The 115,343-nt window shown below is 52.5% G+C and carries 88 protein-coding genes (1 of these 88 running past the window's edge); 26 read left to right on the top strand and 62 right to left on the bottom strand.

The features are described from left to right. The 41 genes from ACWAU4_RS04335 to hldE form a co-directional block, all read right to left on the bottom strand. Positions 1 to 446 carry the 5' end (the start) of a DUF2931 family protein gene (locus ACWAU4_RS04335; protein WP_208125546.1) on the bottom strand. 664 nt of this gene lie to the left of the window's left edge, so the window shows 446 of its 1,110 coding nt (coding positions 1-446); the start codon lies at positions 444 to 446; its stop codon lies beyond the left edge, outside the window. A 1-nt stretch (position 447) separates the two neighbouring features. Further along, complete coding sequence (locus tag ACWAU4_RS04330) at positions 448 to 2,529, bottom strand: phospholipase effector Tle1 domain-containing protein (protein ID WP_208125545.1); 2,082 nt, start codon at positions 2,527 to 2,529, stop codon at positions 448 to 450. After that, a complete protein-coding gene (locus ACWAU4_RS04325; protein ID WP_208125544.1) occupies positions 2,526 to 3,389 on the bottom strand; it encodes a DUF4123 domain-containing protein in 864 nt (287 codons plus the stop codon). Before ACWAU4_RS04325 ends, ACWAU4_RS04330 begins: the two co-directional genes overlap by 4 nt. Before the next feature lie 45 nt (positions 3,390 to 3,434). After that, the gene (locus tag ACWAU4_RS04320; protein ID WP_054745915.1) at positions 3,435 to 3,992 is read right to left on the bottom strand and encodes a hypothetical protein; all 558 of its coding nucleotides are present in this window, start codon (positions 3,990 to 3,992) and stop codon (positions 3,435 to 3,437) included. Then, on the bottom strand, positions 3,992 to 6,676 hold the full coding sequence (locus ACWAU4_RS04315; RefSeq protein WP_208125543.1) for a type VI secretion system Vgr family protein: 2,685 nt from the start codon (positions 6,674 to 6,676) through the stop codon (positions 3,992 to 3,994). Before ACWAU4_RS04315 ends, ACWAU4_RS04320 begins: the two co-directional genes overlap by 1 nt. Before the next feature lie 306 nt (positions 6,677 to 6,982). Beyond that, complete coding sequence (locus tag ACWAU4_RS04310; protein WP_025890191.1) at positions 6,983 to 7,501, bottom strand: Hcp family type VI secretion system effector; 519 nt, start codon at positions 7,499 to 7,501, stop codon at positions 6,983 to 6,985. Positions 7,502 to 8,249: 748 nt separating this feature from the next. Beyond that, the gene (locus tag ACWAU4_RS04305) at positions 8,250 to 9,230 is read right to left on the bottom strand and encodes an IS5-like element ISEc68 family transposase (RefSeq protein ID WP_151532535.1); all 981 of its coding nucleotides are present in this window, start codon (positions 9,228 to 9,230) and stop codon (positions 8,250 to 8,252) included. Positions 9,231 to 9,361: 131 nt separating this feature from the next. Then, positions 9,362 to 10,171 carry a hypothetical protein gene (locus ACWAU4_RS04300; protein ID WP_054745927.1) on the bottom strand — a complete coding sequence of 270 codons (810 nt, stop codon included), beginning with the start codon at positions 10,169 to 10,171 and terminating at the stop codon, positions 9,362 to 9,364. A 22-nt stretch (positions 10,172 to 10,193) separates the two neighbouring features. Then, entirely contained in the window at positions 10,194 to 11,309 is a 1,116-nt protein-coding gene (locus tag ACWAU4_RS04295) for a hypothetical protein (protein ID WP_454290458.1), read from the bottom strand. A 159-nt stretch (positions 11,310 to 11,468) separates the two neighbouring features. Beyond that, the gene (locus tag ACWAU4_RS04290) at positions 11,469 to 12,449 is read right to left on the bottom strand and encodes an IS5-like element ISEc68 family transposase (protein WP_151532535.1); all 981 of its coding nucleotides are present in this window, start codon (positions 12,447 to 12,449) and stop codon (positions 11,469 to 11,471) included. A 40-nt stretch (positions 12,450 to 12,489) separates the two neighbouring features. Continuing rightward, positions 12,490 to 14,973 carry a toxin VasX gene (locus ACWAU4_RS04285; protein ID WP_454290457.1) on the bottom strand — a complete coding sequence of 828 codons (2,484 nt, stop codon included), beginning with the start codon at positions 14,971 to 14,973 and terminating at the stop codon, positions 12,490 to 12,492. Next, complete coding sequence (locus ACWAU4_RS04280) at positions 14,960 to 15,919, bottom strand: DUF4123 domain-containing protein (RefSeq protein ID WP_190534763.1); 960 nt, start codon at positions 15,917 to 15,919, stop codon at positions 14,960 to 14,962. The genes ACWAU4_RS04285 and ACWAU4_RS04280 overlap by 14 nt, the downstream gene beginning before the upstream one ends. Continuing rightward, on the bottom strand, positions 15,906 to 17,972 hold the full coding sequence (locus ACWAU4_RS04275; protein ID WP_208125541.1) for a type VI secretion system Vgr family protein: 2,067 nt from the start codon (positions 17,970 to 17,972) through the stop codon (positions 15,906 to 15,908). The genes ACWAU4_RS04280 and ACWAU4_RS04275 overlap by 14 nt, the downstream gene beginning before the upstream one ends. A gap of 306 nt (positions 17,973 to 18,278) precedes the next feature. Next, positions 18,279 to 18,797, bottom strand: a complete 519-nt coding sequence (locus ACWAU4_RS04270) for an Hcp family type VI secretion system effector (RefSeq protein ID WP_025890191.1) — start codon at positions 18,795 to 18,797, stop codon at positions 18,279 to 18,281. A gap of 236 nt (positions 18,798 to 19,033) precedes the next feature. After that, complete coding sequence (locus ACWAU4_RS04265) at positions 19,034 to 20,308, bottom strand: type VI secretion system ImpA family N-terminal domain-containing protein (protein WP_208125540.1); 1,275 nt, start codon at positions 20,306 to 20,308, stop codon at positions 19,034 to 19,036. Positions 20,309 to 20,383: 75 nt separating this feature from the next. After that, complete coding sequence (gene tssM, locus ACWAU4_RS04260; RefSeq protein ID WP_044733765.1) at positions 20,384 to 23,944, bottom strand: type VI secretion system membrane subunit TssM; 3,561 nt, start codon at positions 23,942 to 23,944, stop codon at positions 20,384 to 20,386. A gap of 16 nt (positions 23,945 to 23,960) precedes the next feature. Further along, positions 23,961 to 25,361, bottom strand: coding sequence for a type VI secretion system protein TssA (gene tssA, locus ACWAU4_RS04255; RefSeq protein WP_208125539.1), 1,401 nt, complete (start codon positions 25,359 to 25,361; stop codon positions 23,961 to 23,963). Positions 25,362 to 25,364: 3 nt separating this feature from the next. Continuing rightward, a complete protein-coding gene (vasI, locus tag ACWAU4_RS04250) occupies positions 25,365 to 26,018 on the bottom strand; it encodes a type VI secretion system-associated protein VasI (RefSeq protein ID WP_025012072.1) in 654 nt (217 codons plus the stop codon). Continuing rightward, positions 26,018 to 27,574, bottom strand: a complete 1,557-nt coding sequence (locus ACWAU4_RS04245; protein ID WP_025012071.1) for a sigma-54 interaction domain-containing protein — start codon at positions 27,572 to 27,574, stop codon at positions 26,018 to 26,020. Before ACWAU4_RS04245 ends, vasI begins: the two co-directional genes overlap by 1 nt. After that, entirely contained in the window at positions 27,574 to 30,162 is a 2,589-nt protein-coding gene (gene tssH / locus ACWAU4_RS04240) for a type VI secretion system ATPase TssH (RefSeq protein ID WP_062793985.1), read from the bottom strand. The genes ACWAU4_RS04245 and tssH overlap by 1 nt, the downstream gene beginning before the upstream one ends. A gap of 10 nt (positions 30,163 to 30,172) precedes the next feature. Next, on the bottom strand, positions 30,173 to 30,964 hold the full coding sequence (icmH, locus tag ACWAU4_RS04235; RefSeq protein ID WP_028781258.1) for a type IVB secretion system protein IcmH/DotU: 792 nt from the start codon (positions 30,962 to 30,964) through the stop codon (positions 30,173 to 30,175). 3 nt (positions 30,965 to 30,967) lie between these two features. After that, positions 30,968 to 32,299 carry a type VI secretion system baseplate subunit TssK gene (gene tssK, locus ACWAU4_RS04230; protein WP_025889987.1) on the bottom strand — a complete coding sequence of 444 codons (1,332 nt, stop codon included), beginning with the start codon at positions 32,297 to 32,299 and terminating at the stop codon, positions 30,968 to 30,970. A gap of 2 nt (positions 32,300 to 32,301) precedes the next feature. Continuing rightward, on the bottom strand, positions 32,302 to 32,832 hold the full coding sequence (gene tssJ / locus ACWAU4_RS04225; protein WP_025889986.1) for a type VI secretion system lipoprotein TssJ: 531 nt from the start codon (positions 32,830 to 32,832) through the stop codon (positions 32,302 to 32,304). Next, positions 32,832 to 34,160, bottom strand: coding sequence for a type VI secretion system-associated FHA domain protein TagH (gene tagH, locus ACWAU4_RS04220; protein WP_062794014.1), 1,329 nt, complete (start codon positions 34,158 to 34,160; stop codon positions 32,832 to 32,834). The genes tssJ and tagH overlap by 1 nt, the downstream gene beginning before the upstream one ends. A 15-nt stretch (positions 34,161 to 34,175) precedes the next feature. Continuing rightward, entirely contained in the window at positions 34,176 to 35,186 is a 1,011-nt protein-coding gene (tssG, locus tag ACWAU4_RS04215) for a type VI secretion system baseplate subunit TssG (protein ID WP_044733760.1), read from the bottom strand. Beyond that, entirely contained in the window at positions 35,150 to 36,916 is a 1,767-nt protein-coding gene (tssF, locus tag ACWAU4_RS04210; RefSeq protein WP_025889991.1) for a type VI secretion system baseplate subunit TssF, read from the bottom strand. The genes tssG and tssF overlap by 37 nt, the downstream gene beginning before the upstream one ends. A 2-nt stretch (positions 36,917 to 36,918) precedes the next feature. Then, on the bottom strand, positions 36,919 to 37,347 hold the full coding sequence (gene tssE, locus ACWAU4_RS04205) for a type VI secretion system baseplate subunit TssE (RefSeq protein WP_051472870.1): 429 nt from the start codon (positions 37,345 to 37,347) through the stop codon (positions 36,919 to 36,921). A gap of 5 nt (positions 37,348 to 37,352) precedes the next feature. Then, positions 37,353 to 38,828, bottom strand: coding sequence for a type VI secretion system contractile sheath large subunit (gene tssC / locus ACWAU4_RS04200; protein ID WP_025889984.1), 1,476 nt, complete (start codon positions 38,826 to 38,828; stop codon positions 37,353 to 37,355). A gap of 85 nt (positions 38,829 to 38,913) precedes the next feature. Beyond that, positions 38,914 to 39,402, bottom strand: coding sequence for a type VI secretion system contractile sheath small subunit (gene tssB, locus ACWAU4_RS04195; RefSeq protein ID WP_025012103.1), 489 nt, complete (start codon positions 39,400 to 39,402; stop codon positions 38,914 to 38,916). An 887-nt stretch (positions 39,403 to 40,289) separates the two neighbouring features. Then, positions 40,290 to 41,507: an SEL1-like repeat protein gene (locus ACWAU4_RS04190; RefSeq protein ID WP_454290456.1), complete on the bottom strand. Its 1,218-nt coding sequence runs from the start codon at positions 41,505 to 41,507 to the stop codon at positions 40,290 to 40,292. A gap of 11 nt (positions 41,508 to 41,518) precedes the next feature. Beyond that, positions 41,519 to 42,643 (bottom strand): SEL1-like repeat protein, encoded by a 1,125-nt coding sequence (locus ACWAU4_RS04185; protein ID WP_208125537.1) that lies wholly within the window; start codon positions 42,641 to 42,643, stop codon positions 41,519 to 41,521. Positions 42,644 to 42,658: 15 nt separating this feature from the next. Then, positions 42,659 to 43,810, bottom strand: a complete 1,152-nt coding sequence (locus ACWAU4_RS04180) for a hypothetical protein (protein WP_045283104.1) — start codon at positions 43,808 to 43,810, stop codon at positions 42,659 to 42,661. Positions 43,811 to 43,821: 11 nt separating this feature from the next. Further along, positions 43,822 to 44,937 carry a hypothetical protein gene (locus ACWAU4_RS04175; protein ID WP_144406755.1) on the bottom strand — a complete coding sequence of 372 codons (1,116 nt, stop codon included), beginning with the start codon at positions 44,935 to 44,937 and terminating at the stop codon, positions 43,822 to 43,824. 15 nt (positions 44,938 to 44,952) lie between these two features. Further along, positions 44,953 to 46,104: a hypothetical protein gene (locus tag ACWAU4_RS04170; protein ID WP_045283106.1), complete on the bottom strand. Its 1,152-nt coding sequence runs from the start codon at positions 46,102 to 46,104 to the stop codon at positions 44,953 to 44,955. Positions 46,105 to 46,141: 37 nt separating this feature from the next. Then, positions 46,142 to 50,137: a hypothetical protein gene (locus tag ACWAU4_RS04165; RefSeq protein WP_208125536.1), complete on the bottom strand. Its 3,996-nt coding sequence runs from the start codon at positions 50,135 to 50,137 to the stop codon at positions 46,142 to 46,144. 4 nt (positions 50,138 to 50,141) lie between these two features. After that, on the bottom strand, positions 50,142 to 50,669 hold the full coding sequence (locus ACWAU4_RS04160) for a DUF4123 domain-containing protein (RefSeq protein ID WP_045283111.1): 528 nt from the start codon (positions 50,667 to 50,669) through the stop codon (positions 50,142 to 50,144). A 6-nt stretch (positions 50,670 to 50,675) separates the two neighbouring features. Next, positions 50,676 to 52,757 (bottom strand): type VI secretion system Vgr family protein, encoded by a 2,082-nt coding sequence (locus tag ACWAU4_RS04155; protein ID WP_454290455.1) that lies wholly within the window; start codon positions 52,755 to 52,757, stop codon positions 50,676 to 50,678. A gap of 306 nt (positions 52,758 to 53,063) precedes the next feature. Then, a complete protein-coding gene (locus tag ACWAU4_RS04150; protein ID WP_025890191.1) occupies positions 53,064 to 53,582 on the bottom strand; it encodes an Hcp family type VI secretion system effector in 519 nt (172 codons plus the stop codon). A 358-nt stretch (positions 53,583 to 53,940) separates the two neighbouring features. Beyond that, positions 53,941 to 54,420, bottom strand: coding sequence for a TetR family transcriptional regulator (locus tag ACWAU4_RS04145; protein ID WP_025010373.1), 480 nt, complete (start codon positions 54,418 to 54,420; stop codon positions 53,941 to 53,943). A gap of 144 nt (positions 54,421 to 54,564) precedes the next feature. Then, a complete protein-coding gene (locus tag ACWAU4_RS04140) occupies positions 54,565 to 55,224 on the bottom strand; it encodes a hypothetical protein (protein ID WP_454290454.1) in 660 nt (219 codons plus the stop codon). Positions 55,225 to 55,403: 179 nt separating this feature from the next. Next, on the bottom strand, positions 55,404 to 56,834 hold the full coding sequence (hldE, locus tag ACWAU4_RS04135; protein WP_101052633.1) for a bifunctional D-glycero-beta-D-manno-heptose-7-phosphate kinase/D-glycero-beta-D-manno-heptose 1-phosphate adenylyltransferase HldE: 1,431 nt from the start codon (positions 56,832 to 56,834) through the stop codon (positions 55,404 to 55,406). 106 nt (positions 56,835 to 56,940) lie between these two features. Between hldE and lpxL the strand changes: the two genes are divergently transcribed. Then, entirely contained in the window at positions 56,941 to 57,864 is a 924-nt protein-coding gene (gene lpxL / locus ACWAU4_RS04130; protein ID WP_101052635.1) for an LpxL/LpxP family Kdo(2)-lipid IV(A) lauroyl/palmitoleoyl acyltransferase, read from the top strand. 57 nt (positions 57,865 to 57,921) lie between these two features. Here the strand turns inward: lpxL and ACWAU4_RS04125 are convergent, their stop codons facing one another. Next, positions 57,922 to 59,646, bottom strand: a complete 1,725-nt coding sequence (locus tag ACWAU4_RS04125; protein WP_208142518.1) for a potassium/proton antiporter — start codon at positions 59,644 to 59,646, stop codon at positions 57,922 to 57,924. 514 nt (positions 59,647 to 60,160) lie between these two features. Between ACWAU4_RS04125 and ACWAU4_RS04120 the strand changes: the two genes are divergently transcribed. From ACWAU4_RS04120 to ACWAU4_RS04110, 3 genes are all read left to right on the top strand, one after another. Next, complete coding sequence (locus tag ACWAU4_RS04120) at positions 60,161 to 62,434, top strand: nitric-oxide reductase large subunit (RefSeq protein WP_234556352.1); 2,274 nt, start codon at positions 60,161 to 60,163, stop codon at positions 62,432 to 62,434. Positions 62,435 to 62,519: 85 nt separating this feature from the next. Then, positions 62,520 to 64,040 (top strand): nitric oxide reductase transcriptional regulator NorR, encoded by a 1,521-nt coding sequence (norR, locus tag ACWAU4_RS04115; RefSeq protein ID WP_101052642.1) that lies wholly within the window; start codon positions 62,520 to 62,522, stop codon positions 64,038 to 64,040. Between the two features lie 111 nt (positions 64,041 to 64,151). Beyond that, positions 64,152 to 65,066: a L,D-transpeptidase family protein gene (locus ACWAU4_RS04110; protein ID WP_025890079.1), complete on the top strand. Its 915-nt coding sequence runs from the start codon at positions 64,152 to 64,154 to the stop codon at positions 65,064 to 65,066. 68 nt (positions 65,067 to 65,134) lie between these two features. Here the strand turns inward: ACWAU4_RS04110 and ACWAU4_RS04105 are convergent, their stop codons facing one another. Both ACWAU4_RS04105 and ACWAU4_RS04100 read right to left on the bottom strand, forming a co-directional pair. After that, positions 65,135 to 65,956, bottom strand: coding sequence for an N-acetyl-ornithine deacetylase (locus ACWAU4_RS04105; protein WP_025890080.1), 822 nt, complete (start codon positions 65,954 to 65,956; stop codon positions 65,135 to 65,137). Positions 65,957 to 66,056: 100 nt separating this feature from the next. Further along, complete coding sequence (locus ACWAU4_RS04100; RefSeq protein WP_025890081.1) at positions 66,057 to 66,398, bottom strand: FKBP-type peptidyl-prolyl cis-trans isomerase; 342 nt, start codon at positions 66,396 to 66,398, stop codon at positions 66,057 to 66,059. A 184-nt stretch (positions 66,399 to 66,582) separates the two neighbouring features. Here ACWAU4_RS04100 and zapE point away from each other — a divergent pair, with 184 nt between their 5' ends. Then, positions 66,583 to 67,701 carry a cell division protein ZapE gene (gene zapE, locus ACWAU4_RS04095; protein ID WP_208125533.1) on the top strand — a complete coding sequence of 373 codons (1,119 nt, stop codon included), beginning with the start codon at positions 66,583 to 66,585 and terminating at the stop codon, positions 67,699 to 67,701. Here zapE and ACWAU4_RS04090 read toward each other — a convergent pair. From ACWAU4_RS04090 to ACWAU4_RS04080, 3 genes are all read right to left on the bottom strand, one after another. Then, positions 67,672 to 69,111, bottom strand: a complete 1,440-nt coding sequence (locus tag ACWAU4_RS04090; protein ID WP_144131999.1) for an amidohydrolase family protein — start codon at positions 69,109 to 69,111, stop codon at positions 67,672 to 67,674. The genes zapE and ACWAU4_RS04090 overlap by 30 nt on opposite strands. Positions 69,112 to 69,222: 111 nt before the next feature. Continuing rightward, positions 69,223 to 70,551 (bottom strand): MFS transporter, encoded by a 1,329-nt coding sequence (locus ACWAU4_RS04085; RefSeq protein ID WP_208125531.1) that lies wholly within the window; start codon positions 70,549 to 70,551, stop codon positions 69,223 to 69,225. Beyond that, positions 70,548 to 71,075 (bottom strand): nucleoside deaminase, encoded by a 528-nt coding sequence (locus ACWAU4_RS04080; RefSeq protein ID WP_052678628.1) that lies wholly within the window; start codon positions 71,073 to 71,075, stop codon positions 70,548 to 70,550. Before ACWAU4_RS04080 ends, ACWAU4_RS04085 begins: the two co-directional genes overlap by 4 nt. 107 nt (positions 71,076 to 71,182) lie before the next feature. On the opposite strand from ACWAU4_RS04080, the gene ACWAU4_RS04075 reads away from it, so the two are divergent. Then, a complete protein-coding gene (locus tag ACWAU4_RS04075) occupies positions 71,183 to 72,055 on the top strand; it encodes a LysR family transcriptional regulator (protein WP_208125530.1) in 873 nt (290 codons plus the stop codon). A gap of 21 nt (positions 72,056 to 72,076) precedes the next feature. Here the strand turns inward: ACWAU4_RS04075 and ACWAU4_RS04070 are convergent, their stop codons facing one another. From ACWAU4_RS04070 to glnE, 3 genes are all read right to left on the bottom strand, one after another. Next, on the bottom strand, positions 72,077 to 72,865 hold the full coding sequence (locus ACWAU4_RS04070) for a sensor domain-containing diguanylate cyclase (RefSeq protein ID WP_082052689.1): 789 nt from the start codon (positions 72,863 to 72,865) through the stop codon (positions 72,077 to 72,079). A gap of 184 nt (positions 72,866 to 73,049) precedes the next feature. Continuing rightward, complete coding sequence (locus ACWAU4_RS04065; RefSeq protein WP_208125529.1) at positions 73,050 to 73,304, bottom strand: hypothetical protein; 255 nt, start codon at positions 73,302 to 73,304, stop codon at positions 73,050 to 73,052. Positions 73,305 to 73,387: 83 nt separating this feature from the next. After that, positions 73,388 to 76,243, bottom strand: a complete 2,856-nt coding sequence (gene glnE / locus ACWAU4_RS04060) for a bifunctional [glutamate--ammonia ligase]-adenylyl-L-tyrosine phosphorylase/[glutamate--ammonia-ligase] adenylyltransferase (RefSeq protein WP_454290453.1) — start codon at positions 76,241 to 76,243, stop codon at positions 73,388 to 73,390. Between the two features lie 236 nt (positions 76,244 to 76,479). Here glnE and ACWAU4_RS04055 point away from each other — a divergent pair, with 236 nt between their 5' ends. The 8 genes from ACWAU4_RS04055 to ACWAU4_RS04020 all read left to right on the top strand — a co-directional run bounded on the left by ACWAU4_RS04055 (position 76,480) and on the right by ACWAU4_RS04020 (position 83,146). Then, complete coding sequence (locus ACWAU4_RS04055) at positions 76,480 to 77,430, top strand: hypothetical protein (RefSeq protein WP_044733743.1); 951 nt, start codon at positions 76,480 to 76,482, stop codon at positions 77,428 to 77,430. A 31-nt stretch (positions 77,431 to 77,461) separates the two neighbouring features. Beyond that, a complete protein-coding gene (locus tag ACWAU4_RS04050) occupies positions 77,462 to 78,361 on the top strand; it encodes a DUF350 domain-containing protein (protein ID WP_025010360.1) in 900 nt (299 codons plus the stop codon). A 4-nt stretch (positions 78,362 to 78,365) separates the two neighbouring features. Further along, entirely contained in the window at positions 78,366 to 80,093 is a 1,728-nt protein-coding gene (locus ACWAU4_RS04045; protein WP_187575607.1) for a polyamine aminopropyltransferase, read from the top strand. A gap of 79 nt (positions 80,094 to 80,172) precedes the next feature. Beyond that, the gene (locus ACWAU4_RS04040; RefSeq protein WP_025010359.1) at positions 80,173 to 80,586 is read left to right on the top strand and encodes a YjfI family protein; all 414 of its coding nucleotides are present in this window, start codon (positions 80,173 to 80,175) and stop codon (positions 80,584 to 80,586) included. A gap of 11 nt (positions 80,587 to 80,597) precedes the next feature. Next, complete coding sequence (locus ACWAU4_RS04035; protein ID WP_025010358.1) at positions 80,598 to 81,287, top strand: PspA/IM30 family protein; 690 nt, start codon at positions 80,598 to 80,600, stop codon at positions 81,285 to 81,287. 6 nt (positions 81,288 to 81,293) lie between these two features. Beyond that, positions 81,294 to 81,944 (top strand): hypothetical protein, encoded by a 651-nt coding sequence (locus ACWAU4_RS04030; protein WP_208125528.1) that lies wholly within the window; start codon positions 81,294 to 81,296, stop codon positions 81,942 to 81,944. 6 nt (positions 81,945 to 81,950) lie between these two features. Continuing rightward, complete coding sequence (locus tag ACWAU4_RS04025) at positions 81,951 to 82,277, top strand: hypothetical protein (RefSeq protein ID WP_025010356.1); 327 nt, start codon at positions 81,951 to 81,953, stop codon at positions 82,275 to 82,277. Between the two features lie 71 nt (positions 82,278 to 82,348). After that, a complete protein-coding gene (locus ACWAU4_RS04020; RefSeq protein ID WP_025010355.1) occupies positions 82,349 to 83,146 on the top strand; it encodes an ion transporter in 798 nt (265 codons plus the stop codon). A 79-nt stretch (positions 83,147 to 83,225) separates the two neighbouring features. On the opposite strand, the gene ACWAU4_RS04015 is transcribed toward ACWAU4_RS04020, so the two are convergent. Further along, positions 83,226 to 84,710, bottom strand: a complete 1,485-nt coding sequence (locus ACWAU4_RS04015; RefSeq protein WP_243756823.1) for a CYTH domain-containing protein — start codon at positions 84,708 to 84,710, stop codon at positions 83,226 to 83,228. A gap of 232 nt (positions 84,711 to 84,942) precedes the next feature. On the opposite strand from ACWAU4_RS04015, the gene ACWAU4_RS04010 reads away from it, so the two are divergent. The 4 genes from ACWAU4_RS04010 to putA all read left to right on the top strand — a co-directional run bounded on the left by ACWAU4_RS04010 (position 84,943) and on the right by putA (position 91,071). Further along, positions 84,943 to 85,623, top strand: a complete 681-nt coding sequence (locus tag ACWAU4_RS04010; RefSeq protein ID WP_025010354.1) for a TIGR00153 family protein — start codon at positions 84,943 to 84,945, stop codon at positions 85,621 to 85,623. A gap of 27 nt (positions 85,624 to 85,650) precedes the next feature. Then, complete coding sequence (locus ACWAU4_RS04005; RefSeq protein ID WP_025010353.1) at positions 85,651 to 86,919, top strand: inorganic phosphate transporter; 1,269 nt, start codon at positions 85,651 to 85,653, stop codon at positions 86,917 to 86,919. Between the two features lie 127 nt (positions 86,920 to 87,046). Continuing rightward, complete coding sequence (locus tag ACWAU4_RS04000; protein WP_025010352.1) at positions 87,047 to 87,625, top strand: TIGR04211 family SH3 domain-containing protein; 579 nt, start codon at positions 87,047 to 87,049, stop codon at positions 87,623 to 87,625. A 254-nt stretch (positions 87,626 to 87,879) separates the two neighbouring features. Beyond that, on the top strand, positions 87,880 to 91,071 hold the full coding sequence (gene putA, locus ACWAU4_RS03995; RefSeq protein WP_170946755.1) for a bifunctional proline dehydrogenase/L-glutamate gamma-semialdehyde dehydrogenase PutA: 3,192 nt from the start codon (positions 87,880 to 87,882) through the stop codon (positions 91,069 to 91,071). 75 nt (positions 91,072 to 91,146) lie between these two features. Here the strand turns inward: putA and ACWAU4_RS03990 are convergent, their stop codons facing one another. After that, positions 91,147 to 92,376, bottom strand: a complete 1,230-nt coding sequence (locus tag ACWAU4_RS03990; protein WP_025010350.1) for a dicarboxylate/amino acid:cation symporter — start codon at positions 92,374 to 92,376, stop codon at positions 91,147 to 91,149. 230 nt (positions 92,377 to 92,606) lie between these two features. Beyond that, the gene (locus ACWAU4_RS03985; RefSeq protein WP_208125527.1) at positions 92,607 to 92,870 is read right to left on the bottom strand and encodes a hypothetical protein; all 264 of its coding nucleotides are present in this window, start codon (positions 92,868 to 92,870) and stop codon (positions 92,607 to 92,609) included. A 406-nt stretch (positions 92,871 to 93,276) separates the two neighbouring features. Here ACWAU4_RS03985 and ACWAU4_RS03980 point away from each other — a divergent pair, with 406 nt between their 5' ends. Beyond that, positions 93,277 to 94,575 (top strand): DUF5666 domain-containing protein, encoded by a 1,299-nt coding sequence (locus tag ACWAU4_RS03980; protein ID WP_107005560.1) that lies wholly within the window; start codon positions 93,277 to 93,279, stop codon positions 94,573 to 94,575. An 87-nt stretch (positions 94,576 to 94,662) separates the two neighbouring features. On the opposite strand, the gene ACWAU4_RS03975 is transcribed toward ACWAU4_RS03980, so the two are convergent. From ACWAU4_RS03975 to ACWAU4_RS03955, 5 genes are all read right to left on the bottom strand, one after another. Beyond that, complete coding sequence (locus ACWAU4_RS03975; protein ID WP_101059221.1) at positions 94,663 to 95,235, bottom strand: NifB/NifX family molybdenum-iron cluster-binding protein; 573 nt, start codon at positions 95,233 to 95,235, stop codon at positions 94,663 to 94,665. Then, on the bottom strand, positions 95,232 to 95,522 hold the full coding sequence (locus ACWAU4_RS03970; RefSeq protein ID WP_025888568.1) for a DUF134 domain-containing protein: 291 nt from the start codon (positions 95,520 to 95,522) through the stop codon (positions 95,232 to 95,234). Before ACWAU4_RS03970 ends, ACWAU4_RS03975 begins: the two co-directional genes overlap by 4 nt. Before the next feature lie 191 nt (positions 95,523 to 95,713). After that, positions 95,714 to 97,459 (bottom strand): heme ABC transporter ATP-binding protein/permease CydC, encoded by a 1,746-nt coding sequence (cydC, locus tag ACWAU4_RS03965; protein WP_208125526.1) that lies wholly within the window; start codon positions 97,457 to 97,459, stop codon positions 95,714 to 95,716. Position 97,460: 1 nt separating this feature from the next. Further along, the gene (cydD, locus tag ACWAU4_RS03960; RefSeq protein WP_208125525.1) at positions 97,461 to 99,347 is read right to left on the bottom strand and encodes a heme ABC transporter permease/ATP-binding protein CydD; all 1,887 of its coding nucleotides are present in this window, start codon (positions 99,345 to 99,347) and stop codon (positions 97,461 to 97,463) included. A gap of 356 nt (positions 99,348 to 99,703) precedes the next feature. After that, entirely contained in the window at positions 99,704 to 100,750 is a 1,047-nt protein-coding gene (locus ACWAU4_RS03955) for a DUF3626 domain-containing protein (RefSeq protein WP_107005557.1), read from the bottom strand. 223 nt (positions 100,751 to 100,973) lie between these two features. On the opposite strand from ACWAU4_RS03955, the gene ACWAU4_RS03950 reads away from it, so the two are divergent. Next, a complete protein-coding gene (locus tag ACWAU4_RS03950; RefSeq protein WP_107005556.1) occupies positions 100,974 to 102,473 on the top strand; it encodes a DEAD/DEAH box helicase in 1,500 nt (499 codons plus the stop codon). Between the two features lie 92 nt (positions 102,474 to 102,565). Next, positions 102,566 to 103,999: an ATP-dependent RNA helicase DbpA gene (gene dbpA / locus ACWAU4_RS03945; RefSeq protein ID WP_107005555.1), complete on the top strand. Its 1,434-nt coding sequence runs from the start codon at positions 102,566 to 102,568 to the stop codon at positions 103,997 to 103,999. Positions 104,000 to 104,126: 127 nt separating this feature from the next. Here the strand turns inward: dbpA and ACWAU4_RS03940 are convergent, their stop codons facing one another. Beyond that, entirely contained in the window at positions 104,127 to 104,591 is a 465-nt protein-coding gene (locus tag ACWAU4_RS03940; RefSeq protein ID WP_045283125.1) for a Fur family transcriptional regulator, read from the bottom strand. Between the two features lie 447 nt (positions 104,592 to 105,038). Between ACWAU4_RS03940 and ACWAU4_RS03935 the strand changes: the two genes are divergently transcribed. Then, entirely contained in the window at positions 105,039 to 107,291 is a 2,253-nt protein-coding gene (locus tag ACWAU4_RS03935) for a TonB-dependent receptor (protein WP_208125524.1), read from the top strand. 90 nt (positions 107,292 to 107,381) lie between these two features. On the opposite strand, the gene ACWAU4_RS03930 is transcribed toward ACWAU4_RS03935, so the two are convergent. The 3 genes from ACWAU4_RS03930 to pdxR all read right to left on the bottom strand — a co-directional run bounded on the left by ACWAU4_RS03930 (position 107,382) and on the right by pdxR (position 111,328). Continuing rightward, entirely contained in the window at positions 107,382 to 107,984 is a 603-nt protein-coding gene (locus ACWAU4_RS03930; RefSeq protein WP_071237759.1) for a PqiC family protein, read from the bottom strand. 1 nt (position 107,985) lies between these two features. Next, entirely contained in the window at positions 107,986 to 109,575 is a 1,590-nt protein-coding gene (pqiB, locus tag ACWAU4_RS03925; protein ID WP_167716178.1) for an intermembrane transport protein PqiB, read from the bottom strand. Between the two features lie 379 nt (positions 109,576 to 109,954). Beyond that, positions 109,955 to 111,328 (bottom strand): MocR-like pyridoxine biosynthesis transcription factor PdxR, encoded by a 1,374-nt coding sequence (gene pdxR / locus ACWAU4_RS03920; RefSeq protein ID WP_208125523.1) that lies wholly within the window; start codon positions 111,326 to 111,328, stop codon positions 109,955 to 109,957. Positions 111,329 to 111,422: 94 nt separating this feature from the next. Here pdxR and ACWAU4_RS03915 point away from each other — a divergent pair, with 94 nt between their 5' ends. The 4 genes from ACWAU4_RS03915 (at position 111,423) to ampC (ending at position 115,138) form a co-directional block, all read left to right on the top strand. Further along, complete coding sequence (locus tag ACWAU4_RS03915; protein ID WP_208125522.1) at positions 111,423 to 112,040, top strand: FMN-dependent NADH-azoreductase; 618 nt, start codon at positions 111,423 to 111,425, stop codon at positions 112,038 to 112,040. Positions 112,041 to 112,193: 153 nt separating this feature from the next. Further along, entirely contained in the window at positions 112,194 to 112,625 is a 432-nt protein-coding gene (locus ACWAU4_RS03910; protein ID WP_101059232.1) for a GNAT family N-acetyltransferase, read from the top strand. A 100-nt stretch (positions 112,626 to 112,725) separates the two neighbouring features. Beyond that, entirely contained in the window at positions 112,726 to 113,703 is a 978-nt protein-coding gene (locus tag ACWAU4_RS03905; RefSeq protein WP_101059233.1) for a hypothetical protein, read from the top strand. 274 nt (positions 113,704 to 113,977) lie between these two features. Next, positions 113,978 to 115,138, top strand: a complete 1,161-nt coding sequence (gene ampC / locus ACWAU4_RS03900) for a class C beta-lactamase (protein WP_208125521.1) — start codon at positions 113,978 to 113,980, stop codon at positions 115,136 to 115,138. The last annotated feature ends 205 nt before the right edge of the window (positions 115,139 to 115,343 follow it).

Genomic DNA, 115,343 nt, shown 5'->3' with positions numbered 1-115,343 from the left:
CGCTGCAACTCATCAGGCAGGCGGAAACTCAGTTCATAGACCCGCTCTTCAGTGAGCGCCAGATAGCGGATAAATATCTCTTCCGGCGGCTGAACATAGGCGTCGGCGTTATAAAAACTGCTGATGCAGTTGAAACAAAAATCCAGTGTCCAGGGATCCAGCCCGCCGGAGGCATTGGCCTTATGGGTCTTGAGGTCCGGGATCCGCCGAAAGCCGGTATGCACCGAAGTCCAGTCCTGCTTACTGTTGAGGCCATAGACAGTCGGCACAGGATTGCCCATGGGCATGACTTCATAATAAAAAGGCGCCACTATCTCTATATCCCAGGGAATACCTTCGCTCTGAGATGCGGCTCTGGCGCTCATGCTGCCTCCCGAACAGGCAAACAGAAAGCCGCTCATCAGCAATAACAACAGGCGAAGTACTGTGGCAAACCCCATAGGCATACTATTTCCCTTTTACGGCCGGGTGCACGGCGCGAGCATTGCCGTCGTTGGGGATATAAGGCACGATAAAACCACCGGCGACCGATACCACATCGGCGCTGTGGTGAATAAAGTGTGGCCTCAGTGCCCGCCTGAAAGATTCATCGCCAAGCAGCGGGTGCAGTTGCCCCTGCGTCGCCTGCTGCAATACCTCTTCGCAAATAGCGGCGAATGAACGGCCAAGCAGGTTAAAGTGACTGTTGAGATCTTCCACCTTGTAGCTGCTGTCCGAGCTCCATTTCTGCTCGAAGGCGCCTTCATCAAAGTTCACGCCGCTGAACTTGGCCAAACCGGCCATCAGCCTTAGATACAGGCGTGACAGATCCCCTTCAACAATCCGCGTCATGGTCAGCTTCACCGTTACCCTCTCTTCCGGCTCCCTGTTCTTGTTGCCCTGCAATACAGGCCTGACCACATAATCGATACTCAAGTCCGAGGTCTGACACCAGTTCATGGTGACCAAACGGTCGATTTCCCGCAGCACCTTTTTACCTGCATCTGAGGCCATCACTTTGGCGGTCAATGCCGGATCGTCCCCTTGACCAAAGGCCACCGGGCTATTGCTGCTGACGGCGTTTTTCGGCAAGCGGCTGTGATAGGCGGCAACCAGCTTGGTCTCGGTAAACAGCGGGTTGTAGGACTGCACCTTGCCATCGAAAAACTGGCGTGAATAGTAGCCACCGCCAAGATCTGAGTGTGCCCCGGGCAATACAGCCTCAAAGAAGGGTGCCGTTGGGTTTCGAGAGGCGTTGTTGAGACTATTGAGCGAGAAGTTATACCTGAACTCATCCCTTGGATTGGCAGTGAGATGCACCACCTTCTTCACCCGCTTGGGATCCAGCCAGAGCTTCACATCACCATTGTGTTCATCATGGGGATCTATGCCGTCCCACAGGGTTGCAATTGCGGCGACGGTATCGTAAATACCAACGAAGTGGATCTGACAATGCTCATTGTTTTGCCAGTCCATATCCGAGCGCAGCGGTACATCGCTGCAATGCTTCGCCAGCACGGCCTGGAACAGGTTATCTTTTTCCCTGAGCACCATGTTGGCGCAATGACGTGCCGCCGCTGCGCCACGACTGAAACCAAAGAGATCAAACTCAAACTTGCCTACGCCATCATACTGGTTGGCAAGGCGGCCCCACTGCGACTTGAGCTTGTTCTGACAGACATCATTCAATGCCTGCTCTACCCTAGACTCAACACCGTTATCCCCGCGTCCGGCTGCCACCCCGGCAAAGGCATCATCATCATCTATACCGTTAGCCGGCTCTTCCAAAGACGTACCTATCCCTTTGACATACAAGCCAAACTGCAAAAGGCTCGCGCCATAGAGCTGATTGGCGTAAAGCCACTCAAGTTTCTGCACATTGGTGTATTCATTGGTGGCACTGAGATTCTCCATCGCCTTGGGCATGGGTGCCTGACACTGAGCCGCCAGTTCCAGGGCCTGCTCCTGTGACTCCACCGAGAAGCGGTTCATACAGTAATGCGCCGCCCGCTCCTGCTGTTGCCGGCCCCAATCAACGTTATAGGTGTTGTTGGCTGTGCCATCGAAAAACAGCCCCATACGCACGGTTAACCATTTGAATGCCTGGATCTCCACTACATAGGCGTTGCGGCTGAGCAGCTCTACGGCACCACTCTTGCCTTTCCCGGCTTGATGGCGCTCGGCCACGGCTGCTGTGGGCGGCTGTTGCCAAAAATCACCAACCGTTGCCTGCAAATGCTGTTTAGCCGTATTGTTGAAGCCCTTGGCCGCCTTAACATATTCAGGCACGGCGGAGGTTTCGGCAGCATTCAGTGGACGCCTGGACATCACAGCCTTGAGCCAGCTGTCGGTATCAAAAGTCAGCGTCACCGCCCCCGGCGCCAAGCAGGTGATCAGTTGCGGCCCCCCCGTCAACTTGAGCTGTCGACTGTTGCCGGCGGCATCGGTAACAGTGGCTGTTAACCCGGATAAGGGCTGATTGCTTTCATCACGAAAGTCGATTTCAATCCAATCGGTTAAGGTTTCACAGGGGATAGTGTGCTGACTCATGCATGCTCCATCCATTTAGCCAAATTCAAAAAGTCCTGTTGATTCAATCTCATTCCTTGGGCGATCGCCGGCATAGGATAGCTGACACTGCGCCCCAGACGCGCGGCAGCAAACACAGGGATATCCTCTTCATCCACCCCTTGTTCACGACCTCGCAGAATCGCCGCCTTAATGATCTCCCGCCGCTTGGGTTGCTGACTCATCAAGGGATGCAACTCTCGCCATAACTGGCGCTCAACAATATAGATATGGCGCTGGATGTCGCTTTGTCCGGCCAGATGCTCGGGTTTCATCTGCCACCAGATATCCGCATGCTCGGTATAACCGGGCTCGCCCGGGTGCTGCACCACAATGCTGCCATGCTGGGCCTTAACGGGGCTGGCGGGGTCAAGATACTGCGCCCCATCCATAGGGTCGTCGCTGTTGCCGCTTGGCAGCGGCTTGCCGACAAAGCTCAAACGGGTTATCGGCCCCATAAAAGCCCCCAACTCAACTTGGCTCAAGCGCGGCAGCATAGGTTGCAGCACTCTGGGGTCATAGAAGCGGAATACCACTCGCTCACCATCACATGCCGCCAGAAGCAGGCTCTTCAAGTGGGCAAGCAGTTGCGGCCTGGGCAAATGACTCTCCAGCGCCAGAATAGGGCAATCGGCAAATGGCGCTTGCTGCAACAGTTCCGGCCGTGCCGGCACCAACCATGGCCCCTTATCCTTATGGGACTCGAGCAAGGTGCCCTGAAACAAAGGCACGGCATCCACGCCGCCCTGTTGATAATAAGCGGGCAGTAGCTTTTCATTGGCCAGGGGATTAAGCAGCCAATAGCCTAATTCACTCAGGGTGTCATTCCGTTGCACAAACATTTCCACTCCTTGATAACCAAAGCCGCGCGGCGACTCCGGTAGCAATCAATCCTTGGCTTCAACCAGCTTGCCATCTTGCAAGCGGTAATCTGTGGTAACCAGCAAAGCCTTATCCGCATTTGTATCTCTGCTGCTGATGACTCTGATTCTTGGCTCTCCGGCGGAGGTGTACTGCAGTTCTATTCCATCTCTATCCGATACCAAGTCATCGGAAGGCAGTCGCCGCAGCAGATTGCCCTCGATCCGATAAACATTCATCAGGGTCTGGTGCCCGCCTGCCTTGTATCTAAGCAGAATCTCAACTTGTCCATCTCCGTCGAGATCAACCGCTTGCAATTGGGGGGTATGGCCTGTGAAACCGTCGATGATCCGCGGATAACCCTGGCGATTATATTGCGTCAGATAAAGCTCCGCGGTGGGCATGCGATCGCCTTCGCTATCGGCAAACCAGAGGGCGGAGACATCCACTCTGGCGATAGTCCGCAACTCAAGCGTTAAACTCGCCTCCGCTGACTTCTGGGAAAAACCGTTTTCTGCTGTTGTTGCCCAAGCTGGAATCGCACCGCAACACAACAACACCCAAGCTAATACCAACTGCCTCATTATTTGTCTGCCTTACCGGTGATACGCCACCAGTCCTGTTCAAATTTCTCCACTGTGCCCTTGCCAAGCACAGTGTTGTAGTATTGCTTCCAATATTTGGCTACCGCCTTAATATCCTGACCATCAGGGAAGGCCTCTCCGGTTCTGAATCTGGCTCTGGCATAGTGCACATAAGCCATGGCGGTGGCGTATTCATCATTGTTGCGCAGCTCGGATAGTCTGTCATCCGAGCCTTGCAGTGCCGAAACCTTCTTCGCCAATTTCGACTTATACTTCAGGAAGTTGTCCCAGATATCATTGTGGGTCGCCGGTTCCATCTGGTACAGCCCCTTGGCGGGTCCGTTACCCATCTGATCTCTCATGGTCAGATGGCTCTCATGAGCTGCCGTCCCCAGCAATAGAATTTCGGCATCTTCATCGACCACATCAAGTTTTGCCAGCGTTGGCCGGATCACTTCACGGCGAAAACGCTCGGCTTCAGTTTCTTCTGTCTGTGGCTGGGTCTCAGCTTGTTGACTATCTGCGGCGCCGGGCGCCACCGCAGAAGCCGCTCCGCCACCGGCCGCAGCATCTGCTGTTTCTGCCGTATCGGCTTCAGCTGAAGTCTCAGCAGCGCTTTGCGCCTGAGCTTGAGGCTGAGGCTGAGATTGAGCCTCCTCTTCGGTCAGCGGGCACACCTGCACCGCAGGTGCGGCGAACTCCTCGGCAACCAACAGCGCAGATAGGGGAACACTTCCCCCCTGAGGCAATACCACCTGTTCAACCGCGCCGGGTAACACAGGTGCCAAACCGCTGAAACCACTGGCACTGCCTGGGCTGCCCCCTGAGTTGAGGTTGATCCCGGGGCCGGAAAGATGCACCCCGGCCGGATCGACCTTGACAAAACTGCCACCGGCCTTAAGCGTTACTTCGGCACCGGACTCGATCACTATCTTGGCACCGGCTTTCAGTTGAATTTCCGGCCCGGCCTGCAGCAGGTATTTGTCTGCAACCTTGATCTGTTGGCTGCCATCCACTATCAGGCTCTTGTCGCCGGTTACCTGCTGACGGGACTCGCCCAACACCGTCAGGTGGTCGTTGCCGCCGATGCGGCTGCGCCTTTCATTGTCCACATCCAGGTGGTTGTCGTGCTTGATATGCTCGTGCCTGTCGTTCTCGGTCAGTAGGTTCAGGTCTTTCTGCGCATGCAGGTAAATCTCCTCTTCCCCCGCTTCATCCTCAAACCTCAGCTCGTTGCTGCCCTCGCCTTTGTGGCTCTGGGTCTTCAGCACAGTGCGGGTCTTGTGGGCCGGCAGCGCGTAAGGCACCTGGTTCACCGCATGGTAGGCCCGGCCGGTGATGATGGGTTGGTCCGGGTCGCCGTCCAGAAACGACACTATCACTTCATGCCCTATCCGCGGCAGCGCCATAAAGCCATATTGACCACCGGCCCAGCCCTGGCTGACCCGTATCCAGCAGCTGCCGTGCTCGTCACCCTTGGCATATCTGTCCCAGGGGAATTGCACCTTCACCCGGCCGTATTCGTCACAAAATATCTCTTCATCCTTCGGCCCCACCACGGTCGCTATCTGCGGCCCCGCCATCTGTGGTTTGGCCTTCGGCTCCGCTTGCCATTGCATGGAGGAAGGCACCGCCACTATCTCGTTACTGTAGGTCGTGCCGCGGCTGTTGTTGTCCTCTTCCGCCGCATTGCCCTGCTCGCCTGTGTGGCTGACCCCCACTATTACCCATTCGCGATTAAGGCTCGCATCCGGGTGTTCGCTCAGGGCAAACTTCTGCCCGCTCAACGCCTGCAGTTGGTCACTCTTGAGCAGCAGCTGTTCGCTCTCCCGTCTCAGTCCCGCCAGGCGCACCTTGCTGAACAGTTTGCCGTCGGCATCGTCCTTGTAGCGCCCCGGGTAGTCGAAGTGTTCATAGCCGCTCTGTTGCCAGTCTGCATCCTCCGTGCTCGGTTGCAGGAAGCTGTAGGCCGGTTTACGGAAGCTGTAGTCCTTGAGGGTGGCCCCGCTCTCGGCCCGGCGGTGGCGGTATTCGGCGCTGCGGACACTCGCCTGCTCGGCGCGTCCTCCCGCCAGGGCGTTGTAGGGGTAGCTGTGGGGGCTCAGGCTCAGTTTGTCCAGTGCATCGCACAGCACCAGGGTGTGCTTGTCGCTGCTGTGCTCGAAGTAGTAGAACAGCCCCGCTTCGCGGGTCAGGCGTTCGAAGAAGTCAAAGTCGCTCTCGCCATACTGCACGCAGTATTCCCGTTTGCGGCTTTCATGGCGCGGGTCACAGCGAAAGGCGTAATCGGTAATGCCCATTTCACCGAACAGTACCGCGATGATGTCGGTCAGGCTCTTTTCCTGGAAGATGCGGCTGTTGCGCCGCAGTTGCAGGCGGCTCAGGGCCGGCTCCAGTCTCAGCCGGTAGCGGGTCTGTCTATGGCCGCTGTCGCCGCGGCCAAAGCGGCTTACTATGCCGTGCAATTCTCGCTGGCATTCGCCGTCCTGCCACCAACTCAGTACCCCGCTCTGGTCCACCAAGTCGCTCGCCTTGATATCGTCCCGGCGACTCAGCAACTCAAGCTCAACCACATAAGGACTCGACAGCGATTCTTCCAGCTTGAACGACAGCACCGACAGGCTATCCTCTGCCAAACTGCCCGCCTTGAATCCAAAACGCATGCCGCTCCCTTGATGACTCATCTTCGCTGTCCTTATTATCCCTGTCCTTTCGCGGTACTCTTGCTGTCTGAGCTCTTGCTGTCTGAGCCCCGGCTTCCCTTGTTTTAGGGGAAGGCGTTGAGCTCCGCTCGCTGAGTGCCGTTTTGCTCTTGGTTTAAATGCGATTGACTCGAATGTCTGTTGAATGTCCGTTTAGCCGAATTGCACCAAAAGCCATTGGCCTGCTCTCTGGCTCTCAATCAACCGTTTACACTGTCAGTTGACGTCCCCGCCAGAAAACACCCCAATGGCAAACAGCCACCGCAAGGCGGTGGCTGACACACACTATCAGGCTTCGATGGGCTTGCGCCAGTCATCCGCACCTGAAGTACCGGCACTCACGTGGTCCCAGTCTATCTTGCGATAGGCCATTGACACCTCAACCAATTGGGTGAAATCCGCCTTGTTCGGGTCCTGGCAGTGTGGCATGTGGCAGTTGATGTCCACTATCGTCGCACCTTCAAGCTTGGTGGTGAAGAAGTGCTCCTGCTTGCCCTCGATAGAGGTGCGGTACCACTTCAGCTCAACCTTGTTCAGCTTCTCACCGGATGACAGCGAGTTGTACATCAAAGGCACCGCCTTGTTCAGCGCCACGGTAAACTTGAACGGCTTGTGCACCCGTTGACCCGAAGGCATGCCTGACTGTGGGTCGGTCGGCACTGTCACCACATGGTTGAATTCCTGAACCAGCATCTCGTCTTCATGACCTTCCACAAAGATGTCGCCCACTGACTCGGCTGTAAACGCGCCTGCGGTGATGTTGCCCTGGGTTTGACCTTCGATGGAGATATAACATGGTGTTGGCATGGTTAATTCCTTTTACTGTTGAATGAGTGATAAAACCTCATCACCCAATGCCAGAAGCATGCCAAATCGTAAACCACTGTTTTACAACAACATCCAAACCCACTCCCGCTCTCCGGGCAATTTCTTGCCCGAACCCGGGCAATTTTTTGCTCGCCGGGCAAATTCTTGCCCAAGTAGAGTGGCCCGAAAGAGTGGCCTGAAGGAATGTCCCAAGGAATAAGCTGAAGTCGACTGGCTTTAAGAGCATTCCTGTAAAAGTCTTAGAGAAGGTGTGAATAAGCCCTGGTGGCGTTCACTTTTACAATTTGGGTATAGCTCTGGGGTAAATTAGCTCGTAGTCATAGCCCTAGGCGGCTGGTTTGACAAAATCCCCCAGAGAGCCTCCGGCTTGGTAGTGCGCGGTGATTTCCGCTTTTAAGCGAACCAGCTCAGCGCTGGGCTGGGCCCATTCACTTTCAGGCAACGGCTGAGACCAGGCCTCCAGTGCTGTTGTGTGAGCCAGCCACTAATTGGTTTATGCCTGTGAGAAAGGGCCCTTCGCAATGTAATAATAATAGTCAATACAATCAGGACGGTTAATTAACAGGCTAAAGCCATTAAGGAAGCTGCGATTAAGTGGTTCGCAGCTCCCAATATGACGCCCCAAACCGTCCTTTATCGACGTCCTGTGGCTCAATTTTCCAATTTTCAGCCCAAAATCGTCTCTTCGTGGCTGATTTTGGCCCTGTTTCAGGCCAATTTCCTCATTTCAGGTAGATCTCGCCTGTGCCCGTATCAATTGGTCAACTCGAACCAGGTTCGCCAGGGTGAATAACATCGCCAGTTGACTGTCATTTTTAGCCAGCCCCTTGTACCTGGCTTTGACGAAACCAAACTGACATTTTACTATCCGAAATGGATGCTCAACCTTCGCTCGGATACTCGCTTTCAGGTATTCGTAACGGATGGCCAGCTTGTTCTTGCGCGGGTGTTGCTTCAATGCATTCACTTTGCCGGGACGCTTGGCGATAAGCCAGTCTGCGCTGACATCGCTGAGCTCATCGCGCTTTTCGGCCCCCTGATAACCAGCATCGGCTGAGATAAATTCTTCATCGCCATGCAGTAACTTGCCAACCTGATTGAGGTCGTGCTCGTTAGCCGCCGTGGTCACCAGACTGTGGGTCAGGCCACTTTTGGCGTCCACGCCAATGTGCGCTTTCATGCCGAAGTACCACTGGTTACCTTTCTTGGTCTGGTGCATGTCTTCATCACGGCTATTGTGTTTGTTTTTGGTAGAGCTGGGGGCTTGAATGATGGTGGCATCCACCAAGGTGCCCTGGGTCATTAGAACGCCACACTCTGCTAGCCAGTGATTAACGGTACTGAAGATTTTGCGGGCCAGTTCATGCTGCTCCAGCAAATGCCGGAAATTCATGATGGTAGTGCGGTCTGGAATGGCTTTATCCAGTGACAGGCGAGCAAATTGGCGCATGGAGGCGATTTCATAGAGGGCATCTTCCATGGCCTCATCGCTCAGGTTGTACCATTGCTGCATGCAGTGAATACGCAGCATGGTTTCCAGCGGATAGGGCCTGCGACCATTACCGGCCTTGGGATACACAGGCTCGATAACGCCAAGTAATTTGTCCCAGGGAAGCAAGTTATCCATTCTGCCAAGGAAGATTTCTTTGCGGGTCTGGCGGCGTTTACTGGAAAACTCACTGTCGGCAAAAGTCAGTTGCTGGCTCATCCGGTTACTCATTCAGGGTTCAGGTTACAACACGATGATCTCATATCTCGGACTTATTCGCACCTTCCTTAACTCATGTAAATATTGCAGAGTCTCAAACTCTGTCTACCAACTGGCAGAGAGCAGTACTATTAAATAATAGTCCATTGCTCTTGCACAATCTTGGCTTTAGGCAGTTTCTTTAGTACGAATGCTTTAACTTCCTCATAATTCTCTTTGGTGCAAAATATTGCATCATTATAATACCAGCTACGACTTCTAATATGGACAATACGTCTTTTAGGATTAAGATTAATTAGACTCGCCTTATCTTCATCTACCATCTTACTATCATCCCAAAGCACAGGAATATAGTGAGCCTTTTCCGGCTCAGAAGGCTCTACCTTTTTAAAACTCAATAATGCCAGACCGCCGACACCCACCAATAAAAATGGGTGTATAACCAGAGCTATCGGCACAAGGATAAGAGTCATAACTCGCAGAACCCACATCAAACCTTCCGGGTTAATGGCGCCATAACCCCACCTTGGACACAGTTTAACCTCATCCCTTAAAAAGCCCGACTCGGTGATCTTATATGCTACATGGTGATATTGAAGTCGAGTGAAATAATAAATTATCAATAAAATCGACGAAAGGAAAATGCCAATACCGACAACTGAATTCCAATCATCAGGTTGTGGATTTTCTGATGCTAAATTTATCAATGAAAAAAACAACATAGGGATACCTGCGAAAATCCCCCAAATCATTAAAATCGATGCCAAACCACTAAATCGATGAAAAAAAGCCCTTGGTATAGTCCATTGAAAGATGGCCGGTTCGTCTTCAAGCTTGGTAATATCGGCTTGGGTGAAAAGTCCATTCTCAAGGCCATACTTGCTATACTGGATGTAGCTAGGCCTGTCAGCCAGTTGGCTGACTCTCTTTCCTTGTCCCACTAACTTCTCCTTGCTACTAGTTCTAAAAAACAATACCTATGGTTTCTTTGGGCTCAGGAAAAGTAAACTTGCCCTCTTCTTCCTGCAGCTTACCCCAAACACCTAAAATTTGGCTTAAACTTTTAGGTTGTAACTTGTAGTGCCAGGTTTTATCTATGTTACGTTGCCTTGGGCGGTTGATACTCAACCATAACTCTGACTCCGACTTTAATGGATTTTCAAAGAATTCAGCCGGAGTTAAAGGTACATACATCAACCAGTATTGACTATTGTTTTTTGCAATATAGCTATCATCCATCTCATCCCAGGTCTCAGGAAAGCCATTTTCAATGAGATTTCGGACTGCCTCAGGGGTAACGGCTATTGCTTCCATTCCGTCCCAATCAGAATTGGTAATTTGAGTCGCTCCCCAAAGAGTATATTCATGATAGACTTCCGCCAATTCAATATGAGTCCCTGCTGTTGGCAGGTTGAACAGCAGCCAACAACCGGATACTGTTTCGCGGTTTAATAGCTGGTTTGGAATACTGGATTTTTCCAGGATAGCAGCCAGTTTCGATGAGCAAGAGGGCTGCATATAAACCGCAGGCTTTAGCAATATATCTTGCAGATGTTGGAATGCCTCTTGGGGGGTGTTCAGCCACTGTGGCGAGGTGCCAAAATCACTGTGATCCAACCATTTGTCGATATCGTCGCGCGAAAAAAAGATAAATGCAATGGAAGATAACAGGTAAGCCACACCGGCAATTGCCAGTATTGGAAGGATAAGCGGTGAACCAGCAACAAAGCCGAAGGCTGCTAGAGCTTGAATCGCCATGCCGCCAAGACTGACTGCAAGTGAGGCTTCTTGGACCCATTTCAGCGATCTTTCCACAACATTCAAATCTGCCGGATTCTCGCCCCAAAGCCCCAACTCCTGGCCAATCTGAGCTATTTCATAAGCATTTGCTACTGCCGAGACAACACCCAAGGAAAGCGCTGCCATACGGAAACTCTTCAATACCTTGGCAAACTCAATACCGTGAATATTAGCAGATTCATGGAAAGACAACTTAAACAGAGGAACAACTTTCAGTTTCTTTTCCTTCGTTATAGAGTAGCTCGCTTTATAGATGCTCTTCTCTCCAGATGCTGCCACTGTTTGCTTAAGGAAGCTGCGATTAAGTGGTTCGCAGCTCCCAATATGACGCCCCAAACCGTCCTTTATCGACGTCCTGTGGCTCAATTTTCCAATTTTCAGCCCAAAATCGTCTCTTCGTGGCTGATTTTGGCCCTGTTTCAGGCCAATTTCCTCATTTCAGGTAGATCTCGCCTGTGCCCGTATCAATTGGTCAACTCGAACCAGGTTCGCCAGGGTGAATAACATCGCCAGTTGACTGTCATTTTTAGCCAGCCCCTTGTACCTGGCTTTGACGAAACCAAACTGACATTTTACTATCCGAAATGGATGCTCAACCTTCGCTCGGATACTCGCTTTCAGGTATTCGTAACGGATGGCCAGCTTGTTCTTGCGCGGGTGTTGCTTCAATGCATTCACTTTGCCGGGACGCTTGGCGATAAGCCAGTCTGCGCTGACATCGCTGAGCTCATCGCGCTTTTCGGCCCCCTGATAACCAGCATCGGCTGAGATAAATTCTTCATCGCCATGCAGTAACTTGCCAACCTGATTGAGGTCGTGCTCGTTAGCCGCCGTGGTCACCAGACTGTGGGTCAGGCCACTTTTGGCGTCCACGCCAATGTGCGCTTTCATGCCGAAGTACCACTGGTTACCTTTCTTGGTCTGGTGCATGTCTTCATCACGGCTATTGTGTTTGTTTTTGGTAGAGCTGGGGGCTTGAATGATGGTGGCATCCACCAAGGTGCCCTGGGTCATTAGAACGCCACACTCTGCTAGCCAGTGATTAACGGTACTGAAGATTTTGCGGGCCAGTTCATGCTGCTCCAGCAAATGCCGGAAATTCATGATGGTAGTGCGGTCTGGAATGGCTTTATCCAGTGACAGGCGAGCAAATTGGCGCATGGAGGCGATTTCATAGAGGGCATCTTCCATGGCCTCATCGCTCAGGTTGTACCATTGCTGCATGCAGTGAATACGCAGCATGGTTTCCAGCGGATAGGGCCTGCGACCATTACCGGCCTTGGGATACACAGGCTCGATAACGCCAAGTAATTTGTCCCAGGGAAGCAAGTTATCCATTCTGCCAAGGAAGATTTCTTTGCGGGTCTGGCGGCGTTTACTGGAAAACTCACTGTCGGCAAAAGTCAGTTGCTGGCTCATCCGGTTACTCATTCAGGGTTCAGGTTACAACACGATGATCTCATATCTCGGACTTATTCGCACCTTCCTTAATCTTGGTCAGCAGAGGATCATACCAAATAGCCGCGATACCAAAGGCGACAAGATAACCTGTATTGTAAATCAGCGTATGAAGCTTTTTACTTTCGGCATCGGAACTGTCGAACGTAAAGGAGTCCCAAGAGTACTTCTCTGGCATAGGTGTATATAACAAGTTGATATATCCAAGCAAAATAGCCGTTCTGCCCAAGGTAATGTGACTTGCCAGCTTTTTGCCTTTATCCAGATAGCCCTTTATCCCTTCAGAGAGTTGACGTCGGCTTTCCAGTGTCACCGCCTGTTGCTTGGCAGCTGCCCAATAGGGCTTCTCTTCTACAAGCAGTTGAAGTGCTTCTTCTGCCTCGGAGATTTCACCGGTTACTTTTTGTAGTTTGTTTCTAAATTCTTTACCTTTGCCTGCAACTCTTTTGACTGTCTTATTTCGTCCCTGCTTATAAATTTTTTTATTTTTCTTTTGTTTCTTTTTGGCGTCCTTAGTCTTTTTATCAGCATTGTCAATTGCTTTTTCCAGATTGCTTTCTTGTTTTTTCAAACCCCTTACTTTTCCTTCCAAAGCAGAAAGCTTTTCCTGATAAGCCTGAAAAGCTTTTTCATAGTCAGAAAGCTCTTCAGTTTTCAGTGGAATATCTTCAACAAAAGAGTTAATCAGCAGTGATTGCAACATTAAGCTGGTTGAATGGGTAGAGATCCCCTTTTCCCCCCGAAACAGAGGGAAAATGGCTTCCAGTACATGCGACCAGCCTTGGGAGGTTTTATCGGCAAAGGCTTGTCGCATTGCATCCAACGTCTTGTGGACATCTTGATGCAAATCAGTAGCCCATTTGTGCTCTATCAACGGCAACTCATTAAATGCCGCTTTAACCTCGTTCATTCTTAATACTGCGTTGTTACTTACTGATACTCCGGTTGCCGACAACAAAGCCGCCGGTTTTTGTAGGCGTCCGTTGAGCTCTTGGTGCAATAAGGGGTCAAAACCGCTCGTGGTCAAAGCAATCAACGCCTGGGGCTTGGAAGCACTCGAAAACGCACTGGCAAGAATGTCTCTTTTAGCATCATCAAGAAACATCACCAGCAACTGTAGACTGTCGCTCATCCAGGTTGTTAAGCCCTCTTGATGGCTGGGATGATGACAATCTGCTCCTAATACTCTGGCATTGGCCTGAATATGAAAGTGGCAATCAAACAGCTCATCCACCCTAGGCCCAATCTCTTCCATTAATGCGCTATCATGCTGCAAGTGTTTTGTCAGAAAACTTTCCGCTTTCTGCATATTGGCATATTTACGCCTATCTCTTTCAGCCTCCCAACGAGGCAAATCCAGATTCCACGCCGAGCCATATTCGGCAGCAAGTTCTTGTTCAAGCTTCAAGAACTCATCAGGTGATACAATGCCTTTTGCTCCTTGAGCGGCATAAATCCTAAGCTGATCTTCATATCTGTTTACGGCTTCCCGATAATCAGTCAGTTTATCCAGATAACGGTTGATTGCCAGTTCATTCCCTCTGACTTTTGGCGGCAACTTATCATTGTGTAGCCATCCATCCTCACCGAGCATATCAAGACCGCCACAAATCTGAACTACCGCTTTGGCATTCATCCGGCGATACATTTCATCCTCATTAAACTCATGCATCTGTCCGGATAGATAAAAGGTTTGAGAGGCGATATCACAGATATCCGACCAAATATCATCCAGTGCGACCATCAGGGCCGAGTCTTTATCGCTTATAGGGCCTAGGTAGGTAGTCAGGGGCTGAACCGGCTTACCGCTGAGCGTTTCATCTCCCTCCCCTCTGTCTTGCAGGGAAGGAACCGCCAGAGGGAACTTGGCCTCGCCGGCAATATCGGCAACCTGGCTCAACACCTTGATTGGGGCAGTATGGGGCTCTGCCATAGTGCGGCAAAATCCAGGCAATGACAGCTTGCGTCCCCAACGACGCTGGGCTTCGCCATTACTGCGATAATGCTCCAACATGGGCCAGGAGCACCTTAGCTGGCTGAACATCAAATACAGCTCAGAGCCGCGGTTATATTCCAGATAGACTTTAGGCTCCAGCGCTGTACCGCGCTCGCTGAGCGGTTTGTCGGCCTCGTTGTCACCAAACTGGTAACGGATCAACTGAGGTCCCCTGACTTCATATTCGTGCAGGGTCTTTTCAGTTTGGTTCCAGACATAAAGCCAGCCGTCGGTAAGCTGACGCAGGGTGTAGCTATTACATTTGAGCTGTCTGCTGAAGTAGCCACCGGGGAAGTTACCTTCTGAAGGCAAGTTGTGTTTGGGGCAAGGCTCCGGCACCAACTGGAATTCATCCAAGGCATAACGCACAGGCACGATTTTGACGGTTTGCGCCTTGAGTGGGCAAGTTGCCAGTAAAGAACCGGCTTTAGTATCCGACTCTTGAGTGGCCTTATCGTTGGCATCCTGTTGTTGTCTATCGGCCGACATGGGTAACTCCTTGTAACGCATTGGCTCTTTGTTGATTTAACTGCTTGGCCAAATCTGCGGCTTGTGCCAAAGCCGCAGATCTGTCACTTCCCCGGGTTTGCATCAGGTTAATAATGCCGACGTACTCTGATTGAGAGACGGGTTCATCGCTAGCCTGGTGCTGATCAAGCAAAGCCCCGGAAGCACTGCTTGCCTGATTGCCGATAAGATTCTTTTCAAAGTCGGCACCGAGATAACCCAAAATATTGCCGTAAAGAAAAATGTCCCGCTCCGATTCCCACCCTTGCGCGGCGGCGCGCTCGGCAATAGCCAAGGTTTCCGCCAGGGAAACCGAACCGAACTCATCGGCAAAGAAGTGCCTCAAATGCTGCTGCAGCCTAAGACCAAATTGCTGCCAGCAGACCTGCTGCATCACCTTGAGGTGGTCATCGGTCAATTGAAAGCGCTGAGTTGCCTCACTGGGCTGAGCCGACTGAGGCACTCGGCAGTGCCAGTGTTCGGCAATAGTGTCATACACCCAAACCCGGCCGAATATGCCCGCCGGGAACAGTGCTTCCAACGGCAGTTGCGCCGCCATAAAGCCCGCCAGCACTCTGGGGTCCTGATAGCGAAATAATACCTGGTGGCCCAGCGGGTGTTGCTGCAAAGGTAATTGCTGAAAATAGTGCAACAATTCAGCACTGGAGGAGGTTGACTCAAACAGCCAGACACTGTCCCGGTAGCAAAGCTGTTGCTCCAACCAATCCAACAACTGACTGTCGGCAGGACATTGAAGCAGCAAGGGTTGAATATCGCCGAGAGACTCGAACTGAGTCCCTTGATACAGGGGTAGCATAAAGACGCGGTTATCCAGCTGATACAGGGTCTGCGCCAGGTTCCGGTGCAAACAGGCATCCCAAAGCAGATACAGCTGCCCCTTGAGTCCAGCGAGATCAGGCAGGGGCATTTTCTTCCTCCGGCTGCTCGCAAATTTCGCACACACCTTTAGCCGTACTGGCAGCCAGCAGCAGAGTGCCACTCTGCTGGGATGGATTGGGCAAAATCACTTTTTCGCCTTGGGGCAACTCGGCAGCGGCCACTTCACCCGGAAGCTCCGGTGCCTTGCCGGCAAAGCCGCTGCCTGAGCCTGGGCTGCCGCCCGAGTTGAGATTAACTGCCGCGCCGCCCAGGTGCACCCCGGCCGGATCGACCTTAACGAAGCTGCCACCGGCACTGATGCTGATCTCGGCGCCGGCATCGAGCACAATTTTCCCCAATGACTTGAGATGAACTTCACTGCCCACTTCGAGCGCTTCTTTGGCGGCGACTTTCTGCTGATAGCTGCCATCCACTATCAGGCTCTTGTCGCCGGTTACCTGCTGGCGGGACTCGCCCAACACCGTCAGGTGGTCGTTGCCGCCGATGCGGCTGCGCCTTTCATTGTCCACATCCAGGTGGTTGTCGTGCTTGATATGCTCGTGCCTGTCGTTCTCGGTCAGTAGGTTCAGGTCTTTCTGCGCATGCAGGTAAATCTCCTCTTCCCCCGCTTCATCCTCAAACCTCAGCTCGTTGCTGCCCTCGCCTTTGTGGCTCTGGGTCTTCAGCACAGTGCGGGTCTTGTGGGCCGGCAGCGCGTAAGGCACCTGGTTCACCGCATGGTAGGCCCGGCCGGTGATGATGGGTTGGTCCGGGTCGCCGTCCAGAAACGACACTATCACTTCATGCCCTATCCGCGGCAGCGCCATAAAGCCATATTGACCACCGGCCCAGCCCTGGCTGACCCGTATCCAGCAGCTGCCGTGCTCGTCACCCTTGGCATATCTGTCCCAGGGGAATTGCACCTTCACCCGGCCGTATTCGTCACAAAATATCTCTTCATCCTTCGGCCCCACCACGGTCGCTATCTGCGGCCCCGCCATCTGTGGTTTGGCCTTCGGCTCCGCTTGCCATTGCATGGAGGAAGGCACCGCCACTATCTCGTTACTGTAGGTCGTGCCGCGGCTGTTGTTGTCCTCTTCCGCCGCATTGCCCTGCTCGCCTGTGTGGCTGACCCCCACTATTACCCATTCGCGATTAAGGCTCGCATCCGGGTGTTCGCTCAGGGCAAACTTCTGCCCGCTCAACGCCTGCAGTTGGTCACTCTTGAGCAGCAGCTGTTCGCTCTCCCGTCTCAGTCCCGCCAGGCGCACCTTGCTGAACAGTTTGCCGTCGGCATCGTCCTTGTAGCGCCCCGGGTAGTCGAAGTGTTCATAGCCGCTCTGTTGCCAGTCTGCATCCTCCGTGCTCGGTTGCAGGAAGCTGTAGGCCGGTTTACGGAAGCTGTAGTCCTTGAGGGTGGCCCCGCTCTCGGCCCGGCGGTGGCGGTATTCGGCGCTGCGGACACTCGCCTGCTCGGCGCGTCCTCCCGCCAGGGCGTTGTAGGGGTAGCTGTGGGGGCTCAGGCTCAGTTTGTCCAGTGCATCGCACAGCACCAGGGTGTGCTTGTCGCTGCTGTGCTCGAAGTAGTAGAACAGCCCCGCTTCGCGGGTCAGGCGTTCGAAGAAGTCAAAGTCGCTCTCGCCATACTGCACGCAGTATTCCCGTTTGCGGCTTTCATGGCGCGGGTCACAGCGAAAGGCGTAATCGGTAATGCCCATTTCACCGAACAGTACCGCGATGATGTCGGTCAGGCTCTTTTCCTGGAAGATGCGGCTGTTGCGCCGCAGTTGCAGGCGGCTCAGGGCCGGCTCCAGTCTCAGCCGGTAGCGGGTCTGTCTATGGCCGCTGTCGCCGCGGCCAAAGCGGCTTACTATGCCGTGCAATTCTCGCTGGCATTCGCCGTCCTGCCACCAACTCAGTACCCCGCTCTGGTCCACCAAGTCGCTCGCCTTGATATCGTCCCGGCGACTCAGCAACTCAAGCTCAACCACATAAGGACTCGACAGCGATTCTTCCAGCTTGAACGACAGCACCGACAGGCTATCCTCTGCCAAACTGCCCGCCTTGAATCCAAAACGCATGCCGCTCCCTTGATGACTCATCTTCGCTGTCCTTATTATCCCTGTCCTTTCGCGGTACTCTTGCTGTCTGAGCTCTTGCTGTCTGAGCCCCGGCTTCCCTTGTTTTAGGGGAAGGCGTTGAGCTCCGCTCGCTGAGTGCCGTTTTGCTCTTGGTTTAAATGCGATTGACTCGAATGTCTGTTGAATGTCCGTTTAGCCGAATTGCACCAAAAGCCATTGGCCTGCTCTCTGGCTCTCAATCAACCGTTTACACTGTCAGTTGACGTCCCCGCCAGAAAACACCCCAATGGCAAACAGCCACCGCAAGGCGGTGGCTGACACACACTATCAGGCTTCGATGGGCTTGCGCCAGTCATCCGCACCTGAAGTACCGGCACTCACGTGGTCCCAGTCTATCTTGCGATAGGCCATTGACACCTCAACCAATTGGGTGAAATCCGCCTTGTTCGGGTCCTGGCAGTGTGGCATGTGGCAGTTGATGTCCACTATCGTCGCACCTTCAAGCTTGGTGGTGAAGAAGTGCTCCTGCTTGCCCTCGATAGAGGTGCGGTACCACTTCAGCTCAACCTTGTTCAGCTTCTCACCGGATGACAGCGAGTTGTACATCAAAGGCACCGCCTTGTTCAGCGCCACGGTGAACTTGAACGGCTTGTGCACCCGTTGACCCGAAGGCATGCCTGACTGTGGGTCGGTCGGCACTGTCACCACATGGTTGAATTCCTGAACCAGCATCTCGTCTTCATGACCTTCCACAAAGATGTCGCCCACTGACTCGGCTGTAAACGCGCCTGCGGTGATGTTGCCCTGGGTTTGACCTTCGATGGAGATATAACATGGTGTTGGCATGGTTAATTCCTTTTACTGTTGAATGAGTGATAAAACCTCATCACCCAATGCCAGAAGCATGCCAAATCGTAAGCCACTGTTTTACAACAACATCCAAACCCACTCCCGCTCTCCGGGCAATTTCTTGCCCGAACCCGGGCAATTTTTTGCTCGCCGGGCAACTTCTTGCCCGAAAGCCGCCAAAGGCCAGAGTTCAAGAGCGGACACAAAGGCGGCCAAACGGGGGAATTCTTGTATTACATAACAACATCTTGAACAGCGGCCGCATCTTGGACATTAGCTCTATCTGAACCCGCCGCCATTGGCGCTTTATTCGAGTCTGGGGCGGTTTTGGCTGCCGGGTCATTTGTAACGCCAGAAGCCTGAGTGAGCCCCAAACTCTGGGCCAACAAAGTGCGCTTGATCAGCAGGGATTTCAGCTGCCTGTCCAGCAGTGTCAGCTCCTGAGCTGCCCGCTCATTTTGCTGTTGCTTAAGCAGCTCATCGATGAAGTAGGCTCTGGCCAACACGGGGGACAGGCTACTGGCATACTCGGCCATATCCCGTGACTGACGCTGCAGCGCACTGAGTTTGGTGGCATCAAGCCCCTGCCATTGCTGTAACTCTTTGCTTAAGTTGGCCGCTCGGGTGCGACTGGCGGCAAAACGCTGGAAATACTTGTCCAGCTCCAACAGATAATCTACCTGCTCGGGATAAACATAAGGTTCATCGTTGGCCAAAGGTGCAGCGGCAAATAGCTGATCTATCTTCTGCCACAGCGGCAGTGCCGTTTCAGTCAGCAACTGAGCCACCTGCTCGGGTGGCTTGGGCGCAAATCGCTCCGGCCAGAATTTCTGCCCTATGGTCAGTCCCAAAGGTTCGGCAAAGTGTCCCGCCGTCAATGCCAGCAACAAGAGGATTAATCCCAACGGCCAACTCAGCCCCTTGGAATTAGCCTGCTGCTGAGCACTTGTGGCAACAGCGGGTCGCTTGGTCGGTTGTTTAACGCCATCAATCTTGTCGAAGATTTGAAAGCCGAGCGCATCCAGGTTTGGCATCTGCTTGGGTTGACGCGCCTGCATCAGCTCAAACAGCTGCTGACAGGCATATTCACAACGATACCACTCACGGATATTGCCTTCAGTAGCTTGCATATCCTTGAGCTCCGGCAATAACTTGCCTATGGCCCAGTTCAGTATTTCGGCGCACTTTTCCGGGCTGATAGTGCCCATCTCTTTCGAGTGCGCCAACACGGTTAACAGTAACTCCAGCCCGGATGCCAAACCGGCAATGCCGCGGGTCTTGGCTGCAGCTACCGAAAAGTAGCTGGCCGCCAGTAGATCCACCCCATCTGTCATCGCCAGAGTGGCAGCAAGATCATAGACCTTTTCCCAATCCGTCCCACCACTGAAGGGAGATTGGCGCCGGTTGATCTCACTACGCATCTGCTGATAGCGGTTATCTTCCCGAAGCTGAGCCGGTGCTGCGGTCATTCTGAACCATCCGGCATTCACTGTTGTTTGCTGTATCAACTTGGTACACCTCAAATTCCATTAAGTTGAGTCCCACAGGGGAATTGGGCTTCCACGCTGTGGAAGCCCGGCGGCTCAGTAGAGTGTTTTAGGCAACTGATAGTTGCTGAGCAGATTTGAGGTAAAGGGATTACTGTTGTCTGCCGTGTGGATCCGATAGGAGATATCGCCCTTATCCACATTGAACTGATAATCCACACTGGTCGAGCTGGAGCCGGTGATCCTGGCGCTGTCGAGCAGCCTGAAGAATGCCCATGGGCCTTCGTAGCTCAAGGAACGCGGTGACATATTCACTTCGCTTGGCACCAAAGTCAGCTTACTCTCGGCCGTTTCCCGCAAGGTGTTGGGCCATACCAATTCGATGGCGCGACGTGGGCCATGGGTGTATTCCACGTACTGGCCATCGACGTTGATCACACTACGACGCTTGTTGGGGCTCATCTGCAGGGGCTCCAGGGTGAACTGTACGTCCAGGTTGCCCTTGAGGTTGAAGAAGGCGGTCTGGATCTGTTTCGCCTGCTCTATCGCCTGCAAGACCTCTTTACGGATCAGGCCGGTTTCACTGCCTGCCAGTTGGTTGAGCTGATCCATATTTTCTTCCAGGAACATCCGCATCTGCTGATCATAGAAGGTATTCAGCGTGCCTTGCGGGCCGAAGAAACGTTCAAAATCGGCAATCGACACCTGTTTAGTTGCCTTGGGATTGAAGGGATAACGGGATGCCAGATTCTGCTGGAACTCCATATACACTTCGTTGTACCAACGCACCTCAAGATGCTTGATAGCACTCTGCAGCACGACCTTCCAGCTCTCCTTGGCCAACTTGGACACCATGGAGTCCAGCGGCTTGGGCAGGCCATCGGAAATACGTTCCAGCGCGTAAACAGGGTCGGCATCGTTGAGCTTGAGCCTTTCCTGAGCCGCCTTCAGTGCCGCCTTGCCCACATCCGGGGAGTTTTGGATCCCGCGCAGATAGGCGTGCAAGCGCACCACTGCTTCCATCACTTCATCCAGATAAGCCGGCTTACCGTCCTGGGACTTGAGCATCTGGTTCAGTTCGACAAAGTCACCGTCTATGGTCGAGGCGATACGATACTGAGGCGATTTGAGCAGCGCCTGACGGGCCTGATCATCATCCGGCATATCCGGGAACAGCTGGGTATTGCTGCCCAGCGTTTCCAGCAGGCGCGATAGCGGCTTGTTGCTCATGGCCACGTTATCCAGTACCAACACCGCCTGGTTGATGTCTTCGAAATTCTTCAGTTCAAAACCATTCAGCGCCCGGCGCCAGCTGGCGTTATAGTCGGCCAGATATTGGGCCACTATCTTGTTGCGCAGCGCCGTCTTGTCGGCATCGCTGAAGTCTGTGCTGTGAGCCTGGCCGAGTACCCAGCTGTCAATCAACGCCAGCTCGGCGACTGAATCAGATCTCGGGATAAAGAAGCGCTCAAAACCTTGTTTGGTGAGTATTTTCGGGATCTTGAAGATCTCAGGATCCTGCGCCGCTATCTGGGAGTCAAACACCAATTCATTGGCCGGGCCAACGGTCAAACGCAGATCCAGCGGTGCCCCCAACTGAGATACGGAAGAGGACTTGAGGTATCTGTATACCCGCTGTTCTATCGGCAGCAGGCTCAGCTCATTCTGGGCCTGGGCCACCATGGTATCGAATGGCTTGAGCACAGTCTCAGCGTCCGGATTGGACTCCAGCCGTGCATGCTGCAAGTCTGTGTGCAACAAGGCGTAATCCAGATGCTCCATCAGTTGGGTCTGCAGCTCACGATTGCCTTCATAGGCCTTCTGCCAAACATCGGCAAAGTATTCGCGAACAAAGCTGTCGCGGCGGCCACTCTTGTCGGCCAGCATTCTGAATACCCGCAATACCGCCAGCTTTTCATCACTGCCTTCTGGCGCATCGGCCAGATCCCGCGCCACTTGCCGGAGCAGTATCGGCAGATAACGATAAGACAGCAGGTTCAGATAGGTCTCTTCCACCTTGGGTCCTATGGTGTGACCCTGGTAGAGGCCGAGATCTGAGATTAACCTCGGCTTGTCACGGAAGAAACCAAACTCCAGGGTAGCCGCCCGAATGGTGTTCAGTGGCGGGATCACATTGCGGGCCAGCGGATCGAAATTTGTGTTATCGATAAGCTCGTTGTATTCATTCACCTTACTCAGCACGGCATCGGCCTGAGCGCTGTTGAGCAGGTAGTATCTGTGCCAGCTGCCTATCAAGAGCACTGAGGCGATAGAGCAGGCCACAAAGGACAGTGCCATGATGCGGCGTTTTTGCTTGGCCACCTTGAAGTTGTCCGAAGCCAGACCCGCTTCCGGATATATGATGCGGGTAAAAAGCGAACGGGTGAAATAGGGAGTAGAGTTTTCACTGCGCTGGGCACTGTTGACCGACTCACTCAGGCCATAACGGCGGGAAGCGCCATCCACATAGGCATCTGTCGGCACACCTTGCTGATAAACAGAGGTCATATAAACCCCGCGCACCAGTGCCGAGGTCGAGAACTGATCGCTTGCCAACGCATCGACGAAAAACTCACGCAGCACCTTGTGGGCACCGGCAATCTGACGTGAGAAGCTGTAGATGGCCGAGCGCTCTTCCTTGTCGCGGCACTGCAGCAGCGCCCTTGGCAGGCCGGCATTGATGCGCTGAATAAAGTCTTGCCAATCCTGATCAAACTCATTGAGCCAGCTGTCGAGATCGTTGACCGAATTCAGGGAGAAGGTGAAACCGAGGATCTCATCCCGCTGCGCCTGGGTGAAATGGCGGAAGAAGGGCTCGAATCCCAGCAGCAGATCCAGTTTGGTCAGAGTGATATACACGGGCAGACGAGTTGACAGGGTTTCCATCAGCTCGCGCAATCTGGCACGCAACAAGTGGGCGTAGGCCTTGCGTTCGGCCACAGGATCGCTGACCAGGCTGGCCATATCCAGCGCCAACACCACGCCGTTCAGGGGGCGGCGACTGCGGGTGCGCTCCAGCCACTCGACAAAGTGCAACCACAGGCGGCGCTCTGTCTCGCCATCCGGGCTGGTTACCGAAGGCTTCTGGGTCAACAGCTCACCGTCCGGGTCAATCAGTACGGCATCGTCACCTATCCACCAGTCAAAAGAGAAGGGGTTTTCAGACTTCTTGCCCGAGGCGCGCATAACGGAAGAGAAAACAAACTTCTGCCCGGAGCGGTTAATCAGGCTGGTCTTACCGGCGTTTTCCACCCCAAGCACCAGGAACCAAGGCAAGGCGTACAGGTAGTTACGGGTGTTGAGGCTTTCTTTCATGCCCACCATCACCTCGTTGAGTTCCTGCTCCTGGCGTTCCACCAGGATCTTCACCGGGTCTTCCTTGAGCTGCTGCTCCCTGACCTTCAAGGCGCCGATACGCAGCAGACGACGCCACTGCACCCAGCCCCAAATAGTAAAGCAGGACAGGGAGAAGATGGTGCTGGCTATAATTCGGGCCGTTGTCGATGCCAACGGTTTCTCACCGTCCAGCTCCAGCCAGGGGCCCGCCCACCAAATCGCCACATTGACCAGAACGAAGATAGCCACCAGCAAAATGGGCAGCGCCGACTTCAGTTCCGGCAGCAGTTTCCTCAAAAAGGATTTGATCATCGACCACATATACATTTCCCTGTACCTAACTCAGATTGACTTTTTGTTGTAAACGAGACATCAGACCCGGCTCCCAATCCGCCAGACTGGTGTCCGTGGCCTGGCCAAGCAGCACTTGGTACTCCACCTCTGCCATGGCCCCTAACTGGTGTTTGTCTTTCAAGTCGGCCCCCAGCAGCCGCAGATAGAACTTGTCCCTCGGCTCAGTGGCCTTGTGCAGTTTTTCGTTGAGCGCCGCAAATGCCAGCGACAACCCGCCACTGGCGGCCAGTTCCCAAATTTCCTGCTCGTAACTGCCGCCTTCGGCCGAACCTGAACCCTGCTGCTCGCTGCCGTTGAGCCAACTGCGGGTTTCTTTGGAAACAAAAGGCACGCCGCCTTTGAACGACATATCCAAAAGCGCAGGCAGACGTTCAACAAAGGCTGCCGTCTCTTCCAGAATCGCCTGAGCCCAGGCCGGCTGCCCCAAGGTCTGTGCCAATTGGGCACTGAGACAGTGACCGTCAATCCAGAAAGGACTCAGGCTAAGGCTCTGCTCTATGCGTCTGAGCAGCGCCAGATCCGGACTCTTGGCCAACTGGCTTCGATACTCGGCCACTCTGTCGGCAGAGATAGGCATCAGGCTGGTTTCGCCCTTGGCATTGGCATTTTCCGGCGCCGAGGTCACACTGAACCAGATGGCAAAGCGTCTGAGCCTGAGGCCAAGCGCCATGCCAGCCGGATTCTCGGCGATAAAGTCCGCCACCTTGAGCAGAGCTTGCTTGGTCGCCTTGTCACTGCTGTTGTCTATCTCCAGCCTAGGCATATCCCTGCTTTCACTGCTACTGCGGCTTTCACCGGCGCTGGATTCCTGCGCGGGTTTGGGCTTGTTGGCAGGCTCACTGCTGAAACGGCGCTTGAGCTTGGCCTCCAGGGCCTGCAGTTCATCCACAGGCAACTCTTTGGCGGCCGCGGTATCACATAGAGCCTTGAGAGACTGCAGCAATACCGACTTGGTGTCGGGATCGCAAAAATCGGTATCCAGCCCTTCGGCTGCTTTCAGGGTTCGCTGCACTATTTGGGCGAAAAACTTGCGCCTGGGCAACACGCCTCTGGGGCCCGGCGCCGGATGGCAAGTCTCCCAGAAGGAGGCCATAAAACGCTCCAGCAGTGCCAGCGAACAGGAGAAACGCTCCAAACTGCACTGATGCTGCAGGCATTGCAGCAAATAGGTGAGCAGTTTCAAATCCTTGCTCTTGGTTTCCAGCAACTTTAAGGCCGCACTCTCCACCTCGTGCCATTGCACTTCGGAATGTGAAAGCGACCCCACCTTCATCATCTGGCCTTCCACATAGTCAAACAGCACATCATCGCTGAGGCGCTCTCCTATGGGATTGGCCTCACTGATGGGGCGGCTGACTTTATCCAGGTATTGATTCAGATCCATCTATCACCACCTGCAAGATTGACGCAGTGGCTTGAGCGCACTGCCAAGTTCTCGGGTATCAAACTGTAAGCCGTCTATCGCCTTGTTGGCCGAACGCAGGCGCACATCGTCGCCGCGGATCAGGGCTTTCATCACCTGAATGGCCGGCAGGCCGCGGCCGGTGCGGAAGATATAGCCGGTATCATCACTGAGCCAGCGCTGCGACTGCTGCTCGACGCCGTTGATCTGCAGCCCTACCTGGGCCCAGCCATCTTCCAGCGCCGTGGGCAACATCAGTTCGACCCGGCTAATATCGTCGATGCAGCTGAGCATAAGTACCGGACGCGGTGGCAAGGCGCCTATAGCAGGCGCGGTCAACCAGAGATCTTCTACGGCATCCGCTTGATGCCCGGCAATAAAGGCCATGCCCTGTTGACGATTTTTCTCGGACGCCATGGCGACCTGAAACGCCTCGGGATAAGGGCTGCTGTCAGTGGTTTGCTGCGGCACCACGGTTGCCACCGGAGTGTTGAACAGCTCATCGAAACAAGCCAGTCGCTCCAGTCTGGAAGGGATTTGGGTACAAGCCTCTGCCTTGGCCACTGTGTCGTCCGAGGCCTGAGCCGAAGCGGCCAGCCCCCACAGGCATAAAAATATAACGCCTTGAATCCTTGACATTATTCGTTAATCTCCAACTTCTGGCATTTGTGGGAAAAGGTGCGTTTCGGCATTCCCAGACTGACAGCCGCCTTGGCTCTGTCACCGTTGCAGGCCTTCAATCTGGCGCTGATCACCGCCCGCTCAAACTGAGCTACCGCCAGCCTGAGATCGGAAATGGCCTCAAACTCCTGCCCCTCTTCGCTGGGTAATTGCGGCTTGGGCATTTCCGAATCCGTCGCCGGCAAAGACGCAGTATCTATCTCGACACCGTCGGCAGTGAGGGCGCAGGCATAATCCAGCATATTGCGCAGCTCGCGGACATTGCCCGGGTAGCCGTGGTTCTTCAGCCGATTGAGGGCGCTAAAGCGGATGCCGGGGATCTGTCGCTGCTGACTCTGATTGAACAGTGCAATAAAGTGCGCCGCCAAATCGGGGATATCCTCGAGCCGCTCCCTGAGCGCCGGTAGCTGCAGTGGAAACTGGCACAAGCGGTAGAAGAGATCGCGACGGAACTCACCACTGTGGATCTGCTCCTTGAGGTTCACATGGGTAGCGGCCACCAAGCGAAAATCGGCGTAGATCTCCTTGTTGCCTCCCAGTGCCCGGTAGTGCCCAGTTTCCAGTACCCGCAGTAACTTGGACTGCAGATTCAAAGGCATATCACCGATTTCATCTAAAAACAGCGTGCCCTGGTGCGCCTGGGCTATCAGCCCCTGCTTATCCTTGTCGGCACCGGAAAAAGCCCCCTTGGCATAACCGAACAGCTCGGACTCCAGCAGGTTTTCCGGTATTGCGGCGCAGTTGATCGCCACGAAAGGTTTGCCGCTGCGCTCAGAAAAGTCGTGTATCGCCCGGGCCACCAGTTCTTTGCCCGTCCCCGTTTCGCCCTGCACCAACACAGACAACTGTGAGGCCGCGCCGCGCACTATCTCCTGCCTGAGCTGACTCATGGCCTGACTGTCGCCCACCAGGTTCTTGCCAAGTTGTTGCATGGCATCATGTTGTTGCTGCTGGCGACGCAGTTCATCGAGCGAGCTCGACAGCTGAGACTGATCTGAATTCTGCCGCAACAACTTATCCAGCAACTGCCAGTGGCGCATAAAGACGGCGGCATATTGCTGCCAGTCCTGACGGACAAGCAGACCACTGCCCTGTTGCTCGGCCAGACGCAGACAGAGGATAGCCCGCACATGACCCTCATGGCTCAGCGGGAAAAGCAGCAGTGCCTGCTCCTTGCCGACCCGATCGCACAGGCTGACAAAACCGCTGTGCTCCTGCCAGTAGGCGAGCCGGGCCTTGTTCAGCAGCATGGCTTCGCCTGTCTGCAACACATGGGCAAACGGATGACGAAAGTCGGTAACCGCCAAACAAAGCGCCTGCAATGAGATCCCTTCACACAGGCCAAGGCAGGACAGTGGCTTGAGTTCCCGACCATCGAAGCCCGGCGCCAGAAACAGATGGTTATCCAGCCCCAGCTCCAATGCCAAAGTATCGAGAAACTGCTGCAACAGCCCATCAAACTGCTGGCATTCCAGCAATTTTGCCGCCTGTTCCAACCACTGCTCAGTCACCACTATCGCGCCTCTCCGAAGAACTCACCGTCACGGCAGCCCAGATGGATCTCACTGACCTCCTCTTTGGCCGCCAGCTTGTTGAGCAGCGACAGCGATAAGGGCGGCAGTACCTGGCCGTCTATGATGGCTTCCAGCATACGGGCGCCGTTTTCACTGCGGGTCGCGCGGCGCATGATTTCATCCACCAGAGTCTCGTCACAATGCACCTTGGCCTTGTAACGCTCCAGCAAACGCTGCTCCAGCGACGCCAGCTTGTAGTGAATGATCTCCTTGAGCACCTCTTCACCCAGCGGCAGATAGGGCACTATCTCCATTCGCGCCAGCAGCGCAGGCTTGAAGAAGGCCGCCAGCTCAGGGTAAAGCTTGTCGTCCAGCAGCTCTGGCTGGGCGCTGTAGTCCACTATCGTCTGATAGCCCAGGTTGGAGGTCAGGAAAAACAGCACATTCTGGCAGTCAATCAACCGGCCTTCGCCATCGGCCAATTCGCCCTTATCGAACGCCTGATAAAAGAGGTTCAGCACATCCGGATGCGCCTTTTCCACCTCATCGAGCAGCACTATGGAGTAAGGCATCTTGCGGATGGACTCGGTCAGAATACCGCCCTCACCGAAACCGACATACCCGGGAGGCGAGCCTATCAGCCTGGAGACAGTGTGCTTCTCCTGATATTCGGACATATTGATAGTGGTCAGGAATTGCTTGCCGCCGTAGAGCTGCTCGGCAATCTGTACCACGGTTTCTGTCTTGCCGACGCCACTTGGGCCCACCAGCAGGAAGGCGCCCTTGGGACGTCCGGCGCGGCGCAGGTCTGCCCTGGCGGTGAGCATATTCTTGTGCAGGCGGGCAATGGCCACATCCTGCCCTTTGAGGCTATGCCCCAAGAGCTCAGGCAGATGGGTTATCTTGTGCAGCTCATCGCCACTCATTTGCGATACCGGCACGCCGGTCCAGTCGGAGATGACTGCCGCTATCTGGGCCTCATCCACCTGAGGGTATATGAGGCGTTGATCGCCACTGATGGCTTCGAGTGATTCTTCGGCCTGTTGCAGCTCCAGCCGCAGCCCTTCGAGCTCTGCTTCATCGTCACAATCAAGAATGGCGCGTCTCAGGGCCACTACTTGAGTGACTCCCGCCTGTTGCTGCTGCCACAGGGATTCCAGCTCGGCATACTCACTGTCGGCTTCTTCCTGGGCTTGGTGCAGATGATTCAGGCGCTCTTCATCAACCGGATGACCGAGTTTTTTCTGGCGCTCCAGCAGTTCGGTTTCCATATGGCGCTGATGGCGCAAGTTATCCAATGCCGCCAAACGCTTGGGGGTACTGCTGAGATTAATGGCGATTCGGGCACAGGCGGTATCCAGCACATCGATGGCCTTGTCGGGCAACTGACGGCCGGAGATATAGCGCGCCGACAGATAAGCCGCCGAGCGCAGGGCGCAGTCCTGGATCAATACATTGTGGGAAGACTCATAGACCCCGTGCAGGCCACGGAGAATATTCACCGCCTGTTCGACACTGGGCTCATCGAGTTTCACCAGTTGGAAACGGCGACTCAGCGCCGGGTCTTTCTCGAAATACTTCTTGTACTCTTTCCAGGTGGTGGCGCCTATGGTGCGCAGCTCACCGCGGGCCAGAGCCGGTTTAAGCAGGTTGGCCGCATCACCGCCGCCTTCCTGATTACCGGCGCCTATCATGGTATGGGCTTCATCGATAAAGAGTATGATGGGGTCGGCCGACTGTTTGACCTCTTCAATAATCGACTTCAGGCGCTTTTCAAACTCGCCCTTAACCGCGGCGCCGGCCTGCAACAGACCAAGATCCAGCGACAACAGCTGCACCCCCTTGAGCGCATCCGGCACCCGGCCGTCACAAATACGCAGCGCCAAACCTTCCACCACGGCACTCTTGCCCACACCGGCATCACCAACCACTATCGGGTTGTTCTTGCGGCGGCGACTTAAGATGTCGATCATCAGGTTGATCTCATCATCCCGGCACAATACAGGATCCAGCTCGCCTTTGCGGGCCAACTCGGTAAAGTTGCTGGTGTATTTGGCCAGCGACGATTGGGCCTCATTCAGTACCGGTGCGCCGCGTTCGGCCTTGACCGTTTGCGATTCGGATGAAGCCTGGGTCAGGGTATTGAATTCCCGTCTCAGGGTTTCGCGATTAATGCTGCCAAGCAGAGTGGCGAGATCCCTTGGCAGGTAACGCTCGGCCTGCATCAGTGCGGCGGCGAAGATGGCGCCGGATCTCAGTTCCGTCTGGCCAAGTTCGGTGCTTGAAAGCAGCCAGGCATCCTGCAGCAGCTCGACCAGCAGCGGTGAAAATGCCGGATAGGTTTCCAGGCTCTCTTCCCTTGGCAGGGTTTCACCGGCAATTTGCCTTACCTGCTCGGCATCGACTTCGGCGGCCTTGAGCAGCAGACGCACATCACCCAGCGGATTGTCCAGCAGACAAGTCAGCAGGTGCATAAAGGTCACTTCCGGGTTCTGACGGGCAATACAGAGTGATGCCGCCTCTTCCATGGCGAGTTTGGTCACGGCATTGAGCTTGCCGATCAAGGTAGTGAGTTCAATTCGGATCATCACAGCTTCCTCAATTCAGGATCTGATACAGTTGCTTGAGCACGCCCGAGGACTTGTTCGCCAGGGACAGGGAATAAAACAGAAAGACTATGGTCAGCATCAGGCCGAAACCGGCAAAGACTGTCCAAATAGGCATCTGGCGCCCAAGGCGATAACGGGTGTTGACCACATGCTCTGTGGCCCCGGTCAGCAGTTCCGGTTCTTCTTCCCGGAGGTGGCGCAGGGTTTCATAGAGGCGATTGACTATCTTGTCGAACTCCTCACGGCCGTTGGCCACCACCTTGTAGCGCCCTTCGAAACCCAGGCAGAAACACAGGTAGATAAACTCCAGCAGTTCACGATATTTGCTCGGTTCGGTTTCCAGACGCTGCAGGATGCCAAACACCTTCTCCCCGCCCCAGGTTTCATTGTGAAAACGGGTCAGCAGCGAATGTTCGGCCCAGGCACTGTCGGCGCCCCAGGGGGTATTCATCACGGCTTCATCGATAAAGGAACAAAGCACATAGCGATAGGCCAGCACTTCGGCGCGATCATAGCCCGCCTCGGTGAGCTCGGCCTCGATGGCCATGATGTCATCCACAGTGTTGTGATAGAGCTTTTCCACATCATCCAAGATGGCCAGCTTGCGTACCCGCAACACCATGCCGATAAGAGGAGATGCCGCATCGATAAGTGCATTGAGGCTGTCACCACGCAGTTGAAACCAATACTCTTTATCGGCATTCATGTTCTGCGCTTCGTCATAGAGCAGCTCTTCGACCTGCTCAGGCGATATAGGCTGTTTTTCTGCTTTGATATCCATTTCTTAGCTCCTGATAGCCCAGAATTGCAGTTCGAGTTCCGGGAAGTCCCCCGCCACGTGGAAGGCAAAACCGCTGGAATTCACCAGCATCTCCCAAGCCCGGCTGGAACGCTCCAGCTGGAAGTAGGTGTAACCCGCGTGGTAAGGCAACTGCCTTGGGGCCACCGGCAGCGGAGACAGAGGCACACCCGGCAGCTGCAGCGAAATGAGCTCGCGGATCTTCTCCACCGAGGCGATCTTGGTCTGCTGGATAAACAGTTTCTTGAGTTCGTCCAGCGGCATTCTGGCGCGCACTGCCAGAATGAAGTCGGCCTGTTTCAACAGATCCGGATCCTGCACCGGCGCCACCATGAGGCCATACTTGCGTTTGTGCAGCTGCAGCGATACCGCCTTGGGCTCGAGCACTATGCTGAGAGACTGACGCAGAGTCGACATTACCTGAGTGAAGGCCGATACCGGCATATCGTGGTCATAGGCGGCAAACGCCGGTGCCATGCGGCTGTCATCGGTAAAGGTGAACAGCTCACCACAAACACTGACCAGAGCCTGATACAGGGTTTCCGGATGCAGGGTCCGCGACAGGGACTGGTGCTGCAACACAGGCTGCATGCGGTTGAGAGATTGCAGCAACATGAAATCGGCCACATCTGCCACCCCGCCCTGGCTCGGCGAGCCCAGGCGCTGGGCGATATTGCGGGCCCGCTCGCGCATCAGACCGGCCATCTCTCCGAGGAAACGGTGCAAAATCGGCACGGCGCTGACATTGTAATGGCAGGGAATAAAGTTGGGATCCAGCACCACACTGCCATCTGGACGCTTTTCCAGAATGCGGGCGATGGCCAGCGAGCTGTAGGCGCTGCGATCTTCCTTCTCCAGCATCAATCTGAGCCTGACCGGGCTGACATCAATGGCGGTAAAGTCGCCCTGATGGGTGTGAATGTCCCGCACCTCGTGACGCCGATTGAGATAACGTCCGGCGCCCTGCTCGTCCTGGGCCACTTCGGTAATTGAATCACTGCGCAGCGACAGCGCCAGGTAAACAATCTGGTTGGCCAGTGAGCTGTCGGCCACTTCCAGTGCGTCCGGCAATACATCTTCCTGAGGGATGTTGAACACAGTGCCATCCGGCATTACGCCACGGGCACGCTGAATCGCAATGCGACCAAAGCTGAGATACTCGGGGTTGAGTTCAAGCTCGGTGATCCCATAGAGATAACCGCTGACCGCATTGAGCCTGGCGTCAGTGAGGTATTCCTGATAACGCTGCTGCTGTTGGAAGTGCTGAGGCTTGATAAACAGCCCTTCACTCCATATCACTCTGTTTCTTGAAGACATTGTTATTCCACTTTATCCAGTACTATGTCCTGCTCACTGAAAAACATCAGCAGGTGATATTCACGGCCCATGGGTTTGATCTTGACGACCTTCTTCCATTGGGCGACCTCGGGATCACTGAAATGCGCCATGATGCCTATGTATCTGGTGTCCTCATCGACAGCGAAATGGTCGATAAACTTGAACTGTCCCGGCAGCAGGGTGTAGTCACTGTGGTCGATATAATTGGAGCCGAGCGCCTCTTTGTAATCCGCCTTAAGCGAGTCAAAGTCGGCGGCCAGAAACTTGGAGTCATCTTCCAGCTCGTACACCACCAGCTCCAGCGGCGTGGCATCGCCGGCCGCATTGGGGTTGACCTTATCGAGCGCATACATGCTGTAGGTCAGTTGTGTCGGCAGGTCTTTGGCCTCTCCCACTGGAATGGAAGGGTCCCACAGTACCTGCGCCGTTTTCTTGGTGGCATTCCATGCCGAGCTGCAAGCGGCCAGCTGAAGCAAACAAAGCCCGATTAAACCCAGCCTTATCAGTCCCATCAGAATTCCCTTTGCAGTTCCCTGAGTTTCTTGTCATAGGCCTGTTCAAACACTTCCCAGAAGAGTTTACGGAAGCCCTGTTGACGGGATGACGTCAGCTCCTGGTAGTAGTTCTCATACATTTCCCAGGCCCAGTTATCACCTGGGTTGAGCGCCGACTCGCTCACCTTGCGGTATTGGCTGAAGCGCCTCAGCAAGGTGTCGGGTGAGAAAGACTTGAGGATGTAGTTGAGCGCCTCTGTGATGGCGTGCTGTACCGCTTCATTGTGGTGCCCAATGGAATTCAGACTCTCGCTGATGGCGGCCGCCGGAGACAGATGCACCGGGCTCTTGTTGTCATCAAACAGAGTGCGGACGGTTTCCTGATAATCCAGCCCCAGACGCAGCGGGTTATCTTCGATGGGCTGCAGGTTCTTGTTGATCAGATCATAACGGCTGCTTTGCGCATCCTGATGCAGTGACAGCAGGCCTTTAATGGCGGCCTGCAAAGCAGCGCCCATTTCAATGGCCAGTGCCTGCTGGGTGCCTGTGTCGTTCATATCACCCAACTGTACCCCTAAGCCGCGCAGCATAGGGCCGGTGGCGATATGGGTGCCTTCATCGGCGGGCCAATCATTGCCCAGGCCGTTTTTGACTTCAGATTCCAGTAAGTCCAGTGCATTCTCGTCCATAATATTGTCCATTTTCGCTCGTTTGTTCAGATGAATAGCCGAACCGGTATCGAAGTCCGTGTCGGCCTGGGCAGTAAAATTCTTGCCTTGCCAGTAGAGTTCCTTGGCCAGCAGGGATTCGGCGTTTTCCTGCTCTTTGGTCACAGATTCCTGGTCAAATTCAACGCTTTTGACCGCGGCCTGTTGTTGCCTGTCCAGTGCCAGTAAAGGGTCATCCAGGCTGGCATCGGTTTCTTCCTCTTCTTCGGCGGTTTCCGCCTGAATAAGTGAACCGTTCTCAGACTTGAACCATTCAGAAAGCTGGCCGGTTACCGGGTCGTCTGCCTGCTCGCTGTCGAGCAGCGTCACCCGTACTTTGTAGGGGCCAATGGCGATATGATCGTTCTCATTCAGCCGGGCTTTGCGATCCCGCCCAAGCTCCACGGTGGAGCCGTTGAGAAACACCCGACCGCAGAGATCTTCAATACAGAAATGACCGTCCAACCAGAGGATGCGACAGAAGTAGTCGCCTATGGTGCGCTCCCTGTCCCTGAGCACCCATTCGCAACCTGGGCCGGCGCCTATCAGGCCGCCGTCCTTGTTCATTCTTGTGTGGGGCACCAGGCCTGACTCCAACAACTGGGAGTTCACCACATTCAACGCAATCAAATTACTCAAGAGGCCAACCTCCCTTTATTGCCTGATTTGAATCAATACGCTCTTGCGCGTGCTATCGCCCTTGCCGAGGAAAGAGGACCATCCCAATTGGCCGCCCTTTTCTTCCCCCAGTTGCAGCAGCGGGGCTTCATCTTCCCTGAGCGTCAGCTCAAGGTCATAGGCCATCTGTTCCCGCAGGATCACTTCCATCACCTTGCAAAGTGGCTGGAACTCCCGCCCGGATGGCAGAAAATCGCGAAAACGCTCTAACGACAGCTCTTCCATACAGAGCACAAACTTGCCGCAAAGATCGCCGACCCGCTCCCCAAGCATGGTGTCTTCCCCCAGCCTGGAGTTAGCCATCCCCAAACGGCAACGCTGGGACTCGGGGATCTCCACCTGTCGCAGTTGCCATTGGCGAATGCTCACCTGGGGCAGGTCGAAACAGTGCGCCACTATGCCGGCAACCGCCTGGGGCGAGCGGCTGCGACCGGCGAGCATGCCGGCGTAGGCCAGCATCTTGCACCAGTTGATTGGTGTGTCGCCGCGGATATCCTCGTTGGCCAGCCCCACCAGGGCGTAGACCTGGGCCGAAAAGCTGTCGCTGGCATCGTCCTGAAAACGCACGTAATAACGGTATTTGCGCCACAGGCGATACAACAAGGAAATCAATCTGTTATTAAAGAAATCCAGAAAGTTGCGCCGAATGCCGTCTTCATCGTCGAGCAGCATATCCAGCAGGTAACTGGGCAGCGGCGACTGGGCGCCATTGAGACCGAGAAAACAGGTCTCCAGCCGCAGGCGCCCATCCCCCAGAGACTCGAGCATGGAGATATCCGCCGGCGCAAATCCAAGGCTTGGGTTGGCGCTGAACTGCAACTCACCGGCCAGTTCCCACTGGGCATCTTCCGGATCTCTGCCTTCCAGTTGGTGCAATAACTCCACCAACTGGAAAAAGCTGTACTCACGGTAGTCCTGCGGCAGCCTGCTGCCACCCGGCTCCGGAAAGGTTATATCAGCGGTTGTTGACCGCTCTGGATATCCCATGTGTACCTTTCCTTGTTATGAGCATTGATAACCACCAACTCATGAAACGAGTTGATGCTGGCGTAGAGGGCAAAAAAGTGGTTCAGCACAGTGCCGAACAGGTAAAGGTCGCCCTCGGAGCCGAAATACTGTTGGTCGAGTACCAGCTCTGTCTTGAGGCCGCGAACCGGCAATCCCCTGACAATTCTTTCGGTCGGCCCGGACTGAATACTGCTGATGCCGTCGAGTCGCATCCGGGTGACCCGCTCGGCTTGTCTGTCGACCAACGCCTTGAAGTCATAAGCGCGGATGATGGAACAGATGGCATCACGGGACAGCAGTGACAGATAGTTGAGCGACAAGTTGGAGATCAGGGTCCACAGCAAACTGCCATCGAGCACAGGTCGCAAAGGGTGGCTGGGCTCGGTGATATTGCTGAAACGGGCAAAGCTTGGCGATGTATCTGTGGCGACGCAGATGTCGCCCTTGCCCAACTTGGTCGGCAGTTGCCGGTTGGAGCAGGTCAGTGTCACCGACACGGCTTCTGTCATGTCCAGGCACTGGGTCTCATCGCTGCGCACAAATGAGAGGCAATGATCCAGGCCGTCGTTGCGCATGCTGTCGCGCACCCGCATCCGGTAATAAAGCGCGGTGCGATTACGGGCGCGCTCCACTTCATGTTGGAAACTCTCAAACGGCGAATAGATCCGCTGTTGGCCGCGCATTCTGCCCTCATTGGAATCCAGCCAACCCTGCACCTTGTCGACACTGAAGATTTCAAAGTGAGATGGATGGCGACTGGAGGGCACAATCGGGTATTCGACCCGCTTGCCGTTGAGATCGATAGGATCGGCGTCGTGCTCAAACAGGTTGATAGCCGGGACACAGTAAAGCAGGAAAGTATCCTGACGCACATGCACGTCGGCAGGCAACGTCTTGGAAAAAGTGAGTTTGAGGCTGAAGTCACCCTTGAGATATTCGGGGATACACTTGGCGATTCCCTTGATATCGAAGAAATGAAACGCCTCGGGGAATGTCAGGTACTCCTGCAGGATCCGATACCCTTCATAGACGTTTTTCGGATAGGGCAAGATACCGCTGCCGGCCTCAAATCCTACTGACGCAAAGCTGCTGTGCGGCAAGCGATAACTGCCATGGGCGCCGACAATTTCGATAGAGTCCAGATAATGATTCAACCAAAGATACAGCATCTGGGCACTGTAGCTTTGGCCTCCCAGATAAAACCTGAGGCTTTCCAGCCCCATTTCAAGCAGGGAAAGGTCGCTGTTGTTATCAAAATCCAATTGAATAATAGAGGCTTCCCGGGAATGGGAAGCATCTATATGACGGATTTGCACCGGATAAACATCAACAGGACGACAGGTACGAAAATGGCAGATCTGCCCTTCGACCGGATGACTGTCCAGCATACAACCGGCCGCAATCTCCTGCCTGTGGGTGATCCCCTTCTCATGCGGATAGAAGCGCATGATGGTATGACTGGGAATCGGCCTGAGATAGTTGGGCCACAGCATGCTGATCATCGAGTGAGTAAACTCGGGGAATTCATCGTCAATCTTTTCCCTGAGTCGACCGGTCAGAAAAGCAAAGCCCTCGAGCAAACGCTCGATATCGGGATCAGTGTGGTTACCGTGAAGATAACGCGCCAACTGCGGATGGATATCCGAAAATTCCCGCCCCTGCTCTCTCAAGAAAGCAAGTTCATCCCTGAAGTATTTGTCCTGAGGCACTGCTAAACCACTCTGTATCTGCGACTGTTATCCAATAACAAATCGATCTTCAACTTATCCTTGTTGGAAGCCACTCTGATGCTGCCGTAGATGTGGAACCTGAGGTTCATCGGATTGCCCTCATCGAACAACACACTGACATCAATATCTGTCAGCCTGGGTTCAAAGCGGCTCAGGCAAGCCTTGATTCCGTTACGCATCCTCAGGCCAAGATCCACACTGCCGGAACTGGCATCATTGAAATCGAACAGTCCCAGTTCAGGACAGCTCTGGCTTTCTCCAATGCGGGTATTGAGAATATGTGAAACATTACGTTTGATGGAATCGACGACAGCATCCAAGCTGCTGTCGCCATATCCACTTTGGCGTTCGGCTCCCAAGCGTTCAAAGAAGCCAACACCAAAAGTTCCGGAGAAATCATCGTTCAACAACGTGATTACTCCTGATCCAAACGTCCTACCAGCGACAGTTCAAAGTTGGCACCCATGTACTTGAAGTGCGGACGCACAGCCATGGAAACCTGATACCAACCTGGATCGCCCTGAACATCCATCACCTCAACCTTGGCGGCACGCAAAGGACGACGGCTACGAACATCTGCCGGTGGGTTTTCCTGATCGGCGACATACTGTTTGATCCAGTTGTTCAGCTCGCGCTCCAGATCCTGACGCTCTTTCCAGGAACCTATCTGCTCACGCTGCAACACCTTGATGTAGTGTGCCAGGCGGTTGATGATCATCATGTAAGGGATCTGGGTACCCAACTTATAGTTGGTCTCGGCTTCCTTGCCTTCCTTGGTGTTGGGGAACACCTTGGGCTTTTGAATCGAGTTGGCAGAGAAGAAGGCCGCATTGTCACTGCCCTTACGCATAGTCAGGCTGATAAAGCCTTCATCGGCCAGTTCAAATTCCTTACGGTCGGTGATCAAGACTTCAGTCGGGATCTTGGACTGCAAAGCGCCCATGGATTCAAACACGTGTACCGGCAGATCTTCCACCGCACCACCACTCTGTGGGCCAATGATGTTAGGACACCAGCGATACTTGGCGAAGCTCTCGGTCAAACGGGTAGCCAGAGCAAACGCTGTATTACCCCAGAGGTAATCTTCGTGGCTGGCGCTGACATTTTCACGATAGTTAAAGCTGCGAACCGGGTTATCGATTGGGTCATAAGGCACACGCAGCAGGAAGCGAGGCGCCGTCAGACCTATGTAGCGAGCATCTTCAGACTCACGCAGCCCACGCCACTTGGTGTACTTGGGGCTTTCGAAAGTAGACTTGAGATCCTTGAGATTCGGCAGTTCTTCAAACGAGTCGACACCGAAGAATTCAGGCGCAACTGAAGACAGGAATGGCGCATGAGCCATGGCCCCAACAGCACCAACGTACTGCAGCAGCTTCATATCCTGAGTCGAAGGGGTGAAGGCATAGTTACCGACGATAGCGCCAACAGGCTCACCACCGAATTGGCCGTAACCGGCAGAATAAACATGCTTGTACAGACCAGACTGAGCAGTTTCCGGTGAAAATTCAAAATCATCCAGCAGCTCGTCTTTGGTGACGTGCAGCAATTCAATTTTGATATTCTCACGGAAATCGGTTCTGTCAACCAACAGCTTGAGGCTGCGCCAGGCTGATTCTATCTGCTGCACCTTTTCATTGTGCAGAATGGCATCCATCTGCTGGCTGATCTTCTTGTCCAGCTCAACCAACATCTTATCGACCAGAGCCTTGTTGACCGGCTCGGCAGTGTTGTCTGTCTCCAGAATGTTACCGATGAAAGCAGCAACACCACGGCGAGCAATGTCATAGCCTTCATCCACCGGCGCCATCCGGGTTTGTGCCATTATCTGATCGAGCAGAGTTGCATTGGCACTTTGGGAAGCGCCTGATGTTTGATTTTGAACATCCATGAATTTTGATTCCTCAATTACACTTGTGTCTATATCCGAGACATAATCCACAGCCTATCTCCATAACGGCTTATATTGGCTTGAATTATTGTTCCATCTGCTGCAATTCACTCAGCAGCTTTTCTCTAGACTCTTCCGTTGCAATTAATTCCTGCAACTTGGCTCTGAAGGCAGGAATATTTCCCAATGGTCCCTTAAGTGCAACCAAAGCTTCACGAAGTTCGATTAACTTTTGAATTTCAGGAACCTGCTCACCGATAGAATCAGGTGAGAAATCTTTGAGGGAATCGAATTTAAGATCAACAGACAACTCAGCACCATCTTCATCTGTCAATTTATTGTCAACTGTCGCAGAAATTGACAGATTGGCTTCTTTCATAACGGATTCAAAATTAGATTTATCAACTTGAACCGTCTTACGCTCTTCCAATTGAGAGTCTTCAGGATGACCCTTAAAATCACCTAAAACCAACAACTTAAGAGGAAGTTCCATTTCACTCTGTTGATCACCCGTAGAGGGAACATATTTGATGTTAATACGTTCCTTCGGAGCGACTGAACCATCTTTCGCCATGAGATTATCTCCATATAAGATCTTTTACGACTGGTAAGTCCATTTCAAAAGCAGACCTAACTTACAAGCCCAACAAGTTATAGTCAATCGGCGTTTCAGACCTTAGTATAATAGGCGCAACTACATTTATTTAACAAAGGAAACAATAATATTAAAACACATAATACTTTAGTGGGGTGCATATTATCCCAAAAGGCTAAATTTAAGAACATTAGATAATCAAAACTACTTTTTTATAGAGATGGCATGCCATTAAAAAGTCAGTTTCAAATGCAAAAAGTAAGAGATCTCTTACAGTGAATAAAGAAAGATCCTTGGCCTATTCTGCAAAAGCGGGAAAAAACCAAGACCTAAGTATTAGCGTTTGTTAAATTACAGTAACCGGTCAAAAACCAAGCCAGAGACCAGAGACTAGAGAGCAGAGAGTCACCAAGGAAGCAAAGGACCATTAAGGAAGCTACCTATGGGTCCCATACGCGCTCTATATAGGTAAACAGAAGTGTGTGCGAGGCGAGCTCGCCGCGAATGCTACAAACAGTGACCACTTTTCTTTGCCCATTGTTTCCTGCTTTGGCACATCATTCTAGCTGCCCGGCATCTTGGATGGCGGCAGAGGTTCCAAACCTATTCGATACAAGCTAGAAAAGTGTTATCTCTAAGCATCCTCGACAAGGAAGTGAGTGGTGCCAGGGATCCCCAAAAAATCAGCACCTTTTCGCTGGATCTGGAGTGACTTCTTTAAACAGGTAAATGCTGCAGGAAGGCCCGAATGGTTAGGGACTCCTTCAAGGCCAAGAGTTCCTTATTTGCAGGGATGGGTTGCTAAAATCCCTGCTGAGATATAACTACATCAGCAGAGATCTTATCTTGTCGTATCCATGCTCTTGCTAGTGATAGGCTTCCACATCGTAAATTGCATCGATATAAATAACCGGCGTTATTTCTGAGATGATTTTTTCAGCCTGTTCTTTGGCAACTGAAATTTCGGCTTCACTTACAGGTGCGTCCCCCTTATCGAGGACATCTATAACGATAAAGTCGACATTCCTTTTCCTGTAATACTTTTCAGCAGCATATATATAGGATAAAGCAACCAGCATCTCATCTCGATTCGTTCCTTTGAGCCACTCTTTCCTATTCACGTGCATAATTGCATTTAAGGAGTTAAAACCTAAATGAAATGCTCTTTTGGCATAATAATTGGCCATTTCAAAGCCGATAACTTTATAGAAAATACCCGCCAGCATGCCCATTGCCGGTGCAAAGTTATCATTAGCCGCCATTTTGAGTAGAGTCACTACCTTAGCTGTATCGGCTTCACTTAGTTTACCAGCCTCGTAAGCCAGACCATAATCGAATGCCAGACTTACCATAGGAGCATAATACTTCTGCTTGGCCGCTTCAGCTGCCCTGTCGGCATCCATGGAGGTTGCATAACGACTCAACACGTCATCGGGGTTGGCTTGCAAGCGCTGCTGGAAAGCTTCCTGCGCCTTGTCCGCCCAGACATCGTCGCAGTATTTACCTAAATACCACTCACAGTTTTGCAGGGTTTCTCCCGCCGGAACCAAGCGCCGCATCGCATAGGGGTTTCCTTGCTGAGCCGCTTTATTAATCCACTCTACAGCCGAGGCTGTACCGTATACACCGGCGCCCATATTGGTTAGCCCATACCATAACATCGCATCTGTATTTCCATCCTCGGCCATCTTACCGAAAACCTCAACGACAATATCATCCTTACCCTCCTGCAACGCCTTTAAACCGGCAAACAAAGGATCGCCCGGCTTGACCAAACTACTGGCATAGATATCCGAATTGGGCTGACTCTCGGCCGCCAAGGCCAGTAACTCGTCATTATCAATAATCGCAGCATGGGGGCTGGGTTGTGCACTCTGGCTCCCAAATCGCCATAGTCCGAGCAGGCATATCAATAACACCAGTGTTGCAATGATTAATTTATGGGTTTTACTAAATTTTGAACTTTGAGTTTGCACCATCAAAGCAAGCCCTCTGTTTTCAGAACGGAGGGAAATGTCTCCCTTCGGGGCCAATAAACTCTTACGGATGACACCTACTCTTCCCTCGCATCCTCGCTCGCTCATTATCTAAACATTTAGTAGTTATAAGATTCGACATCATAAATCTCATCGATATAAATAACCGGCGTTATTTCTGAGATGATTTTTTTGGCTTTTTCTTTAGCCGCAGAAATTTCCACTTTACTTACAGGAGCTCCTCCCTTATCAAGGTCGCCTATAATTATAAAGTCCAAGTTACGTCTTCTATAATATTTTTTAGCGGCATATATATAGGATAAAGCGACCAGCATTTCATCCCGATTCGTTCCTTTCGGCCACTCTTTAATATTCACGAGGATAATGGCATCTAAAGAGTTAAAACCTAGATGAAATGCTCTTTTGGCATAAAAATTGGCCATCTCAAAACCGATAATTTTGTAAAAAGACCCCGCCAGTATGTCCATTGCCAACGGAAAGTTATCGTTGGCAGCCATTTTGAGTAGAGTCACCACCTTGATGGCATGGGCTTCACTGAGTTCACCAGCCTCATAAGCCCGAGCATACCTAAGTGCAAGCTTGACCATAGGGGCATAATACTTCTGCTTGGCCGCTTCAGCCGCCCTGTCGACATTCATGGAGGCTGCATAGCGACTCAACACGTCATCGGGGTTGGCTTGCAAGCGCTGCTGAAAAGCTTCCTGCGCCTTGTCCGCCCAGACATCGTCGCAGTATTTACCTAAATACCACTCACAGTTTTGCAGGGTTTCTCCCGCCGGAACCAAGCGCCGCATCGCATAGGGGTTTCCTTGCTGAGCCGCTTTATTAATCCACTCTACAGCCGAGGCTGTACCGTATACACCGGCGCCCATATTGGTTAGCCCATACCATAACATCGCATCTGTATTTCCATCCTCGGCCATCTTACCGAAAACCTCAACGGCAATATCATCCTTACCCTCCTGCAACACCTTTAAACCGGCAAACAAAGGATCACCGGGTTTGACCAAGCTACTGGCATAGATATCCGGATTGGGCTGACTCTCGGCTGCCAAGGCCAGTAACTCGTCATTATCAATAATCGCAGCATGGGGGCTGGGTTGTGTACTCTGGCCGCCATATAACCACAGCCCGAACAGGCATATCAATAACACCAGTGTTCCGATTGTTCGCAATGAAACACTAAAAGCAACTAATTTAAACTTAACCGTTTGTTGTCTCATCTACAGATAATAGGATTAATAATAATTATAATAACGATGATCGAATAACTCATCAATATATACAACAGGGGTTATCTCTGAAATAATTTGTTCTGCTTTATGCTTGGCATCACTCAGTTCAGCTTCAGTAAATGGCTTTTTTATTTTACCAACATCATAATTTAAAAGCCGTAACAACGCTCCATCACCAAAGTATTCATCAGCAACATATGCCGCTGGCAATGACCTCACCAGATATTCTCTTTTAGATGTCGCTTTAAACTTCTCTTTATTTATAAAGTATATTGGAGTTGCAGAGTTACTCCCAAGCGCCATTACCTTTTTAGACAAAAACATAACCCTTTCATAGCCGATAATATTATCAAATGTACCGCCTATCAGCATCTGCATCGCCGGGACAAAATTATCATTTGCCGCCATGTTCAAAAGTAAAACCAGCTCCTTCATCTCTGCATCACTTGGATTTTCCCCCTTTCCAAAAGAATTAAAATATACATTAATCTGCTCAACCATTGGTGAATAGTACTTCCCCTTTGCTGCCTCAGCCGCTCTATCCAACGCCTTTGAAGCAGCATAACGAGCCCGCACATCTGTTGGGTTATTCTTTGCCATTTCTTCAAAGGCTCGCTGGGCTTTATCCGCCCAACCCCGATCACAGAAGCCCCTCAAGTAAAAATGGCAGATATTCTTCTTATCTTTAGTAGGAATAAGCTTTTTCATCGCGTAAGGATTACCCAGCTTGGCCGATCGCTCTATCATACTCGGTGCATCAGAGCTGAGTATATTCAGCCTCAAGGATGCTAGGCCATACCAATACATTCCCTCTGGATTATCACTACTGGCAAAGGCGGCCAGTTCGCCACTGGCCACTCTATCCTGCTGTAACTGCAACTTATAAAGACCGGAAAATAAGGAGTCGTCGGGTTTGATAAAGCTACTGGCGTAAATGTCCGGATTAGGCTGACTCTTGGCTGCTAGCGCCAAGAGTTCCTTATTTTCAAGAATGGGTTGATGCGAATAGCTAAGATCCCTGTTGATATATAAGTAGATAAAAACAACTAAAAGAGCAGAAAACGTGGCTACCGCCAGCAACTGCAACCCGACCCGCTTCTTCTTTGCAGAGACCTTTTCAAATTTCTCTATGATTGTGCCCACAGTCGCATCCATGCTTACCTCTGCTAGTGATAGACTTCCACATCGTAAATTGCATCGATATAAATAACCGGTGTTATTTCTGAGATGATTTTTTCGGCTTGTTCTTTAGCAGCTGAAACTTCGGCTTCACTTACAGGTGCGCCCCCCTTATCAAGGCTTTTTATAATCATAAAGTCGACATTACTTTCTCTATAATACTTTTCAGCGGCATATATATAGGATAAAGCGACCAGCATTTCATCCCGATTCGTTCCTTTAAGCCACTCTTTCCTATTCACGTGGATAATGGCATCTATAGAGTTAAAACCTAGATGAAATGCTCTTTTGGCATAAAAATTAGCCATCTCAAAACCGATAATTTTGTAAAAAGACCCCGCCAGCATATCCATTGCCAACGGAAAGTTATCGTTGGCAGCCATTTTGAGTAGAGTCACCACCTTGATGGCATCGGCTTCACTGAGTTCACCAGCCTCATAAGCCCGAGCATACCTAAGTGCAAGCTTGACCATAGGGGCATAATACTTCTGCTTGGCCGCTTCAGCCGCCCTGTCGACATTCATGGAGGCTGCATAGCGACTCAACACATCATCGGGGTTGGCTTGCAAGCGCTGCTGGAAAGCTTCCCGCGCCTTGTCCGCCCAGGTATCATCGCAGTAACTGCCAAGATACCATTCACAATCCTGAAGGGTTTCTCCCGTTGGTACCAAGCGCCGCATCGCATAGGGGTTTCCGGCCATAGCAGCCTCATGGATCCATTTGTCTCCACCAAACAGAACACTGGAACGCAAGACCGTCATACCATACCATAACATGGCATCACTGTTGCCTGCCTCGGTCAGCGGCAAGAGTGCCTTTTCGGCCAAATCCCTTCTCAACGACTGCAACTCATATAAACCTTTGAATAAAGGATCACCGGGTTTGACCAAGCTACTGGCATAGATATCCGGATTGGGCTGACTCTCGGCCGCCAAAGCCAGTAACTCGTCATTATCAATAATCGCAGCATGGGGGCTGGGTTGTGCACTCTGGCCGCCATATAGCCACAGCCCGAGCAAGCATATCGATAACACCAGTGTTCCGATTGTTCGCAATGAAACACTAAAAGCAACTAATTTAAACTTAACCGTTTGTTGTCTCATCTACAGATAGTAGGATTAATAATAATTATAATAACGATGATCGAATAACTCATCGATATATACAACTGGGGTTATTTTCTCAATAATTTTTTTCGCTTCTTCCTTGGCACTAACCAATTCAGCTTTCACAAATGGCTTTTCGATTTTACTGACATCATCTTTTAAAAATCGTAAAATCGCATCATCACCAAAATAATCATTCGCAACATATGCATAAGGAAGTGCACGTACAAGATATTCTCGATCAGATGTCTTATTAAACATCTCCTTATTTCTAAAATATATTGAGCTAGTAGAGTCACTTCCGAGCAGCATAGCCTTTTCAGCCCAGAATATTGATTTACTATAACCAATCGTATCAACAAAAGCACGCATAGCAAGCATATTCATAGCAGGGACAAAGTTATTGTTTGCTGCCAAGGTTAATAGCTGTGCTAACTTTCTATTTTCTTCAACTGTACGGACATTACTTCTATGGGTGTCCATATACTCGACTACCAAATCCGTTAACGGTGCATAATACTTATTCCTAGCTGCCTCAGCAGCTCTATCCAATGCCTTTGAGGCAGCATAACGAGCCTGCACATCTGTCGGATTATTTTTTACTCTTTCTTCAAAGGCTTGCTGCGCTTTATCTGCCCAACTCCGGTCACAGAAACCCACCAAGTAAAAGTGACAGATATTCTCTTCATCTTTAGTGGGAACAAGTTTTTTCATCGCATAGGGATTACCCAGCTTAGCTGACCGCTCTATCATACTCGGCGCATCAGAACTGAGTATATTCAACCCCAAAGATGCCAAACCATACCAATACATTCCCTTTGAATTATCGCTACTGGCAAAGGCGGCCAGCTCACTACTGGCCGCCTGATACTGAAGTCGTTGCAACTTATAGAGTCCTGAAAATAAGGGGTTGTCGGGTTTAATCACGCTGCTGGCGTAAATGTCCGGATTAGGCTGACTCTTGGCCGCCAAGGCCAAGAGTTCCTTATTTTCAAGAATGGGTTGATGCGAATAGCTAAGATCTCTGTTGATATATAGGTAGGTAAAAACCGCTAAGAGAGCAGAAAACGTGGCTACCGCCAGCAACAGCAACCCGACCCGCTTCTTCTTTGCAGAGATCTTTTCAAACTTCTCTATAATTGTGCCTACTGTAATATCAGCCACATCAGATCCTTGTTAAGTTATGTAAATAATCAAAATATTAACTATCACGATGCCATGCTTTAATGGTATGAACTGCTCCAGGATGTCGTGTCGCCTTGGTTTCAATAGTCTGAGCCAATTCAATGGCCTCTTTAAGAAGTTGATGTTGCTCGCTACCCTCGACAACAATGTCGGCCGCTACCATTGCCCTAAGTCCATCTGGTTTCAAATAACAGCCAAAAATACCTTTTTGAAAATCCTTGGCGATGCCTCGACCTTCAACTAAAACATCTTCTTGCCATTGAACAGCATATCTATAAAAATGACCTAAAAGTATTCTTGAAATCATATAAAAGTCATTTTCATCTTTCAACATATCTTCTTTCTTACCAGATGGCACTATATTATTAATAAAAAAAACAATCATCTCCCAGCTTTTCAACATACGACTCCAACGCTGTAGATAGCTAGCCTCCTGCTGCCCCTCTGGTAAACCCATTATCTCCAACGCCTTGGTAAACTGGCGTTGGCGGATGATCAACGGTTCTCCCTTCACGGGTTGTAATGACTTCATGATATACACTATCACCTTTAACTGCACTACAGTCCCCTTCCCGTTAGGTGATTTCGTCAGCGTATCGAGTAACTTGGCCAGGGTCTCAGGAGGAATATTTCTAACCCAGCTCCTTACCGCCGGAGACTGACTATTCTTATCCATTTGCTCTGCTATCCAAGGAGCATATTCCACCTTGATACTCTTCTGCCGCCAGCGCTCAAAAACAATGCTAGGCATCAGCATCACCTCCGCCAGAGAGAGACCTAATACAAAAGACAAGGTCAAACGTTGGTTTAGATAATAGAAAGTCTTGGAATCTTCATCATCAAAAATGGCCAGGCGTTTAAAACCACTTTGGCTCAAGATATTCAATAAACAACCAACAAACAAGTCGGCATTGAATGGATTGATAGCTATAGAAACAGTTCCTGCAACCCCCGGACCGAACACCAGCCGCGCTGCAACTATCAAGAAAAAGCGGCCTGAGTCATAACCCAAACGAAAAGTGAAATCCGCCCCGATGCCAGCACCGATAGCACCGCCCAAAGTAATGCTACCCAATTCCTTTAATTCGTTGGTATTTGGGCCTTCGAAGGGCTTACCCGGGATATTGGAATACATAGGAGGCCGCCAAAGTACTTTGCTATTGGCGACACCGCCAGCCTCAGCACCGGCAAAAGCACCGACATTGACCCCCACTTGAGCAGCGCCTTGAAGCGTTATGCGGTTGGATTCCTTGACCGCAGAGGCTGAGTGATTATAGTCCGATACTTTGGGCAGCATACCGCGGACACCCAGTTGACCATCTGTCTCTGACTGCCCCAGACCTAAAGTGCCACTCATGTTAAAACTGACTGCAGCCAATCCATACACAGAAATTGAAAGCCAGGCACAAAACTCCCCGGCATCGTAATAAACTGGGTCTTCCTGCTTATCAACCAAGTAGGGAATCTTCAGCCGATAACCTGTTGCTGGCGCTGGATTATAAGGCACCCGCGACTCGGCAGTCGGTTGCTCATTGATAGGAAACCAGGCACTGAAACTCACACCACCACGAATAGCATCGAGGGAAACTTTTAGTGCAACATCACCGGCCAAATGCTTTACATATTCATGCTTTACATATTTCTGCTTTCTAGACTTACCATTTGGGTTTTCCGGGGTGGTATCGACGGCTACTGGTGCTGCTGAGCCTACAACTGCTGAACCCGGCGTTGTCACATTGGTTACAACCGACGAAGTATAACGAAACAGTTGCACATCAGCAGAGACCTGATAGCCACGATGATCTTGCTTGGTCTGATAATGCCAGTCCAGTCCGAGTAACGAACCTTCAGTTTGAGAATGAATTTTTGAGAAGTCTTCCCACTGCATTTTCTGATTTTCAGCGACAGACTTGAGCACTTTCTTGAATACTTCTTTAGGCGCAATATTGCTACTTTCCAGCAGTTTGCTTGCTCCGTTCGAGTTTGCATCAGGTTTGGTATTGCTTTTTTCATCTGGGTCATCAGAGTTTACGACTTGGAAGCCTCCTGGCTGGGCCCCTTTGATAGCAATGTTCTTAACATGAGCCTTCCCCTCGGCAATACGCCCCTTATCTTTATCGGTAGGGAGTAACCAAGATGGGCAGCGAAGATAAAACGGACTACCGCCCTCGGCTTCCGAGAGTAAGTAACACTCTGTCACTCGGATATCATTATTTTTTGGCATATTCATAATGACACCCGGGCGTTTCTCTCGGGGTTGCCAATCATTCAGGTCCCAAAGCAGGGTGAAGCTCTTATGCTTTACATCCTCGCTAATGTAATTGACCTTACCGAGATTGGCTCGATTAGTGGCTACATCTTTCCAGTATCCCTGTCTGACCAAGCACGCTTTTTTTATCAGGAACAGTCTGTCAAAGAACTTGGGGATCTGCTCCAGTCCAATGCTTCGCAAATCATTAACCTGATGCTCCAGTGTACTATCAACCTTTCTGGCCAAGGCTACAGCATCATAATAACTCCATTGAATAAAGCCATTATTCATCAAATCTGTTAACCACTTGTCATCGTCTTTCTTTTTTTCATCAATGACTTCGTTTTGACTACTGTCAGTGGTGTTTCCCTTTACCAAGCGATCTCGCTGTAACATATCATAGAGTAGCGCTATTTGCGGCTCCGCCAAAAAGTCGTCTTTCCAAAGCTCTAAAAGCTTAGGAGTTTCCCTCCAATTAGTTGAAAAAACAGCCGACTTTGAAAGCTCCCTGTTATACTTCGACTGATGATTAGCCATCTCATCGAGTAGATTTGAGTTATTAAGTTCATCCAAGCTCAGACATTGTTCTTTTAAAACAAAGGCAAAGTTGGATAACTGATTAAAAAACATATTAAAAAGAAAGGCATTATTTAGTGAAGGATCCTCTCTCAGCCTATTTACATACTCTTCAATGGGAAGATTGCGCCGCTCATCATTAAAATCTTTCCCTTTTTTAAGTTGAACATCCCAAAGATGCTTAAACCTACCCTCAGCCTGGCTATAATCTGTACAAGATATATTATCCATATAATGCTCTGAGAGAGACGTTTTCATCCAACTCACAGTACCGGAAATAACCTTTTCACGATCACTGGTAAAATACTTAAGATCTTTATCAAAGATAAATTTTGTACCATCATCTGTAGTATTTTCTTCCGCTCTTTTTTTTGCCTCATCTTCGAGGCTCTCGATTTCCTCTTGGATAAAGTCCCAAAATTCCTGCTTCACTTTTTTTGTCGCTTGATATCTGGCTTCCTGCTTATCCTGTTCGGTAAAATCGACTAAGTAATCTGCTGAATAGCCACTATAAAGCGAATACATCATTTTGATATTTCTGATATTTTTTTCGGTAACTTTCTCAATTCTTTCTTGGTAGGGAAAACCAACACTACTGGCACTGACTTGCAGCCTCTCCTCGCTCATAGACATGAGTTCACCGGCAAAGTGCTGATACTTCAAAACAGTAAAAGCTCGATACAAATCTTTTTTAGTTTTATCTTTCAAAAAAGTTTCAAAAGGCGCATAGTCATATCGAGAAAGCACTCCCAAGTCATTCAGTTTCTGTAAGATATCCTTATTATAATCTTTGGATGCAGGGTCAATTCCTGTAAAGGACAGCTGTTCCCGTTCCTGTTTCAGCTTTTCCAAAGCGTCTGCGGTTAAGGCATACCAATAGCTTTTATCATCCTGAGGATGTTTAGGAACATATAGGATATCTTCAAACTCAATATAAGCACTCTCACATGTGCTAACTCCCTTACCACAAGGACCATCTTCCGGAGGTTCCACTATGGCGATTCGATTGCCGACCTCGATATCAAGAGGTTCAGCTTCCCAACCGTTAAATGCATTTTGCAACTGAAAGGTATTCATTTTTTCCAGCTTTTCCACTGGAATATTGTAATGTTTTGACAAAACAGCCAGACACTCGTCAATGGCTATCTGACAACTTCTAAATCTCAGTTGATCTTCATTATTCATTTCACTAAATCCATTTACTAAAAACGGCTGAATTAAAGCTATAGCTTTCAACGGCTTTGGGTGTGTGTTTCAGAGACCTGAGTTCGCCCTGCTGGGAGGTCCACCAAAGCGCCGAGGCAGGCCCCAGAAGGGTGTCCCTGTCATCGGCATCCAGTTCAGAGTACAAGGGGTCCAGCGTTTGATTGCTGTAATATCTGAAGATGGTCTGGCGCCCCAGGATCCTGGGCTGTAACAGGGCCAGCAAGTGTTGTTTCAGCGTGTCGAACGCTCCGGCCTGGCAGGCAAAAATCACCGCCGAGCTGCGCCAGAGAGAGTCGTTTTGCCATATGGGCAACAGGCTGCTGTCGTGGCGCAAACGAAAAATGACAGGGCTCTGTGGCATCAGGTAGGCAAATGGACTATTGATGAAGAGATCGGCCAATTCGGGAGCCGCTTCATGTTGATAAGCCAGCTGCATCACCTTGGGATAACGAATTTTGTCGGTCAGCATCCAATACTCGACACCGGCCAATTCAGGCAGTAACTCACTCATGGCCCATTACCCCTTGTGCTTCAAGCAGGGGCAATCTTCCAGAGGACAACTGCCATCGGTTTGCTTTTGGCACAAGCGAGCCACGGCGACATTGTTGTAGGAGAGCATTTCCATGCTGGCGGGAGCCAATTGCAGAGGTAAGGGATTAGGAAGCTCGGCAGCGGCCACTTCACCCGGAAGCTCCGGCGCTTTACCGCCATAACCACTGCCTGATGCCGCGCCGCCGCCGGCATTAAGGTTGATCCCTGGGCCGGAAAGATGCACCCCGGCCGGGTCCACTTTGACAAAACTGCCACCGGCTTTGACTGTGATTTCAGAGGAAGACTCCAACACCACTTTTTGCCCCGCCTTGATATGAATTTCATCACCGGTTTCATTAACCCACACGGAGCCGGCTTTTAGATGTAAGCTGCCATCCACTATCAGGCTCTTATCACCTGTTACCTGCTGACGGGACTCGCCCAACACCGTCAGGTGGTCGTTGCCGCCGATGCGGCTGCGCCTTTCATTGTCCACATCCAGGTGGTTGTCGTGCTTGATATGCTCGTGCCTGTCGTTCTCGGTCAGTAGGTTCAGGTCTTTCTGCGCATGCAGGTAAATCTCCTCTTCCCCCGCTTCATCCTCAAACCTCAGCTCGTTGCTGCCCTCGCCTTTGTGGCTCTGGGTCTTCAGCACAGTGCGGGTCTTGTGGGCCGGCAGCGCGTAAGGCACCTGGTTCACCGCATGGTAGGCCCGGCCGGTGATGATGGGTTGGTCCGGGTCGCCGTCCAGAAACGACACTATCACTTCATGCCCTATCCGCGGCAGCGCCATAAAGCCATATTGACCACCGGCCCAGCCCTGGCTGACCCGTATCCAGCAGCTGCCGTGCTCGTCACCCTTGGCATATCTGTCCCAGGGGAATTGCACCTTCACCCGGCCGTATTCGTCACAAAATATCTCTTCATCCTTCGGCCCCACCACGGTCGCTATCTGCGGCCCCGCCATCTGTGGTTTGGCCTTCGGCTCCGCTTGCCATTGCATGGAGGAAGGCACCGCCACTATCTCGTTACTGTAGGTCGTGCCGCGGCTGTTGTTGTCCTCTTCCGCCGCATTGCCCTGCTCGCCTGTGTGGCTGACCCCCACTATTACCCATTCGCGATTAAGGCTCGCATCCGGGTGTTCGCTCAGGGCAAACTTCTGCCCGCTCAACGCCTGCAGTTGGTCACTCTTGAGCAGCAGCTGTTCGCTCTCCCGTCTCAGTCCCGCCAGGCGCACCTTGCTGAACAGTTTGCCGTCGGCATCGTCCTTGTAGCGCCCCGGGTAGTCGAAGTGTTCATAGCCGCTCTGTTGCCAGTCTGCATCCTCCGTGCTCGGTTGCAGGAAGCTGTAGGCCGGTTTACGGAAGCTGTAGTCCTTGAGGGTGGCCCCGCTCTCGGCCCGGCGGTGGCGGTATTCGGCGCTGCGGACACTCGCCTGCTCGGCGCGTCCTCCCGCCAGGGCGTTGTAGGGGTAGCTGTGGGGGCTCAGGCTCAGTTTGTCCAGTGCATCGCACAGCACCAGGGTGTGCTTGTCGCTGCTGTGCTCGAAGTAGTAGAACAGCCCCGCTTCGCGGGTCAGGCGTTCGAAGAAGTCAAAGTCGCTCTCGCCATACTGCACGCAGTATTCCCGTTTGCGGCTTTCATGGCGCGGGTCACAGCGAAAGGCGTAATCGGTAATGCCCATTTCACCGAACAGTACCGCGATGATGTCGGTCAGGCTCTTTTCCTGGAAGATGCGGCTGTTGCGCCGCAGTTGCAGGCGGCTCAGGGCCGGCTCCAGTCTCAGCCGGTAGCGGGTCTGTCTATGGCCGCTGTCGCCGCGGCCAAAGCGGCTTACTATGCCGTGCAATTCTCGCTGGCATTCGCCGTCCTGCCACCAACTCAGTACCCCGCTCTGGTCCACCAAGTCGCTCGCCTTGATATCGTCCCGGCGACTCAGCAACTCAAGCTCAACCACATAAGGACTCGACAGCGATTCTTCCAGCTTGAACGACAGCACCGACAGGCTATCCTCTGCCAAACTGCCCGCCTTGAATCCAAAACGCATGCCGCTCCCTTGATGACTCATCTTCGCTGTCCTTATTATCCCTGTCCTTTCGCGGTACTCTTGCTGTCTGAGCTCTTGCTGTCTGAGCCCCGGCTTCCCTTGTTTTAGGGGAAGGCGTTGAGCTCCGCTCGCTGAGTGCCGTTTTGCTCTTGGTTTAAATGCGATTGACTCGAATGTCTGTTGAATGTCCGTTTAGCCGAATTGCACCAAAAGCCATTGGCCTGCTCTCTGGCTCTCAATCAACCGTTTACACTGTCAGTTGACGTCCCCGCCAGAAAACACCCCAATGGCAAACAGCCACCGCAAGGCGGTGGCTGACACACACTATCAGGCTTCGATGGGCTTGCGCCAGTCATCCGCACCTGAAGTACCGGCACTCACGTGGTCCCAGTCTATCTTGCGATAGGCCATTGACACCTCAACCAATTGGGTGAAATCCGCCTTGTTCGGGTCCTGGCAGTGTGGCATGTGGCAGTTGATGTCCACTATCGTCGCACCTTCAAGCTTGGTGGTGAAGAAGTGCTCCTGCTTGCCCTCGATAGAGGTGCGGTACCACTTCAGCTCAACCTTGTTCAGCTTCTCACCGGATGACAGCGAGTTGTACATCAAAGGCACCGCCTTGTTCAGCGCCACGGTGAACTTGAACGGCTTGTGCACCCGTTGACCCGAAGGCATGCCTGACTGTGGGTCGGTCGGCACTGTCACCACATGGTTGAATTCCTGAACCAGCATCTCGTCTTCATGACCTTCCACAAAGATGTCGCCCACTGACTCGGCTGTAAACGCGCCTGCGGTGATGTTGCCCTGGGTTTGACCTTCGATGGAGATATAACATGGTGTTGGCATGGTTAATTCCTTTTACTGTTGAATGAGTGATAAAACCTCATCACCCAATGCCAGAAGCATGCCAAATCGTAAGCCACTGTTTTACAACAACATCCAAACCCACTCCCGCTCTCCGGGCAATTTCTTGCCCGAACCCGGGCAATTTTTTGCTCGCCGGGCAAATTCTTGCCCAAGTAGAGTGGCCCGAAAGAGTGGCCTGAAGGAATGTCCCAAGGAATAAGCTGAAGTCGACTGGCTTTTGTGAGCCAATAACGCGTAATTCGATAAGAAAATGAATGGATAAAAAAACAGCAAGCCTTAGCTTGCTGTCTCAATTATCTCTACAAATCGCTTGAATGAGAGTCGCTTAAACAGAATTTCAAGCGGCGCAGGCGATTCCGGGATCGGAAAGCAACATAACGGCGCTGCGCCCCAGGAGATCGTTGATCATCTGCTCGCCCTTTTCACCCAGCTCTATCTGGGCGTTTTCCCTGGCCATGGCCACGGCGCGAAACAGGGTTATCTCAGGATTGTTGTGTCCGCAGAGACTAAAGAAGAGTCTCAATACTGCCCTGTGCTCTGCTTGTTGCAGCGCCTGCATCCAGGATTTTTCGAGTGCTTCAACACTGGAAAAATCCAGAGCGGCCAAAAACAGCCGACCAATGCGCACATCCAACCTGGCAAGAAAATCGATTTTGCGCGGAAAATGGTGACTGATCCCCGTGCGGCTAATCCCCGTTGCTTCTGAAAGAGTTGTGTAAGACATAGCCTCAAAACCAATAGTTAAGATTTGTTTGAGAGCTTCGTCCATAATCTGATTGATAGTCAGCTCAGTCTGAGCCTTTGAACGCTTGGCCATTCTTGTCTGCCTCTTATCCCCGTTGTTTTTATTGCCAACGAGCTTATCAAAGGCATAGAGAGAATACTGCCAAAAAGAGGGGTGTTAACAGCGTTTTTCACTTTTGTTCAGCAAGGGTTCAGCTAGGACGTCTAAAAAAAAGCCTTATTTGTCACATTGTTGCAACATTTTTTCTTTAACCAACCAACGATTGGCTATTTCAGTTCCCACCAACTGTTTCAGGGTGGGTTGCAGCACTTTGCCCAGTTGCTCACGACGCCAAAACATATAGCCTGGAAGGGCTTGCCGACGATTTCGAGAAAAAAGATGTTGCAGCAAGCTGGAAAATTCCGCCACTTCGTCCTGAGAATAACTACTGATAACCGGATAAAAATCGAGCACAAATGTTGTAAAATCAGCAAATCCTGCGATTTTCTTTTGATCATATCTTCTTAACACTTGTATCAGGTAAAGGGAGCTCCAGTGTGACAAATTGCCGATATCAGAAATGACGGCCAGGTTGCGACGATGGTATTGTTGCCAAACAAGTTCCAGACTGTTCCATTCTTTAGCACAACGCCAAGCGAGATAAGTATCAGCCAGCCACTCATGGTCCAGTTCAGACAACTCGGCAGGCAGAACATTTCCTTGCAGGCGCTTTACTTCCAAATGCCCCAACTCATGCCAGAGAGTTAATTGCGGCTGATGCTGCAACGGCAGTTCATGATTTTGACCATTCCAGATAGCACTTTGACTTTGAGGGATATATTGCGGTGCCCAGAGAACCATGCCGGCAATTCTGTCATCTTCGACAGGCAGAGACATGGCACCTCTCCTCCCCAAAGCATCAAAGAAAGCTTGTTGAGACAGAGGCAATTGTTGCTTGACCCTATCGGGGAGTTGCTGCAAACACTGAGGTAATTCAGATGGCGGACATATCAAAGCCTGTTTCGGACCCACATCGGTCCAAAACAAGCTTCCCGATAGCAACGCCGCCATCAACATCAGGACTTGGTCATAATATTCTGAATAATGGCAGTGGTGGAGATACCATCTTCGAATCCCAGCACCTTAACACTGCCACCGGCAGCGATCACTTCTTCACCGCCGGCAATCTCTTCTACCCGGTAGTCGCCCCCCTTGACCAGGAGATCCGGCAACAATCTGGCGATCACCCGCTGCGGCGTATCTTCGCTGAAAGGCACCACCCAATCGACAGAAGCCAGCCCCGCCAGTACTGCCATTCGCCGCTCAAGACTATTGACCGGACGTCCTTCACCCTTGAGCCGTTTTACCGAAGCGTCGTCATTAACCGCTACTATCAATCTATCACCCAAGGCCCTGGCTTCTTTAAGGTAACTGACGTGCCCGGCATGGAGTATGTCAAAGCAACCATTGGTCATCACCACCCGCTCACCTCTGAGCTTGGCTTGCTGAATGGCGTACAGCAGTTGATCTTCGCTGACCACCCCAAAGCCCGACTCTCCCTGATGCTGAGCCAGGGCCTCGATGAGTTCAATACGACTGACGGTGGAAGTCCCCAGCTTGCCAACCACCACACCGGCGGCGCTATTGGCAATGGCGCAAGCTTGCGGCAGGTCGCTGCCTGCAGCCAAAGCTGTGGCAAGCGCCGAGATCACAGTATCTCCGGCACCGGTCACATCATAAACTTCCCTGGCCATAGTCGGGATATGCAACTCATCTCCTTCACTGGTGATAAGTGTCATGCCCTTCTCCGAACGAGTCACCAGAATCGCCCCCAGTTGATGCTCACTAATCAAGGCCTGCGCCTTGGCCACCAGATCGGCCTCAGAGCTGACAGTGCCCACTACAGCCTCAAACTCATTCATATTGGGGGTGATCAGGCTGGCTCCGGCATAACGACCGAAATCACTGCCCTTGGGATCCACCAAGACACAGATCCCCTTGGCTCTGGCCTTGGCAATAAAGGCCTGAGGTTGGTCGATGGCCCCTTTAGCGTAGTCAGACAATACCAGTACCTTGCAATCATCCAGCAAGGCCTCGCTCTGCGCCAATAACGCCTGGCTCTGTTCCCGGGCAAAGGTCTCTTCAAAATCCAAGCGGATAAGCTGTTGATTGCAGCTCAGCACTCGCAGCTTAGTGATCGTGGGTTTGTTTTCGACTGTCAGCCACTTGGGTTCCACGCCTAAGGTGCTGATGCCCATATGCAGGGCAGCTGCGGCCTCATCGGCACCGACAATACCGGCCAGTTGCACCGAACCGCCCAGCGCCGCGATATTTAGTGCCACGTTGGCAGCACCGCCGGGCCTATCCTCTATCTGATTGATTCGCACCACAGGTACAGGCGCCTCGGGTGAAATGCGACCGGTTGAGCCACCCCAGTATCGGTCAAGCATTACATCACCAATGACCAGAACCTTGGCTTTTTCAAATGGGGGCAGAGTTACCTTCATAACGAACTTGTCTTCTTCGGGCCAAATAAACCCTAATTGTACCTAATTTTCACAATAAATTGGGTTAGAATATGCGGTAATTTTTCCAGTAAACGGGTTTATCGTTTTGGTAGAGAAAGCGCAATTTTCCACTCACTTGTATCATCCTAAATTCTGGTTGCTGTGGTTTGCTGTCGGCCTGGCCAGGCTGACTCTCCTGCTGCCACTTAAATGGCAAATGAAGCTTGGCAGCACCTTTGGCCTTCTGGCAATGAAGCTGGCCGGAAGCCGGGTCAACACCGCCAGGCGTAACCTTGAGCTGTGTTTTCCACAAATGAGTGAGGCCGAGCGAGAGACGCTGCTAAGACGTAATTTCCAGGAAACAGGCAAGGCGATTTTCGATACCATCAATGCCTGGTGGTGGAACAATGACAAGGTGCAAAAGCACATGCAGATAAAGGGTCAGGAGCATGTAGAGCAGACACTGGCAGCCGGTCAGGGGGTTATTCTGTTTGCGGTTCACTGCTTGCCGCTGGAGATGGGTGCAAGAATATTCGGCCAATTTCAGCCCGGGGTTGGTGTGTACCGCCCCCATAACAACCCTGTAATGGAATACCTGCAGGTAAAGGGCCGTTTGCGTTCAAACAAAGCGCTGGTTCCCAAGCGGGATCTCAGGCAGATGGTGCGTTGCCTGCGTAACCCTGATGTCATCTGGTATACAGCAGATCAGGACTTTGGCCGCTCCAGTGCCGTCTTTATCCCCTTATTCGCCGTTCCCGATGCCGCCACCATTACCGGCGGCACCACCTTGGCCAAACTGGGTAAAGCCAAAGTGCTGCCCTTCTTTGTCGAGCGTAACGCCGACGATACGGGTTACAACATAGAGATACAGGCGCCGCTGGATAACTTCCCCGGCGAAAATGAGGTGGAAGACGCCAAACGCGGTAACGGCATTGTCGAGCAGTTGATCAGCCGTAATCCGGCGCAGTACATGTGGCTGCACCGCAGGTTCAAGACCCGCCCCAATGAGAGCGATCCCTCACTCTATTGAGAAAGTAGCCGTAAAAATGCCGACTCAAGGTCGGCATTTCTTCGTTCTTCGCTTTTTTCAGTCTTCAGAGGGCAATCTCAAACCAACCCGGCTGACTGTCCCTTCCTGCACCTCGGCGACTATCCAGTCCAGCCCTTGCCAGAGGAATTGATCCCCCACTACAGGGTGACTGCCGAGTTGCTGCTGCAGTAAGTCGGCAACCCTCATCTGCTCATATTCGGGTTCCAGCTGCATGCCGTAAATCGGTGCCATATCGGCCAGCATCACATCCACTGAAATAAAGAAGTCACCAAAGAAGCGGGGCGCCTCGCGTTTTTCTGGCGCCTCACTGAACAGCTGACTCAGAGGCTCCAAATCGTCCTCTTGCCCCAGCACACAAAGAATGTCATCGGCCATCAGCCTGGTACTCCCCGAAGGGTGCAACAGTTCGTTATTGCGAAATACGGCGGCAATCCGGGTTCCCGCCGGCATGGCAAGGCGCCTCAGAGGTTCACCGATACACCATTTGTTTTCACTGAGGCGATAGACAAATATCTCCCATTCACTGGTGGGATAAATTTCCACCCCGGCGCGGGAAATAGGTGCCGGTTTGGGTGGCAACTCCACCTTGGCCAGCTGCGCCGCCTTGGACAAGGTACTGCCCTGCAGCAGCAAGGAAACCATCACCACGAAGAAGGCCAGGTTGAAGTAAAGCTGCGCCTGTGGCAGCCCCGCCATCATGGGAAATACCGCGAGAATAATGGGTACTGCGCCGCGCAGCCCGACCCAGGAGATAAACCATCTGTCTCTGTCATGAAAGCTGCGAAACGGTAGCAAACTGAGCCAAACCGCAATCGGCCGCGCCAGAAAGATCATCCCAAAGGCCAGTGCCAAACCCGGTAAGGCGATATCTTTCAGATCCGATGGCGTCAGCAAGAGTCCCAGAACCAGGAACATGCCTATCTGACTGAGCCAAGTCATACCATCGAGCACGTTGAGAATCGAGTGTTTGCCACGGGTCGCCTTATTACCGAGAAACAGTCCCACCAGATAGATAGACAGAATACCACTGCCTCCCAGGGCATTGGAGATGGCGAAGATCATCAGTCCGCCACTTAGCACCAAAATGGAGTAGAGGCCTTCGGGCAATTGATTGCGATTGATAACCTGCCACAGTAGCCAACCGCCGCCGACACCGAGGATCCCGCCAAGGCCAAACTGTTTGATAAAGCTCAGTGCCAGATAGCTGCCCGAGAGTTCATCGCCACTGCTGCCAAGAATGGCAATCAGAGTCACGGTCAAAAACACGGCCATGGGGTCGTTACAGCCAGATTCAATTTCCAGTGTCGAACCGACACGCTCATTCACGTTTTTGCCTTTCAGCAGGCTAAATACCGCCGCAGCATCGGTCGAGCCGACAATAGCCCCCACCAACATGCCCTGAAGTAAGTTGAGATCGAACAGCCAGGCAGCCAACAAACCTGTCAGCGTGGTGGTTAACGCCACCCCAAAAGTGGCCAAGGACAAGGCCGGCCACAATGCCACCCTGAAACTGGCAACCCGGGTACGCATGCCACCATCAAGCAGAATAACCGCCAGCGCCAGGTTACTAACCAAATAAGCAACTGAATAGTCGTTGAATACTATGCCGCCGGGACCATCTTCACCGGCAAAGATACCCACAGCGAGAAATACCACCAAAATAGGAATACCGAGTCGCGACGATACTGGGCTGAGCAGTACGCTGACTGCGACAAGCAAGGCCCCGACAAGGAAAAAGCTGTTGATGATATCTGCGTTCAAATGACCCTCCAGTTGAAAATGCGGGGAAGCTAATAAAAGAGAAACCTGGCTCTAACGAGACTCCGGAAAACACGTGGGTTACAGGCGGGATTATATCATTAATTAGGGTTATTTTTCAGTAGAAACAGTTGACTTATTTTTGCTTTTAGCGAAAAAAACCAGAAAAAGAAGCCAGGTAACCCATTAAAAAATAGAATATTTACCCATAAAACATCAAATGCGCACCCAAAGAAACATAAACTCAAATTAATGAAAAAAAACCTATTTTTTCAATTAACTAAAGAATTTGAAATCCAAGAATTCTCGTCAAGATATCAGTTATAGCTTTCTGGTAAACAGTCAGTGTCACAATGACAATAATTAATGTTAAAAGGACACATTAAACACAATCAAAATGACAGTATCAAAAGCACACAAATAAGTAATACACTGATTAAAAACAAGAATAAAAGTTGGCACGTTAGCTGCTCTATGGAAGGAAACCTATCAAATAGACTTTGTCAGAGGGATGCCAATGAGCAGACAAAAATTCACCCTGATCGCACTGTTACTTGTGTTGGTCGCTTCTTTCACTGTGCTTCTCAGTATCGGCAGTGAAATCTATCGGGAAAAACCACCGATTGCCGATACCTATAACGACAGCCAGGGCCAAGTGGTTTTCAGCGGCAAGGATATAGAACAAGGGCAGTTGGTTTGGCGCTCCATGGGCGGGCATCAACTTGGCTCCGTCTGGGGCCATGGTGCTTATGTGGCTCCGGATTGGACTGCAGACTGGCTGCACCGTGAGGCCGAAGCCTGGCTGGATATTCGCGCCAAGGAGACATACAACAAACCTTTCAATAGCCTGGACAAGAGTACTCAGGCCGCATTGGAGCAAGCTTTAAGGGATGATTTGCGCCATAACACTGTCACTACAGACGAGAGAGGTCACACACGGGTAATGCTTTCCGACACCCGTATCGCCGCCATGGCGCAAGTGAGTCAGCACTATCAATCTTTGTTCGGTGACGATCCCGCGTTGAATGAGCTACGGGAAGCCTATGCGATGAAAACCAATACCATAGGATCTGCCGAGCGCCGTCAACAGCTCAATGCCTTCCTGTTTTGGGGCGCTTGGGCCGCAGTGACCGAACGCCCGGATGCCAATTACACCTACACCAACAATTGGCCCTACGATCCGCAACTGGGTAACACACCGACCTCAGACAATATCGTCTGGTCGATTCTGAGCATAGTGACTCTGCTGGCCGGTATCGGTGCCCTGGTTTGGTATCACGCAGCCGGCAAACATGAAGCCCTGCCGGCTCCCGCCACAAAAGATCCCCTGTTCAGACACAAACCCACACCGTCACAAAAGGCCACAGGTAAATATTTCATTACCGCTATCGGCCTATTTCTGCTGCAGATACTGCTAGGTGGCGTCACGGCGCACTATGCGGTTGAAGGCCAGGAGTTTTACGGTTTTCCCTTGAGTGAGATCCTGCCCTATTCAGTGACCCGCACCTGGCATACTCAACTGGCTGTATTCTGGATAGCGACGGCCTGGCTCGGTACCGGACTCTATATCGCGCCGGCGCTTTCCGGCCACGAGCCCAAATATCAACGCTTCGGTGTCAACCTATTGTGGGTCGCTCTGCTGGTAGTGGTGCTGGGCTCCATGGCCGGTGAATGGCTGGGGGTACAACAATACTTCTCACTGGACAACAACTTCCTCTTCGGTCACCAGGGATATGAATACATAGATCTCGGCCGGGTGTGGCAACTGCTGCTGTTGGCCGGATTGATGATCTGGCTGGCGCTGGTGAGCCGCGCCATGTTGCCCGCCCTGAAACAGGAGTCTGAGCTAAAACCTGTGCTCTGGGTGCTCTATGCCTCCTGTGTTGCCATCGGCCTCTTCTATGGTGCCGGGCTGTTTATGGGCAAGCACACTAACCTTGCCATCGCCGAATACTGGCGTTGGTGGGTAGTACATCTGTGGGTTGAAGGCTTCTTTGAAACCTTTGCTACCTCGGTTATCGCCCTGATGTTTGTGCGTCTTGGCCTGATCCGTGCCCGCAGTGCCAATAGTGCGGTACTCTTCTCTACCCTGATCTTCCTGACCGGAGGCCTGATAGGCACACTGCATCACCTCTATTTCACCGGCACACCCACTTCGGTCATCGCCTGGGGCGCTATCTTCTCGGCGCTGGAAGTGGTGCCTCTGGCCCTTATCGGTTTTGAAGCGGTAGAAAGCTATCGCCTGCGCCGGGCCGCTCCCTGGATGCAACGCTATCACTGGGCCATCATGTTCTTTGTTGCCACCGCTTTCTGGAATCTGGTGGGCGCCGGTGTACTGGGCTTCCTGATCAATCCACCGATTGCCCTCTATTACATTCAAGGGCTGAATACCACGGCCACCCACGCCCACGGCGCCTTTATGGGAGTCTACGGCATGCTGGGGATAGGCCTGATGTTGTTCTGCCTGTCAGGACTTGCCGGTAAACTGCGCTGGGAAGACAAGTGGCTCAAGGGGGCATTCTGGAGCCTGAATCTGGGGCTGGCCGCCATGTTGTTCCTGTCATTGCTGCCGGTGGGCATAGTGCAGTTCTTCGCCGTGCTGGATCATGGCTACTGGTTTGCCCGCTCGGCAGAGGTGATCCACAGCCCGCTGGTAGAACGCCTGGTATGGATGCGGATGTTTGGTGACATCATCTTCTCCGTCGGCGGTTTATTGCTGGGCGCCTTCCTCTTGGGATTGTTGCGACAGGCGGTCAAGGCCAAACGCTTGGCCATTGCTACCAGTCACTAGCCACTCGCACTGAAAAATAATGTCAAAATGACATTCCGCTGTCCCTGGGGTAGACTCACCCCAGGGATTCTATTCAGGTCAGCTTATGCCACTCAGCCATTCCGATCTTACCCGTATCGCGCTGGATATCACCTCAGGTTTGCCAAACAGCGACAGATTCAGTCGCCTGCTGGCGACAGTACGGGACAATCTCCATTGTGATGCCGCCGCTCTGCTGCGATTTCAGGGCAATCGCTTTATCCCACTGGCAATCGACGGCCTCAGGGCCGATGTACTCGGTCGCAGCTTCAACATCACAGAGCACCCGAGACTGGAGGCCATCGCCCGCGCCGGCGATCTGGTGCGCTTTCCGGCAGACAGCCAATTGCCGGATCCCTACGATGGCCTGATAGCCGCCCACACAGATAAGCTCAAGGTGCATGCCTGTATCGGCCTACCGCTGCTGGACAAGGAACAGCTGATAGGCGCCTTGACCATAGATGGTCTGGACCCTTGCCAGTTCGACGATTTCAGCGATGAAGAGTTGCGAAGCCTGAGCGCCATCGCCGCCGCCTCCCTCGGCAATGCCCTGCTGCTGGATAAGTTGGAAAGCCTGTCGCTACAGAGCCAGAGTCAACCATTGCCGGAAACCGGCCACAGTGAACTTCTGGGGGAAAGCCCGCTGATGTTGGCGCTGAAGCGGGAAATTGCCGTGGTCGCTCCCAGCGACCTGAACGTGTTGATCCTCGGTGAAACCGGCACGGGTAAGGAGCTGGTTGCCAAGGCAGTACACGCCGCCTCGCCCAGAGGCAACAAGGCTCTGGTGTACCTCAACTGCGCCGCCCTGCCCGAGTCGGTCGCCGAGAGTGAACTCTTCGGTCATGTCAAAGGCGCCTTTACCGGCGCCATCAGCAATCGCGCCGGTAAGTTTGAATTGGCCGACAAGGGGACTTTGTTTCTCGACGAGATAGGCGAGCTCAGCCTGCCGCTGCAGGCCAAGTTACTCAGGGTGCTGCAATACGGCGATCTGCAACGGGTTGGCGAAGACAGAAGCCTGACAGTGGATGTGCGGGTTATCGCCGCCACCAATAAGGATCTCAAAACCGAGGTGGTTGAAGGCCGCTTTCGCGCCGATCTCTACCACAGGCTGAGTGTTTTCCCGCTACTTGTACCGCCACTGAGAGAAAGGGGTCGCGACATACTGCTGCTTGCCGGGCATTTTCTTGAACGTTGCCGCAGCAAGCTGGGGCTGGAGCGCCTGAGTCTGTCCGCCGAATCGGAAGCCTGGCTGCTGGCCAACGACTGGCCTGGCAACGTCAGGGAACTGGAACACCTGTTGCACCGCGCCAGCGTGTTGGCGCGCGCCGCCAGTGACCATAACCAATGCCAGTTGCAACTGGGTGAGTTGCAGTCAAAGACCCCCTCTCCAAGTGCGCTGTCGCGCCAGCTGGACACAACAGCGCCTGCAGAAGCCATCACACTCAAGCAAGCCACAGAGGAGTTCCAAAGACAGCTGCTGCGCAGTGTGCTGGAGCGGCATCAATACAACTGGGCCGCCAGTGCCCGCGAGTTGGGCGTCGACCCTGGCAACCTGCATCGACTGGCAAAACGCCTACAACTGAAATAGTTTTTTTGCCGCAATCTGTTGAAATCTGCGCCGGAAAAGGTAAGGATGCCTGCTCGACTCTGATGCCTGAAACCAGGGCGACTGACAGCGTTTAATGAAGAAAAATATCCTATGACAAGAATTCCCCGCCTCGCCCTGTTACTGGGCCTGTTGCTTCCCGCCTGCCTGTCGCAGGCCGTTGAATATCCTCTGCCGCCCGAAGGCAGCAGTATCGTCGGTGACAACCAGTATTATGTGGTGCCAGATGACAAGCGCACACTGGAGAGTGTTGCCGACGAATATCAACTGGGGCTGACCAACATGACCGAGGCCAACCCAGGGGTCGACCCTTTTCTTCCCAAGCCACGCAGCACATTACTGATCCCTCACAAGCTGATCCTGCCGGATGCCCCTCGTAAAGGGATAGTGATCAACGTGGCCGAAATGCGCCTCTACTACTATCCCAAAGACAGCAATACGGTACAGGTCTTACCCATAGGTATAGGTCAGATAGGCCGGGATACCCCGGAAAACTGGGTGACCAAGGTTTATCGCAAACGTGCCAACCCCACCTGGACCCCAACGGCCAGGATCCGCAAGGAATATGCCGCCAACGGTATCACCCTGCCCAAGGTCTGGCCCGCAGGCCCGGATAACCCCATGGGCTTGTATGCGCTTTATATCGGTAACCTGTATGCCATTCACGGCACCAATGCCAGCTTCGGTATAGGCCTGCGTGTCAGCCAGGGGTGTGTCCGCCTGCGTAATCAGGATATCGAGCATCTGTTCAATACTGTGCCCAACGGCACCCGGGTACAGTTTGTCAATCAGCCGATAAAGGCCAGCCTGGAGCCTGATGGCGGTCGCTATCTGGAAGTGCATCAGCCGCTGTCGCGCACCGAGGCCGAGTTTGAATCCACCGCACCTGTGGTATTGAAGATGACCCCGGCCATCAGCCGCTTTATCGCCCATGCCGACACCGATTCGACCGTGCTCAAACGCCTGTTGGATGACAGAAGCGGTATTCCGACCCGCCTCAATCCCTGAAAGCCTTTCAAAAGCAAGACCCCAGCCTAGGCTGGGGTCTTGCTTTTGAGCGGTATCGCTTTTGGCTGTTACCCCTTGATGGGAGCCAACTGCTGCTGCACAAAGGCGTGCATCACGGCGCTGTTGGCCAGAATTCGCTGATCCAGGTTCTGGGTTGCCGGTGTTTCACTGCAAACACCCACCTTGGCACCGGTGCGAACCAGCCAGGCCTCGAACGAAGTATCAAAGTGGTTGAAGATGACCCCGTCTTGCACCGGACAGCCATCGATATCACCATCGGCGGCAATATCAAAGAAACGCCCCAGAGTATCACGCAGCTGCAAACTGAACTGGCCGGGTGATTGTCTGGGCTCAAAAGAATAGATATAGGTGTGCTGCTGCAACACATCTTCATGACAGGTCAATATGCCTTCACGGCTGGCGCCCTGCAGCAGTTGGCCATATTCCAGTAGCAGCTTGCCTTCAACCGAAGGTGAACTGGCTTCGCCCTCTTTGGGCTGTAAAAACCCCCGGTTGGGGTTTTCACCGAACTTATTGAATCTGTGCCCCTTGGCAAAGCCAGTGGGGTTGACCAAAGGCAACAAGCTTAGATTAATTCGCTCGAAAATATCCTGTTGCAGTTCACTGAGGAAATGCAGCATCCCCCAAGGGCCGGCAGCCTCTTCACCGTGGAATCCGGCACTGATCAACACAGAGGGCAGCTCCGCCGTCGCTGAGGGCGACTGATACAGCTCCAGTGGATAATCACCTATTTCGCCCAGCTTCTTGCGCCCCAACTGCAGACGATCAACTTCCTGTTGCAATTGGGCATAGAAATGTTCGATATCCGTACTGTCGCAGGCAAAAATGTCTGAATGCCATTGAAAAGATGCGAAGGGGGAACGGCTCATAGTGCTTTTATGACTCAGATGAATGAAGGGCAAAGCTATAATATCAGCTTTATATAAAAACAAAATCCATCTGAGCCAATAGCGCTCAAAAGCCCTGGACTCAATCGTCGCGGGTCAGGACTTCCAGCAGTTCAATTTCAAATTCAAGATCCGAATTCGGCTTGATCAGCGCCCCAACCTGGCGTTCACCATAAGCCAGATGTGCCGGAACCTTGAGTCGGCGTTTGCCACCGACCTTCATTCCCATCAAGCCCAGATCCCAGCCCTTGATCACCCGCCCTGTGCCTATGACACACTGAAAGGGACGCCCCTTGTCCCAGGAAGAATCAAATTGAGTACCGTCACTCAACCAACCTCGGTAGTGAGCCGTGATAAGCGCTCCTTTCACCGCGGCTTTGCCCTGACCTTCCTCGATATCTATGATTGCCAATTCTGCCGTCATGGCTTGTTCCTCAACCTATGGCTCAAAAGGCGCATCTTATCCGTAAAAGGAACTGAACACTATTCCATGGATAGATGAAGCGGCATGGCAGGCACTTTTCCTTCAGGCTCAAGCCCTTGCTATACTGGCCGCCCGCGGCACTTATATGGCACTTAAATAACAGTCACAGGATGAGACGTCCAGAATGAAGCACACAATTTCACCCTCTGAACGCTATGCCCAAGGCCCTTGGCAGCAAGACCCCGCCCAGTTGCCTGCGCTGGCAGCGCTTGACCAGCGTTTTCAGGCGCTCGGTCAGGGAAACAAAGCCCCCGGGCTCTACCTGTGGGGGGATGTCGGCCGCGGCAAGACCATGTTGATGGATCTCTTTTTCAATGCCGTCGAGGGGCAACCCAAGCTCAGACTGCATTTTCATCACTTTATGGCCAGGGTTCACAGAGATCTGAACCGCATCAGCGGCACTCGTGAGCCTTTGGATCAGATTGCCGCCACACTGGCCAAAGAATGCCGCCTGCTGTGCTTCGATGAGTTTTTCGTCTCGGATATCGGCGACGCCATTATTCTTGGACGTTTACTCGAAGGCCTGTTTAACCGTGGCGTTATGCTGGTCAGCACTTCCAATACGCCAATCGAGCGCCTCTATGAAAACGGCCTGCAGCGAGAGCGCTTTTTGCCGACTATCGACTTGTTGCAACAGAAGATGGAATCGCTGCACCTCAATGGCGAGCAGGACCATCGCCTCACCAAAGGCGCGCCCCATGCCCAGGCGGCACTTCCCCTGCTGCAGCTTGGCAATGAACCTGACTTCAGCCAGTGGTTTTCAAAAAACGCCTCGGGTCCAGGGCAACTCAGCATCATGGGCAGACCGCTTTTTTTCCAAGCTATGGAAGCCACACAATCCCTGGCCTGGTTTCGCTTCGATCAGCTCTGCGAAGGGCCGAGATCCACTCTGGATTATATGGAGCTGGCCGAAACACTGGATACTCTGCTGCTGAGCCATGTACCCAGGCTTGGCGGTGAGCGCCGCGGCTGGATCCGCGCCCGTGGTACCGAAGATGCTGCCGAAGCCGTCAGCACAGGCGATAGAAAGCTCAGTTATGCGCCGGAGGATGATGCCGCCCGGCGCTTTATCGCCCTGATAGATGAGTTTTATGACAGGGGTAAACAACTGGTGCTACATGCCCAAGTACCACTGGAGCAGCTTTATCAGGGCGGCGCCCTCAGCTTCGAATTTCGCCGCACCTATAGCCGCTTAACCGAGATGCTGGGCAGCTCAGAGCTGGCGCCTGGCGTTATCCAATAGCCGCACTGACTCGGCCGCCTCGGTACGCATAGCGTCCAGCGCTTTGCTATCAAACAAGGTACCGCGATAGAAGAGCCCTCTTATCGATTGAGTGGCACCTATGTCCTGCAGCGGATTGTCCTGCAGCCATAGCAGTTCTGCCTTTTTGCCGACTTCAATGCTGCCATAGTCCTTGCTCTGGCCCATGAAGCGGGCGCCATTAATGGTAGCCGAGCGCAGAATATCAGCATTGTTCACCCCGGCCTGTTGCCAGAGTTGCAGCTCAGTGTGCAGCCCTTCGGCGGGGTAAACATAAGTGTTGAGCGCAGCAGAATCGCTGCCCGCCAGCAGGGTAACCCCGGCCTGCAACAGTTTTGGCAACTCGGCAGCCAGCGCTTGATAATGCTGCTTACGTGTCTGCCACTGCTGAGGTGTTTGCGCTCCCATACGCTCAATTCGCCAACGATATTTTTCGGTAAAAGCTCGGGTCAGAAACGCCATGAAAGGATCTTGGCTGTGATCTTGAGTATCGAGCCAGGCCAACTGGTGGCCGCCAATCAAGGTTGGTGTCACGGCAACGCCTTTGGCTGCCAACATGCGGTAACCCAGCTGCGCCTGCTCCGGGTCGAACCCATCACGATACGCCTGACTCGCCTGCTTAGTGCTCATACGTCCGGCCGCAACCGCAGCAGCAATTTGAGGCTCTAGGGCATTTCCCAGCCTAAGTACATATGAAGCATGTTCTATGCTGGACAGCCCGCTCTTGGCAGCTTCGAAAATGCTGACACCATAGGGAATATGGCTGGATACCAGATGTCCACGGGCACGGGCCTCTTTGAGTGTTTCCAGATAGAGAGCCGCCGGCATGGTATTTTCAGTGATCTTGATAAAGTCGACCGCCATACTTTCAAGCTTGTCCATGCCTTGACGCATTTCGGCGCCATCGGCCACTTCCAGATCGCCATTCCAGACAGAATCCGGACCTTCAAACTTCTGCCCGGCACTGAAAATTCTCGGCCCCAAACGGTTACCGGACTCAATCTGTTTACGCCATAACAGCACTTCCGGCGCCAGATCGCTGGCCGCTTCACGCACCGCGGTAATGCCGTAACTTAAGTAAAGCGGCAGTAACAGGGCATTGTCCTCCACCAGTTCCCGGCCTTCGAAGTGCACATGCATGTCCCACAAAGATGGCATCAAAATGCCGCCCTGAAGATCCACAGTGCGCTCAGCCGTTAACTTGGCTGAGCTGTCTTCAATGGCGCTTATCCGCCCCTCATCGATCGCCAGTTGTTTACCTGATAGCAAACGCCCCTGCTCCACATCCAGCAAACTGAAATTGGTCAGCAGCCACTCATGGGGTTTGGCCTGCAGCGGCGGGGTAAATGATGTGGCCAAGAGACATAACAGCGACAGTTTTTTCAATGACATTCCGGCTTCCTTAATTATTATTTTAGGTCTAATAAACAAATTGTTATCAACAGTTCCAGGTCTTTGGAGAGTCACAATACCAACCTCTCCTGCCGAGGAATGATTTCGGCCTTATTGAGCATGAACCTTGGAGACTCGTTGCTGCTCATCTGTCTCCCGGCGCGCAGGCAAACCTGATGGACCAAAACCAAAACAAAGCACGGTCACCACCAAGACAAACAACCAATGCAACAACCACAGTGGAGCAAAATAGGTACTGCTCTGCATCACAGGCGCTGCGCCGTCAAGCAACAAGGGCGGTATGATCAAGGGAGGCAGCGCCGCCAGCAGGAAGCCGCCGCCCTGCACCATGGCACTGAGGCCGGCCGTCTGCTCGGCGCCGCGGTATTCTTCATGCACCAGGAGCAAGGTAAGTGAAAAGCTGCCGCCAAGCCCCACGCCAAGCAGCAGACTCCAAAGCACAGGGGCGCCCTGAGGCCACAAAGCCAAGGCCATAAAGCCTACTAATTGCGCGATAAGAGCCAACCACAACCAGGGACGGCGGTCGGCTTTTGCTTGCTTGCCGGCGAAACGACCTGCCAGCAGCGGTAACGTCAGGGCTGAAAACATCTGTGCCAGCGCCATCAGGGCCACCAGCCGCCCACTTGCAAGCTGAGACATGCCCAGTTTCTGATAGCTGAGCGGTAACCAAGCCACCAGGCTGGCATAGCCTCCATTGATAAGCCCGAAACTCAGCAACAAAGACCAGGCCTTTGCCCGGCGCCATGGCAAGCTTGGTTTAGCGGGCGCGGGATTATCCTCCCCTGATGTACTCACAATAGAGCCTTCAGTCAGAGGTGCAACTCTGGAAACAGCCGGTTGAGAGTCACGCCTGACCAACCAAAGTGCGAGTAACAACACAGGTATGCAAGGCAGCGCCCATAATGCCAACACCGAAGCCCCCTCTGAAAACAGCGTCATCAACCAAGGGGTGACTCCAGCGCCCAGAGCGCCGCCACCCATCAACAACGCCGAGTATCCCCCCATTAATACCGGCAAGTGTCCGGCGAAATGCTGTTTGATAAGCCCTGGTAACTGCAGTTGCATCCAAGCTACGGCAAGCCCGGCCAGCAAGGTGGAGAGCCAAAGCAGTGGCATAGTAACTCTTGCTCTGAGTACCAGCGCCAAAGTCAGCAAGCCGAGGCTAAGAGCCACACCGGGCAAGCTGGAGAGCCTTTTAGGTAGCCAAGGGGCAGTCAGTGCTCCAACTCCCATCAGCAACATGGGCATTGAGGTCAGCCATCCCAGAGCCTGCACCTCAATACCAAGCTCGCTACTGAGCTGTACCAGCAAAGGCCCGGGCGATGTCAGAAAAGGCCTCAACGCCAGTGCACCACCAAACAATAACAGCAGCAGAGCCACTGCTTTCAGCCTGGTCAAATACGGCTGTTGAAGTGTCATTGCTCTTCGCTATCCCCAGCTGGATTTGCCTGAGCATCATGTGCCAAAGCGCCATAGAGCCAGGCAGGTTCAAAGGAGCTTTGACAACGACGAATGGTAAACCCCGGGCTTTGTGCAAGCTTTTGGCTCTCCAAACCCAGCAAACCATAGCTGGCTTCACTGGAGAATCCCCAGAATTCGGCATCGTGATTATCGAATACATAGCGTATCTCACGTATACCTGCCATCAAGGCGGCAGCCAAACACATGGGGCAAGGGTGACCACTGGCGTAGAGCACGGCACCATCGAGTTGTGTCGTCTCTAATGACTTGGCCGCCGCACGTATGGCCTGCATTTCGGCGTGAGCCGAAGGGTCGCAGTCGGCTGCGACTCGGTTGACACCTTGTGCAATAATCTCCCCGTCTTTCAGCAACAGGGCGGCAAAGGGTCTGGCGCCGGACAGCAGATTATCTTTGGCCTTGATCACCAAGTGTTCTATTAGATCGGCTTCTGTCAGCGGCATGCTTGTGAGTGTTGCTTTCATTCTGTGGCTTCCAGGCAAATTTTCCATCCAGTCTAAAAACTGCCTATTTGATTTGGAAATTAAATAATGAAATATTCATCAGTGGAATTCTCACTAATCCGGTACTGATGAAAACACCTCATTCTCCCGCCAACCTGGCACTGATCGATCCTGTATTACTGCGGGCCTTTGTCGCCGTCGCCGACAGTGGCAGTTTCACCCGCGCCGCGGCCGCCACTCACCTGACCCAGTCAACAGTTAGCCAGCAGCTTCGCCGTCTGGAGCAACAATTGGGTTATCCTTTACTGGATCGCAGTGGCCGTTATGCCCAAACCACACCTGAAGGTGAGCGACTGCTTACTTATGCCAGACAGATACTGGCGCTGATGCGGGAAGCCGGAGGTCGAACACAAGAGGCGTTTACCCCACTTCGATTGGGAGTGCCGGAAGATTTTGCCGGTGAGGTACTGACCCTGGTGTTGGCCAAGCTGCAACGCCAGGAGCCGACATTACAACTGGAACTGACATCTGGGCTGAGCCAAGGCCTTTATGAAGCATTTCGTGATGGCAAACTGGATATAGTGCTGGTGAAACAACGCCTCGGCGCCAGTCGCGGCGTCGCCTGCTGGCCAGAACCTGTTTGCTGGTTCGACAGTCGCAGCCACTCGCTGGCAGAAAAGCGCCCGCTACCTTTGGTGGCCTTTCCCAATGGTGGTTTATATCGAAGTGAGATGATCCAGCTGCTTGATGAAACCGGGATAGAGTGGCAAATGGTGCAAGTCAGTAATTCACTGTCACAGGTGAAAGCCGCGGTAGCCGCAGGCATAGGAGTGAGCCTGTTGCCCAAACGCCTGCTCACAGACGCCCATATTCAGCAAGAGACTCTGCCACCGCCATTACCGATGGAACTGGTACTGCATGCTGCGCCCAGCCTGAACCATATGGGCAAGCGGCTAATTCAGGACTTGGTCGCCCGTTGTAATGACTTGATGGTTACTTAAGAAAACAAAACGCCAACCCAGCTAATCGCGCCCCGGCTTTCTGCGGTACATCAAGCCGTCGGCCTGAGCCATCAACTCGGCCAAGCTCCTGGGTTGGGCCGGATCGTATAGGGCTTCTCCGAGGCTGGCACGGATCTGATAGGGTTTTGCCAAGCGGAAGTTGAGTTCGGCCAAGGCTTTACGGAACCTCAACTTGATGGCTCTGACATCCAATGGTCGCAAATGGGTCAGCAGTACGGCAAACTCATCACCTCCAAGCCTGGCTACCACATCCGACTCGCGGAAACAGCTCACCAGCATGGCGGCAAAGGCCTGCAACACGGCATCACCTTCACTGTGACCATAGGTATCATTAATGGGCTTGAATTCGTTGAGATCCAGATACAGCAAGGCACCGTAGAAACTTTCACGACAACAGGAAGACAGTGCCATCTCCCCCAGTAACTCAAAGCCCCGGCGGTTGGCCACGCCGGTGAGTTCATCCTGACAGACCTCTTCCATATGCTGCAGTTCGTTTTCCACCATATGGCCGAGATCTTCCAGACACAGCTTATCTTCCTGGGACAGTTCTCTTGGGCGTACATCTATGATGCAGAAGGTGCCAACCCGACAACCATTGCGCATAGTCAAAGGATAACCGGCATAAAATCGGATATGGGGAGCGCCGGTAACCAGAGGGTTGTCGGCAAAACGAGGGTCCTTGAGAGTATCCGGGATCAGCATGGATTCAGGCGACAGGATGGCATGACCACAAAACGACTGATCTCTGGGTGTCTCCCTGAGGGAGATACCTAAGGAAGGTGCGAACAAGTCCCATGCGTGCTCTGCGTCGGCTTACAGGCCTGGATGCAAGGCGTGGTTCGCAGCAAATGGCCCTAGTCCTTTGCAAGAAGCACAACACAGCAGGCAGGACTGTAAGCCACGCCCTTTGGGGCTTTCACAGCAACCGGCTCTCTGCGTTATCCGACTTCGACAGGCCCCGGCATGCCTTCAGTCAGATGCCTTGAACGCCAATTGCTGTGTAAGCCAGAGTGCCGCGAGGACTTATTCGCACCTTCCCTAAGCTGGACTTGAACCATTGTCGTTTGGCATCAACCAGACTAACCAAACAGATGGGTACTTCAAACAGTCGTTGCGCCATACGGCTGATGCGATCAAAGCGCTCCTCTGCTTCGGTATCCAACACCCCGAGTCCTTGCAGGGTAGCCAGCCTTAGTGGCTCATCCAAGGGCTTTGGGGGGCTTGGCATAGGCATTCCTCAACAGTGGCTTCAGGCAAAGCAATCGACAAAACTTCTCCGTTAACTATAGATAGCCTGAGCGCACCGGTAAACTATTGCCCCAGGATAAGCTCATAGATGTTACTAACCCGTTCGGCCTGCTCCGCCACTTTTTCCTGTGCCACCAGCCCAGGCAAACCGGCCAGAGTCAACCTGTGGTTTTCATCCCTCAGCATGCAATAGGCCTGGGTCAGATGCTGCGCCGACATCAAGGGCAGCAGTTCAAGCTCGGCCAACACCTCAAAAATCCGCACATTATCAGACCAGATACACAGCTCTGGGTGCTTATGGGCATAGGCCAGCACCAAATACTGAGCGATAAACTCAATATCGGCGATACCGCCAACGCTTTGTTTAAGATCGAACATTCCCTGCGGCGCTTTGAGCAGATGGTCGCGCATCTTGAGGCGCATCTCACGCACTTCGCTGGCCAGCTGTTTCCTGTCTCTTGCTTGGCGCAGCACGCTGTCACGCACCGCCTGAAATTCCTGCGCCAAGGCGTTATCACCGAAGACAAAGCGGGCACGAACCAAAGCCTGATGTTCCCAAGTCCAGGCCTCCTGCTGCTGATACTCGCCGAAATGCCCAATTTCACTGACCAAGAGCCCGGAGGCGCCCGATGGTCGCAGGCGCATGTCTACCTCGTAAAGCTCGCCCGACATGGTGCGGGTGGAAAACAGGTGTAATATCCGCTGCGCCAGTTTGAGATAGAAGTGCCCTACATCCAACGGCTTGTCACCGTCAGTCGAGCCGCCCTTGGCATTGTGCAGAAACACCAGGTCGAGATCCGAGCCGTAGCCCAGCTCAATGCCCCCCAGCTTGCCATAGCCGACGACGGCAAAACCTATCTCGCCGTCAGCCAGGCCAGGCGGCACGCCGTGGCGCTCTGTCATTTGCTGCCAGGCCTGTTGCACCACTTGCTCTATGATGGCCTCGGCAAGAAAAGTCAGGTGATCGCTGACCTGCATGATAGGTAAGACCCCGGTGACATCCGCGGCGGCAATTTTCAACTGTTGCGACAGTTTAAACTGCCTGAGCGCCTCCATCTGCTGCTCCATATCCTCTTCCGGAACCCGCAGCAGGTATTGGCGCAGTTCACTGCCGTAGTCATCCAGAGAGGTGGTGTCATAAAGCTGCGCCGGATCGATCAGTTCATCCAGCAACATGGGGAATTTCGCCAGCTGCTGGGCAATCCAGGGACTGGCACAACACAGGCTCACCAATTGTTGGCGGGCGCCGGGGTTTTCACACAGAAGTTCAAGATAAGTGGTGCGGGTGAGGATCTGCTCCAGTACGCCGGTTACCGGCTTGAATGCCTTGCCGGGATTGGGCTGCAGCGTCAACTCCTCAAGCATTTTCGGCATCAGCTTATCCAGGGTATCCCGCCCTCTTGGGCCTATGGCCCGACGTGATACCGTCTCGCGCCAATGAGCCAGACTGCTCCAGAGTTCATTGTCTTCTATGCCTCGCTCGGCCAGCAGCGATTGTATGTCTTCCTCGCTGTCACAGACCCAGAGCTGGCAGGCCCAGCTATCACTTTGCTCCTCATTGTCTTCATCACCGCCGACGGTATCGCGAAAATGGCGATGAATCTTGAACATGGCGGCCTCAACCTCACTGCGCAGCTCTGCCTCATTGGCCATCCCCAACGCGTAGCAGAGACGATGCCAATCCAGGCCGTTATCCGGCAGGGTCTGGGTCTGTTTATCCCCTATGGCCTGCAACAGGTTTTCTACCCGGCGCAGCAGCAGATAACTCTGCTTGAGTTCATCTACCGCCAGGTACTCAAGTTGCCCCAAACTAAAGAGGGTATCTATGGCATCGAACAAGCTTTGACTGCGCAGCGCCGGCTCCCGGCCGCCGCGGATAAGTTGAAAACTCTGCACCACGAACTCCACTTCGCGGATACCGCCGGCACCGAGTTTGATGTTGTCCTTGAGCTGGCGCCGCCGCACTTCCTGGGCAATCAGGCGCTTCATCCGCCTTAAGGAATCTATGGCGGAAAAGTCGATATAACGCCGGTAAACAAAGGGACGTAGCAGGTCGTGAAGCTCATCCGAGTATTGAGTCCAGGGACCAAGCGCGCGGGCTTTGACCATGGCGTAACGCTCCCAATCACGCCCCTGTTCCTGATAATAATCCTCAAGGGCGCTGTAGCTGACCACCAGCGGGCCACTCTCGCCATAGGGGCGCAAACGCATGTCGACCCGAAACACAAAGCCGTCAACTGTGACCTGCCCCAGCAGATTGACCAGGCGTTGCCCCATGCGGATAAAGAACTGCTGGTTATCCAGGCTGCGCCGACCGCCCTGGGTCTCACCGTGTTCCGGAAAGGTAAAGATCAAGTCGATATCAGATGAGAAGTTCAGCTCACGGCCGCCCAGCTTACCCATCCCCAGGATCATCAAAGGTTGTGGCTTGCCGTCGCAGTCACAAGGGGTTCCCAGACTCTGGCACATTTCGCGATAGAGCCAGTCTCTGGCGCCAATTATCAGTGCCTCTGCCAATACAGAGAGATCGAGCAGTGACTCCTGCAGCGGGCTATAACCCATGAAGTCGCGCCAGGCGAGGCGCACCATTTGCCGGTTGCGATAGTTTCGCAGCACTGACTTGGCGGTTTCTTCCTGGGTGACAGGGTCGAGCAGGGATTGGATTTCGTCGGCAAAGTCTTGTCTATCCAGGCGAGTGAGCTGGCCGCTAAAGAAGGGGGCAATCCATTCAGGGTGGCGGCACAGCTGAGTGGCAACATAATCACTCAAGCCCATAACCCGTTGCAGCTCCTGCTGCTCTATGAGGCTGAGCTCGGTAACCACCTCAGGCCAGCGCTCCACCAGCAGATGCCAATGCTTACCGGCCTGTTTGCACAGCAACTCGGAAAACGGCTTTTGACTGTCACACCCCAATTCCATAGTTATCCCTGTTCGATTGTATTCAAGACCATTTAGACATATTATGTCATCTTTGCCGCACAAACGTCCGCTCGACATGGATTTTAACCGGCCGATGCAGATGATTCTGACTTCACCCCAATTCTTGTGGGTGATACTCTGTGCACAGATTACACCAACTTGCACTGACGGCCTACGGGGACCAGAGGTTTTAGCAGCGTTTGCCGGGCTCAAGTGCTTATCATAATGGAGAAAACATGGCAGGAATGCTGATCCGTATTCTCAGTCTGCTGATGCTGTTATCACTGACAGCCTGCGGTGACGACAGACCCGAGCAGATTGCCCAGTTGCAACAGCTGAATGACCAACGTCTGGAAAAACTCGGCCAGATGCTGGACAAAGACCAGCTGCGCAATGGCATCTTACTCAAACAGTATGGTCAAATTCTGGCGCAGCAGCGGCCGGAGCTACAGCCGCTGGTGGAACAACTGACACTGGATGCCACCAGTAAGGGACCACTGTACAAGTCACTGGAAAGCAGGGTGAAAGACGCCAAGGTGGCGAGCAACTTTGTCAATCTTGACCAACAGTTGGAAGAGGGAAACAACCTCTATCAAGCGCTGGACTCCAGCCTGTTCAACGACATGCTTTCAGATCCCGTCAATGTGATTGCCGATATGTCAGAGGGCAAACTCGCCAGGGTCAACGCCATCAGCCGCGAGGCTTCAACCCTGGCCAATGGCTCGGAAGACTTTGGTGCCGGCAGCCAGTTAGTGGGTAACCCCGCCTATGGCCAGTGGCAAACCGATTCCAACGGCATGTCCTTTTGGGCCTGGTATGGCATGTACTCCATGTTTTCCAACCTGTTCCACAGGCCGGTTTATTATGACAACTGGTCCAGAGGCAGGGATTACAGCTACTACAATGATGTGGGGCGCTATCGCTATACCTCCCCCAAGCAGGCTAAAGCCCAAACCCAGGTCTATGAGCGCACCAAAAAACGTTTCGACTCTCAAGGCAAACGCTTTGACAGCCCTTATGCCAAGTCCCGCTCCGGCTCAAGCGCCCTCTCTCGTCAGAGCAGCGCCGCACCCAAGCCATCCAGCAGTGGGCAAACGGCCAGCAAGTTTCGCTCTAATTACTCTAAAGACAGCAGTTTCCGTAATTCTGGCAGTCGCACCAGCCGTGGTGTCAGCCGGGGCAAATAACTCAGCCAGGATCACAACTTAAGGAATGAACATGACTCTATTTCAGGAATTCGGCATCACTCAGGAACTGGCCGTCATACTCGCCATCGACCTTTCTATCGCCGTGGTACTGCTCACTCTGACCCGCTACCTGCAGGGATGGAGTGTTCGGGTAAACAGCAGTGAAGAGCTGGCGGTCAGAGACAACTTCGCCTTCGGCATCAGCACCGCCGGCGCTGTGGCGGCACTGGGTATCGTGCTGACCGGCGCCATTACCGGCGCCGCCGCCCACAGTTATCTGCAGGAAGCCATCGGCATGAGCGCCTATGGCCTGTTTGGGCTGGTGCTGATCAAACTGGGGCGCTTTTTGCACGATAAAATCGCCTTGAATAATATCGACAAGAACGCCCTGGTGCTCAAAGGCAATGTGTCGGTTGCCATAGTCGATGCCTCGGCCGCTATCGCCACTGCGATTATTATCCGCGCCGTGCTGCTGTGGGCCGAAGATCTGACCCTGGATACCTTTATTGCCATCCTCAGCGCCTTCGCTATTTCTCAATTGATGCTGGTGTTGCTGACCCGCCTCAGAGAGAATCGCTACGCCGCCCGCAACCAGGACAGCTCAATGCAGCAGGCGCTGGCGCAGGGAAATACCGCCCTGGCGATACGCCATGCCGGGGCGATGATCGCCATGGCACTGAGCTTCAATGCCGCCAGTCACTTTATCGTCTTCAGCCCTGAAGCCTATGTCACCAACGCCCTTGGCTGGCTGGTGTTCTCCTTCATTATGTTGGTGGTACTGAGCCTGTTGCTACCCTTGGTCAAACTCCTGGTGCTGGCAAAAATTGACCTCGCCGATGAGGTTGAGAAGCAGCACAACATAGGCTTGGCCGCTGTTGAAATGGCGATCAGCATAGCGGTTGCGCTGATCCTCACCGCTTTGATGGCCTGAGCCCGTGGCATTAAGTAGTCACGCCAACACCCAAGAGCCCAACAGACGTCACTTAGGTGCCCTCGATGATGCCCTGCTTCTGGGGATCATGGGGGTACTGGCGGCCTGTGGTCTGATATACGAATACCTGCTTTCCCATTATGCCGGGCGCATTTTGGGCGCCCTCGAGGCGGCCATCTACACCATGATAGGCTTGATGATAGTCTCCATGGGCTTGGGGGCCTTTGCCGCCCGCAAGATAAAGTGCGCCTTCAGCGGCTTTGCAGTATTGGAATTGACTGTCGCCTTGCTGGGCTCACTGGCGATTCTGATCACCGCGGCCGTCATCGGCTTTGGCCACGAGCTACCGGAACTGATAGGACGAACCCTGGGGCTACCGCCGGATCATCTGCCTCAGGGTGGCTTTATCGGCCGTTTTCAGGAGTTGTCCCGCTACCTGCCCTATTTCTGGGGTGTGTTGCTCGGTTTGATGATAGGCATGGAGATCCCGCTCATTGCCAGGGTGCGTCAGGCACTGTCCGATGAACACCTGCTGCACAATGCCGGCACCATTTATGGCGCCGACTATATAGGTGCTGGTGTGGGTGCGGCGCTCTGGGTCGGCTTTATGCTGGCGCTGGATATCCAGCTGGCTGCAGCCATGACCGCCGCCTTTAACCTCCTGGCCGGGTTTATCTTTATCATCCGCTTCAGGGACAGGATCCGCGCCGCCAACTGGTTACTGGCGGCACACGTACTGGCCACAGGAGTGCTGCTGATGCTGGCCATCAAGGGACCAACCTGGGAGCAAGGATTCAACAACCTCCTGTATCAGGACAAGGTGGTCTATGCCAAGGCTACCCGGTTTCAGCAACTGACACTGACCAAGCGCCTGATGGGTAACCATCTGCCGCCGGTTTACTCCCTCTATATCAATGGCCGGCTGCAGTTCTCCTCCAGCGATGAGCATATCTATCACGCCTTTCTGGTACATCCGACTCTGGCTGCCAGTGCCCGTCACGACAAGGTGTTGATCATAGGCGGCGGTGATGGATTGGGCTTGAAACAGGTACTGAAATGGCAACCCAAGCAGGTCACTCTGGTGGATCTCGATGCCGAGATGGTCAAACTGTTCAAAGAACCTGGGGCTGAAGTACCGGAAGATCTCAGGACAGCATTGCTCGGCCTCAACGGCAACGCCTTTGCCGATCCCAGGGTGGAAACGGTTTTCGACGATGCCTTTAACGGTGTCGACCGCTTGCTGGCCCGCGGCGATAAATACGATGCCATCATAGTGGATCTGCCTGATCCCTCACATCCGGATCTCAATAAGCTCTATTCAGACCTGTTTTATAAAAAACTCAGGGAACTTTTGAGCGCGGATGGGGCCATCAGTATACAGTCCACCTCGCCTTACCATGCGACCAAGGCCTTTATCTCTGTAGGCAAGACCCTTGCGCTGGCGGGATTCAAGGTGAATCAGTATCACCACAATGTGCCCAGCTTTGGCGAATGGGGCTGGACCATAGGGACACTCAATGGCCAGGACGCCAAGAGTCGGCTGCAGCAGATGCAGCAACTGCCGGTAGAGGATGACTGGTTGACGCCTGGGCTTATTCGCGGAGCCTTCGAGTTTCCGAAACAGTTTTACACTAAGATGGACCAGGTTCAGCCCAACACCATAGGCTCGCTGCAGCTGTATTACTACCACCTGCAGGCATGGACAGATGAACAGGGTGTAGCAACCTTTTAAACAGGCAAAGATAACGCTTGACATATTATGTCTCGGTGTTATCTTTAAACGCAGACATAATATGTCAAAGAGGACAAATATGAATATTCACACTATTGCCAATCATTTAAATGGACTTGGCGACAACAGCTCTACTGGGTTCCAGTTTGACTGTTACCCCATTGAAGGGGATGTAGAAGTGTTGCAGGTCAATGTGGTTGGCCGTGAAGAGATCCCCGTATTTGTTTCGGTAACGGAAAACCAAATCCTCTGCATCAGTTATCTCTGGGGAGAGGATGAACTCAAGCAGGAACGCCGTGCCGAGATGTTTGAAACCATGTTGGAACTCAACATCCCTATGCCACTGTCTTCATTCGCCAAGATTGACGATAAGTATGTGGTTTACGGTGCACTCTCCCTGCAATCGAGCATGCTGGAAATAGAACAGGAACTCTCTGTCCTGTCTGACAACTGTCTCGAAGTCATTGACGAACTGGTCGACTTTTTGAAATAAGGAGCCAAATCATGGGCATACTGAACAAAATTCTTACAGCATTCCGCGGTGGGGCCAACGAAGTCGGCCAAAGCATAGTGGATGCCAATTCAACCCGCATCTTCGAACAGGAGATCCGTGACGCCGAGAAACACCTCACCAAAGCCAAGCGTGAACTGACAGATGTGATGGCCAAAGAGATGCAAGCCAGCCGTGAAATCGATCGCATTAAGCGTGCTGTCGCCGAGCATGAAGGCTATGCCACTCAGGCACTGGAAAAAGGCAATGAAACTCTGGCACTGGAAGTGGCCGAGAAGATTGCCCAGCTGGAAATGGAACTGGCCGAGCAACAAACTGCCAACGACAGCTTCAGCGCCCATGCTGCCCGCCTGAAAGATCTGGTGAAGAAGACCGAACGTCAGCTGGCCGACTATCAGCGTCAGTTGAGCATGGTCAAGACCACTGAAAGCGTGCAAAAGGCCACGGCTTCCATTACCGACTCTTTCGCGTCAAGCAACTCCAAGCTGCTCAACGCCAAAGACTCACTGGAGCGTATCAAGGCACGTCAGCAACAGTTTGACGACCGCCTGAAGGCTGCCGAAAATCTGGAAGCCGAGAACAGCGACCAATCGCTGAAAGCCAAGCTGGCTGAAGCCGGTATCGGCGAGCAGAAGAGCAACGCCAGCGATGTGCTCGAGCGTTTGAAAGCCAAGAAAGGCTGATAACCTATGGGATTCTTTGGCAGCCTGTTTGGCAAAAAAGAAACTCCAGTGCGTCAGCTTAAGCACCCATCAGAGCTGCAAAAGGGCGATATGATCTCCCTTGATGACAGCTTTGCCCTGCCCGCGCATCTGCGCGGGCAGCAGCTTAGGGTCGAAGCCGTCAATACCTATGAGTATCAGCGCAGTCAGTCGACTGAATGGGTACTCAAGGGGCACAGCGGCGAAGCCATCTATCTGGGGCTGGATGAAGACGACGAAACCTGGCTGGCTTTCTCGCTGAAGATAAGCCGCGCTCAGGTCGATGCCTTATTCGATCTGGATGATTTCTCCGCGATCTTCGATGAGCCGGGGAAAGCTGAGCTGAGTACCAAGGGACTCACTGCCGAGACTGAGATGCTTGAGCAATGGCTCGGGAAACACTACCATCAGGTCAGTTTTGCTGAGTTTGGCTATTTCCACCGGGAAGATTACCGTGGACTCAGGCCGCCTCAGGATGCTGACGGTGCAACAGGTGATGCCTTCGAAAGCTATCAGTTGCTGGATGACGATGAGTCTCGCGCTCTGGATATCGAAGTCTATGAAGGCGGCGAAACCGACGTTGCGCTGACCCTTTACCGCCCCCTCAGCGATATTCGTGACTACTGGCCAGGAGAATAATGCGGCATGAGCAAGAACCACCCTTATCCGGAAAAATGGTTACAAAACCAAAAGGCTGCCAAGGCGACTCAGGTAGCTTTTGATCTGGATGAAAGGTTTCAATACTCCATCCGCAAGGCGGCCCTGGATACAGGTGTCAGCCCTTCAGATCAGATACGCATGATATTGGGTTTATCCGTGGCCAAGCGTCCCAAGCGGCCACGGTTAACCGTTTCGCTCAGCCCCACCGATTATGTCCAGCTCGCCGAAAAATACGGCCTGGCTCCGGATGCGCAATTGGAAATCAAAAAACGGGTATTGGAAGACCTGGTACAATTCGTAGACGAGCAATAAACAAGCGCGTTTACAGCTAACGGCAAGTCTTTTACCCTGAAAGGATACAAAGTTTCTCAATGGAAGAACCAATGCCGGATAAATCTCGCTGGTTCCTGAAACCGCCTGTTCAGGTCTCCCCTTTCGAATTGGCGATGATGATGTTGTCGCTGATCTCTGTGGTTGTGATCCTTATCATGACCTTTGTCCCTGTCGATCCTGAAACCCACAAGTTGTTGTTTTATATCGATACGGGTATCTGCTTTATCTTTATGAGTTATTTCCTGGTGGGTCTGTTCCGGGCAGAGAATAAACTCACCTATATCAAGTCTCACTGGGTCGACTTTGTCGCCAGTATTCCGGCGATTGAAGCGCTGCGCTTTGCCCGTTTATTTCAGATCCTCAGGGTATTGAGGCTCATTCGCATGAGTCGTTCCCTGATAGGGCCACTGCTGAAGCAAAGGCGTCAGGCCACCATCGCCAGCTTGCTGGTATCCATGGTCACCATCATCACCATAGCCTCGGTATTGATGTTGCTGGTGGAAAGCGGCGCCGAAGGCGCCAATATTCAAACCGCCGAAAACGCCATCTGGTGGGCAATAGTGACCATTTCCACCGTAGGTTACGGTGACTTTTACCCTGTGACGACAGTGGGCCATGTGATAGGTGGGGTGGTCATCGTCTGCGGGGTCAGTTTCTTCGGGGTTATTTCCGGTTATATGGCATCACTATTTGTCGCTCCCGATGAGCAGGAGAGCCTGGAAAACCAAAGCAAGGTCATCAAGAGCGAGTTGGATTTGGTACTCGAACGCATGGAAGCCAACCAACAACAGATGCTGACGGAAATCGCCGACTTGAAACAGAAGCTGGCGCAGCAGCAACGGGACTAATCAATCGACTAAAAAGGACGCCGAGGCGTCCTTTTTAGTGCTTACTCCCGGGCGATTCGTCCGGAACTCTTACCAGGCATCAGCGCCAGTAGGGTTGCTGCTGCAGTGCCATCTTGCGGGATTGTTCCATGGCAAAAATCAGACTCTGCTGTTTGTCTGCCAAAGCCTCGGCAAGCTCTGGCGCCAACTGCTCGGCCATGGCATAAGCGCCAAGACTGATGATCCCCTGACTCAAGTCCTGCCAGGGCGCGCGGAAACTATCGCGAGCCTTGGATGAGTAGAGACTGCCATAGGCCAGCCCCACCAAAATACCTTCATCCAAGGGAGCTGCCAGCTTGAGATAATCATCACGGCTGAGCTCGTCTCCCTGCATGGCCGCCAGCAGTTTTTGCCAGGAAGCCTCCTGCAGACCGTCACAGGTTCCCTTCAAGCCCCCTGCCACGGCTATCTGCATCTCGCCACTGGCCAGCTCGAGCAACATATTGACCAGTTGCAACTGCAGCTGACCATAACGGCAATCCTGCCATAGCGCTTGCAAGCGGCTGCGGAAATCCATCTTTTGCAACTGTTGCACGGCTCGCTCGCGCACGCTCTCGGCATTGGCCAACTTACCAAGCAACAATTTATCCTGGGCCAGACGCGTGAGAGAGTTGGCTTCTGTTACAAAGGCGAGTTGCTGCTCCAGCCAGAAAAATCGCGCATCAGTCTGGCTGTTGCCCAGAGTAAACTGGCCCAGGGTCAAGCGCAGCAGGCGCACACAGGAGCGCAGACGCTGCCACAATAACGCTTGCCCTGCCGGGTCATCCAAACTCTCGGCAATCATGCCCTCCAACAGTTGCCAACGCTCCAGCGCCGTTTCCAGCACCACCAGAAGGGTAGCTTTGATATCACTGTCGCAGGGCAGGCTGATATATTGCAGCGCCTCCAACGCCAGCGGACTGGCCTGCTGCGCCAGACGATAACCTCGCTGCGCCTTGCTGGCCTTCCCAAGACGCATGGGCAGATTGGCAGCAACCTGCTGTGCCAACGGCAAGAGATCGGCCGCCCGGCCACGCTTGAGTTCAAACTCCAACTCACAAAGCGATTCGCTCTGGCCCCCGGCGGCGATAGTGCCGGTATCCAGAGCCAGTTCTATCAGGCTCTCCCCCTGAACCACCAACCAGCGGCAACGCTGAAAATCGGTATGAAACAGGCAGGTAAGCCGGGCCTGCAACGAATCGATGTCGGAATTCTCAGGCCAAATTTCGGCGGGAAATAGCGACAAAACCGGGCTATTGGCGTCTATATCGACATTGTATTCCGGCCGACTGTGGATCCCACCGCTAACACGACCGGCCGTTTTTATGGTTTGCTCCCGCTTGCCATCACATCCGCGGACTCTAAGGCCCATATCCAGCTGACGCAGTGCCAGCTCGGGCGTATCATAATAGCCATTACTTAGCTGCTGGCACCCTTGGGATGTGGCGGCGGGTAAGGAGTTCAGAAATGTGGTCAGGCGACTGACTTCCGTGGCGGGGAAAAAGAGCTTAAGTTCTATCTCATTTTGTTGATTGTCGGCATCCATGGTGCACTACTGCTCATTTTGTCATCAAAAATTCATCATCTCGTCATTTCGAGGTCACAATGTCATATTGTTGTCACAAAAATGACCTAGGATTATCCTGTCGGGTGATATATAACCCGATAGAATAAGAACTGACGTGTTTTCTGTAAAAACACAGTTTCAATAAGCGGACGCTTGGGTTAACATTCGCCCGCTTTTCCAATAGTGGAATAACCTAAATAGGTAAACGGCTATGCCAGTAAACTCTATTTTAGGCGTGTTTGCAAAATCGCCGATAAAACCTCTGCAAGAGCATATAGACAAAGTATACGATTGCGCTTCGTTACTTGTGCCCTTCTTCGAAGCAACCATAGCTGAAGATTGGGACAATGCGGTCACTATTCGCAAGAAGATCAGCCAAGAGGAAAAAGAAGCTGACTCACTGAAACGCGAAATCCGCCTGACACTGCCAGGTGGTTTGTTTATGCCAGTAGAAAGGACTGACTTGCTGGAGCTCCTGACTCAACAGGACAAAATCGCCAATAAAGCCAAAGATATTTCAGGTCGAATCATCGGCCGCCAACTGCTTGTCCCTCAAACCATCCAAACCCCTTTCATCGCTTATTTGCAGCGCTGCCTGGATGCAGTCGCCCTGGCCAAAGAAGCGATCAACGAGCTCGATGATCTGCTGGAAGCAGGCTTCCGTGGCCGTGAAGTGGATTTGGTTGCCAAAATGATCAGTGAACTCGATGCCATCGAAGAAGACACTGATGATCTGCAAATTCAGGTGCGTCGACAGCTGTTCGCTATGGAAGCTGAACTGAATCCTATCGATGTCATGTTTCTCTATAAGATAATTGAGTGGGTTGGTGACCTGGCAGATCTTGCCGAACGTGTCGGTTCCCGCCTTGAGCTGATGCTGGCTCGCGTCTAACAAACAAAAGGTTATCAAGGTAACAACATGGTTGATGTATTAGTCACCTATGGCCCCTGGCTCATAGGTATCGCGGCTGTTTTCGGGTTTCTTATGGCCTGGGGCATTGGAGCCAACGACGTGGCGAATGCAATGGGTACGTCTGTTGGTTCAAACGCAATTACCATTAAGCAAGCGATCATTATCGCAATGATCTTTGAATTCGCCGGGGCCTATCTGGCCGGTGGCGAAGTCACCAGCACCATTCGCAATGGGATCATAGATTCCAGCTACTTTACCGAAGTGCCGGAACTCCTGGTCTACGGCATGATAGCTTCGCTACTGGCCGCAGGCATTTGGCTGGTCGCCGCATCAGCTCTGGGCTGGCCGGTTTCCACCACTCACTCTATCGTGGGTGCCATCATAGGTTTTGCCGCCGTGGGCGTGGGCACTGAAGCCGTTGCCTGGGGCAAAGTCGTTGGTATCGTTGGCTCTTGGGTCATCACCCCTGCGATTTCCGGCTTTATCGCCTTTATGATTTTCCAGAGCGTACAAAAACTGATTTTCAACACCGAAGATCCTCTCGGTAACGCCAAACGTTATGTGCCTTTCTACATGGCCTTTGCCGGCTTTGTAATGTCTTTGGTCACCATCACCAAAGGATTGAAACACGTTGGTCTCAAGTTCAGCACAGTGGAAGCCTATCTGCTGGCGCTGGCGATTGCCATTCTGGTGGGTATCGCAGGTAAAATCGCCATCAGTCGCCTGAAAATGAGCAGCAAAAATGACCGCCAAACTCAATTTGGTAACGTGGAAAGAGTCTTCGCCATCCTGATGGTAGTGACTGCCTGTTGTATGGCTTTTGCCCATGGTTCCAATGACGTGGCCAACGCCATCGGCCCATTGGCCGCGGTAGTCTCTGTAGTCAGCAGTGGCGGAGAAATCGGCTCTAAGTCAGCTTTGGTTTGGTGGATTCTGCCTCTGGGCGCCGTCGGTATCGTTATGGGACTGGCCATATTCGGTAAGCGCGTAATGACCACCATAGGCAAAAATATTACTCACCTGACTCCAAGTCGCGGCTTTGCCGCCGAGCTGGCTGCTGCGTCAACCGTGGTTATCGCCTCGGGCACAGGTTTGCCTATCTCCACCACTCAAACTCTGGTGGGTGCGGTACTGGGTGTGGGCATGGCCAGGGGTATTGCCGCCATCAATATCGGTGTGGTTCGCAACATTGTGGTCTCTTGGGTCGTCACCCTGCCAGCCGGTGCCGGCTTGTCTATTCTGTTCTTCTTCACCATTAAAGGTGTGTTCGGCTAACAGAAATAGCTGTAGAAATCACGGTAAATATCATGATTATAAGAGGGAAGTCGAATGACTTCCCTCTTGCATTGGCGCCCTCAAATCCCTAGCATGTGGGCAGTATTTTGCGACAGAGAATGACTAAGTGTTAAGACTCCTGACTCTCATAGGGATGATGCTCCTGTCTCCCACCCTATTGGCCCAAGGCCAGACGCGCTATATTTCGGACGATGTCTTCATCTATATTCATGGTGGACCCGGCACTCAATACCGGATCCTGGGTAGTGTCGAAGCCGGTCAGCAGATAAGCGTGTTGCCTGAGCGCCAAGGCGATTACACCAAGATTATCGACCATAAGGATCGTGAAGGCTGGGTATTGACCAGCATGATCTCCAAGGACAAGTCGCTGCGTTTTCGCGTCTCAGAACTGGAAAGCCAGTTGGCCGAAGCCAAAGGCCAGCTCACAGGACTTCAGAGCGAAAATGGTGACTTCAAGGGCGAGCTTGGCAGCCTCAAGTCTCAGCTGAGCAAGGCCCAGGCGGAACTGGCTGAAGCCAGCACAGAACGCGATGAAGCCATAGCCAAGCTCAAGTCGATGAAAGACAATGAACGTTTCCGTATGTGGCAGGAAGGCGGGCTCATCGCCGCCCTGGGTTTGATCCTCGGGGTCATTCTGGTTTACATGCCAAGACCACAGCGACGCAAGAAAGATCGTTGGATGTAATAGCATTTTTCCCTTCTCAAAGGCCAGTGTTTAAAACCACTGGCCTTTTGTTTATGTGACTTTACAGCTGGGCTACGTAAAGCCAATTAAACAATTTTCACATTCCCGCCAAGATTGGTGTCACAGATCACATTTTGATTGTATAATCGGCGCGCGCAAGCGCCAATATTGTATACAAAAATAATAAAGCGTCTTTTGCGTCAGACATATTCCAGGTAATTCGAGCAGTCCTTAACTGCCCCCAACCGGCTTAGATGGAAGCGATAACTATGTTCAAAGCGAGTGAAGTTCTGGCAGGCCACTATGATAGCGCCAATCTCGACGAACTCTTTAAAGCCATCAGTGACAACTATATTGTCGACGAAGAGCAATATCTGTCCGATCTGATCAAGCTAGTCCCGTCGAGTGACGAAACCATAGAGCGTGTGACCCGTCGCGCCCACGACTTGGTCAGCAAGGTTCGTCAATATGACAAAAAAGGTCTGATGGTAGGTATAGACGCTTTTTTACAGCAATACAGCCTTGAGACTCAGGAAGGCATCATACTCATGTGCCTGGCCGAAGCCCTGCTGCGGATCCCGGATCCGGAAACGGCCGATGCCCTGATTGAAGACAAGCTATCAGGTGCCAAATGGGACGAGCATCTGTCAAAGAGTGATTCTGTATTGGTCAACGCCTCGACATGGGGCCTGATGCTGACGGGCAAAATCGTCAAACTGGATCGCAACCTGGATGGCAGTCCAAGCAACTTATTGAAGCGCTTGGTTAATCGCTTGGGTGAGCCGGTGATCCGTCAAGCCATGTATGCCGCCATGAAGATCATGGGCAAGCAGTTCGTACTCGGCCGCACAGTTAAAGAAGCGCTGAAAAACAGTGAAGACAAGCGCAAGCAGGGCTATACCCACTCTTACGACATGCTGGGTGAAGCCGCACTGACCCAGAGAGACGCCCAGAAATACTTCCAGGATTACTCCCACGCCATCAGCGAATTGGGAGCCCAGCAGTACGATGAATCCCAGGCGCCCAGACCGACGATTTCCATCAAGCTGTCGGCGCTGCATCCCCGCTATGAAGTGGCCAATGAAGACAGAGTCATGTCCGAGTTGTATGCCACAGTGATCAAACTGATTGAGCAAGCTCGCAGCCTGAATGTCGGTATCTCTATTGATGCCGAAGAGGTAGACCGTCTCGAGTTGTCGCTCAAGCTGTTCCGCAAGCTATACAACTCTGAAGCCGCCAAGGGTTGGGGCCTTTTGGGCATAGTGGTGCAGGCTTACTCCAAACGGGCCCTGCCTGTACTCCTGTGGCTGACCAAGCTTGCCAAAGAGCAAGGTGATGAAATCCCGCTGCGACTGGTGAAAGGCGCTTATTGGGACAGCGAACTCAAGTGGGCTCAGCAGGCAGGTGAAGCCGGTTACCCTCTCTACACCCGCAAGGTGGGGACGGATCTCTCCTATTTGGCCTGTGCCCGTTTCCTGCTGTCGGACAAGACCCGCGGTGCCATCTATCCACAATTTGCCAGCCATAACGCCCAGACGGTCGCTGCCATCAGCGATATGGCCGGCGATCGTGAGTTTGAATTCCAGCGTCTTCATGGCATGGGACAGGAACTGTACGACACTATTTTGGCGGAAAGCCGAGCTCGCACCGTCAGAATTTATGCCCCGATAGGTGCCCATAAAGATCTGCTGCCCTATCTGGTGCGCCGTCTGCTGGAAAACGGTGCCAACACGTCATTTGTGCATAAGTTGGTGGATCCCAAGACGCCGATCGATTCACTGATCACCCACCCTCTGGTGACAGTCAAACAATACAAAACCCTGGCCAATAACAAGATAGTGAAGCCTGCCGACATCTTTGGCAGTGAACGCAAAAACTCCAAGGGACTCAATATGAACATTCTCTCTGAAGCCGAACCCTTCTTCGCAGCACTGGATCAGTTCAAGACTCATCAATGGCATGGCGGCCCGCTGATCAATGGTGAAACCCTGAGCGGCGAGTCAAAGGCGGTTGTCAGCCCCTATGACACTACACAAACCGTCGGTCAGGTGGTTTTTGCCGACAACCAAGCCGTCGAGCAGGCCATCAGTTCAGCCGTCGCAGCTTTCCCTGCCTGGTGTCGCACGCCGGTGGAAAAGCGCGCCAACGCGCTGCAAAAACTGGCCGACCTGCTGGAAGAAAATCGCGAAGAGCTGATCGTGCTCTGTACCCGGGAAGCAGGCAAGAGTCTGCAGGACGGCATAGATGAAGTCCGTGAAGCCATCGACTTCTGCCGCTACTATGCAGTGCAGGCCAAGAAGATGATGAGCAAGCCCGAGCTACTCCCTGGGCCGACCGGCGAATTGAACGAGCTGTTTGTTCAAGGCCGCGGTGTCTTTGTCTGTATCAGCCCCTGGAACTTCCCGTTGGCGATTTTCCTCGGTCAGGTGACTGCTGCCCTTGCTGCCGGCAACACAGTTATCGCCAAACCTGCCGAGCAAACCTGCCTGGTGGGTTACCGCGCCGTACAACTGGCCCATGAAGCCGGGATCCCCAAAGAAGTGCTGCAATTCCTGCCGGGCACAGGCGCCAGTGTCGGCGCCGCACTGACCAGCGACGAACGTATCGGCGGCGTATGCTTCACAGGTTCTACCGGCACGGCCAAGGTGATCAACCGTGCTCTGGCTGCCCGCGAAGGCGCCATCATTCCGCTTATCGCCGAAACCGGTGGTCAAAATGCCATGGTGGTGGACTCCACTTCCCAGCCGGAGCAAGTGGTCAACGATGTGGTTGCCTCTTCCTTTACCAGTGCCGGCCAGCGCTGCTCAGCGCTGCGGGTACTCTATCTGCAGGAAGATATCGCCGATCGGGTACTGGAGATCCTCAAGGGTGCCATGGATGAACTCAGCATTGGCTATCCAGGTTCAGTGAAGACAGATGTCGGCCCTGTGATCGATGCCACCGCCAAGGCCAATCTCAACGCTCATATCGAGCACATCAAACAGGTAGGTAAGCTTATCAAACAGGTGGAGCTGCCCGCTGACTGCAAGGATGGCCATTTCGTTGCTCCAACCGCAGTGGAAATCGATTCCATCAAGGTGCTGGAGAAAGAACATTTCGGCCCGATACTGCACGTTATCCGTTTCAAAGCCTCAGAGCTGGACAAGGTGATTGCCGATATCAACAGCACAGGCTTTGGTCTGACTCTGGGGATCCACAGCCGCAATGAAGGCCACGCCCTGAGCGTTGCCGACCGAGTCAATGTAGGTAACGTCTATATCAACCGTAACCAGATTGGCGCCGTGGTGGGTGTGCAGCCCTTCGGTGGTCAGGGGCTTTCCGGCACAGGCCCCAAGGCTGGCGGGCCACACTACCTGACCCGCTTTATGACGGAAAAGACCCGCACCAACAACATCACAGCCATAGGTGGCAATGCCACTCTACTGTCACTGGGTGATGCGGAATAATCTCCACCCATGAAAAAAGCCAGGAATAGTTTCCTGGCTTTTTATTACCTGCTCACGGCAAACAAACTCACGCTATCAGCTCTTGGCTTCCTCGGGACAAAAGTTGTCCATCACCAGAGCGCAGGCTGCATCGCCGGTAATATTCAGCGATGTACGTATCATGTCAAATACCCGGTCGAGGGCAAACAGCAGTGGCAGTCCATCAATAGGGATCTTGGCCGCCAGTAATACGGCCACCACCAGGAAAGAAGGTCCCGGCACCCCTGCCTGGCCAATAGCGCCCAAGGTGGAGGTGAAGATGATAGCCGCATAGGCGGCAAGGCTCAGATCAATGTTATACATTTGGGCAAAGAACATGGCGACCAAACCATAATAGATGGCGTTGCCGCTCATATTGATGGTGGCGCCCAACGGCAATACGAAAGAAGCCGTGGCTTTTGAGACTTTCAACTCCTGCTCACAGGTTTCCATATTCACCGGCAAGGTTGCCATGGAGGAAGCTGTGGACAGCGCCATGACCTGTGGCTTTTTCATTGCACTGATAAAGCGTGCCGCCGACACCTTGGAAAACAGTTGCACCACCAAGGGGAAGAAGATGAAACCATAAATCAAAATTGCCCCAACGAAGACGATGAACAGTTTAAATACCACCTCCAGGGCTTCAAAACCAAAGGTGCCGACTGAGTCAGCCATCAGACCGAATACGCCTATGGGGGCCACCAACATGACACAGTTGATCATCCATACCATGGCCTCCGTGATGGCGTTGAGCGCGCCGAGGATCGGCTTGGCACCATCGCCCTTGACCTTGGTCAGTGCTATGCCGAAGAAGATACTGAACACCAGGATCTGCAGAATATTGCCGCCGGTAAGCGACTCAAACACATTGGTTGGTATCATGCCGATGAAGGTATCCATCACCCCGGGGAGATCGCCCTGCTCCTTGGTGACCTCCATCAGATCCGTCATACTGTGAGCGGTAAAATCAACACCCTTGCCCGGTTCAAACAGGTTTCCCAGCGCCAATGCCATCGCCACGGCAATGCCCGAAGTCACAATAAAGAAACCGAATGTTCCGAGACCGATTTTCCCCGCCGATGGCGTATCCCCTAGGCTGGCGGCACCGGAGATGATGGCCACCAATACCAGAGGAATGACCAACATCTTGATTAGATGGATAAAAATAGTCCCCAGTGGGGCAAACATGCTGGCATCTTTGCCCAACCACCAGCCGACAGCCGCCCCCAAAAACATGGCAATCACGACTTGCACGCCGATATTGCCAATCCAGTGTTTGTTATTCATTGTTATGTCCCCGCCGCACAAGGGCGTCATCTTGTCAAAATCAAAGCGGGCAAAGGTACCACATTCAAGCCAATCGCTTCCGTGAGTTTTCTCGACTCAGGCTCAACAATTAGTCAAAAATGGCAAGAGATGCAAAGAGAATTGGAAAAATTCAATTCTCTTTGCCTAGAAATGAGGAAAGTTTAAAAAAACTTGGATTTTAGCGGCCAGAAGTAGAGATATTTCAAAGCCTACAGCTGAGTAGAAACTGCCAAGGCTGCAGCTGCGGCCAATGCCACCAGCACTATCCAGACCATCGCATTGCCGCTCCCCGGCTCTTGGTCGGTCAATTCCAGTTCCGGATGCCCCTGCAAATAGTCTTCCACCTTCCTCTTTGCCTCTTTTAGGCTCAAGTTCTCACGTTCACGCAGGTGTTTAATTGCAAGAATCTTTTGCTTGTCTTCCAGTAAACTGATCACTTCCAAATCCAAGGAGTTTTCTTTGGTAGGGTTCATAGTATCTTCCTGATTGAGGGTGGACATCATTGTCACGACTTTCCTAATACAGATAACTTTAGCCATAAAAAGGTGTTGAGCCAAGTAGTAACTTGTTCTCTTTTTTAGCTATTAATGTTTTCCTACGGGATAAAAGCCTGGCTCCTACAAGGCAAAAAACATCAAAGCGCATTGATTGCGCTGCAACCGCATGTTTGTGCCTCAATTGCGGCCAATATGAGAGATTTATTCCCATAACCGCTTCAGAAAAAAACCACTACAGCACGGGGATTTTCACAGTAACCCGCTATTTATTAACGGCAACACCCGATTATTAACAAAGTTTAATTCCCTCCTCATCTTGGCCTCATCTGCAGTTGTTTATTCTGCCGCCGTTTTTGAAATCCATGACCCTAAGGAGAACAGAATGCAAAGAAGCATATGGCTGGTTCCTCTCGTTGCCGGACTGAGCGCCTGTGGCGGTTCAGACTCCAATGAGCCGAACAATCCCGATCCCCAACCGCCGGTTTCCACTTTGGCCAAGACTATCCAAGGTACCCTGCAAAAGGTCGATACGGATAAGCTCTGGGTCAATGGTGTAGCAATCCCGGCGGCCCGGGCCAGTGTTGAAATCAATGAAACCAAGGCCAGTGTCGCCGAGCTGAAACCAGGTATGCAGCTCAACATCAAGACAGATGGCAGCAGTGCCACCAGCGTGGATTATGACCCTGTGCTGGTTTCCCCGGTGAGCGCTATTGATGGCGATCAGGCTGTTGTGGCCGGCTACCGGGTGACTGGGCTGGACATAAGTAAAATTAAGGCCGGCGACATAGTTGAGATCAGTGGTTATAACCTGAGTGATAACCAGTTCAAGGCCACCTATTTTGCTATCGACAATGACAGGCAAGAGATGGAAGTTGAAGGCCGGGTAAGCAAGCTGGACACCCATCTGAAGCAGTTCTATATCGGTAGCATGCAGGTGGACTATGGTGCCAATGCCGTGCAGGTAGAAGGCACACTGGCCAATGGTTCCTGGGTAGAAGTTGAAGGTCAATATCAGGGTGAAGTATTACTGGCTTCTGAAGTGGAAGTCGAACGCGCCCCGGATTTGGACAACGGCACTGAGGTGGAACTTGAAGGTCAGGTTACCTGGGTCAACGAGTTGCAAACCCGCTTTACCCTGAACCAAAAATGGCAAGTGACACTGGATGGCAAGACTCTCTTTGAAGATGGCACTGTTGCCGATCTCAAACCCGGTGCCTTGGTCGATGTGGAAGGCCTGTGGCAAGACGATACTCAAGAGCTGAAGGCCACCGAAATTGAATTTGAGAAACAGAGTCAGCCTCCTGTAATTGCAGGCCACGGCTTCGAGGTTGAAGGCAAGGCAGTGTATGAGGCCGGTGTATTCAGCATCAACGGCATAGTGCTGACACTGACGCCTCAGACCCGCTTTGAAGATGGTTTGAACCAAGCCAGCCTCAACGGCACCTGGGTACAGGTTGAAGGATCAGAGCAAAATGGCCAATTCCTGGTAATGGAAATCGAACCTGAGGTGCAGGAAGCGGACATAGAGCTCAAGGGCTTGGTCAATGATGACGGTCAAGGCGCCAGCCTCTGGGGTTATAAGGCCAGCGACGACAGCCTCAAGCCTCATATCGGCAAGAGGGTCGACCTGGAATGCCGCTTCAGTGGCGAACTGCTGAGCCAGTGCCGCCTGGATGATTGATAGCGCAAGACTTTGCTAACCCAAGGTTTTGGGCAAAAGAGTGCCGGCTTTCTGCCGGCACTCTTGTATCTATTTCTGTAGACGGCTTTATCGCAAAGGCCTGAAGCCTGCGTAACTCAACTTGCCTTGCTGGTTTAACGGGTCACCAAGAGGTTTTAGTTTGGCCTCGGTGCGGCTCTTACAGCCACAGCCGCCACAACCGCCTTTCGCATCCGCTTCATGGCCATGATCATCACCATGACAAGCTGCGCCGGTTTCATTATGACCATGGCAACCACAGCCGCCACCACAACCTCCTTTGGCTTGATGTTTGAGTGATGGACGTCCAGCCGCGGCATTGGTCAGCCGCAACTGAATATCGCTGGCCGCAACCAGCAAAGCGGCGATATCGCAGCTCTCTTTGCCTGGCCGACAAACGCTGATGCCGCCATCGAGCAGCTTACCCAACATTCGCTCGCCGATTTGATCCACCAACACAATGCGGCCACCTTTGTCCTTGATAAGTTGCAGCATCGCCTTTTTGGCGGCGCAGTTACCGCCTGCGACTGCCGGGTTATCCAGGGTAAAACAGTGGTTATGGTGGTTATCATAAAAGGCCAGTTCTTTGGCCTTGGTAAAATGCCCGGCCAAGCGGCCCCGGCTCAAGGGTATCACTATCATCTCTGTTCCTCAGTGTGGGGCAACTCCAGCATCTGTCCCTCTATCAGGGCCTTGGCCAGCTTATGGCGTGCCTGCTTAATCAAGTTACCAAAGGTCTGTCTGGATATCCCCATCTGCTCGGCGGCCTCTTGTTGCGCCAGACCGCGAAAGTCGGCTAGCGCCAGGGCCTCAAACTCATCGGCCGCCAAGGCGACCGCCTCCAGGGCTGAGGCCGGAATGCCGTTGGGTTTGTAGAAGCGACAGGGCGTGCCATGCTGCAGGCGGCGGCATTTTCTGGGTCTGGGCATGGGAGTATCCTTATTGGTTATTAGCATATGCCAATAACTTTATTCTGACTTTGAACCCGTATGGGATCTGTGATCCAGGCGAGAATTTAGCGCTTTTAAAGCAAAAAGGGATGCCGATGCATCCCTTTGAATAAGTCTATCTTGAGCCTCTTTTTGAGTATCTTCTTGAGCCTTTTTTGAACCTCTGCGGCTCAATGTAACCTCTGATACAGGGCGCTGTAGGCGGTCGACTCCTGCAGCAGTTGCTCATGGCTGCCACTGGCCACTATCTTGCCTTCATCCAACAGGTGAATGGCATCCATCTGCGCCATACCGGTTAGGCGATGACTTATCATCACCAACGTCTTGTCTTTGGCAAACTGCAACAGCAACTTGAGGATCTCCTGCTCGGTACGCCGATCAAGCCCCTCTGTAGGTTCATCAAGCAGCAGCAGCGGCGCATCCCGCAGCAGCGCCCGAGCCACGCCGATTCGGCGCTGCTCGCCACCGGATAGCTGACGCCCGCCCTCACCTATCCAGGCATTGAGCCCCTCGCCGTCAAGCAGCCCCTCCAGCCCAACCTGGCGCAGCACCTCGGCTAGCGTGTCATCGGTGACTTTTTCCGGCAAGGCCAGCTGCAGGTTATCTCTGAGACTGGCGCTGAGCAGTTGCACCCGTTGACTGACCACTGTCATGGAAGCCCGCAAGGTCTTTTCATCCAAGGAGGCCACAGGCACGCCGCCCAGCAATATGTCACCCTGCTGCGGCTGCCACTGACGGGTTATCAAGGTCAGCAGGCTGGACTTACCCGAGCCGGTTTTCCCAAGGAGCGCCACCTTGCTGCCCGCCGGCACCTGCAGCGACAAGCCCTGCAGTACTGGCTGGGTATCTGTGTAACCGAAATGCACATCTTTGATGCTAAGGGCGCCGCTCTCGGGCATGGCTGCCGAGACGGTAGGGAATTCAATGTCGGAGCGCTGCTCTGTCAGCTCAGATACCCGCTTGGCGGCCAAGAGCACAGAAGACAGATGTTGAAAGGCGCCGGCCAGCGGCATCATCATCTCGATACAGGCCAGAGTGGCAAACAAAACCATGGCCAGCAAAGGCCCGGGAGGCACGGCCGGCCCAACTCCTGCGGCGGCAAACCAGAGCAGCAACAACACCAACAAGCCGTGACAGAGGATCAACATGGCCTGGCTCAGGCCGGTGATCGCCGCCATTGCCTTCTGACTGGCAAACCAGCTCTGCTCGGCGCGGTCGAGTTCCGCCCGAAAGCTTTCAGCAGCGCCGCCTTTGGCATCGGAGAACAAACTCAGCTCCGCCTGGCCGGACAACCACTCCAGCAGCCGTACCCGGTAGCTGCGCCGCGCTTCAATCAACTCGCGCCCGGGCTGCCTGCCAAGCAGATAGAACACACTCGGCAACAACAACCAACTGAGCAAGAGGCCAGTACAAAGCAGGAGAGCCAAGTTGAGATCAAACCAACCGATAAAGGTGGTCAATGCCAGCAACATCAGCAAGAAGGCCGTCAGCGGCGTCAACAACCTCAGATACAGGTGATCCAGCGTGTCGATATCGGCCACCAAACGGTTGAGCAGATCGCCGCGGCGCATCCCGGAGAGATTGCGTTCACTCAAAGGCAGCAAAGAGCGCCAGGCCCATAACCTGAGATCGGTCAGGATCCTGAAAGTGGCCTCATGGGTAGCCAGCCTTTCACCGTAGCGGCTTGCCGTGCGGGCAATGGAGAGGAAACGCACCCCGCCCGCCGGAGTAAAGTAGTTGAAGGTTTCCGCCGTCGCCAGAGCCAGACCGGCCACTGCCGTAGCAGATAAGAACCAGCCGGAGAGCGACAACAGGCCAATACCGGCCATTAGGGTCGTTACTGTCAGCAGCAGGCCGACAAACATCATCAAAGACTGGCGGCGGAACAGACGGATAAAGGGCAGTAACAGCTTCATCTCAGCGCTCCTCCCCTGACTCTGGATTTGACTCTGACTTTGACTCAGACGCGGGTTTTGAGTCTGACCCGGCTTCCGGCTCAGCGGCCGCAGCAATCGGCGGCGATGCCTTTGACGTATCATCGAGGGAGACCGCCAGCGGCAGCTCATCCAACATCTGCGCCAGCAAGCCCGGCTGCGCTTTGAGCTCGGCAAAGATGCCCTGCTGCACCAGTTTTCCCTGATCCAGCACCAGGACTCTGTCCATCCGATCCAGTTGATCCAATCTGTGGGTCACCATCAGGCAGCTCTTACCGGCCATCGCCTGCCACAGCGCACTAAGCACCAGTTGTTCACTCTGGCTGTCGAGGCTGGCGCTGGGCTCATCGAGCACAAACAGCTGCGCCTGACGCCCAAGGGCGCGGGCCAAAGCCAGCCGCTGCGCTTGCCCCACAGACAGGCCACCGCTGTATTCATCCAATTGGTGCGCCAGCCCATCCGGCAAGGCGCGAACATAGTCGGCCACCTTGGCCTGTTGCAGATAATCCCACAATTGCGCCTCGGTCAGCTCGGGCTGGCCGAGGCGCAGATTATCGGCGATGGTGCCGTGGAACAGCTGAGGATTCTGGCCAAGCCAAGCGATACGGCTACGCCAGGCGGCAGGATCCAGCTCGGCCAGTTCAATACCATTGAGCTTTAAGCTGCCCTCATAGGGCAGAAACCCCAGCAGAGCGTTGAGCAGGCTGGTTTTACCGGCGCCACTCGGGCCCACCAAGGCCAGCTTCTCGCCCGCCGCTAAGCTAAAACTCAGCGGCCCGAGTAAAGGCACGCCGTCTATGCTCAACACCTTGAGATCCCGGGCCTGCAGTTCAATGCTCTCACCGGGGAGGGGCTGTTCGCCACGCTTGAGCGGCTCAGGCAATTCCAGCAGTGCCATCAAGGATTCGGCGGCGCCCACCGCCTGGGCCTTGGCATGGTAGTGAGTACCCATGTCGCGCAGCGGCTGATAAAACTCTGGTGCCAGAATCAGCACAAACATCCCGGTAAACAGGCTGATACCCATGCCGTAATGGCCAAAGTCCAGGTGCCCCAGATAACTGAAGCCGAAATACACCGCCAAAATGGCGATGGATACCGCGGCGAAAAACTCCAGTACGGCGGAGCTGAGAAACGCCATTCTGAGCACTGCCATGGTACGCTCACGAAAGTCTTCCGAGGCCTTGCCTATGGCGCGCTGCTCCGCTTCGGCGCGATAGAAAAGCTTGAGTGTCGGCAAAGCCTTGAGGCGATCCATAAAGTGGCCGCTCAATTGCTGCAGCGCACTGAAATGCTTGCGGTTGGCATCGGCGGCGCCCATGCCGACCAAGACCATAAACAGTGGAATAAGGGGAGCTGTGCCGAGCAATATCAGGCCACCGGCCCAGTTGATGGGGAAAACACATACCAAGATGATCAACGGAATAAAGGCCGCCAGGCTCATCTGCGGCAGGTAACGGCCGTAGAAATCCTGCAAGTCTTCTATCTGTTCCAGCACTATACTGGCCCAACTGCCGACAGGCTTGCCATTGACAAAGGCCGGCCCCAGGCGCTCAAGCTTATTTAGCACAGCGGCGCGCATCTGCTCTCTAAGGCGCCTGCCGGCCTCGAAGCTGACTCGCTCCCTGAGCCAAGCGATAACCGCTCGCAGCAACACCAGAGTGGCAAAGGCCAACATATGCGGAATAAATGCCTGCCTCTCTAGCTCGTTGATGATCAGCCCCTGCAACACAGTGGCCAGCACCCAGGCCTGGCCCACCAGCGCCAAGCCGTTGAGCACGCCCAACAACACAGAGAGTTTAAGGAAGGGGCCACAGGCAGATTGCTGCGCTTTGAGCCAGCGACCGAGTTGTTTCTCTAAGGATTTGTCCATGGGATCCTACTGCAAAATCAGCTAATGACTCTATTGCTGCCAAAGCCGCAAGGCAATAGCTTGACCTAAGGCGAATCGTTCGGTAGGCAAGCAGTATCGCAGGCATTGCCAAGGGAAGAAAACCGCCGCCAAGGAACTGTTACCGGACTCACAAAATTTGCGCCAGATCAAATAATCGTATCTTAAGCCGAACGGATTAAGCCCAGGTTAACGCCATCCCCACAATCTACTTAACGCTAGATCTACTTAACGCTAGAGGGTCACTTCGATGGCACAGCTACCGCAGTGAGCACACGGTGCATACTCACGGAGTAATACCAGCTCAATTGAGACTACCGACCAGAGATGGAGTGCCCTCAACGGCTGTGACCAAAACGCACCAGCACATGCCACAGCAACTTGAGCTGCTGCTTGAGCTCGGTTTCATTGCCATGCATGCGCCACTGCTGCGGATCTTTATGCAGTGCCAGCGCCGCCTCCCCTATCAGACGGGCATCGAGCAGGCCATCCGGTGCCACCAAGGCGGCGAGCTTGGGCATGGCGGCACCGCGAAAATCTGGCGGCACTTGGTCAACCGGCATTTGATAGCCCTGATGCCAACACAGCTGCAGTCGGTACTTGTCACACAAGCGCTGCATCAGAATCTCCATCTCTGTGCCTTTGAATGCCGGATCGGCCACCAAGTGAGTCAAGTCTTCACCTATCACCAGCTCACCATGGCATTGAGCCTCAATGTAATGATCCAGGTCACCGCTCATGGGGCGCTCAAACCTGGCTGCCACCCCCAAAGGCAAGGCATCAACTAGATAATCGACCAAGGCCGCCGGGCGCAACTGACTTACACCCAATGCCGAACTACGCTCAAAGCACTCGTTGAACAGCGCGGCAAAAATATCTTCAAAGCAGGCCGCAGTGCCTTTTTCCCTGGGCTCACGGCAGGAGTCCAGATAGCTGAAAGTGCAGCGGTGCAGCAACGCAGGTGATGACAACAGATAACAACTGCCGAAACGGGCCGAGGGGCCGTTTTGGTGCATGCCCAGGTCCAGGGCGCCGTATTTGGGGCGCCCTCTGGCGCCACGATAACAGTCGCCAAACAGCTGGTTTTCCCAATGATCTCGCGGACCACCAACCTGAGGCGAGAGTTTGCCGTTGGATACTCGGGTTTCAAACTGGGTCTTGTAAATACCGTCGGCCAGCATACCGGCCAACACGGGCCAACCGCGGGAGTCGATTCTGTCAGGGTGGAAATGAAAGGCGATACGGCCATGTTGAGCCAGCATATTCAACCCGAGCGCAAGCCGTGCCGTGTCGATGGCGGACATCAACTGCACATTCTTGATCACGCTCAGGGCATACTCCCTGCGATGCAGGGCCTGTGCCTGTATATGCTCTATTGCCCCCATACACCTCACCGAGTCGAGGCCTGAATTTGGCTCTTGCTTTTCCAAGATAGGTTAAGCGGCTGCTTTGCAACAGTAAAAGTTAAGACAAGCGTAAAATAAAAGGGTTCAAGTTGGCTGCAATTAGCACTTTAGCCGCAAATGCTGTAAGCTTGCCGCCTTCGCCGCAACGCTGTGCACTGCGGCTCCCATATCTCAGCTCCGCGCTGTCAATTGAGAAGATTGCATGAGTTTTGCCTCCCTGGGCCTGTCGGCCCCGATTTTGAACGCTGTCGCCGAACAAGGTTACTCCACTCCATCCCCCATTCAAGCCCAGGCCATTCCCGCAGTATTGCAGGGCCGGGATGTGATGGCTGCCGCCCAGACAGGGACAGGCAAAACCGCCGGCTTCACCTTGCCTTTGCTGGAGCGTCTCAATGGTGGCATTCGTCCGCGGGGCAACCATATCCGCGCTTTGGTGCTGACCCCCACCCGTGAGCTGGCCGCTCAGGTGGCCGAAAGCGTCAGTCTCTATGGCAAGCATCTGGATCTGCGTAGCTCAGTGGTCTTTGGCGGTGTTTCCATTAACCCACAGATGCAGACCTTGAGAAAAGGGGTCGATATCCTGGTGGCCACACCTGGACGCCTGTTGGATCTGTACCAACAAAATGCCGTCAAGTTCGGCCAGTTGGAAGTGCTGGTGCTGGACGAAGCCGACCGCATGCTGGATATGGGCTTTATTCACGACATCAAAAAAATTCTGGCTTTGCTGCCGGCCAAGCGACAAAACCTGATGTTCAGTGCCACCTTCTCTGACGACATTCGCCGCCTGGCAAAGGGCTTGGTGCACGATCCCGCCGAGATCTCAGTGGCTCCGGCCAATAGCACCGCCGAGCGGGTGAGCCAGAAGTTGCACCCGGTAGACAAGTCAAAGAAATCGGCGCTGCTGACCTCGCTTATCAAAGAGTACAAGTGGCAACAGGTACTGGTGTTTACCCGCACCAAACACGGTGCCAACCGTCTGGCCAAGCACCTGGATGGCAAAGGAATTGGCGCGGCCGCCATCCACGGCAACAAGAGCCAGGGTGCCAGAACCAAGGCACTGGCCGATTTCAAGAGTGGCAAGGTCAAGGTATTGGTTGCCACAGATATTGCCGCCCGCGGCCTGGATATAGATCAATTGCCACAAGTGGTTAACTTCGATCTGCCCAATGTGGCCGAAGACTATGTGCACCGCATCGGCCGTACCGGCCGCGCCGGTGCCAGTGGTCAGGCAGTGTCTCTGGTAAGTGCGGAAGAATTCAAGCAGCTCAAAGACATAGAGCAGCTGATCGGCAAGACTATCGAGCGTGAAATCGTCAATGGCTTCGAACCTCAGGAAGCCTTGCCGGAATCGCGACTCAACCCGAACAAGATAGGCCCGAAAAAGCCCAAGAAGCCGAAAAAGCCCAAAGAGGGACATCAGGATGGCCAGCGCAGCGGCAACCTGGACAAAGGTAATGGCAACAAGCCGGCCAATGCTGAAAACCGCCATCGTCGTCCGGCCCAGGGCGCCAAGACCGAGGGTTCAAGTGCCAGACGTAAGCCCGCAAACGCCAAGCCTCAGGGCGGTCGCTCCCAGGAGAGTAAGCCGCAAGGCGCCGGTAAGGGCAATAGCGGCTCAGGTCAGCAGCGCAATAACCAGGGCCGAACATCACAGCAACGCGACTCACAAACGCGCGGCTCCCGGCAAAGAAATGAGCGCTAAGCTCAATCAAGCCTGAGATTGAAAGCCCACTCGAGTGGGCTTTTTCAATGCTGCTAGATTAGTCTGCCTAAAAACCATCCCCGCCTGTTACAATGCCCCTTTACCATTTTTGCTCCATTTGCGAGCCCATAGGACACAGCTTGAGTGATTTACCCTTTTCCAGCCTGCCGTTGAAACCCGCCCTGCTGGCCACCCTGAACGATCTTGGTTTCACTGCCATGACCCAGGTTCAAGCCGCCAGCCTACCGGCCATTATTGAGGGCCGCGACGTGTTGGCTCAGGCGAAAACCGGCTCGGGCAAAACGGCGGCCTTCGGTCTTGGGCTATTGAATCGACTCAATGTGAAACGTTTTCGGGTGCAGTCCCTGGTGCTCTGCCCTACCCGGGAGCTGGCCGATCAAGTGGCCAAGGAGCTGCGCCGTTTTGCCCGCGGCATTCACAACATCAAGATCCTGACCCTGTGTGGTGGTGTGCCTGTGGGGCCACAGATAGGCTCGCTGGAACATGGCGCGCACATTATAGTTGGCACCCCGGGGCGAGTACTGGACCACCTGCAGAAGGGGCGTCTGGATCTGGGCGAATTGCAGCAACTTGTGTTGGATGAAGCTGACCGCATGCTGGAGATGGGCTTTGCCGATGCGCTGGAGCAGATAAGCGCCTATATGCCGGACAAGCGCCAGAGTTTACTGTTCAGCGCCACCTTCCCGGAGCCGATTGCCGAACTGGCCCGCGCCATGATGGATAAGCCGCTAAGCATTAAGTTGGAGCAGCAACATGATCAACTCAGCATAGCGCAGCAGTTTATCGAAGTGACGGACACCGCCTCCAGGCTGCAAGCGGTGGAAGCATTGCTACTGGCCCACAGGCCGGAGAGTGCCGTGGTATTTTGCAATACCAAAAAAGAAACCCAGGAGCTGGCCGACAGCCTGGAGCAGCAGGGCTTCAGCGTGCGTGCACTCCATGGCGATCTGGATCAGCGTGAGCGCGATCAGGCGCTGGTGCAGTTTGCCCTCAAGAGCGTGGTGGTGTTGGTGGCCACAGATGTTGCCGCCAGGGGGCTGGATATCGAAGCCCTGGATCTGGTGATCAACTATCAACTGGCGTTCGATCCCGAAGTGCATGTGCACAGGGTCGGTCGTACCGGCCGCGCCGGTGCCTCGGGCCAGGCTGTCAGCCTGGTAGGCCCAAAAGATGGCATGCGAATGGCGCTGCTGGAGGATATCTTCGGCCCGCAAACCATGAGCGAACTGCCACAGCCCGGCAGTTTCTCCTCTGCGCCGATAAGAGCAGCAATGCGCTGCATCCGCATTGAAGGCGGCAAGAAGCATAAGCTGCGCCCGGGGGATATTCTCGGCGCCATCACAGCCGACAACCGCCTGACCGGCGCCGATGTGGGCAAGATACAAATTCAGGATATCTGGTCTTATGTGGCGGTGCGCAGCGAGTGTGCCAATACCGCGGTCAAATTACTGAGTGAGCGCAAGCTCAAAGGCAAGTCGTTCCGCGCCTGGGCGATGAAACCTTAAACCGAAACCATCAACACCGCCAAAGGCGGTGGTTTAAGAATGATAAAAAGCCTGCATCAATTGCAGGCTTTTCTTTTCGCAAACTGTGTTTTCATTTTTGCCGCTTTTTCACTTCAGGTCAGGCAACTCAGCTCTTATGGCTGCATTGTTTGCAGCACCCCAGCAGCTCAAGCTGAGGCGATGCCAGGCTGAACTGATTGGCATCGGCACTCTGTTGCAGCGCTTTACTGATCCCGGGCTCCAGCAGCACTTCCTCCACCTGATGACACTCTTGGCAGATGAGAAACTGTGCCTGACTATGACATTGGCAGTCGAGGGCACCGCAGCTAACAAACTTATTAAGCGTCAGTAGCTTATGTACCAGTTGCTGCTCAGCGAGAAACTCCAGCATGCGATAGACAGACACTATGGGAAGTTGCTGGTGAAACTCACTCTTGACCCTATCGGCTATCTCATAGGCAGACAGCGGCGTATCGCTCATCAGCAGTACACTCAACACCTGGCTGCGCTTTGCCGTCAACCGGCCGCCATTGGCCTGGCAACGGGCTTGCGACTGCTGGAGTTGTGCTTGGAGCTGTTCATTTTGATTCATAGTGGCGTTTGAGTTTAATTGAATGATCTGGGCTGAGCGTTTTGGCCATGTCTGTTGCCAATGTAAGTGGTCTGCTTCGGCTCGGACTCTATGCTTCGAGTCTCTATGCTTCGAGTCCCTATGTTTCGAATCCCTGTGCTTTAAGCTCTGGCTCCCGGCTCATAGCATTGTACCTGCAATGGCTAGCGGTCGTCCAAGCCGGGAGAGAAAGCCTATCTGGCTTCACTGCATCAAGCGATTGTTTTGGGCTTGTCTATTGCCACGGCCCTTCCCTCGACTGTGACTTCAATGTCTATGTTGGCTGGCGCACGCCTATCCCCTGCACAGCCGCATAAAAGATCAAAAATAAAACAATCAAAACAAAAAACAAACAAAAGTAAATGAACTTGCTCCAAAGTCATGACAACAACAAAATAATGAAACGTTATAACATTACAAAATAAACCAATGAAATACTCAATTCCTTTGCTCTTGCTTGGCGGCGTCCTGCCGGTCGCAGCTGAGCAGATAGAACACCTGCAAGTCAGTGGTCAACGTCCTGAAACTTCACTCAGCTACCGCCTTGATGCCGATAAACTGGTTATGGAGGGGCCTAAGCTTGAGGAACAGAAAGCCGCCACGCTGGGAGATACTCTGAAATTACAACCCGGACTCAACAGCAGCTTTTTTGGCACTTCAGCCGGTCGCCCTCAAATCCGCGGTCTTGGCGGCCAGCGGGTTCTGATAGGCCTCAATGGCCTGGGGGTAAGAGACATGTCCTCAATAAGCGATGATCAACTGATCCCGGTGGAACCCTTTCTTGCCGACAGCATTAGTGTCATCAAGGGACCAGCGGCCACCATTCTCTACGGTGGAGAGGCGATAGCCGGCCTGGTAGAGCTTCAGGATGGTCGTATTCCATTAGAGCAAGCCACTAGCCCCATCCAAGGAAAGCTGGAGCTGCAAACCGGCTACAATGCCGATCAGAGCCTGATGAGCCGACTTCAGGGCGGCAATGAACGCCTGGTATTTAACTTGAACTTACTGCACAGGGAACGCAGTGATTATCATATCCCCGGCTTCAGTAAAGACCGCGATTGCAAGGATTGGAGCCAGATTGTGGGCGACTCACGCTTGGCGGATCAGTGCCAGATCGTACGCAGTCAGCCCGATTGGGAGTGGAACGGCAGTCGTTGGGTTGATGCAACCCCTGTTGAGCGGCAACAGATACGCGACCGCTCCATAGACAGCTTTGGTCGCGTCGACAACAGCAGCCTCTATATGACCAGCGGCAGTCTGGGGGCCAGCTTGCTGGGTGACAACAGCCTGCTGGGTGCCTCTGTGGGATATACAGAGAGTAATCGCGGCATTCCCGGATTCATGCATCTTGGCTCAAGGGCCACAGACACGCTGGAGCAAACCGGCGATATTCGCATTCACAGCAAACAACTAAGATTCGACGGCCTCTACCAATACAGATTCAGCGACCAGACATGGTTGCAGGACTTCAATCTCGCCACGGTCTACTCCAAACAGGAGGATGACGAGCAGATGTCAGCTCTGGACGTCAACGGCTTTGAACTCAATAACTGGCAACTCAACCCCAAGCTGAGCTACCAACTCCATCCACGTCTTCCCGGAGCGCTGGGGCTGCAATGGGAACAAAGCCAGCACCAAGGCTCGGGTGTGGACAATTACCTGCCGGAAATAGACACCAAGCGCCAGGCCGCTTTTTTGCTGCAGGACATTCTGCTGGGGCCTGTCAGTGTGCAACTCGGTGGCCGCTTGGAAAAAGTCGACTATCAACCCGAATTGGGAGATTACCAGCCGGGGAGAGGCGCGGGAGCCAATATCAAGGCCCGTGATTTTCATCTGAAAAACTATTCCGCCACCCTGCGTTGGGATATTTCCTCCCTCTGGTGGTTACGCACCACCTTTGTCCATGCAGAGCGGGCTCCCGCGGTGAATGAGCTTTACGCCAGTAATCCCCATTTTGCCTTACTCATAGAAGAGCAAGGCAACAGCGACCTCAAGGCCGAGCAGAGCGACTCTTTGAGTCTCAGTACCGGCTTCAGCTATGGCGGCTTCAGCGCCAGTGCCAGTTGGTATCAAAACAAATATCAGGACTTCATCTATCTGGGGAACACAGGTGTCAGTCGCGGTGGTGTTTACGTCAGAGAATGGCGTCAGGCCGATACAGATAACGAAGGTATGGAGGCTGAAGTCAGCTATCGTTTGCCCTGGCAACGCTTTGGCGACATAGAACTGAGCGCCTTCATAGACAGGGTCAAAAACCAACCTGTATACCGCTACGATGGCAGTTATAACCCCTTTGATTTCCAAAATCCGCGAGAACCCCGCCCCGGAGAAGAGAAGGAATACTGGCGCCGTACCATGGAGGGCAGCAGCATGCCGAGAATGCCCGCCTCCCGCCAAGGGGCGGAACTGCGCTGGCAATATGGCGATCTGCGCGCCAGCATCAACTATATCCACTACGACAAGCAGGACAAGGTGGCTTATCTGGAAAATCCTTCCCGCAGCTATGGCCTGTTGGGGGCTTACCTGGGAATAGAGCAAAACCTGTTTGGCCTCGACAGCGAGTGGTTTATCCGCTTGGATAACCTCACTGATGAAGATGCCCGCCCACACAATAGTTTCCTGCGTTACCTGGCACCATTACCGGGAAGAAGCGCCGCAGTGGGATTCAGAGCCAAGTTCTGACGCCACTCCCATTGCAGTAGACTCTCTAAAAGAAGCACACTGCTGTGACCGCATGATGCAGCCGCAGCAGTGGCTAAATTAGGCGAAACCTTAGCGATAGGAAGCCAAATTCTGTTCGCTAGTGAGATTCAGACTCGCAATCCCGGCATCAATATCCCGCGCCAGCTTTTCAAGCCCCAGGGAGAGACTCTCAACCAGCGCCGGGTATCCGTCTGAAGCAAGGGGCACGTCATAATGAAAGTCGGCCTGCAACACTTGTTCGCCGGAAGACTTACTGATGCGCCAATGGCCCCCAATCAAGGCATCGCCGCTGTATCGTCCGTGAAACTCGTTGAAACTTAAAGTCAGGGTTAACGGCTGCTGCGCTGGTATATTGACCCAGGCCTCACGTGGGCATTCATTGGCCAACAAAGACGCCATCTTGACCTTTATCTGCTCAGTGATATCACCGGCCCACAGATGCTGACGGGCGATAGCCAATTCATGGTTTGAAACCTGATAAACCAAACCATTGCCCGCCAGAAAGTCGGCCATTTCCACCCCAACGAGGCGCCATTGGCACTGGCGCAGAGGGGATGTCGCTCTCGCTTCAGGAGTTGCCTGCGGCGCTTTACCCAAGAAGTAAGTGGTTACCTGGGGTTGGCTGGAGCAGCCGGCCAATACCAGCAGTAGAGAAAACAGGATAATTCGCATATCAATCGGCCTTTTTCGGTGTCGGATCGGCGGCAGTATCTGCCCCCATGATCAAGAGGTTGGGTTTTTCATTCAGTTGCCGTGACAAGGGCTGCAACTCCCGCATCACAGCCCTGAGCTGTTTCAGGCTGGATTGCAATTCGGCGTACATGGCCGAGTCCTGGCCATAGTCCTGCGCCATCCCTTGAAATTCCCGCAGCGTGTTTTGCAGCTCACCCGGTAACGCCTGCATCTCCTGTTGTTTAAGCAACTGCTCCAATTTTTGCCCCACCTTGTCCCATTGCGCCAAGGCGGCACTGGTGTTTTCCAGGGTATGGTTGACGCCCTGGAAAGTGCTCTCCAGTGGTAAGTTATTTAATTTGCTGATCAGTTGCCCCACCTGTTTTTGTATTTCGGCCACTCCGGCACGCTTGGTGGGAAACAGTGGATACTCCATAAAAGTCCCGGCCTGGTATGGCTCGGCATCCGGATACAGATCCAAGTCGATGAACAGCGCGCCGGTTAACAGACTCCCGGTCTTGAGACTCGCTCTCAGGCCAGCCCCCAAGTCTCTGTCTATTTCTGCGCGCAGCTGCTCAAGCCCCGCCGACTCGGCGTTTTCAAATACCCGCGCCAGCTCAATTCTGACCAATACCGGGATAGTGCCGTTGCTCAGGCCTGCGCCATGAACACCATACTGCTGTAACGTCAGCGGTGCCTTGACCACCTTGCCTATGGTAATACCGCGGAATTCGACGCCGGCGCCTTCATGCAGCCCCCGCACCGACTCATCAAACAACATGACATATTCCAAATACTGGCTGTAGAGGCTCTGACTGGCCAACTCCCGCGAGTCATAGAGACGGAAATGGTCCTCACCATCCTCAACCTTTTCCCCGGCCAAACGCCCCTCCGGCAGGCCAAAGCTGACGCCTCCTCTGAGCAATGACTCCAGGGAACCCACCTGCAGATCCAGCCCCTTGGCAGACAGCTGCATATTCAGCCCCGAGGCCAGCCAAAATTGGCTGTTGCTGCGTACCAACTCATCATAGGGTTTATTGATAAACAACTGGTAAAACGCCTGGCGTTTATCGGTATCAAAGCCGGTGCTTTCCACTCTGCCGACAGTGAAGCCTTCGTAGAGTACAGGGTCGCCGACACCGAGCTTGCCCGCCTGGCGGCTATTGAGCACTACCCTAATGCCCTGTTCATCGGCCGAGGCCACCGGAGGATGCTCCAGCACATTGAATTCATAGTGGCCGACGGCCGTTCTTCCCGGCTCCAACTCTATGTAGGCACCGGACAGCAAGGTATCCAGTCCTGTGATCCCCTCTTTGCCGATTCTGGGCTTCACCACCCAGAAGCGGGCGTCTGTGGTTAGCATTCTCTCGGCGTCCGGAGACACTCTTGCCGTTGCAATAATCGCGCTGTAATCATCGCTCAATTTAATGCTCTCAATCACGCCGACATTGACATTACGCGACTTGATAAAGGTTTTGCCCACCTCTATGCCTTCGGCGGTCTTGAGGTGTAGCTTGATCTCACTGCCGAGCTGATTGAAGTAGTCGTAAAGCATCCAACAGCCGATGAGTAATGCAACTATAGGTATCAGCCAAACTGTCTTACTTTGCCCAGCAACTTACGTCGAAAGATTTTACAATTCCAATCGACGCAGTTATCTGCAAGTAATGCGTAGAGCTGGAATACGTTTTTTTGGAAAAATAAATACCAACAACTTTATTCATCATATTGACGCTCATTATGGGATTAAGCTATTGCGACTTAATCTGGCGCATATGAAGTCATTTATTCGAAGATGCATCACATAACTGCACAGTTTTGTATTTGATGATGGGACTATTAGTATGCAGAATGTAAGTTATCCATCTTACTTTTATTAAATATTAGACAGCTTTATCAAAAAGGATAATTTTACTTTTCAACAAGATGTGTCAATGCAAGTCGCAAATGACACCCTTAACAATACAAAGTCATAAAGCCTGAAGGACATCCTTTATTTTCACAACAAGCTTATTACATTCATCTTCATTCTCAATATTGGCATAGCTAATTATAATCCCTTGTTTCTTTTCACTTGTTGACCATGAAGATAACGGTTCAACATGAAGACCTTTTTTTAAGAGATACTTTGATAGTTCTACATCTGTACACTTATTTAAACTTAACAATAATGTAATGTTCATACCACCATCCGGGTGAATAACACTCACTTCGTTCAAAATGGACTTTAAAACTTTTAAAGTAAACATCCTGCGCACTCTATACACCTCCTTCATACGCTGAATATGACGGTAAAAATGTCCTTCAATCATAAACAATGTTACTGCTCTCTGTGTAAATTCAGATACATTATTTGAATGCAAATCAGCAATATTGAGAAAAGTTTCCACTTTATATTCAGGCACAACAAAATATGCCAGCCTCAAACTGGGACAAAGGACCTTGCTAAACGTCCCCATATAAATAACCCTATTATTGACATCAAGGCTTTTCAGTGCAGGATTATTATGTTGTCCATTACAAAAGTCTCCATCATAATCATCCTCAATAATCCATGCTTCATTTCTTGTGGCCCACTTTAACAAGTCCTTTCGACGCCGCAATGACAAGGCAATGCATGTTGGACTCTGATGTGCAGGTGTTACAATTACAGCAGAAAAACTCCCATCGGGAGGGATGATTAACCCTTCCATATCAAGCTCTGTTGGTTTGGGAACCAACCCGTTACTTCTCAACAATTTTCTTGTTAACGGATACCCTGGGTCCTCAATGACAACCTTCGAGTTATTCCTTAATAGAGCTTGCACTATCCAATTTATAGAATTTATATAACCTGTAGTTATAAATATTTGATGAGGTTTACACTGGATACCTTTTGACATCTGCAAATATCTAGCAATAGCTATTCTTAGATCCAATATTCCCTGAGGATTTTTTTGATAAAGATCAATAACCTTGGTCTCTCTTGCACATTTTGCTATAGTTTTAGACCATACTTTGCGAGGGAAGCAATCCATGGCGGGAATACCTAGCTTGAACGGGATTTCGCAATCAAACTTACTTTGAGATAGAGATTGAAGGGGGGAGTATTGATGGACTTCTACATCTATAGTATGCAAATTTGCACTGACTTTTGTACCAGATTTTCCATTGGATTCAATGTATCCTTCGGATTTTAGCCGTGAGTACCCTTCCTCAACCGTCCCCCTCGAAACACCCATATCAACAGCTAAAGCTCGACTTGATGGAATTCTATCTCCCGAACTTAATGTCCCTGTTAAGATCGCTTCTTTTATGCGCTGATAAACTTGTTCATATGCAAACTGCTTAGTTCCGCTTTTCATATCTTGGACTATATTTTATAGTGAAATATGGTCCTTTGATTAGAGCACATAGCTAGCTATTATGTCTACACTAATAGTGTTAGACGTAAACGCAATGAGAATTTTATTAATTAATGCTAGCCCTAGGCAGCGGCTTGCTAGCTCTTATCTAATCGCTGAACAGCTGATAAATGAAGTTTTTTGTGCTTCATCGATTATTGATGAATTGGATGTAACCTCTCTACCACCAATTGATATTGATTATGCAATGGCTCTCTGCTCACAAGGACTCGTGACTGATGAATTAAAAGGAAGCTTAGCTCTTTCTAATAGCCTTATATCCTCCTTGACATTGGCTGATATAGTAATAGTGACTTCTCCTATACATAACTTTTCGTTACCGTCTGGATTAAAATGTTGGATAGATCATGTTGTAAGAGTTGGACGGACATTTGAAGTATCAAAAGAACGTAAGATAGGAACCTTAAAGAGTAAGCCAGTTTACATTATTGCTTCTGCTGGAGGTTACTTTAAAGGAGATCAAGCATATCAACCTGACTTCTTTACTCCTTATCTAAGAGAAATTTTTTCTGTAATTGGTTTAAATGATGTCTACGTTTTCATACTCGAAGGTTCTGCCAGGAAAGCAGATGCACTAGCTAAAAAGATGGATTATATAACTGAAGAAATTCGTTCACATCTAAAAAAGCATTATAGTAGCATTTTGTTATAGGAGATTTCCTGATCTAAAGATAACTATGAGAATGTCAAGAAGTTGAATTTGATTACAATCATCGTCACTCAAACTTCTTCTTTATGTTAAATTCTATCAATCCTATATAAAAGTATGGGTACGGCTTATTTTTCATAATTATAAGGAGTAGATATGGATAGCTTATCATTTAAGCACATGGAAAGTTTAGAAGAAATAAAGAGTTGTTTCATCATAATGAAACAGCTTCGTTCCCATTTGATTGATGCTGAGACATTTGGTTTGCAGATATTACATCAACGTGAGTCAAGTTACCATTTGCTCGCAGCATATAAAAATGAAGATATTGTTGGCCTAGCTGGATATCGCTATTTGGAAAACCTCCTTTATGGTAGGTTTTTATATGTCGACGATCTAATCGTGTCGAGTGATGCTCGTAACTTAGGTCTGGGAGAAAAGATTATCAGTTTTTTGCGTGAAGAAGCTCAATCCATGTCATGTGCTCATCTAGTATTAGATACTGGAATGGGGAATGCGCTTGCTCAACGATTTTATTTTAGAAATGATTTTCTCCCAAAAGGAATTCACTTCTCTCAAGAAATTTAAAGCAGTACAATCTCATAGCATTAGAGTTTTTGAGTGCTATACATCCCAGTTTAGATAAACTTAAAGAGAACAACATCTACACCAATTCACTGGAGAATATATGCGTTCACTTCCACTTCCTATATACACACTCATATTACTCATTTTCCTTTACCCTTGGTTTCTTAAAGGATTTTATCTAGGTAACGTCGGAGAACTCAATAAAAGCGTATCATTACTAGCGCTAGCCATGGCGTTTGGTACTCCTATTTATGCAATGTATCTTTCCATCCGCCTGAGACAAACACCCGCGGCTGACGATACCGAAAGATCACATCGCCACTTTGTCCTTCTTGGTGTCATTGTCCCATCCCTGTTCACCCTTATCGGGGTCATCCTATACATGCTTGGAATGGGGATGATGGCGGAATTATTTGTCTATTACACTTTTTGGGCCATTGCGGCATTTATATTCCTAAAATCTGACACCAGAGACTTATCCGCAGTTAAGACAGTTCCAGCAAGCTTAAGAGTTGCACATGGCATAAGCTCTCTGATACTCGTTGTTTTTATTGCCGCTCACCTTACCAATCATCTTGCTGCAAACTGGGGCGGAACAACTCATATTCAAGTGATGGAAACCCTTAGACTGTACTATCGAGAGCCGCTGGTTGAAGTACTTCTGATAGGTACCTTCTTATTCCAAATCGTGTCAGGCCTTATTCTATTATCCAAACATGCTGATAAGGCCAGTGACGGCTATAGAACCATACAGCTGGCTACCGGCCTGTTAGTGATGGTGTTCTTTACTTCACACATTACAGCCGTTATTGGCTTAGGCAGAAGCTTTGCGTCTGTAGATACGAATTGGGATTGGCTGGTTTATGCCCCAGGATTGTTAAAAGATCCATGGAATGTTCGACTGGTTGTTCACTATGGTCTGGGTGTATTTGCATTGTTAGTACATTTACTTTTAGGACTAAGAGTTGTAATGACAGCACATAAAGGTGAAAAACTTGCCAATAGAATGTTCTGGGTATGCATGATTACACCATTTATTATTACATTTTTTATCATGAAACCACTGGTTACAGCATAGTAACGTGATAACAATATAGAGCATCCATCCAAGGAAGGCTCAAGTAAGTCCTCTTGGAACTCTAGCTTATACAGCAATTGGCGCTCAAGGTATTTGACTGAAGGCATGCCGGGGCCTATCAAAGCCGGATAACACAGAAAGCCAATTGCTGTAAAGCGACGCAGAGCACGCATGGGACTTGTTTGCACCTTTCCTAACGAAGCTTATATAGTATTTAAAAGAAAATTAAGCTATCCACATAGTTTCAACGACCACTGATTAGAAAGGAAATAAAATGATAAATAGAGTGACAAAACTTCTGGCTATGGTACTCGGATTCTCCGTTCATTTTGCTATGGCAGAAACACCTGCTGCAAATATCCAGTCGATAACGGATGAAGTAGACCAACAAGCCGATATGTTGATGGAAAAGTACCATATCCCCGGCATGGCTATCGCCATTAGTATTGGTGGAGAACAGCATTTTTATCACTATGGCATGGCCGATGTGAATGCCGGCATTAAGGTATCTCAGCACACCTTATTTGAATTGGGCTCTATCAGCAAAACCTTTACCGCCATATTGGGTAGCTATGCACAAAACCTTGGAGCATTTAGCCTGGAAGATAATGCAGCCAAGTATGTGAAAGTATGGGAAGGGACTCCGATTGGTAATACCAAACTTATCAATCTCGCCACTTATACAGCGGGAGGGTTGCCGCTGCAGTTTCCCAATGAAGTCACCACCAATGATGGGATGCTGGCTTACTACAAGGCCTGGCAACCTGAATTTGCCGCCGGAACTCATAGACTGTATTCAAACCCCAGCATAGGTTTGTATGGCTATCTTGCTGCGCTGAGCATGAAACGTGAGTTTTCTGAGTTGATGGAGCAAACTGTCTTGCCTCAGTTGGCAATGAACAACACCTTCGTCAAGGTACCCGATAACAGAGTGGCGCAATATGCCTTTGGTTATAATGCAAAAAATGAGCCCGTACGAGTGTCTCCAGGCATGCTCGATGCCGAGGCTTATGGCGTCAAATCCACCAGTGTCGATATGCTGCATTACCTCGAGGCCAACATGGGACTCAAGCCTTTGTCACCTCAAATAGCTGCAGCCATCAAAGAGACTCACAAGGGCTATTATGATACAGCCAGCTTCACCCAGGCATTGGGCTGGGAGATATACGAATATCCACTGACCTTGAGTAAATTACTTGAAGGAAACTCAAGAGAAATGGCATCGCAACCAACAAAAGTGAAGGCCAGCGACGATATCGTTGAAAAAACGGGGGAAGTCTGGATAAACAAAACCGGCTCCACCGGCGGTTTTGGTGCTTATGTAGCTTTTATTCCGGCCAAAAAGCTGGCCATAGTGATGTTGGCAAATAAGAGTTATCCCATTAGCGCACGGGTTGAGGCTGCCTATAAAATACTTGCAGCAGCACAGGAATGATGAGCATTTTAATATTTCCACACAGAGAAGGTTCGTATCTCATGCCGGCGGCTATGAAGCGTAAAAATTATTAATTTCCAAGCTGGCATTTGCTTGCGCATGCAACAAAAAGCCAAAGATACGCCATTAAATTCAACATAAGACAGTATTAACCATTGAATAAATATTGTTATTACAAATCCAGAATCGACATTAAAAAATATAT

This window comes from Shewanella sp. FeAMO (assembly GCF_053653955.1).
This window is presented reverse-complemented; position numbering and strand designations above follow the sequence as displayed.

Excerpts from the sequence above, each read along its gene's own strand:
- ACWAU4_RS04330 (WP_208125545.1), bottom strand. The coding sequence starts at position 2,529 with ATGAGTCAGCACACTATCCCCTGTGAAACCTTAACCGATTGGATTGAA.
- ACWAU4_RS04325 (WP_208125544.1), bottom strand. The coding sequence starts at position 3,389 with ATGTTTGTGCAACGGAATGACACCCTGAGTGAATTAGGCTATTGGCTG.
- ACWAU4_RS04320 (WP_054745915.1), bottom strand. The coding sequence starts at position 3,992 with ATGAGGCAGTTGGTATTAGCTTGGGTGTTGTTGTGTTGCGGTGCGATT.
- ACWAU4_RS04315 (WP_208125543.1), bottom strand. The coding sequence starts at position 6,676 with ATGAGTCATCAAGGGAGCGGCATGCGTTTTGGATTCAAGGCGGGCAGT.
- ACWAU4_RS04310 (WP_025890191.1), bottom strand. The coding sequence starts at position 7,501 with ATGCCAACACCATGTTATATCTCCATCGAAGGTCAAACCCAGGGCAAC.
- ACWAU4_RS04305 (WP_151532535.1), bottom strand. The coding sequence starts at position 9,230 with ATGAGCCAGCAACTGACTTTTGCCGACAGTGAGTTTTCCAGTAAACGC.
- ACWAU4_RS04290 (WP_151532535.1), bottom strand. The coding sequence starts at position 12,449 with ATGAGCCAGCAACTGACTTTTGCCGACAGTGAGTTTTCCAGTAAACGC.
- ACWAU4_RS04285 (WP_454290457.1), bottom strand. The coding sequence starts at position 14,973 with ATGTCGGCCGATAGACAACAACAGGATGCCAACGATAAGGCCACTCAA.
- ACWAU4_RS04280 (WP_190534763.1), bottom strand. The coding sequence starts at position 15,919 with ATGCCCCTGCCTGATCTCGCTGGACTCAAGGGGCAGCTGTATCTGCTT.
- ACWAU4_RS04275 (WP_208125541.1), bottom strand. The coding sequence starts at position 17,972 with ATGAGTCATCAAGGGAGCGGCATGCGTTTTGGATTCAAGGCGGGCAGT.
- ACWAU4_RS04270 (WP_025890191.1), bottom strand. The coding sequence starts at position 18,797 with ATGCCAACACCATGTTATATCTCCATCGAAGGTCAAACCCAGGGCAAC.
- tssM (WP_044733765.1), bottom strand. The coding sequence starts at position 23,944 with ATGTGGTCGATGATCAAATCCTTTTTGAGGAAACTGCTGCCGGAACTG.
- tssA (WP_208125539.1), bottom strand. The coding sequence starts at position 25,361 with ATGGATCTGAATCAATACCTGGATAAAGTCAGCCGCCCCATCAGTGAG.
- vasI (WP_025012072.1), bottom strand. The coding sequence starts at position 26,018 with ATGTCAAGGATTCAAGGCGTTATATTTTTATGCCTGTGGGGGCTGGCC.
- tssH (WP_062793985.1), bottom strand. The coding sequence starts at position 30,162 with ATGATCCGAATTGAACTCACTACCTTGATCGGCAAGCTCAATGCCGTG.
- icmH (WP_028781258.1), bottom strand. The coding sequence starts at position 30,964 with ATGGATATCAAAGCAGAAAAACAGCCTATATCGCCTGAGCAGGTCGAA.
- tssK (WP_025889987.1), bottom strand. The coding sequence starts at position 32,299 with ATGTCTTCAAGAAACAGAGTGATATGGAGTGAAGGGCTGTTTATCAAG.
- tssJ (WP_025889986.1), bottom strand. The coding sequence starts at position 32,832 with ATGGGACTGATAAGGCTGGGTTTAATCGGGCTTTGTTTGCTTCAGCTG.
- tssG (WP_044733760.1), bottom strand. The coding sequence starts at position 35,186 with ATGGGATATCCAGAGCGGTCAACAACCGCTGATATAACCTTTCCGGAG.
- tssC (WP_025889984.1), bottom strand. The coding sequence starts at position 38,828 with ATGGATGTTCAAAATCAAACATCAGGCGCTTCCCAAAGTGCCAATGCA.
- tssB (WP_025012103.1), bottom strand. The coding sequence starts at position 39,402 with ATGGCGAAAGATGGTTCAGTCGCTCCGAAGGAACGTATTAACATCAAA.
- ACWAU4_RS04190 (WP_454290456.1), bottom strand. The coding sequence starts at position 41,507 with ATGAGCGAGCGAGGATGCGAGGGAAGAGTAGGTGTCATCCGTAAGAGT.
- ACWAU4_RS04185 (WP_208125537.1), bottom strand. The coding sequence starts at position 42,643 with ATGAGACAACAAACGGTTAAGTTTAAATTAGTTGCTTTTAGTGTTTCA.
- ACWAU4_RS04180 (WP_045283104.1), bottom strand. The coding sequence starts at position 43,810 with ATGGATGCGACTGTGGGCACAATCATAGAGAAATTTGAAAAGGTCTCT.
- ACWAU4_RS04175 (WP_144406755.1), bottom strand. The coding sequence starts at position 44,937 with ATGAGACAACAAACGGTTAAGTTTAAATTAGTTGCTTTTAGTGTTTCA.
- ACWAU4_RS04165 (WP_208125536.1), bottom strand. The coding sequence starts at position 50,137 with ATGAATAATGAAGATCAACTGAGATTTAGAAGTTGTCAGATAGCCATT.
- ACWAU4_RS04160 (WP_045283111.1), bottom strand. The coding sequence starts at position 50,669 with ATGAGTGAGTTACTGCCTGAATTGGCCGGTGTCGAGTATTGGATGCTG.
- ACWAU4_RS04155 (WP_454290455.1), bottom strand. The coding sequence starts at position 52,757 with ATGAGTCATCAAGGGAGCGGCATGCGTTTTGGATTCAAGGCGGGCAGT.
- ACWAU4_RS04150 (WP_025890191.1), bottom strand. The coding sequence starts at position 53,582 with ATGCCAACACCATGTTATATCTCCATCGAAGGTCAAACCCAGGGCAAC.
- ACWAU4_RS04145 (WP_025010373.1), bottom strand. The coding sequence starts at position 54,420 with ATGGCCAAGCGTTCAAAGGCTCAGACTGAGCTGACTATCAATCAGATT.
- ACWAU4_RS04140 (WP_454290454.1), bottom strand. The coding sequence starts at position 55,224 with ATGTCTCTGCCTGTCGAAGATGACAGAATTGCCGGCATGGTTCTCTGG.
- hldE (WP_101052633.1), bottom strand. The coding sequence starts at position 56,834 with ATGAAGGTAACTCTGCCCCCATTTGAAAAAGCCAAGGTTCTGGTCATT.
- ACWAU4_RS04120 (WP_234556352.1), top strand. The coding sequence starts at position 60,161 with ATGAGCAGACAAAAATTCACCCTGATCGCACTGTTACTTGTGTTGGTC.
- norR (WP_101052642.1), top strand. The coding sequence starts at position 62,520 with ATGCCACTCAGCCATTCCGATCTTACCCGTATCGCGCTGGATATCACC.
- ACWAU4_RS04110 (WP_025890079.1), top strand. The coding sequence starts at position 64,152 with ATGACAAGAATTCCCCGCCTCGCCCTGTTACTGGGCCTGTTGCTTCCC.
- ACWAU4_RS04105 (WP_025890080.1), bottom strand. The coding sequence starts at position 65,956 with ATGAGCCGTTCCCCCTTCGCATCTTTTCAATGGCATTCAGACATTTTT.
- ACWAU4_RS04100 (WP_025890081.1), bottom strand. The coding sequence starts at position 66,398 with ATGACGGCAGAATTGGCAATCATAGATATCGAGGAAGGTCAGGGCAAA.
- zapE (WP_208125533.1), top strand. The coding sequence starts at position 66,583 with ATGAAGCACACAATTTCACCCTCTGAACGCTATGCCCAAGGCCCTTGG.
- ACWAU4_RS04090 (WP_144131999.1), bottom strand. The coding sequence starts at position 69,111 with ATGTCATTGAAAAAACTGTCGCTGTTATGTCTCTTGGCCACATCATTT.
- ACWAU4_RS04085 (WP_208125531.1), bottom strand. The coding sequence starts at position 70,551 with ATGACACTTCAACAGCCGTATTTGACCAGGCTGAAAGCAGTGGCTCTG.
- ACWAU4_RS04080 (WP_052678628.1), bottom strand. The coding sequence starts at position 71,075 with ATGAAAGCAACACTCACAAGCATGCCGCTGACAGAAGCCGATCTAATA.
- ACWAU4_RS04075 (WP_208125530.1), top strand. The coding sequence starts at position 71,183 with ATGAAAACACCTCATTCTCCCGCCAACCTGGCACTGATCGATCCTGTA.
- ACWAU4_RS04065 (WP_208125529.1), bottom strand. The coding sequence starts at position 73,304 with ATGCCAAGCCCCCCAAAGCCCTTGGATGAGCCACTAAGGCTGGCTACC.
- glnE (WP_454290453.1), bottom strand. The coding sequence starts at position 76,243 with ATGGAATTGGGGTGTGACAGTCAAAAGCCGTTTTCCGAGTTGCTGTGC.
- ACWAU4_RS04055 (WP_044733743.1), top strand. The coding sequence starts at position 76,480 with ATGGCAGGAATGCTGATCCGTATTCTCAGTCTGCTGATGCTGTTATCA.
- ACWAU4_RS04050 (WP_025010360.1), top strand. The coding sequence starts at position 77,462 with ATGACTCTATTTCAGGAATTCGGCATCACTCAGGAACTGGCCGTCATA.
- ACWAU4_RS04040 (WP_025010359.1), top strand. The coding sequence starts at position 80,173 with ATGAATATTCACACTATTGCCAATCATTTAAATGGACTTGGCGACAAC.
- ACWAU4_RS04035 (WP_025010358.1), top strand. The coding sequence starts at position 80,598 with ATGGGCATACTGAACAAAATTCTTACAGCATTCCGCGGTGGGGCCAAC.
- ACWAU4_RS04030 (WP_208125528.1), top strand. The coding sequence starts at position 81,294 with ATGGGATTCTTTGGCAGCCTGTTTGGCAAAAAAGAAACTCCAGTGCGT.
- ACWAU4_RS04025 (WP_025010356.1), top strand. The coding sequence starts at position 81,951 with ATGAGCAAGAACCACCCTTATCCGGAAAAATGGTTACAAAACCAAAAG.
- ACWAU4_RS04020 (WP_025010355.1), top strand. The coding sequence starts at position 82,349 with ATGCCGGATAAATCTCGCTGGTTCCTGAAACCGCCTGTTCAGGTCTCC.
- ACWAU4_RS04015 (WP_243756823.1), bottom strand. The coding sequence starts at position 84,710 with ATGGATGCCGACAATCAACAAAATGAGATAGAACTTAAGCTCTTTTTC.
- ACWAU4_RS04010 (WP_025010354.1), top strand. The coding sequence starts at position 84,943 with ATGCCAGTAAACTCTATTTTAGGCGTGTTTGCAAAATCGCCGATAAAA.
- ACWAU4_RS04005 (WP_025010353.1), top strand. The coding sequence starts at position 85,651 with ATGGTTGATGTATTAGTCACCTATGGCCCCTGGCTCATAGGTATCGCG.
- putA (WP_170946755.1), top strand. The coding sequence starts at position 87,880 with ATGGAAGCGATAACTATGTTCAAAGCGAGTGAAGTTCTGGCAGGCCAC.
- ACWAU4_RS03990 (WP_025010350.1), bottom strand. The coding sequence starts at position 92,376 with ATGAATAACAAACACTGGATTGGCAATATCGGCGTGCAAGTCGTGATT.
- ACWAU4_RS03985 (WP_208125527.1), bottom strand. The coding sequence starts at position 92,870 with ATGAACCCTACCAAAGAAAACTCCTTGGATTTGGAAGTGATCAGTTTA.
- ACWAU4_RS03980 (WP_107005560.1), top strand. The coding sequence starts at position 93,277 with ATGCAAAGAAGCATATGGCTGGTTCCTCTCGTTGCCGGACTGAGCGCC.
- ACWAU4_RS03975 (WP_101059221.1), bottom strand. The coding sequence starts at position 95,235 with ATGATAGTGATACCCTTGAGCCGGGGCCGCTTGGCCGGGCATTTTACC.
- ACWAU4_RS03970 (WP_025888568.1), bottom strand. The coding sequence starts at position 95,522 with ATGCCCAGACCCAGAAAATGCCGCCGCCTGCAGCATGGCACGCCCTGT.
- cydC (WP_208125526.1), bottom strand. The coding sequence starts at position 97,459 with ATGAAGCTGTTACTGCCCTTTATCCGTCTGTTCCGCCGCCAGTCTTTG.
- cydD (WP_208125525.1), bottom strand. The coding sequence starts at position 99,347 with ATGGACAAATCCTTAGAGAAACAACTCGGTCGCTGGCTCAAAGCGCAG.
- ACWAU4_RS03955 (WP_107005557.1), bottom strand. The coding sequence starts at position 100,750 with ATGGGGGCAATAGAGCATATACAGGCACAGGCCCTGCATCGCAGGGAG.
- ACWAU4_RS03950 (WP_107005556.1), top strand. The coding sequence starts at position 100,974 with ATGAGTTTTGCCTCCCTGGGCCTGTCGGCCCCGATTTTGAACGCTGTC.
- dbpA (WP_107005555.1), top strand. The coding sequence starts at position 102,566 with ATGCCCCTTTACCATTTTTGCTCCATTTGCGAGCCCATAGGACACAGC.
- ACWAU4_RS03940 (WP_045283125.1), bottom strand. The coding sequence starts at position 104,591 with ATGAATCAAAATGAACAGCTCCAAGCACAACTCCAGCAGTCGCAAGCC.
- ACWAU4_RS03935 (WP_208125524.1), top strand. The coding sequence starts at position 105,039 with ATGAAATACTCAATTCCTTTGCTCTTGCTTGGCGGCGTCCTGCCGGTC.
- ACWAU4_RS03930 (WP_071237759.1), bottom strand. The coding sequence starts at position 107,984 with ATGCGAATTATCCTGTTTTCTCTACTGCTGGTATTGGCCGGCTGCTCC.
- pdxR (WP_208125523.1), bottom strand. The coding sequence starts at position 111,328 with ATGAAAAGCGGAACTAAGCAGTTTGCATATGAACAAGTTTATCAGCGC.
- ACWAU4_RS03915 (WP_208125522.1), top strand. The coding sequence starts at position 111,423 with ATGAGAATTTTATTAATTAATGCTAGCCCTAGGCAGCGGCTTGCTAGC.
- ACWAU4_RS03910 (WP_101059232.1), top strand. The coding sequence starts at position 112,194 with ATGGATAGCTTATCATTTAAGCACATGGAAAGTTTAGAAGAAATAAAG.
- ACWAU4_RS03905 (WP_101059233.1), top strand. The coding sequence starts at position 112,726 with ATGCGTTCACTTCCACTTCCTATATACACACTCATATTACTCATTTTC.
- ampC (WP_208125521.1), top strand. The coding sequence starts at position 113,978 with ATGATAAATAGAGTGACAAAACTTCTGGCTATGGTACTCGGATTCTCC.